This window comes from Sphingomonas sp. BK580, from assembly GCF_014194975.1.
Classification (GTDB): Bacteria; Pseudomonadota; Alphaproteobacteria; order Sphingomonadales; family Sphingomonadaceae; genus Sphingomonas.
In genome coordinates, this window is the sequence record NZ_JACIAY010000006.1 from 165412 (window position 1) to 279204 (window position 113793).

General features: G+C 71.5%; 100 protein-coding genes and 1 riboswitch (1 of these 101 only partly in view). Of the genes, 57 read left to right on the forward strand and 43 right to left on the reverse strand.

Features of this window, described 5'->3' with window-relative positions; all coding sequences use genetic code 11:
* A protein-coding gene (locus FHY05_RS12705) for an NAD(P)H-dependent glycerol-3-phosphate dehydrogenase (RefSeq protein WP_311732472.1) crosses the window boundary here: on the forward strand, positions 1–937 show its 3' portion. The gene continues 41 nt to the left of window position 1, outside the view; only the last 937 of its 978 coding nucleotides appear in the window; the start codon falls outside the window, past its left edge; its stop codon occupies positions 935–937.
* Positions 938–1164: 227 nt separating this feature from the next.
* On the opposite strand, the gene FHY05_RS12710 is transcribed toward FHY05_RS12705, so the two are convergent.
* Positions 1165–1986 carry an inositol monophosphatase family protein gene (locus FHY05_RS12710; protein ID WP_183944771.1) on the reverse strand — a complete coding sequence of 274 codons (822 nt, stop codon included), beginning with the start codon at positions 1984–1986 and terminating at the stop codon, positions 1165–1167.
* A 46-nt stretch (positions 1987–2032) separates the two neighbouring features.
* Between FHY05_RS12710 and FHY05_RS12715 the strand changes: the two genes are divergently transcribed.
* The 3 genes from FHY05_RS12715 (at position 2033) to FHY05_RS12725 (ending at position 4152) form a co-directional block, all read left to right on the forward strand.
* The gene (locus FHY05_RS12715) at positions 2033–2899 is read left to right on the forward strand and encodes a sterol desaturase family protein (RefSeq protein ID WP_183944773.1); all 867 of its coding nucleotides are present in this window, start codon (positions 2033–2035) and stop codon (positions 2897–2899) included.
* Positions 2874–3194, forward strand: a complete 321-nt coding sequence (locus FHY05_RS12720) for a DUF2141 domain-containing protein (protein ID WP_373369035.1) — start codon at positions 2874–2876, stop codon at positions 3192–3194. The genes FHY05_RS12715 and FHY05_RS12720 overlap by 26 nt, the downstream gene beginning before the upstream one ends.
* A gap of 73 nt (positions 3195–3267) precedes the next feature.
* The gene (locus tag FHY05_RS12725) at positions 3268–4152 is read left to right on the forward strand and encodes a MipA/OmpV family protein (RefSeq protein WP_260181531.1); all 885 of its coding nucleotides are present in this window, start codon (positions 3268–3270) and stop codon (positions 4150–4152) included.
* A 107-nt stretch (positions 4153–4259) separates the two neighbouring features.
* Here the strand turns inward: FHY05_RS12725 and FHY05_RS12730 are convergent, their stop codons facing one another.
* From FHY05_RS12730 to FHY05_RS12740, 3 genes are all read right to left on the reverse strand, one after another.
* Positions 4260–5696: an NAD-dependent succinate-semialdehyde dehydrogenase gene (locus FHY05_RS12730; protein WP_183944775.1), complete on the reverse strand. Its 1437-nt coding sequence runs from the start codon at positions 5694–5696 to the stop codon at positions 4260–4262.
* A gap of 100 nt (positions 5697–5796) precedes the next feature.
* On the reverse strand, positions 5797–6501 hold the full coding sequence (locus FHY05_RS12735; RefSeq protein WP_183944776.1) for an anti-sigma factor domain-containing protein: 705 nt from the start codon (positions 6499–6501) through the stop codon (positions 5797–5799).
* A complete protein-coding gene (locus FHY05_RS12740; protein ID WP_409321749.1) occupies positions 6491–7069 on the reverse strand; it encodes a sigma-70 family RNA polymerase sigma factor in 579 nt (192 codons plus the stop codon). Before FHY05_RS12740 ends, FHY05_RS12735 begins: the two co-directional genes overlap by 11 nt.
* Before the next feature lie 132 nt (positions 7070–7201).
* Here FHY05_RS12740 and FHY05_RS12745 point away from each other — a divergent pair, with 132 nt between their 5' ends.
* The 3 genes from FHY05_RS12745 to thiC all read left to right on the forward strand — a co-directional run bounded on the left by FHY05_RS12745 (position 7202) and on the right by thiC (position 11517).
* Positions 7202–8224 (forward strand): ferritin-like domain-containing protein, encoded by a 1023-nt coding sequence (locus tag FHY05_RS12745; RefSeq protein WP_183944778.1) that lies wholly within the window; start codon positions 7202–7204, stop codon positions 8222–8224.
* A 58-nt stretch (positions 8225–8282) separates the two neighbouring features.
* On the forward strand, positions 8283–9356 hold the full coding sequence (locus tag FHY05_RS12750) for a ferritin-like domain-containing protein (protein WP_183944779.1): 1074 nt from the start codon (positions 8283–8285) through the stop codon (positions 9354–9356).
* A gap of 86 nt (positions 9357–9442) precedes the next feature.
* A riboswitch (TPP riboswitch) is annotated at positions 9443–9554 on the forward strand.
* A gap of 37 nt (positions 9555–9591) precedes the next feature.
* The gene (gene thiC / locus FHY05_RS12755; RefSeq protein ID WP_183944781.1) at positions 9592–11517 is read left to right on the forward strand and encodes a phosphomethylpyrimidine synthase ThiC; all 1926 of its coding nucleotides are present in this window, start codon (positions 9592–9594) and stop codon (positions 11515–11517) included.
* Between the two features lie 40 nt (positions 11518–11557).
* Here thiC and FHY05_RS12760 read toward each other — a convergent pair whose 3' ends face one another.
* The 6 genes from FHY05_RS12760 to FHY05_RS12785 form a co-directional block, all read right to left on the reverse strand.
* The gene (locus tag FHY05_RS12760; RefSeq protein ID WP_311732473.1) at positions 11558–11818 is read right to left on the reverse strand and encodes a Txe/YoeB family addiction module toxin; all 261 of its coding nucleotides are present in this window, start codon (positions 11816–11818) and stop codon (positions 11558–11560) included.
* Positions 11819–11823: 5 nt separating this feature from the next.
* Positions 11824–12078, reverse strand: coding sequence for a type II toxin-antitoxin system Phd/YefM family antitoxin (locus FHY05_RS12765; protein WP_183944785.1), 255 nt, complete (start codon positions 12076–12078; stop codon positions 11824–11826).
* 42 nt (positions 12079–12120) lie between these two features.
* Positions 12121–12810, reverse strand: a complete 690-nt coding sequence (gene ung / locus FHY05_RS12770) for a uracil-DNA glycosylase (protein WP_183944787.1) — start codon at positions 12808–12810, stop codon at positions 12121–12123.
* Position 12811: 1 nt separating this feature from the next.
* Positions 12812–13114: an alkylphosphonate utilization protein gene (locus FHY05_RS12775; protein WP_183944789.1), complete on the reverse strand. Its 303-nt coding sequence runs from the start codon at positions 13112–13114 to the stop codon at positions 12812–12814.
* 127 nt (positions 13115–13241) lie between these two features.
* The gene (gene purH / locus FHY05_RS12780) at positions 13242–14813 is read right to left on the reverse strand and encodes a bifunctional phosphoribosylaminoimidazolecarboxamide formyltransferase/IMP cyclohydrolase (RefSeq protein WP_183944790.1); all 1572 of its coding nucleotides are present in this window, start codon (positions 14811–14813) and stop codon (positions 13242–13244) included.
* A 167-nt stretch (positions 14814–14980) separates the two neighbouring features.
* Complete coding sequence (locus tag FHY05_RS12785; RefSeq protein ID WP_183944792.1) at positions 14981–15922, reverse strand: ABC transporter ATP-binding protein; 942 nt, start codon at positions 15920–15922, stop codon at positions 14981–14983.
* 99 nt (positions 15923–16021) lie between these two features.
* Here FHY05_RS12785 and FHY05_RS12790 point away from each other — a divergent pair, with 99 nt between their 5' ends.
* The gene (locus FHY05_RS12790) at positions 16022–16258 is read left to right on the forward strand and encodes a zinc-finger domain-containing protein (protein WP_183944794.1); all 237 of its coding nucleotides are present in this window, start codon (positions 16022–16024) and stop codon (positions 16256–16258) included.
* Positions 16259–16515: 257 nt separating this feature from the next.
* Positions 16516–17931, forward strand: a complete 1416-nt coding sequence (gene tldD / locus FHY05_RS12795; RefSeq protein WP_183944796.1) for a metalloprotease TldD — start codon at positions 16516–16518, stop codon at positions 17929–17931.
* Between the two features lie 4 nt (positions 17932–17935).
* Here tldD and FHY05_RS12800 read toward each other — a convergent pair whose 3' ends face one another.
* A complete protein-coding gene (locus FHY05_RS12800; protein ID WP_183944798.1) occupies positions 17936–18232 on the reverse strand; it encodes a CcdB family protein in 297 nt (98 codons plus the stop codon).
* A complete protein-coding gene (locus tag FHY05_RS12805) occupies positions 18232–18477 on the reverse strand; it encodes a type II toxin-antitoxin system CcdA family antitoxin (RefSeq protein WP_183944799.1) in 246 nt (81 codons plus the stop codon). The genes FHY05_RS12800 and FHY05_RS12805 overlap by 1 nt, the downstream gene beginning before the upstream one ends.
* 52 nt (positions 18478–18529) lie before the next feature.
* Here FHY05_RS12805 and FHY05_RS12810 point away from each other — a divergent pair, with 52 nt between their 5' ends.
* From FHY05_RS12810 to FHY05_RS12850, 10 genes are all read left to right on the forward strand, one after another.
* Positions 18530–19081 (forward strand): pyridoxamine 5'-phosphate oxidase family protein, encoded by a 552-nt coding sequence (locus FHY05_RS12810; RefSeq protein ID WP_183944801.1) that lies wholly within the window; start codon positions 18530–18532, stop codon positions 19079–19081.
* Entirely contained in the window at positions 19081–19281 is a 201-nt protein-coding gene (locus FHY05_RS12815) for a DUF2007 domain-containing protein (protein ID WP_132908564.1), read from the forward strand. Before FHY05_RS12810 ends, FHY05_RS12815 begins: the two co-directional genes overlap by 1 nt.
* Positions 19282–19616: 335 nt before the next feature.
* Positions 19617–19955 (forward strand): P-II family nitrogen regulator, encoded by a 339-nt coding sequence (locus tag FHY05_RS12820; RefSeq protein ID WP_132908565.1) that lies wholly within the window; start codon positions 19617–19619, stop codon positions 19953–19955.
* A gap of 11 nt (positions 19956–19966) precedes the next feature.
* Complete coding sequence (locus FHY05_RS12825) at positions 19967–21388, forward strand: ammonium transporter (RefSeq protein WP_183944803.1); 1422 nt, start codon at positions 19967–19969, stop codon at positions 21386–21388.
* A 320-nt stretch (positions 21389–21708) separates the two neighbouring features.
* Positions 21709–21843 carry a hypothetical protein gene (locus FHY05_RS22550; protein ID WP_258046665.1) on the forward strand — a complete coding sequence of 45 codons (135 nt, stop codon included), beginning with the start codon at positions 21709–21711 and terminating at the stop codon, positions 21841–21843.
* 392 nt (positions 21844–22235) lie between these two features.
* The gene (locus FHY05_RS12830) at positions 22236–23189 is read left to right on the forward strand and encodes a DUF1080 domain-containing protein (protein ID WP_311732474.1); all 954 of its coding nucleotides are present in this window, start codon (positions 22236–22238) and stop codon (positions 23187–23189) included.
* Positions 23190–23604: 415 nt separating this feature from the next.
* Complete coding sequence (gene nadB, locus FHY05_RS12835; RefSeq protein ID WP_183944805.1) at positions 23605–25188, forward strand: L-aspartate oxidase; 1584 nt, start codon at positions 23605–23607, stop codon at positions 25186–25188.
* Positions 25189–25332: 144 nt separating this feature from the next.
* Positions 25333–26460, forward strand: coding sequence for a serine hydrolase (locus FHY05_RS12840; RefSeq protein ID WP_183944806.1), 1128 nt, complete (start codon positions 25333–25335; stop codon positions 26458–26460).
* A gap of 225 nt (positions 26461–26685) precedes the next feature.
* Positions 26686–29451, forward strand: a complete 2766-nt coding sequence (gene polA, locus FHY05_RS12845; protein WP_183944808.1) for a DNA polymerase I — start codon at positions 26686–26688, stop codon at positions 29449–29451.
* A 274-nt stretch (positions 29452–29725) separates the two neighbouring features.
* A complete protein-coding gene (locus FHY05_RS12850; protein ID WP_183944810.1) occupies positions 29726–31249 on the forward strand; it encodes a lipopolysaccharide biosynthesis protein in 1524 nt (507 codons plus the stop codon).
* 18 nt (positions 31250–31267) lie between these two features.
* Here FHY05_RS12850 and FHY05_RS12855 read toward each other — a convergent pair whose 3' ends face one another.
* Positions 31268–31651: a helix-turn-helix domain-containing protein gene (locus FHY05_RS12855; RefSeq protein WP_260181543.1), complete on the reverse strand. Its 384-nt coding sequence runs from the start codon at positions 31649–31651 to the stop codon at positions 31268–31270.
* Between the two features lie 198 nt (positions 31652–31849).
* Here FHY05_RS12855 and FHY05_RS12860 point away from each other — a divergent pair, with 198 nt between their 5' ends.
* The 3 genes from FHY05_RS12860 (at position 31850) to FHY05_RS12870 (ending at position 36461) form a co-directional block, all read left to right on the forward strand.
* Complete coding sequence (locus FHY05_RS12860) at positions 31850–33970, forward strand: bifunctional (p)ppGpp synthetase/guanosine-3',5'-bis(diphosphate) 3'-pyrophosphohydrolase (RefSeq protein WP_183944813.1); 2121 nt, start codon at positions 31850–31852, stop codon at positions 33968–33970.
* A gap of 393 nt (positions 33971–34363) precedes the next feature.
* On the forward strand, positions 34364–35365 hold the full coding sequence (locus tag FHY05_RS12865; RefSeq protein ID WP_183944815.1) for a M48 family metalloprotease: 1002 nt from the start codon (positions 34364–34366) through the stop codon (positions 35363–35365).
* A 49-nt stretch (positions 35366–35414) separates the two neighbouring features.
* Complete coding sequence (locus tag FHY05_RS12870; protein ID WP_311732476.1) at positions 35415–36461, forward strand: glycosyltransferase family 2 protein; 1047 nt, start codon at positions 35415–35417, stop codon at positions 36459–36461.
* Positions 36462–36650: 189 nt separating this feature from the next.
* On the opposite strand, the gene FHY05_RS12875 is transcribed toward FHY05_RS12870, so the two are convergent.
* A complete protein-coding gene (locus FHY05_RS12875) occupies positions 36651–37943 on the reverse strand; it encodes an aspartate kinase (RefSeq protein ID WP_183944819.1) in 1293 nt (430 codons plus the stop codon).
* Between the two features lie 51 nt (positions 37944–37994).
* On the opposite strand from FHY05_RS12875, the gene ubiG reads away from it, so the two are divergent.
* Complete coding sequence (ubiG, locus tag FHY05_RS12880) at positions 37995–38747, forward strand: bifunctional 2-polyprenyl-6-hydroxyphenol methylase/3-demethylubiquinol 3-O-methyltransferase UbiG (protein ID WP_183944821.1); 753 nt, start codon at positions 37995–37997, stop codon at positions 38745–38747.
* Between the two features lie 197 nt (positions 38748–38944).
* Here the strand turns inward: ubiG and FHY05_RS12885 are convergent, their stop codons facing one another.
* Together FHY05_RS12885 and FHY05_RS12890 are read right to left on the reverse strand one after the other, a co-directional pair.
* A complete protein-coding gene (locus tag FHY05_RS12885) occupies positions 38945–39757 on the reverse strand; it encodes a glycosyltransferase (RefSeq protein ID WP_183944822.1) in 813 nt (270 codons plus the stop codon).
* Positions 39757–40815 (reverse strand): glycosyltransferase, encoded by a 1059-nt coding sequence (locus tag FHY05_RS12890; RefSeq protein WP_183944824.1) that lies wholly within the window; start codon positions 40813–40815, stop codon positions 39757–39759. Before FHY05_RS12890 ends, FHY05_RS12885 begins: the two co-directional genes overlap by 1 nt.
* A 56-nt stretch (positions 40816–40871) precedes the next feature.
* On the opposite strand from FHY05_RS12890, the gene FHY05_RS12895 reads away from it, so the two are divergent.
* Both FHY05_RS12895 and FHY05_RS12900 read left to right on the forward strand, forming a co-directional pair.
* A complete protein-coding gene (locus tag FHY05_RS12895) occupies positions 40872–41678 on the forward strand; it encodes a glycosyltransferase family A protein (RefSeq protein ID WP_183944826.1) in 807 nt (268 codons plus the stop codon).
* Between the two features lie 56 nt (positions 41679–41734).
* Positions 41735–42655, forward strand: a complete 921-nt coding sequence (locus FHY05_RS12900; protein WP_183944828.1) for a hypothetical protein — start codon at positions 41735–41737, stop codon at positions 42653–42655.
* A gap of 18 nt (positions 42656–42673) precedes the next feature.
* Here FHY05_RS12900 and FHY05_RS12905 read toward each other — a convergent pair whose 3' ends face one another.
* The 6 genes from FHY05_RS12905 to dnaK form a co-directional block, all read right to left on the reverse strand.
* A complete protein-coding gene (locus tag FHY05_RS12905; RefSeq protein ID WP_409321753.1) occupies positions 42674–44128 on the reverse strand; it encodes an efflux transporter outer membrane subunit in 1455 nt (484 codons plus the stop codon).
* Between the two features lie 296 nt (positions 44129–44424).
* Positions 44425–45582 (reverse strand): HlyD family secretion protein, encoded by a 1158-nt coding sequence (locus FHY05_RS12910; protein ID WP_183944831.1) that lies wholly within the window; start codon positions 45580–45582, stop codon positions 44425–44427.
* Positions 45579–47231, reverse strand: coding sequence for an MFS transporter (locus tag FHY05_RS12915; protein ID WP_183944833.1), 1653 nt, complete (start codon positions 47229–47231; stop codon positions 45579–45581). The genes FHY05_RS12910 and FHY05_RS12915 overlap by 4 nt, the downstream gene beginning before the upstream one ends.
* A gap of 301 nt (positions 47232–47532) precedes the next feature.
* Positions 47533–48450 carry a GTPase Era gene (gene era, locus FHY05_RS12920; protein WP_311732475.1) on the reverse strand — a complete coding sequence of 306 codons (918 nt, stop codon included), beginning with the start codon at positions 48448–48450 and terminating at the stop codon, positions 47533–47535.
* A 23-nt stretch (positions 48451–48473) separates the two neighbouring features.
* Positions 48474–49586 (reverse strand): molecular chaperone DnaJ, encoded by a 1113-nt coding sequence (dnaJ, locus tag FHY05_RS12925; protein ID WP_183944837.1) that lies wholly within the window; start codon positions 49584–49586, stop codon positions 48474–48476.
* Positions 49587–49723: 137 nt separating this feature from the next.
* Positions 49724–51634 carry a molecular chaperone DnaK gene (dnaK, locus tag FHY05_RS12930; protein WP_183944839.1) on the reverse strand — a complete coding sequence of 637 codons (1911 nt, stop codon included), beginning with the start codon at positions 51632–51634 and terminating at the stop codon, positions 49724–49726.
* A 187-nt stretch (positions 51635–51821) separates the two neighbouring features.
* On the opposite strand from dnaK, the gene FHY05_RS12935 reads away from it, so the two are divergent.
* Complete coding sequence (locus FHY05_RS12935; RefSeq protein WP_183944840.1) at positions 51822–52103, forward strand: ETC complex I subunit; 282 nt, start codon at positions 51822–51824, stop codon at positions 52101–52103.
* 409 nt (positions 52104–52512) lie between these two features.
* On the opposite strand, the gene fumC is transcribed toward FHY05_RS12935, so the two are convergent.
* Positions 52513–53937, reverse strand: a complete 1425-nt coding sequence (fumC, locus tag FHY05_RS12940) for a class II fumarate hydratase (RefSeq protein WP_183944841.1) — start codon at positions 53935–53937, stop codon at positions 52513–52515.
* Positions 53938–54199: 262 nt separating this feature from the next.
* On the opposite strand from fumC, the gene FHY05_RS12945 reads away from it, so the two are divergent.
* A complete protein-coding gene (locus tag FHY05_RS12945; RefSeq protein ID WP_183944843.1) occupies positions 54200–55522 on the forward strand; it encodes a dicarboxylate/amino acid:cation symporter in 1323 nt (440 codons plus the stop codon).
* Between the two features lie 402 nt (positions 55523–55924).
* Complete coding sequence (locus tag FHY05_RS12950) at positions 55925–56839, forward strand: hypothetical protein (RefSeq protein ID WP_183944845.1); 915 nt, start codon at positions 55925–55927, stop codon at positions 56837–56839.
* A gap of 9 nt (positions 56840–56848) precedes the next feature.
* On the opposite strand, the gene FHY05_RS12955 is transcribed toward FHY05_RS12950, so the two are convergent.
* The 7 genes from FHY05_RS12955 to FHY05_RS22810 form a co-directional block, all read right to left on the reverse strand.
* A complete protein-coding gene (locus tag FHY05_RS12955; RefSeq protein ID WP_183944847.1) occupies positions 56849–57928 on the reverse strand; it encodes a TrmH family RNA methyltransferase in 1080 nt (359 codons plus the stop codon).
* 147 nt (positions 57929–58075) lie between these two features.
* Positions 58076–58540 (reverse strand): transcriptional regulator NrdR, encoded by a 465-nt coding sequence (gene nrdR / locus FHY05_RS12960; RefSeq protein WP_183944849.1) that lies wholly within the window; start codon positions 58538–58540, stop codon positions 58076–58078.
* Between the two features lie 32 nt (positions 58541–58572).
* The gene (locus FHY05_RS12965; RefSeq protein WP_183944851.1) at positions 58573–58770 is read right to left on the reverse strand and encodes a hypothetical protein; all 198 of its coding nucleotides are present in this window, start codon (positions 58768–58770) and stop codon (positions 58573–58575) included.
* 12 nt (positions 58771–58782) lie between these two features.
* Positions 58783–60090: a serine hydroxymethyltransferase gene (gene glyA / locus FHY05_RS12970; protein ID WP_183944853.1), complete on the reverse strand. Its 1308-nt coding sequence runs from the start codon at positions 60088–60090 to the stop codon at positions 58783–58785.
* The gene (rpiB, locus tag FHY05_RS12975) at positions 60087–60521 is read right to left on the reverse strand and encodes a ribose 5-phosphate isomerase B (protein WP_183944855.1); all 435 of its coding nucleotides are present in this window, start codon (positions 60519–60521) and stop codon (positions 60087–60089) included. Before rpiB ends, glyA begins: the two co-directional genes overlap by 4 nt.
* 99 nt (positions 60522–60620) lie before the next feature.
* Positions 60621–62447 carry a DUF885 family protein gene (locus tag FHY05_RS12980; RefSeq protein WP_183944857.1) on the reverse strand — a complete coding sequence of 609 codons (1827 nt, stop codon included), beginning with the start codon at positions 62445–62447 and terminating at the stop codon, positions 60621–60623.
* 62 nt (positions 62448–62509) lie between these two features.
* Positions 62510–64456, reverse strand: coding sequence for a FecR family protein (locus FHY05_RS22810; protein ID WP_183944858.1), 1947 nt, complete (start codon positions 64454–64456; stop codon positions 62510–62512).
* 157 nt (positions 64457–64613) lie between these two features.
* On the opposite strand from FHY05_RS22810, the gene FHY05_RS12990 reads away from it, so the two are divergent.
* Both FHY05_RS12990 and FHY05_RS12995 read left to right on the forward strand, forming a co-directional pair.
* Positions 64614–66272: a ShlB/FhaC/HecB family hemolysin secretion/activation protein gene (locus FHY05_RS12990; protein ID WP_183944861.1), complete on the forward strand. Its 1659-nt coding sequence runs from the start codon at positions 64614–64616 to the stop codon at positions 66270–66272.
* Positions 66273–66528: 256 nt separating this feature from the next.
* Positions 66529–68823, forward strand: coding sequence for an EAL domain-containing protein (locus FHY05_RS12995; RefSeq protein ID WP_183944863.1), 2295 nt, complete (start codon positions 66529–66531; stop codon positions 68821–68823).
* A 31-nt stretch (positions 68824–68854) separates the two neighbouring features.
* Here the strand turns inward: FHY05_RS12995 and FHY05_RS13000 are convergent, their stop codons facing one another.
* Positions 68855–69598, reverse strand: a complete 744-nt coding sequence (locus tag FHY05_RS13000) for a dienelactone hydrolase family protein (protein WP_183944865.1) — start codon at positions 69596–69598, stop codon at positions 68855–68857.
* A 339-nt stretch (positions 69599–69937) separates the two neighbouring features.
* Between FHY05_RS13000 and FHY05_RS13005 the strand changes: the two genes are divergently transcribed.
* Positions 69938–70135: a ParD-like family protein gene (locus FHY05_RS13005; RefSeq protein ID WP_183944867.1), complete on the forward strand. Its 198-nt coding sequence runs from the start codon at positions 69938–69940 to the stop codon at positions 70133–70135.
* 1 nt (position 70136) lies between these two features.
* Positions 70137–70904 carry a type I methionyl aminopeptidase gene (gene map, locus FHY05_RS13010; protein WP_183944868.1) on the forward strand — a complete coding sequence of 256 codons (768 nt, stop codon included), beginning with the start codon at positions 70137–70139 and terminating at the stop codon, positions 70902–70904.
* A gap of 138 nt (positions 70905–71042) precedes the next feature.
* On the opposite strand, the gene FHY05_RS13015 is transcribed toward map, so the two are convergent.
* Complete coding sequence (locus tag FHY05_RS13015) at positions 71043–72869, reverse strand: ABC transporter ATP-binding protein/permease (protein WP_183944870.1); 1827 nt, start codon at positions 72867–72869, stop codon at positions 71043–71045.
* Between the two features lie 102 nt (positions 72870–72971).
* Between FHY05_RS13015 and FHY05_RS13020 the strand changes: the two genes are divergently transcribed.
* Entirely contained in the window at positions 72972–73205 is a 234-nt protein-coding gene (locus FHY05_RS13020) for a hypothetical protein (RefSeq protein WP_183944872.1), read from the forward strand.
* A 203-nt stretch (positions 73206–73408) separates the two neighbouring features.
* Here FHY05_RS13020 and clpB read toward each other — a convergent pair whose 3' ends face one another.
* A complete protein-coding gene (gene clpB, locus FHY05_RS13025; RefSeq protein WP_183944874.1) occupies positions 73409–75988 on the reverse strand; it encodes an ATP-dependent chaperone ClpB in 2580 nt (859 codons plus the stop codon).
* 171 nt (positions 75989–76159) lie between these two features.
* On the opposite strand from clpB, the gene FHY05_RS13030 reads away from it, so the two are divergent.
* The gene (locus FHY05_RS13030; RefSeq protein ID WP_183944876.1) at positions 76160–77233 is read left to right on the forward strand and encodes an NAD-dependent epimerase/dehydratase family protein; all 1074 of its coding nucleotides are present in this window, start codon (positions 76160–76162) and stop codon (positions 77231–77233) included.
* 258 nt (positions 77234–77491) lie between these two features.
* On the opposite strand, the gene FHY05_RS13035 is transcribed toward FHY05_RS13030, so the two are convergent.
* Positions 77492–79006 (reverse strand): DHA2 family efflux MFS transporter permease subunit, encoded by a 1515-nt coding sequence (locus FHY05_RS13035; protein ID WP_183944878.1) that lies wholly within the window; start codon positions 79004–79006, stop codon positions 77492–77494.
* A gap of 130 nt (positions 79007–79136) precedes the next feature.
* Here FHY05_RS13035 and FHY05_RS13040 point away from each other — a divergent pair, with 130 nt between their 5' ends.
* From FHY05_RS13040 to FHY05_RS13085, 10 genes are all read left to right on the forward strand, one after another.
* Positions 79137–79868, forward strand: coding sequence for a phasin family protein (locus tag FHY05_RS13040; protein ID WP_183944880.1), 732 nt, complete (start codon positions 79137–79139; stop codon positions 79866–79868).
* 170 nt (positions 79869–80038) lie between these two features.
* Positions 80039–80386: an ATP-dependent Clp protease adapter ClpS gene (clpS, locus tag FHY05_RS13045; protein WP_183944934.1), complete on the forward strand. Its 348-nt coding sequence runs from the start codon at positions 80039–80041 to the stop codon at positions 80384–80386.
* Between the two features lie 150 nt (positions 80387–80536).
* Positions 80537–81400, forward strand: coding sequence for a flagellar motor stator protein MotA (motA, locus tag FHY05_RS13050; RefSeq protein WP_183922857.1), 864 nt, complete (start codon positions 80537–80539; stop codon positions 81398–81400).
* 19 nt (positions 81401–81419) lie between these two features.
* The gene (locus FHY05_RS13055; protein WP_183944882.1) at positions 81420–82325 is read left to right on the forward strand and encodes a flagellar motor protein MotB; all 906 of its coding nucleotides are present in this window, start codon (positions 81420–81422) and stop codon (positions 82323–82325) included.
* A 123-nt stretch (positions 82326–82448) separates the two neighbouring features.
* Positions 82449–83459, forward strand: a complete 1011-nt coding sequence (gene dgcN, locus FHY05_RS13060; RefSeq protein WP_183944884.1) for an N-acetyltransferase DgcN — start codon at positions 82449–82451, stop codon at positions 83457–83459.
* Positions 83444–84433, forward strand: coding sequence for an N-acetyl-D-Glu racemase DgcA (gene dgcA / locus FHY05_RS13065; protein ID WP_183944887.1), 990 nt, complete (start codon positions 83444–83446; stop codon positions 84431–84433). The genes dgcN and dgcA overlap by 16 nt, the downstream gene beginning before the upstream one ends.
* A gap of 69 nt (positions 84434–84502) precedes the next feature.
* Complete coding sequence (locus FHY05_RS13070; RefSeq protein ID WP_183944889.1) at positions 84503–85738, forward strand: dicarboxylate/amino acid:cation symporter; 1236 nt, start codon at positions 84503–84505, stop codon at positions 85736–85738.
* An 11-nt stretch (positions 85739–85749) separates the two neighbouring features.
* Positions 85750–86634, forward strand: a complete 885-nt coding sequence (locus FHY05_RS13075; RefSeq protein ID WP_183944935.1) for a LysR family transcriptional regulator — start codon at positions 85750–85752, stop codon at positions 86632–86634.
* Complete coding sequence (gene dacB, locus FHY05_RS13080) at positions 86631–88010, forward strand: D-alanyl-D-alanine carboxypeptidase/D-alanyl-D-alanine-endopeptidase (protein WP_183944890.1); 1380 nt, start codon at positions 86631–86633, stop codon at positions 88008–88010. Before FHY05_RS13075 ends, dacB begins: the two co-directional genes overlap by 4 nt.
* A gap of 129 nt (positions 88011–88139) precedes the next feature.
* On the forward strand, positions 88140–88463 hold the full coding sequence (locus FHY05_RS13085; RefSeq protein WP_183944891.1) for a hypothetical protein: 324 nt from the start codon (positions 88140–88142) through the stop codon (positions 88461–88463).
* Between the two features lie 235 nt (positions 88464–88698).
* On the opposite strand, the gene FHY05_RS13090 is transcribed toward FHY05_RS13085, so the two are convergent.
* From FHY05_RS13090 to FHY05_RS13100, 3 genes are all read right to left on the reverse strand, one after another.
* The gene (locus tag FHY05_RS13090; RefSeq protein ID WP_183944892.1) at positions 88699–89304 is read right to left on the reverse strand and encodes a glutathione S-transferase family protein; all 606 of its coding nucleotides are present in this window, start codon (positions 89302–89304) and stop codon (positions 88699–88701) included.
* Positions 89305–89307: 3 nt separating this feature from the next.
* Complete coding sequence (locus FHY05_RS13095) at positions 89308–90198, reverse strand: dienelactone hydrolase family protein (RefSeq protein WP_183944893.1); 891 nt, start codon at positions 90196–90198, stop codon at positions 89308–89310.
* 87 nt (positions 90199–90285) lie between these two features.
* A complete protein-coding gene (locus FHY05_RS13100) occupies positions 90286–93255 on the reverse strand; it encodes a TonB-dependent siderophore receptor (protein WP_183944894.1) in 2970 nt (989 codons plus the stop codon).
* 490 nt (positions 93256–93745) lie between these two features.
* Between FHY05_RS13100 and FHY05_RS13105 the strand changes: the two genes are divergently transcribed.
* Entirely contained in the window at positions 93746–96100 is a 2355-nt protein-coding gene (locus tag FHY05_RS13105; RefSeq protein WP_183944895.1) for a penicillin acylase family protein, read from the forward strand.
* Positions 96097–97671 carry an amidohydrolase family protein gene (locus FHY05_RS13110; RefSeq protein WP_183944896.1) on the forward strand — a complete coding sequence of 525 codons (1575 nt, stop codon included), beginning with the start codon at positions 96097–96099 and terminating at the stop codon, positions 97669–97671. The genes FHY05_RS13105 and FHY05_RS13110 overlap by 4 nt, the downstream gene beginning before the upstream one ends.
* A gap of 6 nt (positions 97672–97677) precedes the next feature.
* Here FHY05_RS13110 and FHY05_RS13115 read toward each other — a convergent pair whose 3' ends face one another.
* Entirely contained in the window at positions 97678–98844 is a 1167-nt protein-coding gene (locus tag FHY05_RS13115) for an acyltransferase (RefSeq protein WP_183944898.1), read from the reverse strand.
* A 148-nt stretch (positions 98845–98992) separates the two neighbouring features.
* Between FHY05_RS13115 and ispG the strand changes: the two genes are divergently transcribed.
* The 6 genes from ispG to FHY05_RS13145 are packed head-to-tail and all read left to right on the forward strand — an operon-like array spanning position 98993 to position 102374.
* Positions 98993–100117 (forward strand): flavodoxin-dependent (E)-4-hydroxy-3-methylbut-2-enyl-diphosphate synthase, encoded by a 1125-nt coding sequence (ispG, locus tag FHY05_RS13120; RefSeq protein ID WP_183944899.1) that lies wholly within the window; start codon positions 98993–98995, stop codon positions 100115–100117.
* Positions 100118–100153: 36 nt separating this feature from the next.
* On the forward strand, positions 100154–100339 hold the full coding sequence (locus FHY05_RS13125; RefSeq protein WP_183944900.1) for a hypothetical protein: 186 nt from the start codon (positions 100154–100156) through the stop codon (positions 100337–100339).
* On the forward strand, positions 100336–101238 hold the full coding sequence (locus FHY05_RS13130) for a DMT family transporter (protein ID WP_183944901.1): 903 nt from the start codon (positions 100336–100338) through the stop codon (positions 101236–101238). Before FHY05_RS13125 ends, FHY05_RS13130 begins: the two co-directional genes overlap by 4 nt.
* The gene (locus tag FHY05_RS13135; RefSeq protein ID WP_183944902.1) at positions 101235–101717 is read left to right on the forward strand and encodes a GNAT family N-acetyltransferase; all 483 of its coding nucleotides are present in this window, start codon (positions 101235–101237) and stop codon (positions 101715–101717) included. Before FHY05_RS13130 ends, FHY05_RS13135 begins: the two co-directional genes overlap by 4 nt.
* A 1-nt stretch (position 101718) precedes the next feature.
* Positions 101719–102042 carry a multidrug efflux SMR transporter gene (locus FHY05_RS13140; protein ID WP_183944903.1) on the forward strand — a complete coding sequence of 108 codons (324 nt, stop codon included), beginning with the start codon at positions 101719–101721 and terminating at the stop codon, positions 102040–102042.
* The gene (locus FHY05_RS13145; protein ID WP_183944904.1) at positions 102039–102374 is read left to right on the forward strand and encodes a TfoX/Sxy family protein; all 336 of its coding nucleotides are present in this window, start codon (positions 102039–102041) and stop codon (positions 102372–102374) included. Before FHY05_RS13140 ends, FHY05_RS13145 begins: the two co-directional genes overlap by 4 nt.
* Positions 102375–102662: 288 nt before the next feature.
* Here the strand turns inward: FHY05_RS13145 and ppa are convergent, their stop codons facing one another.
* The 5 genes from ppa to FHY05_RS13170 form a co-directional block, all read right to left on the reverse strand.
* Positions 102663–103241, reverse strand: coding sequence for an inorganic diphosphatase (gene ppa / locus FHY05_RS13150; RefSeq protein WP_183944905.1), 579 nt, complete (start codon positions 103239–103241; stop codon positions 102663–102665).
* Between the two features lie 34 nt (positions 103242–103275).
* Positions 103276–105204: a M61 family metallopeptidase gene (locus tag FHY05_RS13155; RefSeq protein ID WP_183944906.1), complete on the reverse strand. Its 1929-nt coding sequence runs from the start codon at positions 105202–105204 to the stop codon at positions 103276–103278.
* Positions 105205–105338: 134 nt separating this feature from the next.
* The gene (locus FHY05_RS13160) at positions 105339–107015 is read right to left on the reverse strand and encodes a GMC oxidoreductase (RefSeq protein WP_183944907.1); all 1677 of its coding nucleotides are present in this window, start codon (positions 107013–107015) and stop codon (positions 105339–105341) included.
* Between the two features lie 62 nt (positions 107016–107077).
* Complete coding sequence (locus FHY05_RS13165) at positions 107078–107635, reverse strand: gluconate 2-dehydrogenase subunit 3 family protein (RefSeq protein WP_183944908.1); 558 nt, start codon at positions 107633–107635, stop codon at positions 107078–107080.
* A 141-nt stretch (positions 107636–107776) separates the two neighbouring features.
* A complete protein-coding gene (locus FHY05_RS13170) occupies positions 107777–108460 on the reverse strand; it encodes a DUF1345 domain-containing protein (protein ID WP_183944909.1) in 684 nt (227 codons plus the stop codon).
* Between the two features lie 53 nt (positions 108461–108513).
* On the opposite strand from FHY05_RS13170, the gene hisS reads away from it, so the two are divergent.
* From hisS to FHY05_RS13195, 5 genes are all read left to right on the forward strand, one after another.
* The gene (gene hisS / locus FHY05_RS13175) at positions 108514–109764 is read left to right on the forward strand and encodes a histidine--tRNA ligase (RefSeq protein ID WP_183944910.1); all 1251 of its coding nucleotides are present in this window, start codon (positions 108514–108516) and stop codon (positions 109762–109764) included.
* A complete protein-coding gene (gene prfA / locus FHY05_RS13180; protein ID WP_183944911.1) occupies positions 109761–110840 on the forward strand; it encodes a peptide chain release factor 1 in 1080 nt (359 codons plus the stop codon). Before hisS ends, prfA begins: the two co-directional genes overlap by 4 nt.
* Positions 110841–110879: 39 nt before the next feature.
* Positions 110880–111698, forward strand: coding sequence for a peptide chain release factor N(5)-glutamine methyltransferase (gene prmC / locus FHY05_RS13185; protein WP_183944912.1), 819 nt, complete (start codon positions 110880–110882; stop codon positions 111696–111698).
* A gap of 249 nt (positions 111699–111947) precedes the next feature.
* Positions 111948–112769 (forward strand): DUF4167 domain-containing protein, encoded by an 822-nt coding sequence (locus FHY05_RS13190; RefSeq protein ID WP_183944913.1) that lies wholly within the window; start codon positions 111948–111950, stop codon positions 112767–112769.
* Positions 112770–112987: 218 nt separating this feature from the next.
* Complete coding sequence (locus FHY05_RS13195; RefSeq protein ID WP_183944914.1) at positions 112988–113416, forward strand: CBS domain-containing protein; 429 nt, start codon at positions 112988–112990, stop codon at positions 113414–113416.
* Positions 113417–113793 lie beyond the last annotated feature (377 nt).

Genomic DNA, 113793 nt, shown 5'->3' on the forward strand with positions numbered 1-113793 from the left:
CGCGCTGGCGCAGGTGGCGGCGAGCAACGGCCATGAGGTGCGGCTGTGGGCGCGCGACGCGGCGCTGGTCGCGGCGCTCAACGCTGACCACGAGAACGCCGCGTATCTGCCCGGTGCCGCACTGTCGCCGCGGATCAGCGCGACGACCGACCTCGCCTGGGTCGCCGAGGCAGAGATCAACCTGATGGTCACGCCGGCGCAGGCGATGCGCGCGGTGCTGGCGGCGCTGCCCGCCAAGGCGCAGCCGCTGGTGGTCTGCTCCAAGGGGATCGAGGCGAGCAGTCACCTGCTGATGAGCGAGGTCGCCGCCGCCGAGCATCCGGACTCGCCGGTGCTGGTGCTGTCGGGTCCGACCTTCGCGCACGAGGTCGCGCGCGGGCTGCCCACCGCGGTGACCTTGGCGAGCGAGGATGCCGCGGCGCGCGCGCGAGTCGCCGACCTCATCGCCGCGCCGCAGTTCCGCCCCTATGCCAGCGCGGACGTGATCGGCGCCGAGATCGGCGGCGCGGTGAAGAACGTGCTCGCGATCGCGTGCGGCGTGGTCGACGGCGCGGGGCTCGGGCAGAACGCGCGCGCCGCGTTGATCGCGCGCGGCTTCGCCGAGATGACCCGCTTCGGCCTCGCCAAGGGCGCACGCGCCGAGACGCTGGCGGGGCTGTCGGGGCTGGGCGACCTGGTCCTGACCTGCTCCTCGACCGCCTCGCGCAACTTCTCGCTCGGCGCGGGGATCGGTCGCGGCGAGCCGGCGCGCGCGCTGCTGGCCGAGCGTCGCACCGTCGCGGAGGGCGCCTATACCGCGCCGGTGCTGCGCGAGGCGGCGGCGGCGGCGGGCGTGGAGATGCCGATCACCGCGGCGGTCTGCGCGCTGCTCGACGGCGCGCCGGTACGCGCGGTGATCGACGCGCTGCTGGCCAGGCCGCTCCGCGACGAGGGGTGAGGAGTCGCTGCATTCGGGACGCGATGGTGCGGCCGTATCGGGGGCACTCATCGACCCTCCCCCGCGAGCGAGGCGGCAGGCCCAAGGTCCGACGAAGCGGGGACGCGAACGATGAGGGTGGGCGGACTCACCCGAGGGCGACACCCCTCCGACGCGCCGCGCGCGCCACCTCCCCTTGTAGGGGAGGTTCGTTCAATCTCGTCCCCTCTCAGATCACAGGGCGAGCTCTAGTGATCGTGCCCATGCTCATGCCCCTGCGCGCCGTGCAGCGCCTCGAGCACGTCGTCGGTGCGCGCCGGATCCCCGATCGCGAGCACATGGCCCGCGCTCGCGCTGGTGAGCGGGTCGCCGTTCCAGTCGCACATCCGCCCGCCCGCGCCCTCCACCACCGGCACCAGCGCGGCGAAATCGTAGAGCTGCAGCCCCGACTCGCACACCACGTCGAGGTGCCCGCTCGCCAGCAGCCCGTAATTGTAGCAGTCGCCGCCGTAGACCGGCCCCTGCCGCGGTGCGCCGCCGCTCGCCGCCGCGACCAGCGCCATGTAAGGCGGGACGTCGCCCTCGGCGAAGAGGTGCGGGCTGGTGGTGGCGACGATCGCACCCTCCAGCGCGGCGCAGGCGCGGGTGCGCGCGGGAGCGCCGTTGAGCAGCGTCGGTCGACCGGTGACGCCGATCCAGCGCTCGCGCTGCACCGGCTGGTCGATGATGCCGAGGACCGGCCAGCCGTCCTCGACCAGCGCGATCAGCGTGCCGAAGATCGCGCGTCCCGCGGTGAAGCTGCGCGTGCCGTCGATCGGGTCGAGCACCCACTGCCGCCCGGTGACGCCCTCCTTGGTGCCGTGCTCCTCGCCGACGATGCCGTCGCCCGAGCGCTCGGCGTCGAGCAGCCGGCGCATCGATTCCTCGGCCTCGCGGTCGGCGCGGGTGACGGGCGAGCGGTCGGCCTTGAGCTCCAGCCCGGCCGGCTGGCGGAAATAGGGCCGGATCACCGCGCCGGCGGCGTCGGCGAGGCGGTGGGCGAGCGCGATGTCATCGGGGCGGACGGGCATGGCCCTGCCTATCGCGCACGGCGGCGCTAGGCTAGAAGCCTCGTCCATGGACGCGATCGTGGCTATCTCGCTGTCGGCGCTGGCGATGACGCTCATCGTCGGGGTGCGCTACCTGCTCGCGAGCGGCGGCTTCGCGCTGGCGACGCGGTGGCGCCACCGCGACCTCTACGCCGGGCTCGACCCGCAGATCCGCCGCGAGATCGGCTGGAGCCTCGCCTCGGCTGCGATCTACGGCGTGCCCGCGGGCGTGCTCGCCTGGGGCTGGCAGGCGCACGGCTGGACGCGGATCTACGAGGACGTCCACGCCTATCCGCTCTGGTACCTGCCCGTCTCGGTGCTGCTGTACCTCGTCGCGCACGACGCCTGGTTCTACTGGACGCACCGCTGGATGCACCGCCCGCGCGTGTTCAGGCTGGCGCACGCGGTCCACCACGCCAGCCGCCCGCCGACCGCCTGGGCGGCGATGGCGTTCCACCCGATCGAGGCGGTGAGCGGGGCTGTTGCCATTCCGCTACTGGTCCTCGTGATTCCGATCCATGTCGCCGCGCTCGGTCTGGTGCTGACGATCATGACGGTTATGGGAGTAACCAACCATATGGGTTGGGAGATCTTCCCGAAGTTCATGTGGGGGGGGCGTGTCGGCGGCTGGCTCATCACGGCCAGCCATCATCAGCGGCATCATGAGCGCTACGGGTGCAATTATGGTCTCTACTTCCGCTTCTGGGACCGTCTCTGCGGGACGGACGACGGGCTCGGTGATTTCGCGCGGGCGCACCAGCAGGCGCGCGCGCGCGCTGCTCGCGGCGCTGGTGGCGGCGCCGCTGGTGAGCGCGGCGCCGGTGGGCTCGCTCGACGTGTCGATCGCGCAGATGCGCTCGGCGAAGGGCATGATCCGCGTGTGCCTCACCGCTGACCCGGCGAACTTCCCGCGCTGCGTCGACGATCGCGACGCCGTGACGCGTTCGATCCCGGCCGGGCAGCACAGCCTGCGCTTCGCGGCGCTGCCGCGCGGCGACTATGCGGTGGCGGTGATCCACGACGAGAACGGCAACGCCAAGCTCGACACCTTCGCCGGCATCCCCAAGGAAGGCTTCGGCTTCTCGAACAATCCCGCGATCCGCTTCGGGCCGCCGCGGTTCAAGGCGGCGCGCTTCACGCTGGCGAGTGATGCCGAAGCGCAACAGGTGAAGATGCACTACATTCTCTGACGTTCCGGTGCGGGAGCTAATCTGATCGCGATCAGTTACGCGCCCGACATCAGAACATCAGGGGTTCCACATCTTGCGCGTCCTCTCTCACGCGATCCTCGCCGCCGTGCTCGCCGGCGGCGGGCTGCTCGCCGCGCCCGCGGCCCTCGCCCAGGCGCAGAGCGTTCCGGCCGAGCCCAACCCGACTCCCGACCCGGGCGTGGTGGGTGACACGATCACGGTGGCGGTCGCGGGCGCCTATCTGCCCGACTACGAGGGGTCGAACGACTATCGCCTCGTCCCCGGACCGGCGGCGATCGGCTCGTTCCACAATTTCTCGTTCACGCTGCTGGGCAACCGCGCCTCGGTCGACCTCATCCCCAACCCGAGCGGACCCAGCTGGGACGTGCAGGCCGGGCCGATCGGCGTGGTCAACTTCAACCGCAGCAACAACAAGTCGATCGACGACGTGCGCGTCCGCGCGCTCGGCGAGCGCGACACCGCGATCGAGCTCGGCGGCTATGTCGGGCTGGGCAAGACGGGCGTGCTCACCAGCCCGTACGACAAGCTCTCGGCCTCGCTGAGCTACCGCCACGACGTCAGCGGGGTGCACGACAGCGGCATCTGGAGCCCGTCGGTCAACTATTTCACGCCGCTCAGCCTCAAGGCGGGCGTGGGCCTGTTCGCCTCGGCCGAGAAGGTCGAGCGCGGATTCGCGCGGACCTATTTCGACGTCGACGCGGCGCAGTCAGTGGCGAGCGGCCTGCCGCAGTACCGCACCCGTGGCGGGTGGAAGCATTACACCGTCGGGGTCGCGGGCACCTACTCGCTCACCGGCAACCTGCTGCGCGGCTGGAAGGCGATCGGCGGCGTGACCTACAAGCGCATGCTCAACGACTTCGGCGACACGCCGGTGGTGTCGGTGGCGGGCTCGCGCAACCAGTGGCTCGCCGCGCTGGGGGTCGGTTACACCTTCTGAGGGCCGCCCGGCTCCTGCGAACGCAGGAGCCCAGAGTCGCCGGCGTCTAGCCTCGCGACCCCGGGCTCCCGCCGTCGCGGGAGCATGCGGACGGCAGCGGCGTCGGCTCAGGCGATATGCACCGCCTTGGTGACGAGGTGCGCCGCGATCCCCTCGGGCCCGTCCTCCGAGCCGAAGCCACTGTCCTTGACGCCGCCGAACGGCGCGTCGCCCCAGCTCAGCCGGACGGTGTTGATCGCCACCATGCCCGCCTCGATCTCGTCGCCGAGCCGGTTCTGCAGGCGGCCGTTCTCGGTGAAGCAGTAGGCGCCGAGCCCGTAGGGCAGGCGGTTGGCCTCGGCGATCGCGTCGTCGGCGCTGCCGAACGAGCCGATCAGCGCGACCGGGCCGAACGGTTCCTCGTTCATCGCGCTGCTCGACAGCGGCACGTCGGCCAGCACCGTCGGCGTGAAGAAGAAGCCCTCGCCCTCGCCGCGCGCGCCGCCGGTGAGCAGCTTGGCGCCGGCGCCGACCGCCTGCTCGACCAGCCCGGCGATCGCCTCGGGGCGGCGCGGGTTGGCCATCGGCCCCATCTGCGTCGCCTTGTCGAGCCCGTTGCCCAGCTTCAGCGCCTTGGTGCGCTCGGCGAACCCCTGCGCGAACCGCTCGTAGATGCCATGCTGGACGTGGAAGCGCGTCGGCGCGACGCAGACCTGGCCGGCGTTGCGGAACTTGTGCTGGACGAGCGTGTCGAGCGTGCGCTCCAAGTCGCAGTCGTCGAACACCAGCACCGGGCCGTGCCCGCCGAGCTCCATCGTGCTCTTCATCACGGTGTCGGCGGCCAGCTTGAGCAGGTGCTTGCCCACCGGTACCGAGCCGGTGAAGCTGAGCTTGCGCGTCACCGGCGAGGCGAGCAGGTGGCGCGACACCGCGTCGGGCACGCCGAAGACGAGCTGGGCGACGTCGCCGGGCAGGCCGGCGTCCTGGAAGCAGCGCAGGATCGCCACCGCCGCGCCGGGGGTCTCCTCGCTCGGCTTGAGGATCACCGAGCAGCCCGCCGCGATCGCGGGCGACAGCTTGCGCACCGGGTTCATCACCGGGAAGTTCCAGGCGCAGAAGGCCGCGACCGGGCCGACCGGCTGGTGCAGCACCAGCGAGCGCGTCCCGGTCGGGCGCGGCAGCACGCGGCCGTAGATCCGCACCGCCTCGCCGGCGTGGAAGTCGAGCAGGGCGGCGGTCGCGAGCACCTCGCCCTTGGCCTCGGCGAAGGGCTTGCCCTCCTCCAGCGTGGCGAGCCGCGCGAGCTGGTCGGCGCGCTCGCGCACCAGCGCGGCGGTGCGCGCCAGCACCGCGGCGCGCTCCTGCGGCGCGGTCGCGCGCCACGCGCGGAAGCCGCGCTCGGCCGCCTCGAGCGCGCGATCGAGATCGGCCGCGGTGGCGAGCGGGACGTGGCCGACCGCCTCGCCGTCGGCGGGATTGAGCACTTCCTGCGTGTCGCGTCCGGCGGTGATCCACTCGCCCGCGATATAGAGGCCGAGCGGGGTATCGTAGGGGGAGTCGGTCATGGTCGCTTCCGTCCGGATGAGAGGATGCGCGTCGTATAGCGCCGCCGCGCGCCCGGGTCAGGTCGCCTCGTCGGGGTGGCGGCTCGGCCTGACCGCCCGCTCAGCCCTCCGCCAGCGCGCCAGCGGCCACCACGGGCCCGGTCGGTGCCGCGCCGGGCGATCCGCCCGGCGGCTCGATCGACACCGCCAGCGTCGTGCCCGCGCGCAGCAGCACGCGGCGCGCTGGCGCGACCACGAGGCGGGTCGGGCGCCCGGCGTCGAGCAGCCCGAGCGCGACCGGCGCGCCGCCCTCGGCGATCGCCCAGAGCTCGGCGCTGCGTCCGCGCGGCACGGTCGCGGCGGCGACCCGCACCTCGCCGCTGGCACGATCGACCGCGGCGGCGAGCGGCGCCCGGCCCGGCGCCTCGGCCCCCGCGGGAACGGTGAGCGCGGCGAGCAGCGGCGCGGGGGCAGGGCGCGCCGGCACCGGGACGGGCGGTGGCGGCGGCGCGCGCAGCGGCCCGACCACCAGCGCGAGCACCGCGGCGGCGAGCCCGGCGAGCGCGACCGCGCCCCAGCGGAGCCAGCCCGCGCGCGGCACCGCGCCGGGCGTGTCGATCGCGGCGAGTACGCGTGCCTCCAGTCCGGCGGGCGGCGTGACTTCCGGGAAGGCCAGCGCGAGCGGCGCGAGCCATTCCTCCCAGCGCGCCACCTCGGCGGCGAAGGCGCGATCGCCCGCTAGCCGCGCCCGCGCCGCCGCCAGCTCGGCGCCGTCGAGCACGCCGAGCGCCAGTTCGGCGGCAAGGGCCTGGTCGTCAGGCGTCATCGGACAGGCACTCGCGGAGCCGCAGCAAGGCCCGGCGGATCAGGCTCTTCATCGTGCCCAGCGGCGTGCCGTCGCGCGCCGCCAGCTCGGCATAGGTGACGCCGTCGTAGAAAGCAGTCCGCACCGCGGCGCGCGGTCGCGGCTCGAGCGCTTCGAGGCAGTCGGCGACGCGCGTGCGCTCCTCCTCGGCCAGCAGCGCGGCGTCGGCGCGCGGCTCGGGGTCGGCCGGCTCGGCCGCGCTGCCCGGCTCAGCCAGCGGCGCGGTCGCGTGCTGGCGGCGGCGCCAGTCGATCGCGCGGTGGCGCGCGATCGTCGCCAGCCAGGTGATCGGGCTCGCCCGTCCCGGTTCATAGCCGCCGGCCCTGCGCCACACCTGCACATAGACGTCCTGCAACACGTCCTCCGCTGCCTGTCGCTCGCCGCAGATACGCAGGCAGATGCCGAACAGCTTCGCCGAGGTGAGTCGGTAGAGCCGCTGGAAGGCGTCGCGATCCTCCATCGCCACGTCCAGCAGCACGCGCACCAGCTCGGCGCGCCGCGCCGCCGCGTCGGACGGTACCGCGGTCACGGCTTGGCAGCGCCCGAATATTCCGCCACTCGCTGCATCCTTCGCGTCGCTCCGTCGTATCTGCCGTAACCTGACGTCGGTTAGGAAGTGTGGCAAGCACGGCGCGTCGGGACAACTAGGAAAGGGCCTGTCATGCCGGATCGCCAGCCGTTGATGGAGACGCTCGAGGCGCGCGCGCGCCGCCGCGAGTCGCGCCGCGACTTCTTCACCCATGTCGCCGGCGCCGCGGCGATCGGCGCCACCGCCTTCGCCGCCTCGGCACAGGCGCAGACCTCGCCGAGCCCGACGCCGACCGCCACCTTCACCGAGGCGGACGTGCTCACCTTCGCGCTCAACCTCGAGTATCTCGAGGCGAACTTCTACTCCTTCGCCGCGACCGGGGCGGCGCTCGCCGCGGCCGACACCAGCGGCGGGGTCGGCACCGCGGGGGCGGCGACCGGCGGTCGCAAGGTGAGCTTCCAGGACCCGCTCGTCGCGCAATATGCGCGTGAGATCGCGGCCGACGAGCTGGCGCATGTGCGCTTCCTGCGCGGCCAGTTCAGCGACACCACCCGGGCCGCGCAGCCCGCGATCGACCTCAGCGTCAGCGCCACCAGCGCGTTCAGCGTCGCCGCCCGTGCGGCAGGGCTGATCCAGGCAGGCCAGAGCTTCGATCCTTACGCCTCCGACGAGAACTTCCTCCTCGGCGCGTTCATCTTCGAGGACGTCGGCGTCACCGCGTACAAGGGGGCAGCGCCGCTGATCAGCAACAAGACCTTCGTCGAGGCGGCCGCCGGCATCCTCGCGGTCGAGGCGTATCACGCCGCGATCATCCGCTCGGTGCTGTACCGCAAGGGGCTGGCGACGCCGTCGCTCCAGCTGATCGAGGCGACCACGGCGATCTCCGACGCCCGCGACACGCTCGACGGGAAGACCGCCACCACCGACGCGGTGCGCGGCATCGCCGCCGAGGACGACCAGGGCATCGCCGCGACCATGACCAGCGACGGCACCGTCTCGAACATCGTGCCGCTGAACGAGAACGGCATCGCCTACAGCCGCTCGGCGGGGCAGACGCTCAACATCGTCTACCTCAACGCCGCGGCGGTGAGCAGCGGCGGCTTCTTCCCCGCCGGCGTCAACGGCAACATCAAGACGAGCGCGGCATCGGCCTGAGGCGCGTGAGCGCCCCCGATCGCCTTCCCCGTATCGCCCTGACAGAGGGACCGTCATCATGATCAAGGATTCCGTCTTCGCCGCGCTCGAGCTCGCCAATGAGCGGCGTGCCGAGCGCCGCCGCTTCCTCAAGCTCGCCGGCGCGGGTGCCGCCGCCGCGGGCGGCCTCGGCCTGCTGTCCGCCTGCGGCAGCGACGATGAGGACTCGCCCACGCCGACGCCATCGCCCACCCCGACGCCGAGCACCAGCGGCGTTGCCACCGACGTCGGCATCCTCCAGCTCGCGCTCAACCTCGAGTATCTCGAGGCGCAATTCTACTCGATCGCGGCGTTCGGCCGGCGGCTGCCCGACGCGAGTTTGACCGGCGCGGTCGGCACGCGGGGCGACGTCACGGGTGGGCGGCAGGTGACCTTCACCGACCCGGTGATCGCGTCCTACGCGCGCGAGATCGCGGGCGACGAGATCGCGCACGTCACGGCGCTGCGCGCGGTGCTGACCGCCGCTGGGTCGACACTGGTGATCGCGCAGCCAGCGATCAACATCGACGGCGGCGCGACGGGGGCCTTCACCGCCGCGGCGCAGGCGGCGGGGATCATCTCCTCGTCTGACACTTTCGACCCCTACGCCAATGACGAAAATTTCCTGCTCGCCGCCTTCCTGTTCGAGGATCTTGGCGTCACCGCATACAAGGGTGCGTCGCCGCTGATCACCAGCGCTACCTATCTCGAGGCGGCCGCTGGCATCCTGGCAGCGGAAGCGTACCATGCCGGCCTGATCCGCACCGAATTGTATCGGCTTGGCTCGATGCAGAGCGGCGCCGTGACCGCCATCACCAAGGCTAACGCGCTGTCCGATGCTCGCGACTCGCTCGATGGTCAGCCAGCTACCAACGCCACGAATCGCCGCGACCTCGACCAGGGCCTCACACGCACCGATAACGGCGTCACGGTGGCAAACCTCGTGCCCGCCGATGACAATGGGATCGCGTTCAGCCGCTCTTCCGAACAAGTCCACAATATCGCCTATCTCAACAAGGCGGCAGTGACGAGCGGCGGCTTCTTCCCGGCCGGTACGAACAACTCGATCGCGGCACTCCGCACCAGCGGCAACTATTCCTCGCCGTTGGCTTAAGTCCCTTCGGAGCGAGGGCGTCGCTCGCGGTTTACCGCGGGCGGCGCCTTTTCCGTTGCGACCTTCCCGTTCCAGCCGCTATGGTGCCGGCTTCCCCGGGGGACCGCCGATGCCGCGGTTGAGAGGAGGGTAGCAGCCCTCGACCCGCCGAACCTGATCCGGTTGACACCGGCGTAGGGAGTGGAGCGGCGTCCCCGGACCACCGTCTTCCCCCGCGAGCACGAGGAGAAGACGCATGGCCGACGTCCCCGCCCGCACCGAGATCGGTGTCACCACCGGCCCGATCCGCGGCTCGCGCAAGATCCATGTCGGCCCGCTCGGCGTGGCGATGCGGCAGATCCAGCTCGAGCCCGGCTGCGGCGAGCCGCCGCTCAACGTCTACGACACCTCCGGTCCCTACACCGATCCGGCCGCGGCGATCGACATCATGGCGGGCCTGCCCGCGCGCCGCACCGCCTGGATCGAGGCGCGCGGCGACGTCGAGCGCTATGACGCGCGCGAGATCCGCCCCGAGGACAATGGCCAGCTCGGTCCGGATCGCTCCGGCGGCGTCCAGCCCTTCCCCAACGTCAACAAGCGCCCGCTGCGCGCCAGGGCCGGCGCCAACGTCAGCCAGATGCACTACGCGCGCCGCGGCATCATCACGCCCGAGATGGAATATGTCGCCACGCGCGAGAATCTCGGGCGCGAGATGCTCGCCGCGTACGTCCGCGACGGCGAGAGCTTCGGCGCCGCCATCCCCGATTACGTCACCCCCGAGTTCGTCCGCGACGAGGTGGCGCGCGGGCGCGCGATCATCCCGTCGAACATCAACCACCCCGAGAGCGAACCGATGGCGATCGGGCGCAATTTCCTGGTCAAGATCAACGCCAACATCGGCAACAGCGCGGTGGCCTCGAACGTCGCGAGCGAGGTCGACAAGCTCGTCTGGTCGATCCGCTGGGGCGCGGACACGGTGATGGACCTCTCCACCGGGCGCAACATCCACGACACGCGCGAGTGGATCATCCGCAACTCGCCGGTGCCGATCGGCACCGTGCCGATCTACCAGGCGCTGGAGAAGGTCGGCGGCATCGCCGAGGAGCTGACCTGGGAGATCTTCCGCGACACGCTGATCGAGCAGGCCGAGCAGGGCGTCGACTATTTCACGATCCACGCCGGGGTGCGGCTACCGTACATCCCGATGACGGCCAAGCGAGTCACCGGGATCGTCTCGCGCGGCGGCTCGATCATGGCGAAATGGTGCCTCGCGCACCACAAGGAGTCGTTCCTGTACGAGCGGTTCGACGAGATCACCGAGATCATGAAGGCCTATGACATCGCCTACTCGCTCGGCGACGGCCTGCGTCCCGGCGCGATCGCCGACGCCAACGACGAGGCGCAGTTCGCCGAACTCTACACTTTGGGCGAGCTGACCAAGCGCGCCTGGGCACAGGACGTGCAGGTGATGATCGAGGGACCCGGCCACGTCCCGATGCACAAGATCAAGCAGAACATGGACAAGCAGCTCGAGGCGTGCGGCGAGGCGCCGTTCTACACGCTCGGGCCGCTCACCACCGACATCGCGCCGGGCTACGACCATATCACCTCGGGCATCGGCGCGGCGATGATCGGCTGGTACGGCACCGCGATGCTCTGCTACGTCACCCCCAAGGAGCATCTGGGACTGCCCGACCGCGACGACGTCAAGGTCGGCGTGGTGACCTACAAGCTGGCGGCGCACGCGGCGGACCTAGCCAAGGGCCACCCGGCGGCCAAGCTGCGCGACGACGCGCTGTCGCGCGCGCGCTTCGAGTTCCGCTGGCGCGACCAGTTCAACCTGTCGCTCGATCCCGACACCGCCGAGTCGTACCACGACCAGACGCTGCCCGCCGAGGGCGCCAAGACCGCGCATTTCTGCTCGATGTGCGGGCCGAAGTTCTGCTCGATGAAGATCACGCAGGAGGTTCGGGATTTCGCCGCGTCCCGCGCGGCGAATAGCGACCTGCTGGGAGCAGGTCGCGATCCCGAACCTCGGGACTTCGCGGCGAAGCAGAACGCGCCGGTGGCGAGCTTCGTCGCGGCAGAGGACGCCGAGGCGGGCATGGCGGCGATGAGCGAGCGGTTCAAGGAGACGGGCGGGGAGGTGTATGTCGGCGCGGGCGGGCGCGAGCACGACTGATGCTATCTACGGCCGGATCTCCTCCGGCCACGGCAAGGTCTCAACGGTAGTGGTAGCGACAGCTCAGAATTTCGAGCGCCTGTGTCGCACCGCTACCGCTCACCCGGTAGACCAGTCGGTGCTCGCCGCTGATCCGTCGTGACCACCAGCCTCTGAGGCTCTGCTTGAGCGGCTCCGGCTTGCCGAGCCCCGTGAAGGGATGGCGCCTCGCATCCTCGACCAGCGCGTTGATCCGCTGTGCCGTCGCGGCGTCCTCGTTCTGCCACGCCACATAGTCGAGCCAGGCGTCGCGATCGAACACGATCCTCAAGGACGGAGCAACTCGTGCTCCTCGCCCTCGCCAGCAGTGAAGCGCCCGATCCCCTCCAGCAGCCGCCTCGCGTTCTCCGGAGAGGAGAGCAGGTGCATGGTCTCCTGCATTCCTTCCCACTCGCTCTGCGCCACCAGCACCACACCCTCGCCGGCTGGCCGAACGATCTGCAGCGGCGCCTTGTCGGCAACGACCCGGTCGAGCACGGCCTTCAGGTTCGCGCGGGTCTCGGACACGGTGAGCGTTTCCATGCCAGCGGCGTACAATATTCTGTACAAAGCTGCAACGCGTGCTCAAGCTGACCAGGCAATGCGCCCCCGCCCCCGCGCCTCAAGGAACGCGTTCGCCTGGCTGAAGGGCCGCGCGCCGAACCAGCCCTTGTACGCCGACAGCGGCGAAGGGTGCGGCGCGCACAGCACCAGATGCCGCCCCGCGGCGTCCACCGCGCGCACCAGCCCGACTTTCGCCTGCGCGTGCGCGCCCCACAGCAGGAACACCACCGGCTCCTCCTTCGCCGCGACCGCGCGGATCACCGCGTCGGTGAACGCCTCCCAGCCGCGCGCGCGGTGCGAGGCGGCGCGGCCGCTCTCCACCGACAGGACCGTGTTGAGCAGCAGCACGCCCTGCCGCGCCCAATGTTCGAGCGAGCCGTCGCGCGGCGGCGCGGCGCCGAGGTCGCTCGCCAGCTCCTTGTAGATGTTGACGAGGCTCGGCGGCGGCCTGACCCCCGGCGGCACCGAGAAGGCGAGGCCGTGCGCCTGGCCCGGCCCGTGATACGGGTCCTGCCCGAGGATGACGACGCGCACCGCCGAGAGAGGCGTCAGTTCCAGCGCCCGGAAGCGCGCCGCCGCGGGCGGGAAGATCGCCTTGCCCGCCGCGGCCTCGTCGCGGAGGAAGGCCTGGAGCGCCGCCATCGTCGGGCAGGCGAGCGCCGCGGCGAGCGGCGCCGCCCAGCTGGGATCGAGACGCGGCGGCCAGCTCATCTCAGCGCTTGCGGACGAATTCGGCGCGCAGCACCAGCCCCCTGATGCCGTCGAACTTGCAGTCGATCTCCTGCGCGTCGCCGGTCAGCTGGATCGACTTGATCAACGTGCCGCGCTTGAGCGTCTGGCCCGCGCCTCTGACGTCGAGGTCCTTGACCAGCGTTACCTGGTCGCCGTCCGCCAGCAGATTACCGACGGAGTCGCGCACCTCCACCGTCGCCGTGGCGGCCTGCTTCTCCGCCAGCGCGGCGGCGCTGACCCACTCGCCGCTCTCCTCGTCGTAGACGTACTCGTCGACGCTCATGCTCGGTCCTTCTACCCTCGGTGCTTCGGTGCAGGCAGGAGCACCGAGCCACGGGCGTCGCGCTCCGCGACACTGGGTTCCTGCGTCCGCAGGAACACGGGCGCGCTAGCACGCGCACCGCGCCGCCTCAGTGGCGGAAGTGGCGCATCCCGGTGAACACCATCGCCAGCCCGGCGGCGTCGGCGGCGGCGATCACCTCCTCGTCGCGGATCGAGCCGCCCGGCTGGATCACCGCGGTCGCGCCCGCCTCGACCGCCGCCATCAGCCCGTCGGCGAAGGGGAAGAAGGCGTCCGACGCGACCGCCGAGCCGATCGTGCGTGGGCTCGCCCAGCCCGCCTTGTCGGCGGCGTCCTTCGCCTTCCACGCCGCGATCCGCGCCGACTCGAGCCGGTTCATCTGCCCCGCGCCGACCCCCGCGGTGGCGCCGTCCTTGGCATAGACGATCGCGTTGGACTTGACGTGCTTGGCCACCGTCCAGGCGAACAGGCAGTCGGCGAGCTCCTGCTCGCTCGGCTGGCGCTCGGTCACCACCTTGAGGTCGGCGCGCGCCACCGCGCCGCCGTCGCGCGACTGGACCAGCCAGCCGCCCGCGATCGACTTGGCGGTCAGCCCGTCGCGGCGCGGGTCGGGCAGCGCGCCGGTGAGCAGCAGCCGCAGGTTCTTCTTGGCGGCGAACAGCGCCAGTGCCTCCGCGTCGGCGTCGGGGGCGACCACCACCTCGGTGAAGATGCCGGTGATCGCCTCGGCGGTGGCGCGGTCGAGCGCGCGGTTGACCGCGATGATGCCCCCGAACGCGCTCACCGTGTCGCACGCGAAGGCGGCCTGATAGGCCTCGGCCAGCGTCGCGGCGGTGGCGACGCCGCACGGGTTGGCGTGCTTGACGATGACGCAGGTCGGCGCCGCCTCGCGGAACTCGGCGACCAGCTCCAGCGCCGCGTCGGCGTCGTTGTAATTGTTGTAGCTCAGCGCCTTGCCCTGGACCTGTCGGGCCTGGCCGATGCCCGCGACGCCGTCGGACGCGGCGTAGAAGGCGGCCTGCTGGTGCGGGTTCTCGCCGTAGCGCAGCGCGTCGCCCGCGCGGCGCAGCGTCAGCGGCAGGGTCGCCGGGAAGGTCTCGCCCTGGTCGGTCCCCGCGAACCAGCGCGCGATCGCCCCGTCATAGCCCGCGGTGAGCGCATAGGCCTTGGCGGCGAGCCTCTTCCGTTCCGCGAGGTCGGTCTCGCCGCGCGCCACCAGCGCGTAGTCGGCGGGATCGGTGACGATCGCGACATAGGCGTGGTTCTTCGCCGCCGAGCGCACCATCGAGGGGCCGCCGATGTCGATATTCTCCACCACCTCGTCGCGCCCCGCGCCCTTGGCGACGGTCTGCTCGAACGGGTAGAGGTTGACGACGACGAGGTCGATCGCGCCGATGTCATGCTCGAGCATCGATTGGGCGTGGGCGGCGTCGTCGCGCACCGCGAGCAGCCCGCCGTGGACCTTGGGGTGGAGCGTCTTGACACGCCCGTCCATCATCTCGGGAAAGCCGGTCAGGTCGCTGATGTCGCGCACGTCGAGCCCGGCGTCCCGGAGCGCCTTGGCGGTGCCCCCGGTCGAGACCAGCTCGACCCCCTTGGCGGCGAGTGCGGTGGCGAGGTCGGCGATGCCGCTCTTGTCGGAGACGGACAGGAGCGCGCGGCGGATCGGGATGATGCTCATGCGCGCGCGCTTACGCGGGCGCGCGCGGTGGCTCAAGCGTCCGTGCGGGGGAGGGTGCTATGTGGTCGCCGGGCGCCTTGCCGTGCTCCCGCGCACGCGGGAGCCCAGAGAAACGAGGCGCGACGCGCGTGGTAGTGGGCTCCTGCTTTCGCAGGAGCACGCCGCGATCAGCGCCCGCTCGCCGCGCGGGTCAGGTTGAGGAACACGTCCTCCAGGTCGGCCTCCTTGGTCGAGACGTCGACGATGCCGTAGCCGTCGGCCTGCACCGCGCCGAGCACCTCGCCCGCGTTGACCCGATCCTTGGCGTAGGTGATCTCCAGCGTGCGCGTGCCCTTCAGCGCGATCTTCCCGAAGCAGGCGTTCTCGGGCACCACCGCGACGTCGCGGTCGACGGTGACCGCGACCACCTTCTCCTGCGCCTTGCCGACCAGCTCGGCGGTCGGCTCGTTGGCGATCACGCGGCCGCCGCTGATGATGGCGATGCGATCGCACAGCTCCTCGGCCTCCTCGAGATAGTGGGTCGTCAGCACCACCGTCACGCCCGCGTCGTTGAGGCTGCGGACATAGGTCCACAGCTGCTGGCGCAGCTCGATGTCGACGCCCGCGGTCGGCTCGTCGAGCACCAGCACCGGCGGCGCGTGGACCATCGCCTTGGCCACCATCAGCCGCCGCTTCATCCCGCCCGACAGCGTGCGGGCGTAAGCGTTGGCCTTGTCCTCGAGGTGGACCGCGCGCAGCAGCTCCATCGAGCGCCGCTCCTTCCTGGGCACGCCGTACAGCCCGGCCTGGATCTCGAGCGTCTCGACGGGGGTGAAGAAGGGGTCGAACAGGATCTCCTGGTTGACGATCCCGATCGAGGCCTTGGCGTTGCGCGGGTGCGCGTCGATGTCGAAGCCCCAGATCTCGGCGCTGCCGCTGGTCTTGTTGACCAGCCCGGCGAGGATGTTGATCAGCGTCGACTTGCCCGCGCCGTTGGGGCCGAGTAGCCCGAAGATCGAGCCGCGCGGCACCTCGAAGCTGACCCCGTCGAGCGCGCGCTTGCCCGGCGCGCCGCCGACCCCGGCGTAGGTCTTGCACAGGTCCCGAATGGCGATGGCGGCGTCGGTCATACGCGCGGAGGTAGGCGCGCGCGCGGGGCTTGCCAATCCTGCATGGGAGGGACGCGGCGGGATTGTCTCGGGCGGCGGTGCTTGCTAATCGCTTCGGCCATGCTGCCGCCGCCCGAACTCGTCCGCGTCTCGCAACCCCGCGTCGCCTGCGACGGCGCGAGCGACATCCCCGGCGGCGCCGCGCTGGGCCACCCGCGCGTGTGGCTCCAGATCGACGAGCACGGCTACGTCGACTGTGGCTATTGCGACCGCCGCTTCGTGCTGATCGGCGGTCCCGCCGACGGTGCCGACCACAGCCAGCTGCCCGACATCCCCGACGGCGCCAGCCCGCAGTAGACGGGGACGTCGCGCCGGCCGTATCTGTCCTTCGATCCTCCCTTGCAAGGGGAGGTGGCACGCCGAAGGCGTGACGGAGGGGTGTCGCGGGCGGCAAGTGCGGAGCAAACCTCGTTGATCGGGGTCACCCCTCCGACGGCCTCGCGCTGCCACCTTCCCTTGCAGGGGAGGATTGATCTAGCCCGAAAGTCGTTATCGAGCAGCTTCCCCGCGCCTGACGAGTGGCGCCCGACCGCGCGGGTCCCTATCTTGGCGCGATGACCGATCCGCGCTCCTTCCTCTACCGCGACTCGCTCGATCCCGACGCGGCGCTGCGGCTCACCGCCGCCGCGCTCGACCGCGCCGACGACGGCGAGCTCTACCTCCAGTATCGCCGCGCCGAGGCGTTCGGCTTCGACGACGGCCGGCTCAAGACCGCGAGCTACGACACCCACGCGGGCTTCGGGCTGCGCGCGGTCTCGGGCGAGATGACCGCCTTCGCGCACGCCAACGAGCTCAGTGCCGCCGCGATCGAGCGCGCCGCCGCGACGATGCGGCTGATCGATCCCTCGGCGCAGCCGCGCGCCGCCGCGCCCTCGCACACCAACCAGCGCCGCTACACCGACGCCGACCCGCTCGATCTCGTCCCCTTCGCCGACAAGGTCGCGCTGTGCCAGGCGATCGACGCCGCCGCGCGCGCGCGCGACCCGCGCGTGGCGCAGGTCTCGGTCGGGTTGTCGGGGACGTGGAGCGTGATCGAGATCGTCCGTCCCGACGGCTTCGTCGCCACCGACGTTCGCCCGCTGGTGCGGCTCAACGTCTCGATCGTCGCCGAGCAGAACGGCCGGCGCGAGACCGGCAGCTTCGGGCTGGGCGGGCGCTATCTCTACGACACGCTGTTCGAACCCGCGACCTGGCACCGCGCGATCGACGAGGCGCTGGCGCAGGCGCTGGTCAACCTCGAGTCGGTCGCCGCGCCCGCGGGCGAGATGACCGTGCTGCTCGGCGCGGGCTGGCCCGGCATCCTGCTCCACGAGGCGATCGGCCACGGGCTGGAGGGCGATTTCAACCGCAAGGGCACCAGCGCCTTCTCGGGACGGATCGGCGAGCGCGTCGCCGCGCCGGGCGTGACGATCGTCGACGACGGCGCGATCCAGGACCGCCGCGGCAGCCTCACCATCGACGACGAGGGTACGCCGACGCGCGAGACGCTGCTGATCGAGGACGGCATCCTGCGCGGCTATATGCAGGACCGGCTCAACGCGCGGCTGATGGGCGTGGCGCCGACCGGCAACGGCCGCCGCGAGAGCTTCGCGCACGCGCCGATGCCGCGCATGACCAATACCTTCATGAAGGCGGGGCAGGACGATCCCGCCGAGCTGCTGTCGCGCGTGAAGCGCGGCATCTTCGCCAAGTCGTTCGGCGGCGGGCAGGTCGACATCGTCTCGGGCAAGTTCGTCTTCTCCTGCACCGAGGCCTATCTGGTCGAGGACGGTCGCATCGGCGCGCCGATCAAGGGCGCGACTCTGATCGGCGACGGGCCGAGCGTGCTGACCAAGGTGCAGGGCGTCGGCACCGACTTCGCGCTCGACGAGGGCGTCGGCATGTGCGGCAAGGGCGGGCAGAGCGTTCCCGCCGGCGTGGGCCAGCCCTCGCTGCTGATCGGCGGGCTGACCGTGGGCGGGACGGCGTGAGCGTTTAGATACCGGTCAGCAGCATGTCGAAGGCGGCAACGATGTCGAGACGGTAGGTGGCAAGCGAGTCGATCGGGGTGCGCAGTTCACTGCGCCGGATCGCCGTGGCGAATTGCGTCACCAGCATATGCTTCTCGCCGAGGACGTCGAAAATCGGGTTGAGCCGAGCGCGAGCTTCCGGCGCCCGGTCGACCGGAAGAAGTGGTGCGACAAAGCGTGTCGCTAAGTTCCCCAGCCCTTCCGCCTGACAATCAACCAGAAGCTCGCCCGAGGCGGTGCGGAACACGTCATATTGAGACATCAGAACAGGCGATACCGCTCCAGCGGAAGCCCGTTCTCCTCCACCCAGCGATTGACCGCCTCGGCCCAGTCCCGATTCTCTTCCTTCCAGCGCCGGTTCAACTCGACGCTGGTCGCCTCGCGGATCGCCGCCTCGGCCACCTGCGATAGGTTGATCCCCGCCTCGCGCGCGGCGGCAACGACGCCGCTGTCGATCGTCATGTTGACCGATCGGCGCTTGCCCGAGGCGATGCGATCATGCTTCATGCGCGTAGATTATGCGCATGCTTTAAGCGCGTCAAACCGGAGCCAGCTCGCCATGGCCGAGTTCTTCCCCGCGCTCACTGCCGAGCATCGCGCCTTCGTCGCGCGCCAGCCGGTGTTCTTCGTCGCCACCGCCGCGGCGGACGCGCGGATCAATCTCAGCCCCAAGGGCATGGACACGTTCCGCGTGCTGAACGACGCGACGGTCGCCTATCTGGACGTCGCCGGGTCAGGGAACGAGACCAACGCGCACCTGCTCGCCGACGGTCGGATCACGATCATGTTCTGCGCCTTCGACAATCCGGCGCTGATCTTCCGCATCTATGGCCGCGGGCGCGCGGTCATGCCGCAGGACGCCGAGTGGGGCGAACTCGCCGCCCACTTCACGCTGCTGCCCGGCACGCGGCAGATCTTCGTCGTGGCGGTGGGGCAGGTGCAGACCTCGTGCGGCTGGGGCGTGCCGCACATGGCGTTCGAGCGGGAGCGCGCGACGCTCAACAAATATCACGCTGCCAACCCCGAGTCGGCGCGCTTCGCCAAATATGCGGTGCGCACCGCGAGCATCGACGGGCTGCCGGTGCGCAACCCGACCGTGGTGCCCGCCTGATGGCGCTGGTGGAGCTCGGCCGCTACGACCGCAACCTTGCCAACATCCTGGTCGGCCGGCTCGAGTCCGAGGGGATCGACGCGCTCGCGTTCGACGGCGGCGCCTCGATCGCCGATGGGAGCTGGCTACTGATCCCGGTGCGCGTGATGGTCGACGAGGACGATCTCGCCGCGGCGCGCCTCGTGGCGGAGGGTGCCTGATTTTCGGGCACGCCTGTGGCGGTGCACAAAAGTTTAACAGTGGTTAACGGGGATCCGAGAGCTCCTCTCTGTGGCCATCCTCACCTCCTGCTCTCCTGACGATCTTCATCGTCATCCCCGCGGAGGCACGGATCCAGACGCGCTGACGCTGGAGAATAGAGCCGCTACGTCAGCGTTTATGGATCCCTGCCTCCGCGGGTACGACGATGGGCGGGAGACGGGCGCGGCAAATCGCCCTGCAGCGGCCGCGACCAGCCCCGCTCCTGAAGCACCCTTGCCGCCAACTGGCACGCGCCTTGCGAAGCGTCTTCCCGGGTAAACGCAAAGGGGGCGCGATGAAGCTGGTCATAGCGATCATCAAGCCGTTCAAGCTCGACGAGGTGAGGGAAGCGCTCACCGGAGTCGGCGTGGCGGGGATGACGGTGTCCGAGGTGAAGGGGTTCGGTCGGCAGAAGGGCCAGACCGAGATCTACCGCGGCGCCGAGTACAGCACCAACATGGTGCCCAAGATCAAGATCGAGATCGTCTGCGGCAGCGACATCGCCGACCGCGTGGTCGAAGCGATCCAGGCCGCGGCCAACACCGGCGCGATCGGCGACGGCAAGATCTTCGTGCTCGACGTCGGCCAGGCGGTGCGCATCCGCACCGGCGAGACCGACGACAGCGCGCTGTGAGGGGGGACGGGATGACACTTTCACGCAAGATCGCCGCCGCGGGGGCGGTGGCGACGATCGCGGCGCTGGCCGCGGCGCCCGCGCTGGCGCAGGCCGCCGGACCGGTGCGCGCGCCCAACGCCGAGCAGATGGCGACGATGGTCAACAAGGGTGACACCACCTGGATGATGATCTCGGCCGTGCTGGTGCTGATGATGTCGGTGCCGGGCCTCGCGCTCTTCTACGGCGGGCTGGTGCGCACCAAGAATATGCTCAGCGTGCTGATGCAGGTGCTGATGATCGTCTGCGTCGCCAGCCTGGTCTGGGTGAGCTGGGGCTACAGCCTCGCCTTCACCAGCGGCAACGCCTTCGTCGGCGGGCTCTCCAAGGCGTTCCTCGCCGGTGTCGGCCCGGCCTCGGCCGCGGCGACCTTCAGCAACAACGTCTACATCCCCGAATATGCCTTCATCTGCTTCCAGATGACCTTCGCCTGCATCACGCCGGCGCTGATCGTCGGCGCCTTCGCCGAGCGGGTGAAGTTCACCCCGCTGCTGATCTTCGTCGTGCTGTGGCTGACGATCGTCTATTTCCCGATGGCGCACATGGTGTGGTACTGGGCCGGCCCGGACTTCCTCGCCGACGCGCCGACCGACGCCGGCCTGCTGTACGGCTGGGGCGCGCTCGACTTCGCGGGCGGCACCGTGGTCCACATTAACGCGGGCATCGCCGGCCTGGTCGGCTGCCTCATCATCGGCAAGCGCCACGGCTACAAGAGCGAGCCGATGCCGCCGCACTCGCTGACGATGACGATGATCGGCGCCTCCTTGCTGTGGGTCGGCTGGTTCGGCTTCAACGCCGGCTCGAACCTCGAGGCCAACGGCGCTGCCGCGCTCGCCTTCATCAATACCTTCGTCGCCACCGCGGGGGCCGCGGTCGCCTGGGCGGTGATCGAGCAGGTGGTGCACAAGAAGCCGTCGCTGCTCGGCGGCGTGTCGGGCGCGGTCGCGGGGCTGGTCGCGATCACCCCGGCGGCGGGCTTCGCCGCGCCGATGACCTCGATCCTCCTCGGCATGGTGGCGAGCGCGGTGTGCTTCTTCTTCGTCACGACGGTGAAGAACAAGCTCGGCTACGACGACACGCTCGACGTGTTCGGCATCCACTGCGTCGGCGGGATCGTCGGCGCGATCGGGACCGGCATCGTCGCGGCGCCGTCGCTCGGCGGGCAGGGCTGGATCGACTACACCCAGTTCCCCTCGGTCGCAGGCAGCTACGACATCGCCGGGCAGGTCTGGACCCAGATCAAGGCGGTGGTGCTGACGCTGGTGCTCTCGGGCGGCGTCTCGGCGGTGCTGTTCCTCGGGCTCAAGGCCACGATGGGGCTGCGTCCCTCGCTCGAGGTCGAGAGCGAGGGCCTCGACATCAACGAGCACGGCGAGCGCGCCTACAATTACTGACGATATCGCGGGCGGCGCCTCACGCCGCCGCCCGCCCACGACGTTCCTCCTGCGGACGCTCCTCGGCCCGGTATGGCGACATACCGGGCCCTTTTTCTCGTTTGGGGCGGTGTTCCCGTGCACGCAGGAACCCGATGCCACGTAGGAGGGCCCTGGTTGCCCACGGCTCGCGCGGGCGGAGGAGCACGACGGCGCCCGCCATGCTGCATCCATGCTGCGCCGCACGATGGTCATGGCCACGGCGAACCGCTATATAAGAAGACGAGAGCCGGGCGACCCCGGGAATCGTGGCCCCGGCTCCGCAGAGGAGAGGATGTGCCATGACGACGATCAAACATGTCGGCGAGCAGGGCGCGGTGGTGGTCGGGGCGGCGGCCGCCTTCACCGCCGCCGTCTATCTCGCGCAGTTCGCCGCCGACGCGGTGGTGTTCCTGGGCGAGTGGGTGTTGCGCTGAAGGTCGAGACGGGGCGGCGATCGCGAGACGTTGAGGCTGCGCTGACGCCGTCGCGGACGCGCGGCGCGCAGCCCCACCTTACCTCTGATCTTCCATCTCTCGCACCCTCGACTTTCGTCATCCCCGCGGGGGCGGGGATCCTGACACGCAGGTTCCGCTGAGAGGCGCGACGTCAGCGTGCACGGATCCCCGCCTTCGCGGGGATGACGGTTGGGAGCAAGATGCAGGATCACGCTCCGGTAGCACGGCCAGCGTAGAGCGGTGCTCCCTCGTAGCAAGGGTCCGGCGCTGAAGCCGAGCACTCGTCGCCGGGAACGTTCCCAATACCCATTGTTCTCGCGACGTGTGCCTGCGATACCTCTCGGCAAACAACGCCACGGGAGGGAAACAGCGTGCGACCGATCTTGATGGGGCTCGCCGTCGCGGCGATGTCCGCTCCCGCCGCCGCGCAGGCGCCCGCCACGCCCGAGCAGCTGGCGCAGGCTCGCATGGCCGTCGGCGACGCCGTCGCCCGCCCGCAGAGCCTCGTCCTCGCCGACGTGCCGCGCCCCACCGGCGAGGCACGCGCGCTGCTGAACGGGCGCGACCTCGCCGGCTGGCACCCTTGGCTGGGCTATCCCGACCCCTCGGTGACCTATCGCGACCAGCCCGGCGCGACGCCGATCGGCACGACGCGCGACACCGCGGGAGACTTCGCGGTCCGACCGATCGACGGCCGCCCCGCGCTGTGGGTCAAGGGCGAGACCTGGGGCGCGCTCGTCCACGACGCAGACCTGCGCGACTACCACCTGCGGCTACAGTATCGCTGGGGCGCCAAGCGCTGGGCGCCGCGGCTCGGCCAGCCGCCCAACAACGGGCTGCTCTATCACACCCATGGCGCGCCGGGCGCGGTGTTCGGCACGTGGCAGCCGTCTGTCGAGTTCGAGATCATGCAGGGCTCGACCGGCATGGCGGTGGCGGTGGGGCGCGACGTGCGCCTGCGCACCACCGCCGCGCTCGACCCGACGCTCGTCTCGCCGCCGGTGCGTTACCGCCAGGGCGGGCGGCCGGTCGAGATCGTCAACGGCACGCTGATCTGGAACGTCGAGAACGCGCGCGACGCGGAGAAGCCGGCGGGGCAGTGGAACACGCTCGACCTCTACGTGCTCGGCGACCGCGCCGTGCACGTCGTCAACGGCGTGCCGGTCATGGTCGTGGAGGGTCTGGCGACGGTCGACGCCGCGGGCAAGCGCACCCCGCTGACGCACGGGAGCGTCCAGCTCCAGTCGGAGGGTGCGGAAACCTGGTTCCGCGACATCACGGTCGAGCCGATCGACCGTTTGCCGCGGGTGGTGGCGAAGGAGTGAGGCCGATCACTCCTCCCCGGCACGGGGAGGGGGACCGCCGCGCGTAGTGCGGCGGTGGAGGGGGCTCTCCGCAGATCGCGGCGTCCGCGGGTTTGCTTAACCAAGTGCAGCGAGTGAGGAAGCCCCCCTCCACCACCGGCCTGAGGCCGGCGTGAGGGCTTTGGCGCGCCCCCGGCACGCCAAGATCGTGTCCGGGGGACACGATCTCGCCCGCACGCCCCCCTCCCCGCGGAGCGGGGAGGATCGTCGCCCGCAAGTCGCGCTGTCCTAACGGCCCGCAGCTGTGCCACATGGGCGTCATGCCCGTCCCCGAGCCCGACCGCCCCGCGCGACCCGCCCGCCGCCGACTCCACGTTCACACCCCGCGCGACACGCGCCAGCGACTCAACATTCGCAACATTCGCGGGCTAAGCGCATGACACAGAGCGACGTCCTGATCGTCGGCTCGGGCGCGGCCGGGCTCACCGCGGCGCTCAACCTGGCCGACCGCTTCGCCGTCACCGTGCTCGCCAAGGGCGCGCTCAACGAGGGCAGCACCGCCTGGGCGCAGGGCGGGATCGCCGCGGTGCTCGAGCCCGGCGACACGTTCGAGCACCACGTCGAGGACACGATGGTCGCGGGCGCGGGGCTCAACGATCGCGCGATCGTCGAGTTCGTGGTCGAGCGCGCGCCTGCCGCGATCGCGCGGTTGCGCGCGCTGGGCGTGCCGTTTGCAGAGGAAGGAGGCGCGCTCCACCTCACGCGCGAGGGCGGCCACTCGCACCGCCGCATCGTCCACGTCGCCGACGCGACCGGTTGGGCGGTGCAGGAGGCACTCCAGCGCGCCGCAGAGGCGCATCCCAACATCACGCTGGTCCCCGACCAGGTCGCGATCGACCTCGCCACCAGCCGCCACGAGGAGCGCTACTCGGGCGCGGGCAACGTCTGGGGCGTCTACGCGATCGACCGGCGCACCGGCGCGGTCGAGGTGCATACCGCGCGCGCGACGATCCTGGCGACTGGCGGGGCGGGGCGGACCTATCTCTTCTCCACCGCGCCGCGCGGTGCCACCGGGGACGGGATCGCGATGGCGTGGCGCGCCGGCGCGCGCGTCGCCAACATGGAATTCATGCAGTTCCACCCGACCTGCCTGTACCATCTCGAGGTCAAGAACTTCCTGATCACCGAGGCGGTGCGCGGCGAGGGCGGGCACCTGATCAACCCCACCACGGGGCGGCGCTTCATGCCGTGGTACGACGACCGGCTCGAGCTCGCCCCGCGCGACGTGGTGGCGCGCGCGATCGACGCCGAGATCAAGCGCTACGGGCTCGACTTCGTCCACCTCGACATCAGCCACATGCCCGCCGAGTTCGTGCGCGCGCATTTCCCCAACATTCACGAGAAGCTCCTCGGGCTCGGCATCGACATGACGGCCCAGCCGATCCCGGTGGTGCCGGCGCAGCATTACACCTGCGGCGGGATCGTGGTGGACCGCGACGGCCGCACCGATCTGCCCGGCCTCTACGCCGCGGGCGAGTGCACCCAGTCGGGGTTGCACGGCGCCAACCGGCTCGCCTCCAACTCGCTGCTCGAATGTTTCGTCTTCGGCGAGGCGGCGGCGCAGCATATCGCGCGGCATTGGGACTCGCTGCCGCCGCCCCCCGCCGTGCGCGCGTGGGACGAGAGCCGCGTCACCGACTCCGACGAGGAGGTGGTGATCAAGCAGAACTGGACCGAGATCCGCCGGTTCATGTGGAACTACGTGGGGATCGTGCGCACCACCAAGCGGCTCGAGCGCGCACAGCACCGGATCGACCTGCTGCGCAGCGAGGTGGAGGACTATTACGGCCACTTCCGCGTCACCCCCGACCTGATCGAGCTGCGCAACCTGCTCCAGGTGGCCGAGCTGATCGTCCGCTCGGCGCTTCACCGGCACGAGAGCCGCGGGCTTCACTATACGCTCGACTGGCCCGAGACACTCGATGCACCCGCCGACACCGTGCTGGTCCCGCGCGCCTGAGCCGTGGAGCCGCTCCGCCGCACCGCCCGCTCCACCGTTCGTCGCGCCGCGGCCAAGGATCGTCGCAGCGGCGAGTCGCAGCACTTTGTGTCCGCGTCATTTTTGTCCACAGACGCGAGTCAAGCGGGGTTGGTGGCGGCGGATATGGGTACTCGGACTTTCGGACGCCGCGCCGCGATCGTCGGCTGGACGCTGCTGATCGCGGGCTGCGGCGCTGGTGCGGGCTCGGCCTTGATCCCCGCGGCACCGCCCAGGCCCTTGGTGTCGATACCGGTGCCGCTCGCCGCGGTGCCGCCGCCCCCGCCGCCGCGCCGTTCGGCCGCGCCGCGCGCGCTCCAGGCCCGCGTCGAGCAGCTCATCCGGAACTTCCCGGGCAAGGCGGGCGCGGCGATCGTCGCGGTGGACGAGGACTGGGTGGTGCAGCAGGGCGGCGATCTCAGCCTGCCGCAGCAGAGCGTCAGCAAGACCTGGGTGGCGATGACGGTGCTGTCGCAGCGCGACGCTGGGAGGCTCACGCTCGACGACCCGGTGCTGGTCACGCGCGACGATCTCACGCTGTTCCACCAGCCGATCGCGGGTCTCGTCGGCGCCAACGGTTATCGCACCACCGTCGGCGGGCTGCTGACGCGTGCGCTGACGCAGAGCGACAACACCGCGAACGACCGGCTGCTGACGGTGGTCGGCGGCCCGGCGGCGGTGCGGCGCTTCATCGCCCAGCACCAGCTCGGCGCGATCAAGTTCGGTCCGGGCGAGCGGCTGCTGCAGAGCGGTACCGCAGGACTGACCTGGAACCAGTCGATGGCGATGGGGCGCGGCTTCGAGGCGGCGCGCGCCCGGCTCGACCCGGCGGCGCGCCGCGCGGCGCTGCAGCGCTACATCGACAACCCGCCCGACGGCGCCGCGCCGGTGGCGATCGCGGGCGCGCTGGCGCGGCTGGCGCGCGGCGAGCTCCTCAGCGAGACGTCGACGCGCATCCTGCTCGACACGATGGCGGCCTCGCGCACCGGCCACGCGCGGCTGCGTGCCGCCACGCCGCCGGGCTGGAAGGTGGCGCACAAGACGGGGACGGGACAGGATTTCGGCGCGCGCAACGCGGGCTTCAACGACGTCGGCCTGCTCACCGCGCCGGACGGGCGACGCTACGCCATCGCGGTGATGATCGGCGACACCACCGCGCCGATGCGGCTGCGCCAGCAGCTGATCCAGAACGTCTGCGCGGCGCTCACCGGCGCGCAGCCGCGCGCGACGGGGGGCGACGAGGACGGGACGTGAGGGGGCTGGTGCAGTGTCTAGCGGGCGATCGATCCTCCCCCGAAGGGGGAGGTGGCAGCGCGCAGCGCTGACGGAGGGGTATCGCCAGAGGTGAGTCCGGCGACACTCACCAGCCGGGTCACTCCTCCGTCAGGCCTGCGGCCTGCCAACTCCCCTCACGGGGGGAGGATCACGCCGACCACAACCCCGGTTTCCCACACGGCCAATCCGGTTTAGGGCAGCGCGATGCCGCACCTCTATCTCGTCGACGGATCGGGCTACATTTTCCGCGCCTATCACCGGCTGCCGCCGCTGACCAACAAGCACGGCGAGCCCGTCGGTGCGGTCTACGGCTACACCACCATGTTGTGGAAGCTCGCCGACGAGCTGCACAAGGCCGACGGGCCGACGCACATGGCGGTGATCCTCGACAAGAGCTCGTCCACCTTCCGCAACGAGCTGTACGACCAGTACAAAGCTCACCGCCCGGCGCCGCCCGAGGACCTCGTCCCGCAGTTCCCGATGATCCGCGACGCCACCCGCGCCTTCTCGCTGCCGTGCATCGAGGAACAGGGCTGGGAGGCGGACGACCTGATCGCCAGCTACACCAAGGCCGCGCTGGCGCAGGGCTGGCAGGTGACCATCGTCAGCTCCGACAAGGACCTCATGCAGCTGATGACCGATCCCTCGGTCGACATGCTCGACACGATGAACAACCGCCGGCTCGGCCCGGAAGCGGTGGTGGAGAAGTTCGGCGTCGGCCCCGACAAGCTCGGCGACGTGCTCGCGCTGATGGGCGACAGCGTCGACAACGTCCCCGGCGTCCCCGGTGTCGGTCCCAAGACCGCGGCCAAGCTGATCGTCGAGCACGGCGACGTCGAGGCGGTGCTCGCCGCCGCGCCCGAGATGAAGAAGGGCAAGCTGCGCGACAATCTGATCGAGCACGCCGAGGCGGCGCGGATGAGCCGCAAGCTGGTCGAGCTCGCCTGCGACGTGCCGCTGCCCGACACACTCGACTCGCTCGCGCTGCCCGCGGAAGGGATACCGCAGGCGCCGCTGCGCGCGTTCCTCGAGCATCACGGGTTCCGCTCGCTGCTCACTCGATTGGGCGAAGTCGCCGAGGCGACCCAGCCGGAGACCGTCGGCGCCCCCGCCGAGGACGACGAACCCGCCTGCGACCACGACGGGTACGAGACCGTCGTCGACGAGGCCGCGCTCGACCGCTGGATCGAGGTCGCGCGCCACCAGGGCTGGGTCGCGATCGACACCGAGACCACCGCCAAGGACCCGATGCTGGCCGAGCTGGTCGGGGTCAGCCTCGCGCTCGCGCCCAACCTCGCCTGCTATGTCCCGCTCGGCCACGGCGGGAGCGACATGTTCGCGGAGAAGCCGACGCAGCTCGACCGCGACCTCGCGCTGGCCAAGCTCAAGCCGCTGCTCGAGGACGAGAGCGTGCTCAAGATCGGGCACAATCTGAAGTATGACCTGATCGTGCTGGGACGGCTCGGTCTCGACGTCGCCCCCTATGACGACACGATCGTGATGAGCTTCGACCTCGACGCCGGGCGCCACGGCCACGGCATGGACGAGCTCGCCGCGACGCACCTCTCGCACAGCTGCATCGCCTACAAGGACGTGGTCGGCACGGGGAAGAAGGCGCTCGGATTCCACGAGGTCGATCTCAAGGCGGCGACGCGCTACGCCGCCGAGGACGCCGACGTCACGCTGCGGCTGTGGCGCCGTTTCAAGCCGCGGCTGCCGGTCGAGGGCTCGACCCGCGTCTACGAGATGGTCGACCGCCCGCTGGTGGCGGTGATCGCGCGGATGGAGCGCCACGGCATCAAGGTCGACCGCGAGCGTCTCGCGCAGCTGTCCGACGAGTTCTCGCAGCAGATCGCCGGTCTGGAGACGCAGGTCCACGCGCTCGCGGGCGGCGCCTTCACGATCGGCAGCCCCAAGCAGCTCGGCGACGTGCTGTTCGAGCGGATGGGGCTGAAGGGCGGGCGCAAGGGCAAGAGCGGCGTCTATTCCACCGACGTCACCGAGCTGGAACGGCTGGCCGCCGACAAGGACTCGCCCGGCGCCGAGATCGCCGCGCGCGTGCTCGACTGGCGCCAGCTCACCAAGCTGAAGAACACCTATACCGACTCGCTGCAGGAGCAGATCCATCCCGCCACCGGCCGCGTCCACACCAGCTACTCGCTGACCGGGGCGCAGACCGGGCGGCTGTCCTCGACCGACCCCAACCTCCAGAACATCCCGATCCGCACCGAGACCGGGCGCCAGATTCGCGACGCCTTCGTCGCCGACGCGGGCAACGTGATCCTCGCCGCCGATTACTCGCAGATCGAGCTGCGCCTCGCCGCGCACATGGCCGACGTGCCGCAGCTCAAGGAAGCGTTCGCGCGCGGCGACGACATCCACAGCCTCACCGCGCAGGAGCTGTTCGGTGAGGTGACGCGCGACACGCGCGCCTCCGCCAAGACGATCAACTTCGCGATCCTCTACGGCATCTCGCGCTGGGGGCTGGCCGGGCGGCTCGACATCTCCGCCGACGAGGCGCAGGCGATGATCGATCGCTATTTCGAGCGCTTCCCCGGCATCAACCGCTACATCGCCGAGACGCTGACGCAGGTGCGCGAGCGCGGTTACACCACGACCCTGTTCGGGCGGAAGACGCACTTCCCGCGCATCCGCAGCAAGGTGCAGCACGAGCGCCAGGGCGCCGAGCGCGCCGCGATCAACGCGCCGATCCAGGGCACCAGCGCCGACATCATCAAGCGCGCGATGGCGCGGATGGAGCCGGCGCTGGCGGAGGCCGGGCTGGGCCATGTCCGCATGCTGCTGCAGGTGCACGACGAGCTGGTGTTCGAGCTGCCCGAGGGTGACGTCGCCGCGGCGCGCCCGGTGATCGAGCGCGTGATGGCCTCCGCGGCCGAGCCGGCGGTGACGCTCGACGTCCCGCTGGGCGTGGAGATCGGGGTCGGCGCGAGCTGGGGGGCGGCGCATTGAGTAGGGACGCGCATTCCTCCCCGGCACGGGGAGGGGCACCAGCCGCAGGCTGGTGGAGGGGGGGCGCCGCGAGCGGGTCGCCTCGCCGGGGGCAAGCCCCCCTCCACCACAAGCTTCGCGAGCGGTCCCCCTCCCCGTGCCCGGGAGGAGTGCAAGGCGTCGTGTTCCCGCGCACGCGGGAGCCCAGGGACGCTACCGCCCGCCGCCGTGGCGCGGGGCTCCTGCCTGCGCAGGAGCACGAGGCGATCAGCGCCCGCAACCGTCCTCGCGCCGCATGACCGCGATCGACCAGCCCGACGACATTGCCGCGCTCGCCAAGGGCGGGCGCACCAACGTCGCGGGATTCATCCTCAAGCTCGGCGCGCGCATCCCCTTCCTGTTCATCGCGGGCCATCTCTACGGCGCGGCGCTGGTGGGGCGGTTCGCGATCGCGGTCGTCGTGGTCGAGCTCGCCGCGCTGGTGGCGACGCTCGGGCTCAAGCGCGGGCTGGCGCAGGCGCTGTCGTCGGCGGAGCGGCCGCACAACCATGTCGTGTTCGACGCGCTCGCGCTCGCGCTGGTCGCCAGCCTGATCGCCAGCGCGGTGCTGTTCGCCTTCCCGCAGGCGATGTACCCCAACTCGGCGATCGGCGGGCTCGACCGCTTCTTCCCGCTGATCATCCTCGCCCCCGCGCTGAGCGACGTCAGCCTCGCCGCGCTGGCCTATCGCCACGACGTCAAGGCCAGCGTCACCGCGCGCGCGATCGTCGAGCCGTGGACGCTGTCGATCTTCGCCTTCCTCTTCTCCTTCTTCACGCTCAAGGACGGGCTGGTACTCGCCTATGTCGCGTCGATGGTGGCGGCGCTGACCGCGAGCATCGTGCCGCTGCTGCGCAGCTACGGCGTGCCGAGCGGCTGGTCGCCGCACCTCAGCGTGCTGTGGCAGATGGCGCGCGCCAACACGCCGCTCGCCGGGGCCGACGCGCTCGAATGGGGCAGCCGCAACGTCGACCGGCTCATCCTGGGGACGCTGTTCGCCCCCAACGTCGTCGGCATCTACTACATGGCGCAGCAGGTCGCCTCGCTGCCGCAGCGGCTCAAGACGAGCTTCGACCCGATCCTCGGCCCGGTGGTGACTCGGAGCATCGCGCGCGGCGACCTCGGCGCGATCGCGCGCCAGGTCCGCCAGGTGGCGTTCTGGATCATCGCCGCGCAGCTCGCGCTGGCGCTCACCGCCTCGATCCCGCGCAAGGCGGTGATGGCGACGATCGGCCCGCAGTTCACCAGCGGCGCCGCCGCGATGGTGTTCCTGCTCTTCGCCGAGGTGGCCGCCTCCACGGGCGCGGTCGCGGAATCGGCGCTCGTGTACCTGGCGCGGCATCGCAACCTGCTGATCTCCGCGACGATGCTGGTGCTCCAGATCGCTTTGTCCTTCGCCTTCATCCTGCTGATCCGCGACGCCGGCTACGGCATCACCGAACAGGCCGCGGGCGCGCCGGTGGCGCTGCTGCTGGTGCTGCTGCTCACCTCCTTCGTGAAGGCGGGCGTGCTCGGTCGACTGCTCGGCGCGCCGGTGTCGCCGATGCGCTGGCCGCTGCTGTGGGCGGCGCTGGCGGGGGGCGCGGTCGGCGGCGCGTTCACGCTGCTGCCGCCGGGGTGGCGTTGGGTGCAGGTGTCGGTCGGCGTGCCGGCGACGATGGCGGCCTATCTCTTCGTGATCTGGCGCTACGCCTTCGGCCCCGAAGACCGGGCGCTGTTCAACAAGATGCCGACCGCCGAGGAGGCGACCCTGCCCAACGAGGGCAGCTTCATCCGCTGACCGGCCACCGTGGCCGGGCTATTCCACGAGCGCCCAGTGGAGCTCGCCCTGGCCGAGCGCGCGCCCGTCGTGGCTCAGCACCGCCACGGGGCGGATCGGGCGACCGTCGCGCACGTCGACCAGCACCGGCGAGGCGGGGCAGCCGGTCTCCCAGCGCTCGCCCCATTGCCGCAGCGCCACCATCGTCGGCAGCAGCGCCCAGCCCTTATCGGTCAGGCGGTAGACCACCTTGCGCCGGTCCTCGGGCACCGCGCCGCGCTCCATGATCCCGTGCGCGACGAAGCGCGCGAGTCGGTTGGCCAGGATGTTGCGCGCGATGCCCAGCTCCTGCTGGAACTCCTCGAAATGCTGCAGCCCGTTGAAGGCGGCGCGCAGGATCAGGAAGGCCCAGCGCTCGCCCATCGCCTCCAGCGCGGCGGGCAGGCTGCATTCGGTCAGGTTCTCGCGCAAACGCCGCTGTTCCACACGCCACTCCGTCGTTCCGACGCTAACCCGGCGGCCGCCCCGGCGATAGCCGCCCCGCTCGCGAAGCAACACGCCGACACGTTTTTTTCGGCATCGTTGTTGCATTGTCACCGTGGATGTAAGCACATTGGATAGGTGCTGAGGCAATATGAACTGATCGATCGCGTGCTCGCCTATGATCCCGAGGCGGACGAGGCGATGTTGAACCGGGCTTATGTCTTCTCGGTCAACGCACATGGCACGCAGAAGCGTGCCAGCGGCGATCCCTATTTCAGCCACCCGATCGAGGTCGCCGGCATCCTCACCGAGCTCAGGCTCGACGACGAGACGATCGCCACCGCGATCCTCCACGACACGGTCGAGGACACGGTCGCCACGCCCGAGGAGATCGAGCGGATCTTCGGCGGCAACGTCGCGCGGCTGGTCGACGGCGTCACCAAGCTGAGCAAGATCGAGGCGCAGACCGAGAACGAGCGCGCCGCCGAGAACCTGCGCAAGTTCCTCCTGGCGATGTCGGGCGACATCCGCGTGCTGCTGGTGAAGCTGGCCGACCGGCTGCACAACATGCGCACGCTTCACTTCATCCCGAAGCCGGAGAAGCGCCGCCGCATCGCCAAGGAGACGATGGACATCTACGCCCCGCTCGCGGAGCGGATCGGCATGTACGAGTTCATGAAGGAGATGCAGACGCTCGCCTTCGAACAGCTCGAGCCCGAGGCGTATCAGTCGATCACCAAGCGGCTCGAGCAGCTCAAGGAGGGCTCGGGCGGCGACCGCATCGCCAAGATCGGCTCGGGGCTGAAGCTGCTGCTCGGCCGTGCCGGGGTCGAGGCGCAGGTCTCGGGGCGCGAGAAGCATCCCTATTCGATCTGGCGCAAGATGCAGGAGCGTCACATCAGCTTCGAGCAGCTCTCCGACATCATGGCGTTCCGCGCGATCGTGCCGACCGAGGAGGATTGTTACCGCGCGCTCGGCATCATCCATCGCCGCTGGCCGATGGTGCCGGGGCGGTTCAAGGACTATATTTCAACCCCGAAGCGCAACGGCTATCGCTCACTCCACACCAGCGTGATCCACGCCGAGAACCGCCGCATCGAGATCCAGCTGCGCACCCCCGCGATGCACGCGGAGGCCGAGTTCGGGCTGGCGGCCCACTGGGCGTACAAACAGTCGGTCGGCGCCGCCGCGGCGCTGCGCCCCGACTCGCAGCAGGACTGGATCAAGGATCTGGTCGAGATCCTCGACACCGCGGCGACGCCCGAGGAGCTGCTCGAGCACACCCGGATCGCGATGTACCAGGATCGCATCTTCGCCTTCACCCCGAAGGGCGAGCTGATCCAGCTGCCCAAGGGCGCGACGCCGATCGACTTCGCCTATGCGGTCCACACCGATCTCGGCGACCAGGCGGTGGGCGCCAAGATCAATGGCCGCGTGGTGCCGCTGTCGACCGTGATCGAGAACGGCGACCAGGTGCAGGTGCTGCGCTCCAAGGCGCAGACGCCGCAGCCCGCCTGGCTCAAGGTGGCGATCACCGCCAAGGCGCTGGCCGCGATCCGCCGCCACCTGCGCAACACCGAGCGCGAGCAGACGATCGCCTTGGGGCGCAAGCTGTACGACGACATCGTCCAGCGTCTCCCCGCTGCGCTCGCCGATAGCGCACGCGACGAGGCGCTCAAGCGGCTCAAGCTGCCCGACGAGGCCGCGCTGCTCCAGGCGATCGCGCGGCGCCACCTGTCGGACGCGCAGGTGATGGAGGCGCTGATGCCCGGCTCGGCCGGGGCCGATGTCGCGCAGGCGCCGCCGCAGTCGAGCGCGATCTCGATCGAGGGACTGGCGCCCGGTGTCGCCTACGAGCTGGCGGAATGCTGCCACCCGGTCCCGGGCGACCGCATCATCGGGCTGCGCCGTCCGGACGCCTCGATCGAGGTGCATGCGATCGACTGCGGCGTGCTCGCCGACCTGGCCGAGCGCTCCGAGGACGAAACCGACTGGATCGACGTGCAATGGGGCGATGCCACGGAGGGAGCGACCGCGCGCATCTCGGTCGAGGTCCGCAACGAACCCGGCGCGCTCGGCATGCTCGCCACGATCATCGGCCAGCACAAGGCCAACATCATCAACCTGCGGCTCGACAACCGCGACACGCGCTTCCACACCAACACGATCGACGTCGAGGTGCATGACGCGCACCAGCTGATGCGACTGCTCGCCGCGCTGCGCGCCGCCGAGGCGGTCAACGCCGCCGAGCGCGTGTGAGGGGACGACGATGATACCGCGCGCGCGCCATTCCCCACTTCCGTCATCCTGGGTCCGTTGACGGATACACCGCGTCGCCGCTCGGAGGGTCGGTGGTTGCCCCCGGCGTAGCCCGCGACCGGGAGAGGCTTTCCGCCGAACACCCGACATCCCGGCGCTGAGCCGGGATCCATGTCTCTCCCGCGCCGCGGCCGACGTGCGCGCGGCACGATGGATCCCGGCTCGCCCGGAACCGGACCGGTCGCGGTGGGAGCTGTGGTGAGCGCCTGACCGACGATCACTCGTTGCGCACGCCAGCGCCGCACCGGCCATCTCCCCAGATCGGTTCAGCACGCCGCGCACACGCTGCAACCGCGCGCCCGCTGTGGCATTGGTGCGACGGGAGGATCAGCCATGTACCGACAGCTCATCGCCGCCGCCGCGTTGACCGCCGCGCTGACCACGGCGCTGCCCGCCGCCGCGCAGTCGATCTCGCCGCAGGACCGCGCCGCTGGCGCGCAGGCCGATCCGCAGCTCGTCAAGGAGTTCGGCGGCCGTTACGGCGGCCCGCAGGTCGCGCTGGTCGAGCGCGTCGGCAAGCGCGTCGCGGTGCAGTCGGGCCTGTCCAACGCGCAGGGCGACTTCACCATCACGCTGCTCGATTCGCCGGTAGAGAACGCTTTCGCGATCCCGGGCGGCTACGTCTACGTGACCCGCCAGCTGCTCGCCTTGATGAACTCGGAGGCCGAGCTCGCCTCGGTGCTGGGGCACGAGGTGGGACACGTCGCGGCGCGGCACAGCGCCTCGCGCAACCGCACCGCCGCGATCGGCAGCGTGCTCGCCGGCGTGGTGGGCGCGGTCGCGGGCAACGGCGCGGCGGGGCAGCTCGCCGGCACCGTCGCGCGGGGCGGCGCGCAGCTCTACACGCTGCGCTACGGCCGCGAGCAGGAATATGCCGCCGACGCGCTGGGCGTACGCTACATCACCGCGGCGGGTTATGACCCCTATGCCGCCGCGGACATGCTCGCCTCGCTCGACGCCGAGACCGGGCTCCAGTCGGCGGTGGCGGGGCGCAGCGGGCAGCAGCTGCCGAGCTGGGCTTCGACCCATCCCAACGGCGCCGACCGCGTGCGCCGCGCCGCGCAGCTGGCGCAGCAGACCGGCAGGCCGATGCTGGACCCGCCGCCGGAAGACACCCGGTTCCTCCGCGCGCTCGACGGGCTGGCCTATGACGCCAAGGGCTCCGGGAAGCGCGTCCGCGTCCGCACCGTCAAGGCCGGGGACACGGTCGACACCTTCGCGCGGCAGATGGCCTATGACACGCTCCAGCGCGAGCGCTTCCTGACGCTCAACGCGCTCGACGACGATGTCCGACTCACGCCGGGGCGCTTGGTAAAGGTCGTGACGAAGGAGTGACGGTAAGCTATGGCGGCGCCCCATGTTCCCGTCCGCGCCTCCGCCCGCGATCACGCCGCCGGCCGCCGCTGCAGTCCCCCCTTTCCCGGCGCGCCCGGCCGCACGCAGGCCCGCGCTCTCCGTCGTGGTGCCCTGCTACAACGAGGAGGCGACGCTGCCGCTCCTGCACGCGCGGGTCAGCGCCGCGGCGCGTGCGGCCGTGGGCGACGATCATGAGATCGTGCTGGTCAACGACGGCTCGCGCGACGCAAGCTGGGCGGCGATGCGGCGGCTCGCCGCGGCCGACCCGCGCGTCGTGGCGATCAACCTGTCGCGCAACCACGGCCACCAGCTCGCACTCACCGCCGGGCTCGACCTGTGCGCGGGTGAGCAGATCCTGATCATCGACGCCGACCTGCAGGACCCGCCCGAGCTGCTCGCTGACATGCGCACCGTGATGGCGCGCGAGGGCGCCGACGTGGTCTACGCGGTGCGGCGCACCCGCGAGGGCGAAACCTTCTTCAAGAGGGCGACCGCGGCCGCCTTCTACCGCGTGCTCGATCGAGTGACGGACACGCCGATCCCGCTCGACACCGGTGACTTCCGGCTGATGTCGCGCCGCGCGCTCGACGCGCTGCTGTCCCTGCCCGAGCAGGCGCGCTTCATCCGGGGCATGGTCGCCTGGGTCGGCTTCCGCCAGGTGCCCTTCGCCTACGACCGCGCCGAGCGTCATGCCGGTGAGACCAACTATCCGCTCGCCAAGATGATGCGGCTGGCGCTGGACGCCGTGACGGGCTTCTCCACCGCGCCGCTGCGCTGGGCGAGCCATCTGTCGGTCATGCTGGCGGGCTGCTCGCTGCTGCTGCTGGTCTATATCGCCTACGGCTATTTCAGCGGGGAGCGCGTGCAGGGCTGGACCTCCACCATGCTGGTGGTGGTGGTGTTGTCGGCGATCCAGATGTTCGTGCTCGGCATGATCGGCGAGTATCTCGGCCGGCTCTACATCGAGGCGAAGCGGCGCCCGCTATATCTCATCGCCGACGTCGCGGGCGCCCCGGGCAGCCACGCGACCCTGGGATTCCAGGCGGCGATGCCGGGGGAGCGGGTGGAGGGATAGACGCAGAGCACCCGGCTCGCGGCAGCCTGCGGAACGATCGCCGGCCGCCAAAGATCGGTCGTCCCGGCCGTGAGCTGGGATTCGTTGTGCCGCGCACGCCTCGCGCGTTGCTCTCGCGAAGGATCGGATTGCGGCCCGAGGACGGCACGACGGCGCTGACCATATAGGCCGCGCGCGATGGCAGGCGTCTTAAGCCGCCTCCGCGTCCAGCCCGTAGGCGGTGTGGAGCACGCGCACCGCGAGCTCGGTCTCGTCCTCGTGGATCAGCACCGATACCTTGATCTCGCTGGTCGAGATCGCCTGGATGTTGATCCCGCGCGCGCCGAGCGTGGTGAACATCGTGCTCGCCACGCCGGCGTGGCTGCGCATGCCCACGCCTACGACGCTGATCTTGGCCACGCGCGTGTCGTGGATCAGCTCGCCGAAGCCGATCGTCTCGCGCGCCTGATTGAGCGCCTCGATCGAGCGCGCCAAGTCGGCGGCGGGGACGGTGAAGGTCACGTCGGTGGCACTGGTGCTGCTCGTGCCGTCGCTCGCGCTCTGGTGCGCGATGTTCTGGATGATCATGTCGACGTTGATGTTCGCCGCCGCCAGCGGCTCGAAGATGCTCGCCACGGTGCCGGGCTGGTCGGGCACGCGCGTCAGCGTGATCTTGGCCTCGTTCTTGTCATGCGCGATGCCCGTGATGAGCTGGCGTTCCACGTCGTCGATCTCCTCTTCGCCCACGATCATCGTGCCGGGCAACGTGTCCGCCATCGGCGCTCCATCCCCGTCAGCGCCGCCGGTGAACGACGACAGTACCTGAACGCGGACCTTCTCCTTCATCGCCAGCCCGACCGAGCGGGTCTGGAGCACCTTCGCGCCGACCGAGGCGAGCTCGAGCATCTCCTCGTAGGTCACCTTGGCGAGCTTGCGCGCGCGCGGCACGATCCGTGGATCGGTGGTGTAGACGCCGTCGACGTCGGTGTAGATGTCGCAGCGGTCGGCGCGGATCGCCGCCGCGACGGCGACCGCCGAGGTGTCGGAGCCGCCGCGCCCCAGCGTGGTGATGCGCGCGTCCGGCGCGACGCCCTGGAAGCCCGGGATCACCGCGACGGCGCCGGCGGCGAAGCTCTCTTCCAGCGCGTCGGTGTCGATCGTGTCGATGCGTGCCTTGGCGAAGGCGGTGTCGGTGCGGATCGGGAGCTGCCAGCCGAGCAGTGAGCGCGCCGGCACGTCGATCGCCTGTAGCGCGATCGCGAGGAGGCCGCTTGTGATCTGCTCGCCCGCGGAGACGACGACGTCATATTCGCGCGGATCGTACAGCGGCGAGGCCTCGCGGCAGAAGCCGACCAGACGATCGGTCTCGCCCGCCATCGCCGAGACGACCACCGCCACCTGGTTGCCGGCCGCCACCTCGCGCTTCACTCGCGCCGCGACCGAGCGGATGCGCTCGATCCCGGCCATCGAGGTGCCGCCGAACTTCATGACGATCCGCGCCAATGCCCGATCCAAACGCTTGGGAGAAGAGGGGCGTCCTGATAGGAAGGGCGCATGACCGACGCAAGCGTAACAACCGCAACCACTTCGCCGCTGCATGCCTCGGTGGTGGCGAAGGAAGCGACCCATTTCGGCCGCCTTGCGCATGACTGGTGGGATCCGGCGGGCACGTCGGCGATGCTCCACCGTCTGAACCCGGTGCGGCTGCGTTACCTGCGCGCCGCGGTGGACCGTCACTGGGACCTCGACGATCGCACCTTCACGCCGCTCGCCGGGAAGCGCGCGCTCGACATGGGCTGCGGCGCCGGGCTGCTCGCCGAGCCGCTGGCGCGACTTGGGGCGGCGGTGACGGGCGTCGACGCCGCCGCGGAGAGCATCGCGGTGGCGCGCGACCATGCCGCCCGGCGCGGGCTCCCGATCGATTATCGTGCCGGCGGGGTGGAAGCAGTGGCGGGCGAGACGTTCGACCTGGTCGCCTCGCTCGAGGTGGTCGAGCATGTCGCGGACGCGCGCGCGTTCGTGGCGGCGCTGGCGGAGGCGGTGGCGCCGGGCGGGCTGCTGGTGATGAGCACGCCCAACCGCACCTGGCTGTCGCGCGCCGCGCTGGTCGAGGCGGCCGAGGTCCTGGGGCAGATCCCGCGCGGTACGCACGATTGGGACAAGTTCCTGACGCCGGATGAACTCGGCGCGATGATCACGGAGGCGGGGCTGAGGGTCACCGATGTCACCGGGCTGACGCTGGGGACGAAGGGCTTCGCGCTCGGGAGCTCGACGGCGCTGGATTATTTCGTGACGGCGGTGCGGTAAGCGGGGCCTCCGATCGTTCGCGATCCGGCCGCAACCTCCGGATCCGTCCTCGGCGCCTCGGCGTCGGCGTGCGCCCGACCCGCAATCCCCCGCGGTGCTGGGGAGCGGAGGCGAGACGCGTACTCTATCGATAGGGCAGCGGAGCGTGGTGGAGCGGCCCCACCCGCCTGTCCGCTCGTGCGCGGCGCGCGCCGGCGTCAGACCGCCGTGCCGCCGCCGCCCCGGCGCGGTGAGGGGCTTATCTCGCCCTCCCACGTCTTCTCACGCAGATTGAGGTGACCGAGCTTGCGCCGCGCCAGCCGCGGCCCGAGGAAACGGTAGAAGTACCAGTCCTTCGCCGCCGCCGGCGTGAAATGGTACAGGAGCCGCTCCGCCAGCGTCCAGCGCACGCGACGGCGGTCGCCGCGACGGTCGGACGGCACGCACCACAGGTCATAAGGGTAGACCACGCGCCCCTGCTGCACCACTCGCTGCATCACTTCATGGTCCATCAGCACGTACGGCCAGTGGCGCTCGGCATAGCCGCCGGCCGTCACCAGCGCGGCGGTGCGGAAAGTCTGGCCGAAGCCGCCGGTGTGGGTCTGCTTCGGCCATAAGCGGCTCACCAGCTGGTTGTGCCGCCGCTTGCGGTGCGCCTTCACCGGGTCGGACGGCACGTCGGTGGCCATCGCGGCGACCACCCGCGGGTCGGCGTCCAGCGCGACCTGAGCCGTCGCGAGATAATGCGGCGGGTAGACGGTGTCCGCATCGCCGAAGGCGACGAACTCGGTCGTGATCGCCGGCATCGCGCGCTCCAGCGCGACGATCTTGCCCGGGCGCGGCTCGCTGAGATGGACGAGCTCGATCCCCTCGCTCGCGAACGCGCGCGCGATCGTCGGCGAGGCGTCGGTCGAGCCGTTGTCGACCAGCACCAGCCGGAACGGTCGCAGTATCTGCGCGGCGAGGCTGGCGAGCGTCGCGGCGAGATACGCTTCCTCATTGTAATAGGCGATGACGAAGGTCCAGCGCATCACCGCGCCTCGGCCAGCCGCAGCAAGGTGCGGCACGCCGGCGCGCTCGAGCGCGGCCCGTGCGTCGCCAGCACATGCGCGCGCGCCGCCGCGCCCATCTCCGCCATCCGCCGCTCGTCGCGCAGCAGCGCCGCCACCAGCGGGCGGTAGTCGCGCTCGGTCACCCGCAGCCCGCACTCGTCGGGCAGCACGTCGGCGCCGATCCGGTCGGCGAAGGCGACCACCGGGCGCGCACACGCCATCGCCTCGGGGATCGCGCGTGGGAAATAGTCGCGTCGCCCGGCGTGGAAGAACAGCCCGGTCTGCGCCAGCAGGTCGGGCACGCGCGCGTGCGGCACGTGGCCGAGCCAGTCGATCGCGGGATAGCGCCGCTTCATCACCACCTCCTGCGGTCCCCCGCCCGCGACCGCGACACGGTGCTGGCGCGACAGCGCCCCCACCTCGGCGAAGCTCTTCCACCGCGTCACCCGGCTGACCGAGAACAGGTCCCAGGCGCGCTCGGCCGCCTGGGGCCGGAACAGCTCGGTGTCGATCGTCTTGGGCAATCGCTCCATCCGCTCGCGCGGAATCGCGCGGCGCAGCCAGCCGCCCGCCGTCAGCGCCTCCTCCTGCACCGCGCTCTCGGTCAGCAGCAGGCTGGCGTGCGGCACCAGCCGGCTCCAATAATCGCCGCCGATGATCAGCGCGAAGCGCCGCCGGTCGGGGCGAAGGCAACGGTCATAGAGGCGATAGCCCGCGCCGCCGTTGGTGCCGATCAGCACGAACAGGTCGGCCGCATCGGCGCGCGCCGCCGCCACCATCGCGTCGCTATAGTGATCGCGCGACTTCGCCCCGCCGCCGCTGCGCGCGAACAGCCGGATCGTGTAGGGCAGCCCGATCGGCGCCGCCGGGCGATGCTCGGCGGCCGCCTCGGCGACGCCCCACAACTCGACATCCACCCCCATCGCGGCTAACAGCGCGGGCATCCGACGGTCGCGATTGTCCCATCGCAGCCACTCCGCCGGATCGGCGACGCCGTGGTAGGTCGGATAGGTGAGGACGAAGATGATGCGTGTCATGGGCCCGGGTCGCATGCCCGTACCAGCGCCGACGCGCGCTGCCTAGGTTGAGGCCCGTGAACGATTTTCCCGCCCCTGCCCGCGCCGACCGGCCGTTCGACGACGCCGGGCCGCGCGTCTCCTGCCTGATGGTCACCGCCGACCGCCGCCGCCTCTCCGAGCGCTCGGTCGACTGCTTCCTGGCGCAGACCTATTCCAACCGCGAGCTCGTGATCGTCGACGACGGCAGCGAGGATTACGCGCCGATCCTCGCGCGCGTGCCGGCCGACCGCCTGATCCACCATCGCCTGCCCAAGAACCCGACGACGACGCTCGGCGAGCTGCGCAACCTCTCGCTCGATCTCGCGCGCGGCGCGCTGATGGCGCATTGGGACGACGACGATTGGTTCGCGCCGCAGCGGCTGGCGCGCTCGGTCGAGACGCTCGGCGACAAGGCCGCGGTCTGGGCCGAGGCGACGCTGATGCACCTCGACGATCCCGCCTGGCTCGATCGGCCCTATCTCAGCTGGTTCAAGGGCGGTGCCCCGAGCACGATCGTCCACCGCCGCCGCGACGACATCCGCTACCCCAAGGAGCGGAAGGGCGAGGACAGCACCTTCCGCGACGCGTGGCTGCGGCTCGGCACCGCGCTGATCCCGCGCGCCGAGGCACATCTGCTGATCCGCTGCTTCCACGGCAGCAACACCTGGGACCGCGGGCATTTCGAGCGCCGACTGGCGCTCCGCCCGGCGCAGATCGTCGAGTGGAAGCTGCGCCAGTGGACCGGCACCACCGCGGGCTATTCCGCCTTCCGGCTGACTCCCGAGCAGCGCGCCGCGTTCGACTCCTATGTCGCGCAGTCGCGCGCGCTGGGGCTGTTTTGAGCGAGGCGGACGCGCCGCCCGCGACCGGGTGGCGAGCGTGGGGCGAGAAACCCTGGGTGCGCCGCCTCGGCTGGGCGGCGCGGATGCTGTTCTTCGCCGGCATGGTCACCTGGATGGTGCTCAAGGTGAACGCGATCGGCTGGAGCCAGGTCGCCCGCTCGCTGCCGACGAACCCGCTCTTCTACCTGCTGTTCGTCGTCACCTTCCTGGTGCTGCCGGCCTCCGAGATCGCGGTGTTCCGCACGATCTTCGCGCGCCCGCTGCCGGGCGCCTTCCCGGTGCTGGTGCGCAAGCGCATCCTCAACAGCGCGCTGGTCGGCTATTCCGGCGAGCTCTACCTCTTCGTCTGGCTGCGGCGCGTCATCGGGCTGCGCAGCAAGACGATCGCGATCGGGCTCAAGGACAACGCGATCCTCTCGGCGGTGTCGTCGGGGCTGGTGACGCTGCTGCTGCTGCTCGGCTTCGCTGCGGCGGGGAACGGGCGGCGAATCGCGGCGTGGCTCGATCCCGGCCCGGCGCTGCTGATCGCCGGCGGCGTCGGCGCGGTGTTCCTGGTGCCGCTGCTGTTCCGGCTGCGGCGCCAGCTGATCGCGATGCCGCTGCCGCTCGCGGCACGCGTGCTCGCCATCCACGTGGCGCGGATCGCGGGCGTGGTGCTGCTCCAGGCGACGCAATGGGCCGTCGTGCTGCCGCAGGAGCCGTGGAGCGTGTGGCTGGTGTTCCTCACCGCGCAGATGGTGATCTCGCGGCTGCCGATCGTGCCCAACCGCGACCTGCTGTTCCTCAGCGCCGCGCTGGAGATGAGCGGCACGATCAACGGACCGCGGGAGGCGATGGCGGGGCTGCTGCTCGCCGGCGGCGCGCTGACGCAGGGGAGCAATCTGGTCTTCTACCTGCTCACCGCGCTGTGGAAGCAGCCCGAGGTGGAGAGCCGCGAGGCGCTGGCGGCGGAGGAAGAGGCGGAGCGTGCGGTCTAACTCGCCGAGCGCGCTGTCTCACCGCACCACCGCCGCCACGTCCGCCGGCGTCCACCCGCCCCCCATCGCCTGATACAGCGCGACATAGCTCGTCAGCCGGTCGGCACGCGCCTGCACCAGCGACAGCTCGGCGGTGAGCAGGGTGCGCTGGGCGTCGAGCTGCTCGAGATACGCCGAGTATCCCGCGCGATAGCGGTTGGTTGCGTTCTCCAGCGCGCCGCGCGACGCCGCCGCCTGCGCCGCCAGCGCGTCGGCCTGCTCTCCCGTGCGGCGTACCCCGACCAGCGCGTCGTCCACCTCGCGGAACGCCACCAAGGCGGCGCGGCGATAGGCATAGGCGGCCTGGTCACGCCGCGCGGTGGCGACTCGCTCCTGCGCGCGCAGCCGCCCGCCGTCGAAGATCGGCCCCAGCACGCTCGCGCCAAGCGAGAAGATCACCTCCGGCTGCGCCAGCGCGGTGGAGAGGACGAGGTTGCCCGCCCCGGTCAGCGACAGGTTGGGCAGCATCGCGGCGCGCTGGCTGTCGAGCGTGCGGTCCGCCGCCACCAGCGTCTGCTCGGCCTGGTAGAGATCGGGACGGCGCCGCAGCAGCTGCGCGGGCAGCCCGCCCGGCAGCGGCGGGGTCGCTAGCCGGTCGAGCGCCAGCCCGCGCGCCACCGCGCGCGGCGAGTCGCCGGTCAGCAGCGCCAGCGCGTTCTCCTGCCGCGCGATCGCCAGCTCGGCGGCGGGGACGAGCTGCTGCGTGGCGGCATATTCCGCCTGCGCCTGGCGGTACTCGAGCCGCGAGGCATAGCCGGTCTCGTAGCGCCGCCGCGCGATCCGCAGCGCCTCGGCGCGGGCCGCCAGCGTGGCGCGCGCGATCGCCAGCCGCTGGTCGAGCGCGCGCAGCGTGACATAGCCCGAGGCGGCGGTGGCGGCGGTGGCGAGCCGCACCGTGTCGCGCGCCGCGGCGGTGGCGAGCAGCTGCGCGCGCGCGGCGCGGCTGGCCTGGCGCAGCCGCCCGAACAGGTCGAGGTCGTAGCTGAGCTGCACGCCGGGCTGCACCGCGGCCGAGCGCGCGGTGGTGCCGAGCGCGCTGATCGACTGCCCCTGCGTCTCGGGCACGGTGCCGCCGAGCTGGGGCAGCAGCTGCGCACGCGCGAGCGCCTCGGCGGCGCGCGCTTCCTCGACGCGCGCGGCGGCGGCGAGCACGTCGAGGTTGTTCGCCAACGCGCGCTCGACCAAAGCGGTGAGCACCGGGTCGCCGAAACCCTGCCACCACAGCGCGTTCACCGGCGACGCGTCGGGCGCGGTGAGCGCGCTGCGCCACGCCGGCGGCGGCGTCACGGTGGCGTCGGGCGGCGCCGCGCGCCGCGGGCCGGGCAGCGCGCAGCCGGCGACGAGGAGCGGGAGCAGGAGCGCGTGGGCGAGGCGACGGGGGGAGCGCCGATCGGCGGCTTGCCCCGCTGCGACCGTCCTCCCGGGCTCGGCCACGGATCCGTCGCCCCGCGTGCAGGACGGCTGTGGTGCCCGCGGCACCATGGCCCCTGCCTCGAGCCAGGGATGACGGGAGGAGAAGAACGGCGACGACGCAGGGCCACGCTCGGCCGAGCCGGCTGAGTCCCGCCCGTCATCGGAGACGTGTGGCGGGGTGCACTCGTCCGCGCACCCGCCGGCCGATGATGGCGCGGCACAGAGGAACCCGGACCGAGTCCGGGATGGCGGCAGCGCGGGCGAGGGTAAGGCCACGCCACACGCGCCATGCCCGCCTCGCTGAGCGCGCCACCGCCTCATCGCGGCGCCGGCGTGCCGGCGGTGTCGACCCGCGCCTGCACCGACATGCCCGGGCGCAGCCGCGCCGCCAGCGCCTGTCCCGGATCGATCCGGATCCGCACCGCAATCCGCTGCGGCACCTTGGTGAAATTGCCGGTGGCATTGTCCGACTTGAGCACCGCGAATTCGCTCCCCGCCGCGGGCGAGATGCGCTCCACCCGGCCCGAGAGCCGCGCGTTGGCGAGCGCGTCGACGGTGAAGCTGGCGCGCTGCCCCACCGCGATCCGCGCGGTCTGCGCCTCCTTGTAGTTCGCGATCACCCAGGTCTCCGCGGGCACGAGGAACATCAGCTGCGAGCCCGCGGTGACATATTGGCCGACGCGCACCCCCACCTCGCTCAGCCGCCCCGCCTCGGGCGCGCGGATCACGGTATTGGCAAGGTCGATCCGTGCCAGCCGCAGCGCCGCCTGCGCCCCCGACACGCCGGCCTCCTGCCCGCCGCGCCCGACCGCGACGGTGCGGATGTCCTGCCGCGCGATCTCGCGCGCGGCCTGCGCCTGCTGGAGCTGCGCCTGCGCCTGCCGCAGCGTGGCGAGCGTCTGGTCGCGCTCGCGCAGGGAGACCGAGCCGTCGGTGACGAGGTCGTTGACCCGGTTCATGTCAGCCTGCGCGCGGAGCAGTTGCGCGCGCGCGTTGGCCAGAGCCGCCTCCTGCCCGCCGAAGCTCGCCTCGCGGCTCGCCGCGGCCTGGACGCTGTTCGCAAGCGTCGCCCGCGCGTTCTCGACCTGCGCCTCGGCCTGCTCGACGCGCTGGCGGTAGATGCGCTGGTCGACCACCACCAGGGGCTGGCCAGCGCGGACATTCTCGAAATCGCGCACCAGCACCTGCGTGACATAGCCCGACACCTGCGGCGCGATCACGGTGGTGCGGCCGCGGACATAGGCGTTGTCGGTCGACTCATAGTCGCTGGTGAACGGCCACATCCGCCACGCCGCGAGCACCGCCAGCACGCCCGCGACCGCGAGCAGGGTGATCAGCAGCGTCGCGGTGCGTGACAGGCGCGGCGGGCGCCAGCCCGAGCCCACCGGTACCGCGGGGCTGGCGGCGGCGCGCTCCTCGGCGGCGCGTTCCTCGGTCACGGGTCCGGCGGCGACGGGCGATCGGGTGTCGGTCATGCGATACTCTGGCGACGCGCGCGCCACTCGCGGCGCAGCAGGAGGAACAACAGGTAGAGGAAGGTGAGCGCGGCGAGCACCGCGATCAGGCGGAACAGGTCGTCATAGGCGAGCACGTTCGCCTCGCGCGTCGCCGCCTGCGCCAGCAGCGCGCCGCCCTCGGCCGAGCGCAGTCCCGTGTCGCCGACCACGCGCGCCACCCCGCTCGCCCCCGCGCTGAGCCGCGCCTGCACCTGCGGGTCGGTCGGGTCGATCGCCTGCACCAGCGCGGCGCTGTTCGCTTTCTCGCGGACGATCTGATAGGTGCCGAGGATCGCCGATCCGGCCAGGCTGCCGATCGAGTTGAGCACGCCGAACAGCGCGATGAAGCTGATCACGTGCCCGGTCCCCTGTTGCAGCGCGCGAGTCATGCCGAACAGCAGCGACGGCCCCAGGAAGAACGCGCCCGCGAAGGCGATGGTCGCCTGGGTGAGATACAGTTGCGGCGCGCGCGTCAGGCTGGTCGCCGACGAATCGACCCAGGCCGCCACCGCCACCAGCCCGATCGCGAGCATCACCGGATGCGCCAGCTTCTCGACGTTCAGCGTCACCGCGCTGACGATGAACCCCGCCAGGGTGGCGAGGAAGATGATCGTGAAGAAGGGCCCTAGCTGGTCGTTGTTCTGCCCCAGCACGGTGAGCAGCCCGACCGCGCCGTACGTCTGCTCGGACAGCACGATCCGCGCCATCAGCGTCACCACCGCGAAGCGCAGGATGTCCGCGCTGCCGAGCCAGCGCGTGTTGATCAGCGGGTTGGCGCGGTGGTGCTCGATCACCAGCGCGGCGGCGAGCATCGGGATGGCGGCGAGCAGCGCCCAGCCGATCCAGCGCGCCTCGGTCCACCACACGTAGCGGCCCAGCCCGAGCACCGCGGCGAACAGCGCCATCGCCCCGGCGTAGAGCGCGAAGGTGACGAAATCGAGCTTCTCGAAGGCGGGCTGGCGCGTCGTCGGCGGCAGGCGGAAGACGGTCACCGCGGCGAGGCTCAGCGCGGCCAGCCCGAGCTCGAACAGGTACAGCGTGCGCCACTGGCTCATCGCCAGCAGCTCGGGCGAGAACAGGCGGGCCAGCGGTGTCGCGCACTGCGGCGCACCGATGCCGAGCACGATCGCGCGCAGCCGCCATTTCGCCGGCACGGCCTGCATGAAATAATAGAGCGCGAAGGTGGAGAGCGGCGCCGCCGCCAGCCCGCTCGCGGCGCGCACCGCGATCGCCGAGGCGAAGCCGTGGACGAACAGGTGCGCGAAGGTCACCGCGACATAGATGCCGATGAATAGCATCGCGAACGGGCGCAGGCCGAACTGCTGGCGGAACTTGATCAGCAGCAGGTTGATGCTGACGTTGGTCATCACATAGACCGTCGGCAGCCAGGCGATCTCGGACGGGTCGAGCCCCAGCGCGCCCGCCAGCGTCGTCGTGTTGGCCGCCACCAGCGCGTTGCCGAACCCGCCGGTGAGCCCCACCAGGGTGCCGACCAGCGCGTAGGTGAGGCGGCGGCGCAGCGGGTGCTCGGGCGAGCCGGGCGAGCCGGGCATCGCCGGGCGCTCGTGCGGGGCGAACTCCCAGCGTTCCTCGCTCACGAAGTCGCGCAGCCGCGTCAGCACCGCCATGGCGTCGTCCCGTGCACCCCCTTCGCGGCCTGTCACCGACCGATGACGGGTAGGACGCACCGGCGGGCGGCAAGTTCATCCGGGCCAGCGACTCCAGCGATCTCTGCCTCACCGGGTCCTAATGGCTCGATGAGCGCCGTCCCGGCCTCGAGCCGCGATCCAGGGTGCCGGTGCGCGACGGCGCGTGCGTGCGCGCTCGCGCGCATCCCGGGTCAGGGCCGGGATGACGCGGGAGCAGAACGGTGCTCACGTCCTCCCGCGGGACGAGCGTAGCCTCGGCTCGTCCCGACCGGCGCTCGCCTCACTCCACCCAGTCGAGCCCGATGTCGCGGTAGACGCCGCGGTCCTCGTCCCAGCCCGGCTTCACCTTGACGTGGAGGTAGAGGTGGACGGGCCGGTCGAGCAGCACCGCCAGCTCGGCCCGGGCGCGCGCGCCGATCTCGCGGATGCGCGTCCCGCCCTTGCCCAGCACGATCGCGCGCTGCGTCACGCGCTCGACCAGGATCTGCTGGTGGATCTCGGCCGAGCCGTCCTCGCGCTCGCTGAACTTCTCGGTCTCGACCACGCTGGCATAGGGCAGCTCGGCGTGGAGCTGGAGATAGAGCTGCTCGCGCGTCACCTCCGCCGCCAGCGCGCGCTCGGACGCGTCGGACACCTGGTCCTCGGGATAATGCCACGGCCCCGCGGGCATCGCCCGCGCCAGCGCGCGCTTGAGCTGGGGCAGGCCGTCGCCCGTCTGCGCCGAGACGAAGAAGGTCTCGGCGAAGGGCAGGAGCGCGTTGAGCTTCTCCGCATGGATCAGCAGCTTGGGCTTGTCGGCGAGGTCCACCTTGTTGAGCACGAGGTAGATCGGCTCGCGCCGCTCCTTCAGTGCGTCGACGATCTCGGTGACCTTGGGACCGAGCCCGCCCTTGCCGTCGACCACCAAGGCGATCACGTCGGCGCCCTCCGCGCCGCCCCAGGCCGCCGCGACCATCGCGCGATCGAGCCGGCGGCGCGGCTCGAAGATGCCCGGCGTGTCGACCAGCAGCAGCTGCGTCTCGCCCTCGAGCGCCACGCCCATCAGCCGCGCGCGCGTGGTCTGCGCCTTGGGGCTGACGATCGCCACCTTCTGCCCGACCAGGGCATTGACCAGCGTCGACTTTCCCGCATTCGGCGCGCCGACCACCGCGACCAGCCCGCAGCGCGTCGCGGGCGAATGTTGCGAATGTTGAGTCACCGGCGCGTTTCCGTCCACGCCGCTCACTCGCCCGCGAACGCGTTCTTGAGCCGCGAGAAGAAGCCCTGGCTCTGCGGGCATTCGTCGCCCGTCTCGGTCTCGCGGAACTCCTCCAGCAGCGCGCGCTGACGCGTGCTGAGCTTGGTCGGCGTCTCCACCTCGACCTGGATCACCAGGTCGCCGGTGCCGCGGCCCTGCAGCACGGGCATGCCCGCGCCGCGTTGGCGCAGCTGCTTGCCCGATTGGATGCCCGCGGGGATCTTGACCTCGTGGCGCTTGCCGTCGAGCCCGGGGATCGACATCGTCCCGCCCAGCGCCGCGGTGGTGAAGCTGATCGGCGCGCGCGCGAACAAGGTGGTGCCCTCGCGCTCGAATATCGCGTGACGCCTCACGTGGAGGAAGATGTAGAGATCACCCGGCGGCGCGCCGCGCGCGCCCGCCTCGCCCTCGCCGGTGAGCCGCACCCGCGTGCCCTCGTCGACGCCCGGCGGCACGTTGACCGCGAGCGTCTTGGTCTTCTCGACGCGGCCCTCGCCGCGGCAGTCGCCGCACGGGTCGGTGATCACCTCGCCCGAGCCGTGGCACAGCGGGCACGCCCGCTCGACCACGAAGAAGCCCTGCTGCGCGCGCACCTTGCCGTGCCCGTGGCAGTGCTGGCAGGTGTGAGCATGGGTGCCCGGCTTGGAGCCGGTGCCGTTGCAGGAGTCGCACGCGGCGGAGATGTCGACGGTGATCTCCGTCTCCTTGCCGTGATACGCCTCCTCCAGCGTGATCTCCATGTCGTAGCGCAGGTCGGCGCCGCGGCGCACCTGCCGCCCGCCGCCGCGCTGGCCGCCCATGAACTCGCCGAACACGCTCTCGAAGATGTCGGAGAAGCCGGAGAAATCCTGCGCGCCGCCGCCGCCGCCGTTCTTGAAGGCGGCGTGGCCGAAGCGATCATAGGCCGCGCGCTTCTGCGGGTCCTTGAGGCAGTCATAGGCCTCGCTGACCGCCTTGAACTTGGCCTCACTGTCCTTGCACCCGGCGTTCTTGTCCGGATGGTATTTCATCGCGAGCTTGCGATAGGACGATTTGATCGTCGCCGCGTCCGCGGTTCGCTCGCACTCGAGCAGCTCGTAATAGTCGATCTCGGTCATGCAACGCCCCCGCGCCCGTCGCCGTCACCCCGGCCCATGCCGGGGTCCAGTGCCGCGCGCGGTCTCGTCTGCGGCGCTGGATACCGGCCTGCGCCGGTATGACGGGAGAGGTTCATGTCAGTTCACTCCGGCGCGGATCACGCCTTGTGGCTGTCGTCGACTTCCGAGAATTCGGCGTCGACCACGTCGTCCTTGGGCGCGTCGGCCTGCGCGGTCTCGCCCTGCGGCGCGGCCTCGCTCTGGGCCTGCTTCTCGTAGATCGCCTGGCCGAGCTTCATCGCGACCTGCGCGAGTGCCTGGCTCTTCTCGTTCATCTGCTCGGGATCGTTCGACTCGACCGCCTTCTTGGCGGCGTCGATCGCGCCCTGGATCTCACCGCGGAGCGACTCGTCGACCTTGTCGCCGTTGTCGGCGAGCTGGCGCTCGGTGGTGTGGATCAGCGACTCGGCGTTGTTCTTCGCCTCGGCCGCGGCACGGCGCTTCTTGTCCTCCTCGGCGAAGGACTCGGCGTCGCGCACCATCTGGTCGATGTCCGCGTCGGAGAGACCGCCCGAGGCCTGGATGCGGATCTGGGTCTCCTTGCCGGTGCCCTTGTCCTTGGCCGAGACGTTGACGATGCCGTTGGCGTCGATGTCGAACGTCACCTCGATCTGCGGCACGCCGCGCGGCGCCGGCGGGATGCCGACCAGGTCGAACTGGCCGAGCAGCTTGTTGTCCGCCGCCATCTCGCGCTCGCCCTGGAACACCCGGATCGTCACCGCCTGCTGATTGTCGTCGGCGGTGGAATAGACCTGGGTCTTCTTGGTCGGGATCGTGGTGTTGCGATCGATCATGCGCGTGAACACGCCGCCCAGCGTCTCGATGCCGAGCGACAACGGGGTGACGTCGAGCAGCAGCACGTCCTTGACGTCGCCCTGGAGCACGCCCGCCTGGATCGCCGCGCCCATCGCGACCACCTCGTCGGGGTTGACGCCGGTGTGCGGGTCCTTGCCGAAGAACTGCTTCACCACCTCGCGCACGCGCGGCATGCGAGTCATGCCGCCGACCAGCACCACCTCGCTGATGTCACTCGCGGAGACGCCCGCGTCGGCCAGCGCCTTCTTGCACGGGTCGAGCGTGCGCTTGATCAGGTCCTCGACCAGCCGCTCCAGGTCGGCGCGAGTGATCGTCTTAACCAGGTGCTTCGGGCCGTTCTGGTCGGCGGTGATGAAGGGCAGGTTGACCTCGGTCGACTGCGCCGACGACAGCTCGATCTTCGCCTTCTCGGCGGCCTCCTTGAGGCGCTGCAGCGCGAGCTTGTCCTTGGTGAGGTCGATGCCCTCGTCCTTCTGGAAGCCCTGCGCGAGATAGTCGACGATCTTGTTGTCGAAATCCTCGCCGCCGAGGAAGGTGTCGCCGTTGGTGGCCTTCACCTCGAACACGCCGTCGCCGATCTCGAGCACCGAGACGTCGAACGTGCCGCCGCCGAGGTCATAGACCGCGATCGTCTTGCCGTCCTGCTTGTCGAGACCGTAGGCCAGCGCCGCCGCGGTCGGCTCGTTGATGATGCGCAGCACCTCGAGGCCCGCGATCTGGCCGGCGTCCTTGGTCGCCTGGCGCTGCGCGTCGTTGAAGTACGCGGGAACGGTGATCACCGCCTGGGTGACAGTCTCGCCGAGGTAGGACTCGGCGGTCTCCTTCATCTTCTGCAGCGTGAAGGCGCTGATCTGCGACGGGCTATACTCCTTGCCGCCGGCGCTGACCCACGCGTCGCCATTCGCGCCGCGCACGATCTTGTACGGGACCAGCTCGGTGTCCTTCTTGGTGACGGGATCGTCGAAGCGGCGGCCGATCAGGCGCTTCACCGCGAAGATCGTGTTGTCGCCGTTGGTGACGGCCTGGCGCTTCGCCGGCTGGCCGATCAGACGCTCGCCGTCCTTGGCGAAGGCGACGATCGACGGCGTGGTGCGCGCGCCCTCCGCATTCTCGATGACCTTGGCCTTGCCGCCTTCCATCACGGCCACGCACGAGTTGGTGGTGCCGAGGTCGATCCCGATAACTTTTGCCATGAGTGCTTTGCCTAGCCCCTGCGTTGACGTGTATTGATGCGGCGGCGCCCCGTTACGGCAGCGCAACCGCGATGACGAAGCCGGATATAGGTGCGCGGTCGCGCCCCGCAAGATTGCGGCGGCGGTGTGGCGCGCGGGGGCGGGAACGATTGCCTGACTCGCGCGTGTCACGTAGGGAGACCCGATCATGCAGACCGCCCGCATCTACCAGCGCCCGAAGAACGCCATGCAGTCGGGCAAGGCCCGCACCGATCACTGGCAGCTCGAGTTCGAGCCCGGCGAACCCAAGAAGGCCGACGCGCTCACCGGCTGGGCGGGGAGCGGCGACACGCGCGACCAGATCAAGCTGGGCTTCCCGACCTGCGAGACAGCGGTGGCCTATGCCGAGCAGCAGGGGCTGCGCTACACCGTGATCCCGACCCCGACCAAGACGCTGAAGCTGCAGAGCTACGCGGATAATTTCCGGTAGGATCCGCGTGAGACTAGATCCCGGCCCGCTGCTCCCTCCTTCCCCCGCGAGCGGGAACTGTCTAGCGCCTGGTCTGACCCGGCCTCCTCGTCGCTGAGAGCAGTGGTCATAACAGCCGGCTTCCTCGCTCCCCGGCGCCATCCCCACCCCGTCTTCGTCATTCCCGCCCCCTCACCGTCATCCCCGCTCCCACTCCGTCATCCCCGCGGAGGCGGGGATCCAGACGCGCGGACTTCCCGATAGAAGCGCGACGTCAGCGTTTATGGATCCCCGCCTTCGCGGGGATGACGGAGAGAAGCTATGTCGCGGCTAGCCCTCGTCGGAGGTCGGAGGTCGGAGGTCGACCCTCGGCGCTGAACCTAGCGCCACCGACATCAGATTACGTGACGCAAACGCGGCCGCGGCCTCCTCACCGCTCGCCCAGCATCGCCTCGGGCCGCACCACCCGGTCGAACGTCGCCTCGCCCACCAGCCCGAGTTCCAGCCCGGCCTCGCGCAGCGTCTGCCCGCGCTCGTGCGCGTGCTTGGCGATCTTGGCGGCGTTGTCGTAGCCGATCTCGGGCGCGAGCGCGGTGACCAGCATCAGCGAGCGCTCGACCAGCTCGCCGATCCGCCCCTCGTTGGCGCGCAGCCCGTCGACGCAGCGCAGCGCGAAGCTCTCGCAGCCGGTCGCGAGCAGATCGATCGAGCGCAGCACCGCGGCGCCCAGCATCGGCTTGAACACGTTGAGCTCCAGGTGCCCCTGCGCGCCGCCGACGGTGACCGCGACGTGGTTGCCCATCACCTGCGCGGCCACCATCGTCAGCATCTCGCACTGGGTCGGGTTGACCTTGCCCGGCATGATCGAGCTGCCCGGCTCGTTGGCGGGGAGGTCGAGCTCGCCCAGCCCACTGCGCGGCCCCGAGCCGAGCAGGCGGATGTCGTTGGCGATCTTGGTGCACGCCACCGCCAGCGTGTTGAGCACGCCGGAGAGGTGGACGAGCGGGTCGTTGCTCGCCAGCGCCTCGAAGAAATTCTCCGCCGGCGCGAACGCCACCCCGGTGATCGCGGCGAGCTCGGCCGCGACGTCGCGCGCGAAGCCCTTGGGCGCGTTGAGCCCGGTGCCCACCGCGGTGCCGCCCTGCGCGAGTCGGTCGGTGCCCTGCTCCACCGCGGGCTCGATCCGCTTGAGACAACGGTATAGCTGGTGCGCGTAGCCGGAGAACTCGTCGCCGAGCGTCAGCGGCGTCGCATCCTGGAGATGCGTGCGGCCGATCTTCACCAGCCCGGCCCACTCGCGCGCGCGCGCGTCGAGCGAGCCGTGCAGTCTCTCGATCGCGGGGATCAGCCGCCGGCGCACCGCGAGCGAGCAGGCGACGTGGAGCGCGGTGGGGAAGCTGTCGTTGGACGACTGCCCGCGGTTGACGTCGTCGTTGGGATGGACCGGCGTCTTGCCGCCGCGACGGCCGGTGAGGATCTCGTTGGCGCGGCCCGCGATCACCTCGTTGACGTTCATGTTGCTCTGCGTGCCGCTGCCGGTCTGCCAGATCACCAGCGGGAACTGGTCGTCGAGCAGCCCCTGCGCGATCTCCTGCGCCGCCGCCTCGATCGCGTCCGCCTTCTCGGCGGCGAGTCCGTGGCGGCGATTCACCCGCGCCGCCGCCTGCTTCACCAGGGCGAGCGCGCGGACGATCTCGATCGGCATCCGCTCGCGCGCGCCGAACGGGAAATTCTCGAGGCTGCGCTCGGTCTGCGCGCCCCAGTAAGCGGTGGCGGGCACCTCGATCGCACCGATCGAGTCGGTCTCGGTGCGGGTGGCGGGGTCGGGCGCGGGGTCGCGGGCAGCGTCGGTCATGCCGGCTCAACTCGCGGGGCGGCCCGGCGTTGCGCGGCGGCGCTGACCCGATCGGCCGCTTCGTCGCGCGAAGTTCGGCACGGCGGCATCGGCGCCGCGGCGGGAACCCGCACGCCGCGCCGCCGCCGCCGCCGGTCGGTTGCCGCGGGAATCCAGCATTCCCGCGGCTTTCGCGGCCTCGGCGGCACCCCGCTGGCGCGCCGGCAGGAGGTGGTTATCCTACGGCCATGAGACGTCCGACCGCCGGACGCAGGAGAGGCCCATGACCGTCACCCCCGCCGCCGCGCCGCCCGTCGCGCCGCACCGCTTCTACCAGCATCTCTACGTCCAGGTGCTGATCGCGATCGTCGCCGGCGCGCTGCTCGGCCATTTCCACCCGACCCTCGGTGCCGCGCTCAAGCCGCTGGGCGACGCCTTCATCAAGCTGGTAAAGATGGTGATCGCGCCGGTGATCTTCCTCACGCTGGTGAGCGGCATCGCGGGGCTGAGCGAGCTTCGCTCGGCCGGGCGGATCGCGCTCAAGGCGTTCGGCTATTTCCTGTTCTTCTCGACGCTCGCGCTGGTGGTGGGGCTGATCGTCGCCAATGTCGTCCAGCCCGGGGCGGGCATGCACGTCGATCCCGCGACGCTCGATACCGGCGCGGTGAAGGACTATGCCGCCAAGGCGCATGAGACCTCGCTGATCGGCTTCCTGCTCTCGATCATCCCCACCACGCTCGTCTCCGCGCTGGCGCAGGACAATATCCTGCAGGTGCTGCTGGTCGCGATCCTGTTCGGCGTCTCGATCAGCCTGGTCGGCGCGCCCGCACGCCCGCTGCTGGACCTGATTGAGCGGCTTAACCTGGTCGTCTTCAAGGTCGTCGCGATCCTGATGCGGGCGGCGCCGATCGGCGCGTTCGGCGCGATCGCCTTCACCGTCGGCAAATATGGCGCGGGCAGCCTGGTCAATCTCGGCGGCCTGGTGCTGACCTTCTACGCCACCTCGCTGATCTTCGTGCTGGGCGTGTTGGGCGTCGTGGCGCGACTGCACGGCTTCTCGATCCTGCGGCTGATCGGCTATCTGAAGGGCGAACTGCTGCTGGTGCTGGGCACCTCCTCGTCCGAGCCGGCGCTGCCCGGGCTGCTCACGAAGCTCGAGGCGGCGGGGTGCGACCGCGGCGTCGTCGGGCTGGTGGTACCGACCGGCTACTCGTTCAACCTGGACGGCACCAACATCTACATGACGCTGGCGGCGCTGTTCATCGCCCAGGCGTGCGACGTCGACCTCACGCTGGGGCAGGAACTGCTGCTGCTCGCGGTGGCGATGCTCTCGTCCAAGGGCGCGGCGGGGGTGACCGGGGCGGGCTTCATCACGCTGGCGGCGACGCTGTCGATCGTGCCGACGGTGCCGGTCGCGGGCATGGCGCTGATCCTCGGCGTCGACCGTTTCATGAGCGAGTGCCGCAGCCTGACCAACTTCGTCGGCAATGCGGTGGCCGCCGTGGTGGTGGCGCGGTGGGAGAACAAGCTCGACCGCGCGCGACTCGACGCCGCGTTGCGCGGCGACGTCGTCGCCTCGATCGCGGCACCGCAGGCCGCCGAGTGATCGCCATCGGCGATGGTTACCAACCAGCTCAGTTGATCTGGGTCATAGCCGGAGCAACATCGTTTCTCGCGGTGAAGCGTAGACGCAATCTGCGAGCGGCTTCTCCCGCTTTCCGATAAGCTGAACGCTATGTGACGGAAAGATCATCTACCAACCATATTGGGTAGAAGGCGTCTGTGCGAAGGTCTGGCCTTACCGTATAATGTACTCATTCCGCTGAAAAAGGGCGTCGCGGGGTCGGCGGGTTGCATGGGCTGGGCAGGGAGTTCGTGCAACCATTGGGAAACGTCGGCACTCGACTGTCCTCGTCCGGGAATGATTGTCTTGACGGCGATGGTTACTGGAAGTGAAAGGACCAGCACGGTGCCGAATTACGCGACGGCCGCGCGACGTCAGACTGACATGCCCCCGGTTCATGCCAGCGTTCGCCTCGCGCTGCCCATCCACCACAAAGTTCGGCTGATCGCCGAGCTGCATACCGGCATCAACGTGGCCATGCTGCGGCCGCTGCGCGGCAACGTCGATCGCCTGCTCGTCCTCGCGCTGCTGATGCGGACCGCGCTGACCAGGCCCGAGCGCGACGGCGCCATCTCGATCCACTCGGCGGCGCTGTCGCTGGGTCGCCCGTTCGAGACCGTCCGCCGCCACATCGCGGCGTTGATCGACTCGGGGCTGTGCCACCGCATCGACGCCGGCGTGACGATGTCGCCGCGCTTCTGGCGCAGCCGCTTCATCAAGGGCAAGCTGCGGTATGCGCACGATTGTTTCGTGCGATTCGTGGCCGATGCGGCGGTCGCGGGAGCGATCGAGCTGCCGACGATGCGCTCGATCGGCCATTTCACCGAGATCGATGGCGTATGTGCGCTGCTCGACCTGGTGCTGGCGCTGGTCGATCAGAACCGCAACCTCTTCCCCGAGGCGGTCGACACCGCGATCTTCTCCGCGATCCTCCACGCCAACACGCAACGCTTCGCCGCCGAGGGCAGCACGCTGGCGGCGCGCGGCGAGAGCGGCGCGACCTTCCGCCAGAGCCATGCCGTTCGCGTCGCCGCCGTGGCGCGCGCCCTGTCACTGCCTGACACCACGGTGCGCCGGCGCATCGCGGCGATGACCGGACCGAGCGGGCCGCTGATGCGCACGCGCTCGGGCACGCTGGTCGATCCGGCCTGGCTCGAGCGAGCGAGCGCGATGGCGTGCGAGGCGCGACACGGATCGATGCAGCTGATCCTCAACCGCGTCGCCGCGGCGGGCTTTCCCTTCCACGCGCCAGCCTCGGCCTATCTGGGAGGGCGGCCGGAGAGCCCGCGGATCGACTGAGCGGAGCGCTCAGCCGCGCGGTGGGCGCGGTGCCAGCGCGGAGAGCACGCCGCGCATCGTGCGGACCTCCTGGCTGTTCCAACCAGGCTTGGTGAGCATCGTCCGCAGCGTGCGCCGCGACGCGGGCGCGCGGTCGGGCGGGAAGAAATAGCCCGCCTCGTCGAGCAGCGCGTCGAGCTGCGCGATCATGCCGTCCAGCTCCTGCTGCGGCGCGGGCGGGGCGAGCGCGGTCTCGGGCGGGCTGGCGAGGGCCTGCCCTTTCGACCACTCGTACGCGACCAGGATCACCGCCTGGGCGAGGTTGAGGCTGCCGAACTCGGGATTGATCGGCACGGTGACGATCGTACGCGCCACCGCGACGTCATCGGTCTCGAGCCCCGATCGTTCGGGGCCGAACAGGATCGCCGACCGGCCCGCATCGGCGTGGATCGCGCGCGCCGCGACCTCGGGAGTGACGACGGGCTTGGTGACACCGCGCTTGCGCACGGTCGTGGCATAGACCTCGGCGCAGTCGGCGACCGCCTCGGCGACGCTGTCATACACCTGCGCGCGCTCGAGCACGACGTCGGCGCCCGAGGCGGCGGGGCCGGCCTGGGGATTGGGCCAGCCGTCGCGCGGCGCGACCAGGCGCAGCTCGGTCAGCCCGAAATTGAGCATCGCGCGCGCGGCCTTGCCGATATTCTCGCCGAGCTGCGGGCGGACGAGGACGATGACGGGGGGCGGGGCGGGCGGGGAGACGCTGTCCTTCTGGTTCACCGCCGCCTCCTCTCCCGTTCGGTTCGAGCCAGCGTCGAGCGCAGCCGAGACGCGTGGTCGAGAACGCGCCGCCTCCGCGATCACCTCCCAGTCGGCGCGGAACAACGCCTCCTTCTTCTTGCGCGACCAGTCCTTTACCTGGAGCTCGCGCTCCAGCGCCTCGGCGCGTGTGGGGAAATCCTGCGACCACATCAGCTCGACCGGCCGGCGGTCGTGCGTGTAGCCGGAAATCGTGCCCGCCTGATGCTCGGCGACGCGGCGCTCCAGATCCTCGGTAAGGCCGGTGTAATAGGTGCCGTCGGCGCAGCGCAGGATGTAGACGTGGAAGCTCATCGCTGGCCTATGTTCTCGACGAACGCATCTCGGCAAGCTCGATGCTGCTCGAGCCGAACGGGAAGGGGGGAAGCGGCAGCCGCGTCGGACAGCGACGGGAGCGGGCCGAACATCGGTCGCTGACCGGCGCGATGGAACGCGCCGCTCTCACCCCTCGCGCCCCACCTCCTCGACGCTGCCGGCGAACTCCTCGAAGTCGCGCGCCTCGCTGAAGTCGCGGTAGACGCTGGCGAAGCGGATATAGGCGACCGAATCGAGCCCCTTGAGCCCATCCATCACCATCTCGCCGATGCGCTTGGCCGAGACCTCGGCCTCGCCGCTGGTCTCGAGCTGGCGCTGGATGCCGCTCACCAGCTTCTCGAGCTGGATCGGCTCGACCGGTCGCTTTCGCGCCGCGATCGCGACCGAGCGGAGCAGCTTCTCGCGATCGAACGGTTCGCGGCGGTGCTCGCTCTTCACCACAGTCAGCTCGCGCAGCTGGATCCGCTCGAAGGTGGTGAAGCGCGCCGCACAGCCCTCGCACTGGCGCCGCCGCCGGATCGCCGCCCCGTCGTCGGTAGGGCGGCTGTCCTTCACCTGGCTCGCGTCATGGCCGCAGAACGGGCAGCGCATCTCAATCCTTCACCCGTCCCGCGGCGTGACCGTCACAGCCCGCTTTTCTTGGTGCCCTTGTGATAGGCGTAGGCCGCGCCCGCGATCGCGCCGAACACCGGGCCGATGAAGGGCACCGGGATGGCGACCACCGCGCCGAGTGCGCCCCATTTGGCCATGCTCTTGCCCAGCCCGGGCGTGCCCTGCACGTTGCCCTGCACCTCGCGGGCCTTCTCGTCGAACGACGCCATCGGCGAACCTCCTTATTGGTAGATCGGGAAGCGCGCGCACAGCGCACGCACGCGGTCCCGAACGCTCGCCTCGACCTGCGGGTCCCCCGCCTCGCCCTTCTGCGCCAGCCCGTCGAGCACGTCGGCCACCATGTTGCCGATCTCGCGGAACTCGCCCGTGCCGAAGCCGCGCGTCGTGCCCGCGGGCGAGCCGACGCGGATACCGCTGGTCTTGACCGGGGGCAGCGGATCGTTGGGGATGCCGTTCTTGTTGCAGGTAATGCCCGCGCGCTCCAGCGCCTCGTCGGCGTCGCGGCCGGTGACGCCCAGCGGCGTGAGGTCGACCAGCGCCAGGTGCGTGTCGGTGCCGCCCGAGACCAGATCGGCGCCGCGCTCCTTGAGCGTCGCTGCCAGCACCTTGGCATTCTCGACCACCGCGGCGGCATAGCCGCGGAACTCGGGGCGCAGCGCCTCGCCGAACGCCACCGCCTTGGCGGCGATGACGTGCATCAGCGGGCCGCCCTGCAGGCCGGGGAACACCGCCGAGTTGATCTTCTTGGCGATCGCCTCGTCGTCGGTCAGGATCATGCCGCCGCGCGGGCCGCGCAGCGTCTTGTGCGTGGTGGTGGTGACGACGTGCGCGTGGCCGAACGGGGTGGGGTGGACGCCGCCCGCGACCAGCCCGGCGAAATGCGCCATGTCGACCATGAAGGTCGCGCCCACCTGGTCGGCGATCGCGCGGAAGCGCGCGAAGTCGATGTGGCGCGGATAGGCCGAGCCGCCCGCGATGATGACGCGGGGCTTGTGCTCGGCGGCGAGCCGCTCGACCATGTCATAGTCGATCAGGTGCGTCTCGGCGTCGACGCCATACTGCACCGCGTTGAACCACTTGCCGCTCAGCGCCGCGCGCGCGCCGTGGGTGAGGTGGCCGCCGGCGTCGAGGCTGAGCCCCAGGATCGTGTCGCCCGGCTTGGCGAGCGCGAGCATGACCGCGCCGTTGGCCTGCGCCCCCGAGTGCGGCTGGACGTTGACGAAACCGCAGCCGAACAGCTGCTTGGCGCGATCGATCGCGAGCTGCTCGACCTCGTCCGACGGGTGGCAGCCCTGGTAATAGCGCTTGCCCGGGTAGCCTTCGGCATATTTGTTGGTGAACACCGAGCCCTGCGCCTCGAGCACCGCGCGGCTGACGATATTCTCGCTCGCGATCAGCTCGATCTGCGTCTGCTCGCGGGTCAGCTCATGCTCCACGCCGGCGAACACCGCGGGATCGGCCTCGGCGAGGCCGCGATCGAAGAAACCGCTCGGCGCCGTGCTGAGCTGGTGGGCGGGGTTGGTGCTCATACGGGCTCCTTGAGCATGTCGACGCGGGCGGCGTGGCGCCCGCCGAGGAAATCGGTGGCGAGGAAGGTGGCGACGCACTGCTTGGCCATGTCGAGGCCGATCAGCCGCGCGCCGAGCGCGATCGCGTTGACGTCGTTGTGGCTGCGCGCGAGCGCGGCGGAATAGGGCTCCGACACCAGGGCGCAGCGCACGGCCGGGTAGCGGTTGGCCGCGATCATGATGCCGATGCCCGAGCCGCACAGCGCGATGCCGCGCTCGACGCGGCCCGAGGCGAGCGCCTCGGCGAGGACGCGCCCATAGTCGGGATAGTCGACGCTGGCGGTGCCGTCGGTGCCGAGGTCGGTGACGGCGTGGCCCTGCTCGTTGAGCCAGGCCTTGAGCTCCTGCTTGAGCGCGAAGCCGGCATGGTCGGTGGCGATGGCGACTCGCACGGGATCACTCCTCCGGGCGCGGGCGGACGATCGCCCGCGATCCCCGCCGGGTGCCCCCCGGGGGCGGCGCAGTCAAGCGCGAATGGGGTGCCGCGCGGCTTACCCCTTCTGCGCCGCGATATAGCGGTCGACCTGCTCCTCCAGCACACCGAGCGGCAGCGCCCCCTGGTTCAGCACCGCCTCGTGGAAGTCCCGGATGTCGAACCTCGGCCCGAGTTCGCGCTCGGCGCGCGCGCGCAGCTCGGCGATCTTGAGCTGGCCGACCATGTAGCTGGTCGCCTGGCCCGGCCAGTTGAAATAGCGGTCGACCTCGCGCGCGATGTCGGTGTCCGACACCGAGCTGTTGGCGCGGAAATAGGCGATCGCCTGGTCGCGCGTCCACCGCTTGGAGTGGATGCCGGTGTCGAGCACCAGCCGGATCGCGCGCCACACCTGCAGCGACAGCATGCCGAAGCGATCGTACGGCGTCTTGTACACGCCCATCTCGTCCGCCAGCCGCTCCGAATAGAGCCCCCATCCCTCCATATAGGCGCCATAGCCGCCGAACTTGCGGAACTTGGGCAGGTCGGCCAGCTCCTGCTGGCGCGCGATCTGGAAGTGGTGCCCCGGCGCGCCCTCGTGCGCGGCGATGCCCGCGACCTGCACCTTCTGCGTCTGGTTCATGTCGACCAGGTTGACGTAGTAGATGCCCGGCCGCGTGCCGTCCGCCGAGGGCGGGTTGTAGAAAGCGGTGGAGGCGGTGCCCTCGCGCCACTTCTCCACCGCGCGCACCTCCAGCGGTGCCTTGGGTAGCACGCGGAAATAGCGCGGCGCCGCCGCCATCACGCCGGCGATCACCGCGCGCGCGTCGCCGAGATACTGTTCGCGGCCCGCGGCGGTGTTGGGATATTTGAGCGACGGGTCGGTGCGGACCTTGTCGAAGAACTGCTCCAGCGTACCGGTGAAGCCGACCTGGCGCTTGACCGCCTCCATCTCGCCGCGGATCGCCGCCACCTGCCGGAGCCCGAGCTGGTGGATCTGCTCGGCGCTGAGATCGGTGGTGGTCGATTCGCGCAGCCGGTCGGCGTAATAGGCCGTGCCGTCGGGCAGGTGCCACGCGCCGTAGTTGCCCGTCGCCTTGGGCGCGATCTCGTCCAGCGCCGCGATCAGCACGGTATAGCCCTGGCGGAACGGCCCCTTGAGCGCGGCGGTGGCGTCGGCGAGCAGCTGCGTCTTGGTCGCGGGCGGAGCGTCGAGCGCGGCGACCTTCTTGCGGAAGTCGGCCAGCAGCGTCGAGTCGGGGCCGGCGTCGAACGGCGCGCCGGTGACCACCTTGAGCGCGTCGGCGCGGGCGGGGGCGAAATTGACCTGGTTGGGGATGATGCCTTTGGCGGCCTGCACGCGCATCGTCGCGGCGACCTCGCGCATCACGCGCTCGGTGTCGCGCAACCGCGCGATGTAGGCGCGCGCGTCGGCGACGGTGTCGACCCGGTGGTTGTTGATCAGCAGCACGGGGATCGCGCCCGCGGGGCTGCCGTTGGTCGAGACCGGGAAGCGCAGCTGGCGGAAGCGGAACGAGGCGCGGTCGCGCGCCACCTGCTCCTCGAACAGCCGGTAGCTGACCCGCGCCGACTCGCCGAGCTGCTCCGGGCGGAAGCGGCGGTGCAGCTCGGCGAGCTGGCGCTCGGCGAGATCGCGCGCGCGCACCTGCGCGGCGTCGGTGTAGTCGTCGAGCCGGTCCTCGTCGGTCTTGAGCCCGAGCTGGGTCTGGCCCTCCGGGCTGAGCGCGAGCTGCTGGTCGAACGCCTGGTCGAGGAAGGCGAGCAGCGCGCGGTCGGCCGCCTGGGTCGCGGCGGTGCGCGCCGCGGGCGCGACCGCCTGCGGCGCGGGCGCGGCGGCGGCCAGCGCGAGGGTCGACGTCAACAACAGCGCATGAACTCGGCGCATCGCATCCTCCGGTGAAGCGCCCCTTTGTGTCGCGCGCTCCCGGCCGGTGCAATGCCCGGGCGTCAGGGCTTCTTGGGAGACAGCGCGTCCACCACCTGCTTGACCGGGTCGAGCGGTCCGGGAAGAGGCTTCTTGGCGGCGTCGTCGGCCGCCTTCTGCGCCGCCTTCGCGGCGTCATCGGCCGCCTTCTGCGCGTCGCGAGCGGCCTTCTCCTGCTCCTTGGCCGCCTCCGCCGCGGCCTTGGCCGCCTGATCGGCCGCCTCCTTGATCGCCTTCTCCTGCTCCTTGGCGGCCTTGTCGGCGTCCCTGGCGGCCTTCTCGGCGTCCTTGGCGGCCTTGTCCGCAGCGGCCTTGGCGGCCTGGTCGGCCGCTTTCTGCGCCTGCTCCGCGGCCTTGGCCGCATCCTGTGCCGCCTTCTGCACGGCCGCGTCGGTCAGCGCCTTCGCGGCGTCGCGCGCCGCCTTGTCACCCGCCGCCCGCGCCGCCGCTGCGGCAGCGCTGCTGGCCCCCTGCGATGCCGCCTGCGCGGCCGCCTGTGCCTGCGCCGCCTGCGCCTGTGCCGCCGCGGCAGCCTGCGCCGCGGCCGCGCGCGCGGCCGGATCAGCGCCCTGCTGCGCCTCGGCCGCTGCCTGCGCCGCCGCGGCCGCCTGCCGTGCCGCTTCCGCTGCCTGCGCCATCGTCGCGGCATCGGCCTCGGCCTGCGCCTGCGCCGCGCTCGTCGCGGCCGCCTCGGCCGCCGCCCGCGCCTGCGCCTCCGCCTCGGCCGCCTGGCTCGCGGCGAGCTGCTGCTGCGCCGCGAGCGCGTCCTGTGCGAACTTGGCGCTCTGCTCCGCCTGCGCCATCGCGGCGGCGCGCGCCGCCGCGGCCTGCTCCTGCTCGGCACCCGCCTGCGCCGCCGCCAGCGACGAGGCTTCCGCCGCCGCCTGGGTCGCCCGTGCCTGCTGCGCGGCGACCAAGGCGGCCTGCTCGGCGGCCGCCTTGGCCGCCGCTGCCGCAGCCGCCTGCGCCGCGCTCTTCTCCGCCGCGGCGCTCGCGACGACCTGTTCGGTGCGCGCCGCCGCGATCTCGGTGGCGACCTCGACCGCCTTGACCGTCGTGGTCGAGGCCTCGGTCGCGGTGCGAGTCGCGCTCGCCACCGCCGCGAGCGCCGCGCTGGCGCCGCCCGCCGCCGCGGTGGTGCCCTGGACGAGCCCGCCGGTGGTGTCCGCCAGGGCGACGGGCGCGGCATAGACCGTCTCGCTCACCGCCACCGCCGCGGGCGCGGCGGCCGCCGGGGCCGCGCCCACCACGGCCGGCGCCGCCTCCGTCGTCGCCGCGGGCACGGCCGCGGCGAGCGACGACGGCGCCGCCTCACCCGCCGGGGTGACAGCCGGCTCGGGGGCCGCGGCGATCGCGACCGGGAGCGCCGGCGCCTCCTTCGGCCGCGCCGGCGACTCGATCACGCGGCGCACGCCGTCGCGCTCGATCGCCATGCGGAAGCGGTCGTCGGCACCGACCTGCGCCACCGCCCCCGGGGTCAGCAGGTCGTGCGCGCCGCCGTCGCTGGTGGCGACCTCGACCGCGCCCTCGATCACCTGCAGCGCACTGCCGGTGCCGCCGACGCTGACGCTGAAGGTCGTCCCCTTCACCACCGCGGCGAGATACGGCGTCTGCACCTCGAAGTGCGGCGTCATCTTCTTCTTGATCATGAAGACGACGTTGCCGAACTCCTCGACGATCCGGGTCATCCCCTTGGTCTCGGTCGCGGCGGGCAGCGTCAGCCGGGAGCCCGGCGCGACCAGCATGAACTCGGTGCCGCGCACCAGCACCGCGCGCGCGCCCTTGGCAGTGGTGACGGTGTCCCCCGCCGCGATCGCGCTGCCGCGCGTGGCGACCTTGGACACGCTCGCGCGCGTCACCTGCACGTCGCCCATCGCCTCGCTGATCCGCCAGCCGGCGGTGCCGGCGCCCGCGGGCGGCGCCAAGGTAGCGGTTGAAGCGGCGAGCAGCGCCACGATCGGCTTACGCATGTTTATCTCCCTCGGCCCGCCAGGCGCGCCGAGTCAGCCGAGTAGAAGGAGAGAATTGCCAACAACTTAGAGCGGCTGGTTAACGAATTGCCGCGGTCGGCGTAACCAAATCGGAACCCGCCCCCGCCTAGGCCCCGTCGCGACAACAGGGGCGCCCATGCGAGCTTTTTCCACGATTCGTCTCACGCTGCTGGGCAGCGCCGCGCTGGCGGCCACGCCCGCCGCGGCGCAGACCGCGCTCGACCGCGCCGACCCGACGATCGCGGCGCGCGCGCTGCCGCGCCCCTCGCTCGAGCAGCCCGAGCGCGCGCGGCCGACCGAGGTCGACGCTGCCAGCCGCGCCGCCGCGGGCGCGACGCTGACCCCACCGGTGCGCGCGGTACATGTGCTCGGCGCGTCGGGCGTGCCCGACTCGGCCTATGCCGCCGCGGTGAGCCCGGTGATCGGACGCGCGCTCGACCGTGCCGCGCTGGCGACGCTCGCGGGCCAGGTGGCGGGCGCGGTGCGCGCGCGCGGCTACCCCTTCGCCACGGCCTCGGTCGCGGCGCAGCCGATGGCGGACGGCGTGCTCGCGGTGGAGGTCGACCTCGGCCGCATCGATGCGGTGCGCGTGATCGGCGCGCGCAGCGCCGCCGCGGACACGCTGCTGGTCCATGCGCTCACCGGGCGCGGCGCGGTGACGCAGACGATGCTGGAGCGCGCGCTGCTGCTCGTCGGCGACGTGCCCGGCGTGCGGGTGACCGACACCCGCTACGTCCGCCAGGACGGCTTCGGCATCCTGCTGGTGACGATCGCGAGCGACCGCGCGAGCGCCTATGCGCAGCTCGACAACCGCGGCAGCGCCGAGGTCGGGCCGGTGCGCTCGACGCTGCTCGCCAGCCTGCGCGGGGTGGCGGGCGACGGCGACGAGCTGGCGCTGATCGTCGCGCAGACGCCGTTCGAGCCGAGCGAGTTCGCCTTCCTGCGCGCGCGCTACGCCGCGCCGGTCGACTCGGCGGGCTCGGTGCTGGCGGTAGCCGGCTCGGTGGCGCGCTCGAACCCGGGCGCGGCGCTGGCGCCGCTCGACGTGGTCGGGCGCAGCGGCGACCTGTCGGTGAGCTACACGCGCGCACTGGTGCGCACCCGCGCGCGCAGCCTGTGGGGCAATGCCGAGCTGCGCGCGGTGACGGTGACCCAGACGCTCCGGGGCGCACGGCTGCGGCGCGACCGGCTCGCCACCGCCACCGCCTCGCTCAACGGCCAGGCGAGCGTCGCGGGCGGCACGCTGCGCGGCGAGCTCGCCGGCGTGGTCGGGCTGCCGCTCGCCGGGGTGAGTCGCGCCGGCGACGCGTTGCTGTCGCGCGCCGACGGCGACGCGCGCTTCGTCCTGGCGACGTGGCAGATGGACTATACGCGTCGGCTCGGCGGGCGGTTCAGCGCGGTGCTGGCGGGCGCGGCGCAGCTCGCCTCGCGCCCTTTGCTCGCCACCGCCGAGATCGGTCTGGGCGGGCCCGGATATGGCCGCGGCTATGACTATGCCGAGCGCACCGGTGACCAAGGCGCGATGGCCTCGGCCGAGCTCCGCGCCGACGCCGGGCGCGTGCTGCCCGGCGTGATCGACCGCGCGCAGGGCTATGCCTTCGTCGACGGCGGCCATGTCAGCAACCTGCGCGACGGGTTCGGCGGCGGCACCCTGGCCTCGACCGGGCTGGGCGTGCGCGCCGGCACGGGGCGGCTCGACGGCATGGTCGAGGTGGCGTTCCCGCTCAACGCCGATCGGTTCGACACCGGCAACCGCCGCCCGCGCCTCTCGCTGCGGCTGTCGCGGGTGTTCTGATGGAGGGTCAGGTCGGACGTGTGAAGCACCCCAAGGCTTGTGAGGCGAAGCACCATCCTCTTTCCTCACCGACCAACCCGGCGGACGCCGCGGTCCACTCGGGTGGCGTCGCTTGCACGTCACGGCGGTTCGCCCAACTGGACCCCGGCGTCCGCCGGAGTGGTGCGGGGCGGGAGGCGGACGGCTTAGATCACGCTGACCTTCTCGCGGGCGGGGCCGTAGCGGCTCTTCCCCTCACCTGCCAAGCCGCCGCCGCGTGCTGAGCCCCCGCCGCCGCGCCCTGCTGCGCCACCGCCGCGCGCTCGCGCTCGCCGCCGCGCTCACGCTCGCGCTGCTCACCGCGCTCAGCGGGCTGGGCGCGCGGGTCGACCGGCTGCTCGACCCGCCGCGCGCCGCCGCCTGGGTGCGCGCGCCGAGCGGGCAGGTCGTCGTCGTCGAGATGGACGCCGCCAGCGTCGCCGCGATCCGCGAGTGGCCGTGGTCGCGCGACCATTATGCGCGCGCGGTCGACCGGCTGCGCGCCGCGGGTGCCGCCTCGATCACCTTCGACGTCGACTTCTCGTCCGCCGGGCCCGGCGCGGGCGACGCCGCGCTGGCGCGGGCCATCGCGCGCGCGCCCGGTCTGGTGGCGCTGCCCACCTTCGCGCAGCGCGCGCGCTCGGATGACCGCCGCACGATCGACTCGCTGCCGCTGCCCGCGCTGCGCGACGGTGCCGCGCTCGCCTCGGTGAGCATGCAGCCCGACGCCGACGGCATCGTCCGCCGCGCGCCGTTCGGCACGGTGACCGCGGGCACGCCGCGGCCGTCGCTCTCCGCGCTGATCGCGCATCGCTCGGGCGCGGCGGACAGCTTCTTCCCGATCGACGGCGGGATCGACCCGGCGCGGCTGCCGCGGCTGAGCTTCGTCGCGGTGCGCGACGGCCGCTTCGACCCGGCCGCGGTGCGCGGGCGCGACGTGCTGATCGGCGCCACCGCGATCGAGATGGGCGACCGCTACGCCACGCCGCACTGGGGCGTGATCCCCGGCGTCGTCGTGCAGGCGCTCGCCGCGGAGACGCTGCTCGCGGGCGTGCCGGGCGAGCGCAGCAGCGCGCTGCCGCTGCTCGTGGCGCTGTTGCTCTCGCTGCCGATGCTGCTGGCGCGGCGCGGTGCGGTCGCCGCGGGGCTCGCGCTGGGCGCACCGGCGGCGCTGTTCGCGCTGGCGGTCTGGGCGCAGGTCGCCCGGCACGCGGTGTTCCCGCTCGCCCCCGCGCTGGTGTTGGTGGTCGCGGCCGGGCTGGCGCGGGTCGCGCTCGACCTCGCGCGCCGCTTCGAGCGCCAGCGCCGCGTGGACGAGGACACCGGCCTGCCCAACCGCCGCGCGCTGCTCCACGACAAGGACGCCGCCGCGCCGACGCCGCTGCTGGTGGCGTCGCTCGGCAACGCCGACGCGCTCGTCACGCTGCTGGGCGAGCGTGCCGGGCACGACCTGCTGCTGCGCGTCGCCGACCGGCTGCGCGCGACGGTGGGCGCCACGGTCTATCGCGTCGGCGAGCGGCTGCTCGCGGTCGACGCGCCGGGCGACGACGTCGAGGCGCTGGTGGCGGCGCTGCGCGCGACTCTGACCGAGCCGGTCGAGATCCTCGGCCGGCGCGCCGACGCGGCGGTCCATCTCGGCGTCTCGGCGGGCGAGGGCACGATCCACGACCGGCTGGTGAGCGCCACGCGCGCCGCCGACGAAGCCGCCGCGGCGGGCGCGTTCTGGCGCCACGCGCACGTCGACGCCGAGGCGCTGGAGCGGCGGCTGGTGCTGATGGGCGAGCTCGACCAGGCGATCGCCGACGGCGAGATCGAGGTCCATTACCAGCCCAAGCTCGCGCTCGCGACCGACCGGGTCGCCAGCGCCGAGGCCTTGGTGCGCTGGCGCCACCCGGTGCGGGGGATGATCCGGCCGGATCTGTTCATCCCGCTCGCCGAGCAGGCCGATCGGATCGGCGCGCTGACGCTGCACGTGCTCGCGCGCGCGGTCGCCGATCTCGCGGCGTGGCGCGCGCGCGGGCACGACGTCTCGGTCGCGATCAACCTCTCCGCCATGCTGATCGCCGAGCCGGCGTTCAGCATGGCGGTGGACGCGCTGCTCGACTCGGGCGCGGTGCCGGCCGACCGGCTGATCTTCGAGGTGACCGAGTCGGCCACGCTGGCCGACCCGGAGCGCGCCGCCGCGCAGCTGCGCCACTTTCGCGCCAAGGGCGTGGCGATCTCGATGGACGATTACGGCACCGGCCAGTCGACGCTGACCTACCTGCGCGAGCTGCCGCTGTCCGAGCTCAAGATCGACCGCAGCTTCGTCCAGCACGCGCACCTCAACCCGGCGGACGCGCTGATGGTGCGCTCGACGATCGACCTCGCGCACGGGCTCGGGCTCAAGGTGGTGGCGGAGGGGATCGAGGAGCCCGGCTGCCTCGCGCTGCTGCGCGACGCCGGCTGCGACCTGGTGCAGGGCTATCTGATCGGGCGGCCGATGGTGGCGGACGCGTTCGTGGCGACGCTGGAGCAGCGCGCGGCGGCGTGAGTCGGTCCTCGCGTCGCGCGCGCGGGTCGACCTACCCGAGGGCGCGGCGGTACAGCGCGAGCGTCCACGCCACGCTCTCGAGGAACAGCGCCGGGTCGTAGCGCGGCCCCTCGTCGCGCAGGAAGGCGTGCGGCGCGTTGACCTCGTGCCACTCGTAGCGCGCGCCCACCTCTTCCAGCCGGGCGCGGATCGTCTCACGCCCGGCGAAGGGCACGTGCGGGTCCTGCCGCCCCCAGACGAACATCGCCTCGGCCTGGAGCGCGTCCATCCGCGCCAGGCTGTCGTCGGTGCGGCCCGCGCCCAGCGTGCCCGAGTGGATGTCGGTGGCGTAGAAACACGCGGCGGCGCCGACGCGCGGGTCGAGCGCGGCGCGATAGGCGAGGTGCCCGCCGAGGCACACGCCGAAGGTGGCGAGCCGCCCGTCGCACGCCGGATGCGCCGCCAGCGCGGTGAGCGCGGCGCGCGAGTCGGCGTCGTACTGCGCCACCGGCTTGGTGAACTTGAGCGCGTTGCCGCGATCGGTGCCGGGCTGGTCGTAGGCCAGCACCGTGCCGGCGGGCTCGTACTCGTGGTAGACCTCGGGCACCGAGACGACATAGCCGTTGCCCGCCAGCAGGGTCGCCAGACGACGGATCGGCGCGGTCACCTGGTAGATCTCGGAGAAGAACAGCACACCGGGGAAGCTGCCTTCGATCGCGGGGCGGAACAGGTGGGTGCGCATCGTGCCCGCGCCGGGCACCGCCACGTCCTCAACTTCGTCGCTGCGCACGATCATGGTCGCTGTCCCCTGGCTGTGGCGCGCCGCTGTGGCAGCGGGGCGCCTGCGGGGCAAGGCGGGGCGGAGGAGAACGGCCGGTTCGTGCAGGTAGCAGAGCGGCACCACGGAGCGCGGCCGAGACCCGCGTTTACCCGCCGCTACACTCCCGTCATCCCCGCGCAGGCGGGGATCCAGACGCGGAGGTCCTCGCGGGAGCCGCGGCGTCAGCTTCTATGGATTGCCCGCCTGCGCGGGGATGACGGAAAAGGGCGGACGAGAGCCTCAAGGCCCTTCTCCTCGTCAGCCGACACTATGCTACATATACGCTCCATACACTAAGCGACCGAGGATCACTCCATGGGTATCGTCAAGATCGGCGACGAGCTGCACGCCGAGGCGCGTCGCGCCAGCGCGGTGATGTGCCGCTCGATCAATGCCCACGCCGAGTTCTGGATGACGATCGGCATGCTCGCCGAGGCCAATCCGACGCTCAGCTTCACCGAGATCGTCCGCCGCCAGTATGAGGCGGCGCAGCTGCGCGCGGTGGCTGCCTGAGATGGTCAAGACGCCCGACGAAGTGGCGCTGATGCGGGTCTCCGGCCGGCTGCTCGCCGCGGTGTTCGAGATGCTCGACCGCCAGCCGCTCGCCGGCCTGTCGACGCTCGCGGTGAACGACCTGGTCGAGCGCTACATCACCGTCGACCTGCAGGCGCGCCCCGCGAGCAAGGGGCAGTACGGCTTCCAGTACGTGCTCAACTCCTCGCGCAACCAGGTGGTGTGCCACGGCGTGCCCGACGCCGCCGAGATCATCCGGGACGGCGACATCGTCAACTTCGACATCACGCTCGAGAAGAACGGCTATATCGCCGACTCGAGCAAGACCTACGCCGTCGGCGCCGTCGCCCCCGCGGCGCGGCGGCTGGTGCAGGTGGCGCAGGCGGCGATGTGGCAGGGGATCGGCGCGGTCCGCCCGGGCGCGCGGCTCGGCGACATCGGCGCCGCGATCGAGCGCCATGCCAAGAAGCACGGCTACGCGGTGGTGCGCGAGTTCTGCGGCCACGGCATTGGGCGCGAGATGCACGAGGAGCCGCAGGTGCTCAACTTCGGCCGCCCCGGCACCGGGCCGGTGCTGCGCGAGGGCATGGTGTTCACGGTCGAGCCGATGCTCAACCAGGGCAGCCGCCGAGTCGACACGCGCGACGACGGCTGGACCGTGGTGACGCAGGACGGCAAGCTCTCGGCGCAGTTCGAGCACACGGTAGCGGTGACCGCCAGCGGCGTCGAGGTGCTGACGCTGCGCGGCGACGAGCGGCGGGCGGCCTAGATCGTCGCTGGCCTACCGTTGCATCGTGCGCCGGCGAGCGCCGGAGTGCAGGGGCGGAGGCGGTTCGCCGGTCGCTCCGGGCTCCTGCTCTCGCAGGAGCACGTCCGATAGCGGTCGGCTAGTCGACGGGCACGGAGCTCACGCCACGGCGACGGGTGCCTCCTCGGCCTCCTCGCTCTCGGCTGCCTGGCGCGCCCACATCGAGGCGTAGAGCCCGTCGCGCGCGAGCAGCTCCGCGTGGCTGCCGCGCTCCACCACGCGCCCCGCCTCCAGCACCACGATCTGGTCGGCGTGGACGATGGTGGAGAGCCGGTGCGCGATCACGATCGTGGTGCGCCCGCGCTCGATCGCCGCGAGCGTCTCCATGATCTCGCTCTCGGTGCGGCTGTCGAGCGCGCTGGTCGCCTCGTCGAGGATCAGCAGCGGCGGGTCCTTGAGCAGGGTGCGCGCGATCGCCACGCGCTGCTTCTCGCCGCCCGACAGCTTGAGCCCGCGCTCGCCGACGCGCGTCTTGTAGCCCTCGGGCTGGCGCTCGATGAAGCCGGCGATCGCCGCGCCGCGGGCGGCCGCGGCGACGTCGGCCTCGCGCGCGCCCTCGCGTCCATAGGCGATGTTGTAGCCGATCGTGTCGTTGAACAGCACCGTGTCCTGCGGGACGATGCCGATCGCGGCCCGAAGCGAGTCCTGTCGCACGCGCGCGATGTCCTGCCCGTCGATCGTGATCCGGCCCTGATCGACGTCGTAGAAACGGTAGAGCAGCCGCGCCAGCGTCGACTTGCCCGCGCCCGAGGGCCCGACCACCGCGCAGGTGGTACCCGCGGGCACGTCGAGGTCGATTCCCTTGAGGATCGGCATGCCCGCGTCATAGCCGAACGCCACGCCCTCGAAGCGGACATGCGCGTCGCGCACGGCCAGGGCGGGGGCGCCGGGTGCGTCGACCACCTCGGGTGCGGTGTCGATCAGGTCGAACATGGCGCCCATGTCGATCACGCCCTGGCGGATCGTGCGATACACCATGCCGAGCAGGTCGAGGGGGCGGAACAGCTGCGACAGCAGCGTCGACACCAGCACCACGTTGCCCGCGGTGAAGCGCCCCTGGCTCCACCCCCAGGCGACCCAGGCCATGCCCGCGGCGAGCATCAGGTTGGTGATCAGCGCCTGGCCGATGTTGAGCCACGCCAGGCTGTTCTCGCTCTTCACCGCGGCCTCGGCGTAGGAGCGCATCGCGCCGTCGTAGCGCCTCGCCTCCCGCTCCTCCGCGCCGAAATATTTGACCGTCTCGAAGTTGAGCAGCGAGTCGACCGCGTGCGCGACCGCGCCGGTGTCGAGATCGTTCATCCGCTCGCGCAGCGACGAGCGCCAGTCGGTGACGACCCGGGTGAACCAGATGTACAGCGCCACCATCGCCAGCGTCGCGACCACCAGCGGCCAGCCGAACTTCACCTGGAAGATGCCCAGCACCAGCGCCAGCTCGAGGATCGTCGGGGCGATGTTGAAGAGCAGGAAATAGAGCATCGTGTCGATGCTCTTGGTGCCGCGCTCGACCACCTTGGTGACCGCGCCGGTGCGCCGCTCCAGATGGAAGCGCAGCGACAGGCGGTGAAGGTGGCGGAACACGCGCGCGGCCAGCCGCCGCGTCGCCTCCTGCCCCACCTTCTCGAAGACGGTATTGCGCAGGTTGTCGAACAGGGTGGTGCCGAACCGTGCCGCGGCATAGCCGACCACCAGCAGCACGATCAGCGACACCGGCGTGGTCGGCACCGCCATGCCGTCCACCGCACCTTGCAGCGCGAACGGCGCGCCATAGACCTGCACCAGCTTGGAGACGACCACCAGCGCCAGCGCGCCGGCGACGCGCAGCTTCATCCCCGGCGAGTCGCTCGGCCAGAGATCGGGGAGGAAGCGGCGGAGCGTCGGCAGCAGCGGGCGCTCGGTGCCGGGGGCGGCGGGGCGGTCGGGAGGCATGTGACTGAGATGTCGTGTGCCATGGCGGGAGCGTCAACCGCGGGGCGAAACCGGAACGGCGCGTCAGCCGGTACGTTTTTCGGGGCATGTTCGGAGGCAGTGATGGACGCGGTGTTCTTCGTCATGGCGATCATGGGTTGCGGCGACGGCGCGAGCGGCTGCGCCGAGGCGCGCGTGATGCCGGCGCATTACGCGACGGTGCAGAAGTGCGAGGCGGCGATGGCGGAGGCGCTCGCGCGCAACACCGACCTCGACTTCCCGGTGGTGAGCGCCGCCTGCCGCCGCGACGGGGCACAATGGGCGGACAGGCCGGCCGACGGTAAGCGGCGCGGCTGAGCGGGGCCGCGCGGTCGCGCGGGACGTGCGGTTCGGGGGCAAGACTTAGGACCCGTAGCGCGGCGGGGGACGCTCGCGCCGCGCACATCGTAGCACGTTGTTCTGCTTAGCTCCGTGTTCCGGCTCTCGCCGGAACACGGTCGACCAACACGTCCCCTGGCCTCGCTCACGGCGAGACCCGCGCGGGAACGGCGCAGGACCGCTCACCGCACCTCCAGCACCAGCCTGCCGTCGCCCTCGTCGACCCGCACCGTGGCGCCGTCCTTGACCTCGCCGCGCAGGATCGCCTCGGCGAGCGGGTCCTGGAGGTAGCGCTGCACCGCGCGCTTGAGCGGGCGCGCGCCGTACACCGGGTCGTAGCCGACCCGCCCGAGCCACGCCCGCGCCGCGTCGGTGAGCTCCAGCGCCACCTTGCGCTCCGCCAGCAGCGTGCCGACGCGCGCCACCTGGATGTCGACGATCGGCCCCATGTGCGCCTGCCCCAGCCGGTGGAACAGGATCACCTCGTCGAGCCGGTTGAGAAACTCGGGCCGGAAGTGCGCGCGCACCACCTCCATCACCTGCGGCTCGACCGCCTCCACCGGCTGCCCCTCGTCGAGGTTCGCCAGATACTGGCTGCCCAGGTTCGAGGTGAGGATGATCAGCGTGTTCGAGAAGTCGACGGTGCGGCCCTGGCCGTCGGTCAGCCGCCCGTCGTCGAGCACCTGGAGCAGCACGTTGAACACGTCGCCGTGCGCCTTCTCCACCTCGTCGAACAGCACCACCTGGTACGGTCGGAGCCGCACCGCCTCGGTGAGCACGCCGCCCTCCTCGTAGCCGACATAGCCCGGCGGCGCCCCGATCAGCCGTGCCACCGCATGCTTCTCCATGAACTCGCTCATGTCGATGCGCACCATCGCGCTAGCGTCGTCAAAGAGAAATTCGGCGAGCGCCTTGGTCAGCTCGGTCTTGCCCACGCCGGTCGGCCCGAGGAACAGGAACGAGCCGAGCGGCCGGTTCGGGTCCTGCAGACCGGCGCGCGCGCGCCGCACCGCGGTGGAGACCGCGCGCACCGCCTCGGCCTGGCCGATCACGCGCTCGCCCAGCACCTCCTCCATGCGGAGCAGCTTCTCGCGCTCGCCCTCGAGCATCCGGTCGACCGGCACGCCGGTCCAGCGGCTGACCACGCCGGCGATGTCGTCGGCGGTGACCTCCTCGCGCAGCATCGCGCCCTGGGTCGCCCCGGCCGCCTCGGCGAGCTGCTTCTCCAGCGCGGGGATGCGCCCGTAGGAGAGCTCGCCCGCCTTGGCGAGATCGCCCTGGCGCTGTGCCTGCTCCAGCTCGAGCCGCGCGGCGTCGAGCTGCTCCTTGAGCTTGGCCTCGCCCGCGATCTTGTCCTTCTCGGCCTGCCAGCGTGCGGTCAGCTCGGCGGACTGCTGCTCGAGGTTGGCGAGCTCGTCCTCCAGCGTCCCGAGCCGGTCGATGCTGGCGGCGTCGGTCTCGCGCTTGAGCCCCTCGCGCTCGATCTTGAGGCGGAGGATGCGGCGGTCGAGCGACTCGATCTCCTCGGGCTTGCTCTCCACCTCCATGCGGATGCGGCTGGCGGCCTCGTCCATCAGGTCGATCGCCTTGTCGGGCAGGAAGCGGTCGGTGATGTAGCGGTTCGACAAGGTCGCCGCCGAGACCAGAGCGCCGTCGGTGATGCGCACGCCGTGGTGCAGCTCGTACTTCTCCTTGAGCCCGCGCAGGATCGAGATCGTGTCCTCGACCGTGGGCTCGCCGACGAAGACGGGCTGGAAGCGCCGCTGCAACGCCGGGTCCTTCTCGACGTGCTTGCGATACTCGTCCAGCGTGGTGGCGCCGACGCAGTGGAGCTCGCCGCGCGCCAGTGCCGGCTTGAGCAGGTTGCCCGCGTCCATCGCGCCCTCGGACTTGCCCGCGCCGATCAGCGTGTGCATCTCGTCGATGAAGAGGATGATCGCGCCCTCGGCGGCCTTCACCTCGTCGATCACGCCCTTGAGCCGCTCCTCGAACTCGCCGCGATATTTCGCGCCCGCGATCAGCGAGCCCATGTCGAGCGCCATCAGCGTCTTGTCCTTGAGCCCGTCGGGCACGTCGCCGTTGGCGATGCGCAGCGCGAGCCCCTCGACGATCGCGGTCTTGCCGACGCCGGGCTCGCCGATCAGGACCGGGTTGTTCTTGGTGCGGCGCGCCAGCACCTGGATCGTGCGGCGAATCTCCTCGTCGCGCCCGATCACGGGATCGAGCTTGCCCGCGCGCGCCGCCTCGGTGAGGTCGCGCGCGAACTTCTTGAGCGCGTCGTAGCGATCCTCGGCACCGGCGGTGTCGGCGGTGCGGCCGCCGCGCAGCTGGTTGATCGCCTGGTTGAGCGCCTCCGGCCTGGCGCCGGCGGCCTGGAGCGCCTTGCCCGCGGCGGTGTTGAGGCTCAGCGCCAGCGCGACGAGCAGCCGCTCGACGGTGACATAGCTGTCGCCCGCCTTCTGCGCGATCTGCTCGGCCTGGTCGAGCACGCGCACCGCGTCGTTGGCGAGGCCGGGCGAGGACTGCGCGCCCGGGCCGGAGACCGACGGCAGCTTGGAGAGCGCGAGATCGGTCTCGGAGACCGCGCGGCGCGCGTCGCCGCCCGCGGCCTTGATCAGGCCGGCGGCCATGCCCTGCTCATCCTCGAGCAGCGCCTTGAGGAGGTGTTCGGGCGCGATCTGCTGGTGGCTCATGCGGATCGCGACGGTCTGCGCCGACTGGAGGAAGCCCTTGGCGCGATCAGTGAATTTCTCGAGGTTCATCGTGACGCCCTGTTGTTCTGTCCCGAGAGATGGTGTGGCTTTCGGGCAACACAAGGGGGATGGTGCGCCGCGGCCGCGCCACTCGCCGCCGCGGCAGAGGGGAAACCGTCGGCTCTTGTATTCGCGCCCTGCCACGGCGAACGAGAGAGATCTGACGTTAGGGAGACCATCGTGGCGCGTATCCTCATCACCGGCGGCTGCGGCTTCGTGGGCCGGCATCTGGTCGCGCGGCTCGCGCGCGAGGGCGGGCACGAGCTGTGGATCATCGACGACCTCTCCACCGGCAAGCCGCCGGCCGAGTGGGAGGTGCCGCGGCTGCGCGCGCTCGGCGAGGAGGGCGGGGTGCAGCGCCACGAGCTGGTCGGGCTCGACCAGCAGGTGCGGCTGATCCGCGCCGACTTCGTCGCGGTGGCGCAGGCCGAGCTGGGGATGACGCCGTCGCTCGGGCTGGCGGCGCTGCCGCGCTTCGACGAGATCTATCACCTCGCCTCAGTGGTGGGCGGTCGCAACGTGATCGACAACGACCCGCTCGCCGTCGGCATCGATCTCGCGGTCGACAGCAGCTTCTTCCTCTGGGCGGCCAAGACAGCGCGCCCCGAGCGCATCCTCTACGCCTCGTCGAGCGCGGCCTATCCGATCGACCTGCAGGAGGCGGGCGAGAGCCGCGCGCTGCGCGAGGACGACATCTCCTTCGACAAGCGCCTCGGCCTGCCCGATTACACCTACGGCTGGAGCAAGCTGACGGGCGAGTATCTCGGCCGCATCGCGCACGAGAAATACGGGCTGAGCGTCGGGGTGGTGCGCCCCTTCTCGGGCTATGGCGAGGACCAGGACGTGGTCTATCCCTTTCCCGCGATCGCGCTGCGCGTGGCGGCGCGACGCGACCCGGTCCGCGTCTGGGGCTCGGGCGAGCAGACGCGCGACTTCGTCCACATCGACGACGCCTGCGACGCCTGCGTGCTGGTGTGCCGCGGGGTGAGCGACGCGCGCGCGTTCAACATCGGCACCGGCACGCCGACGCGCTTCCTCGACCTCGCCGCGCGGATGGTGGCGATCGCGGGCTATGACGCCCCGGTGATCGGCACCGCGGGCAAACCGGTAGGGGTGGCGGAGCGCTACAGCGACTCGTCGCGGATCCGCGACGAGCTCGGCTGGCGCCCGACGATCGCGCTCGACGACGGCATCAGGCGGGCGCTGGACTATGCGCGCGGTCGGCTGGAGCGGGGGATCGAGCCGGAGATGTGAGGGGCGTTCCCTCCTCCGGGTCGGTTCCCCGGCGAAGGCCGGGGTTGAGGTGGGATAAAGGCGGCCGGACTGACAGGCATGCCTTGAGGCTGGCTAGGCCTTCGCCGGGCGCGCGGCGAGTTGCTGATGCTTCCCCAAGCATCACCCCGGCGAACGCCGGGGTCCAGTTGGGGAAGATTGGTGCATCTCACGACCGCTATCCCACCTGGACCCCGGCGTTCGCCGGGGTGGTTCGGGGTGGTCGGCGCACCGCTCCCGTCACCCCCGCCCGCTGATCTCCGCCCCCGCCCTCGGGTCAAAGCGCAGGTTCACGAACAGCGCGCCGAACGAGATCGCGGTCACCGTCCAGAAGGCCGCGGTGAAGTCCGGGTAGTCGGGCCGCGTCCGCCCCGCCGCCGCCATCGAGACGTGCAGCGCGGTCGCCCCCGCGCAGATGCCGAGCGACAGCATCAGCTGCTGGAAGGTCGAGTAGAAGCTGGTCGCCGCGCTCATCCGCTCCTTGGCGATCTCGTCGTAGGCGATCGTGTTGTAGGCGGTGAACTGGAACGACATCAGGAAGCCCGACACCAGCATCACCGCGAAGATCGCGGGCAGCGGCCAGCCCGGGCGGAACAGCCCGCACAGCGCGTAGCTGGCGGTGGCGAGCAGCCCGAGGCAGACCAGGCTGGTGCGGAAGCCGAGGCGGCGCAGCAGCCGCGGCGCCACGCCCTTCATCCCGAACGAGCCGATCGCGGTGGCGAGCGTCATCGACCCGCTCTGCGCCGCGCTCAGCCCGAAGGCGAGCTGCAGCAGCAGCGGCAGCAGGAACGGCTGCGCGCCCTGGGTGATCCGCGTCAGCGAGCCGCCCAGCACCGAGAGGCGGAAGGTCGGCACCCGCATCAGCGAGAGGTCGAGGATCGGGTGGTCCGTCCGCCGCGCATGGCGCCAGTAGAGCCCCGCCGCGCCCGCGCCGACCGCGATCAGCGTCGCGGCGAGCGAGCCCTCGCCCTGGCGGCTCGCCAGCTCGAAGCCGAACAACAGGCAGCCGAGCGCCACCGCCGAGAGCACGAACCCCGGCCAGTCGAAGCGATGCACCGCGGGCTCGCGCACGTCGACGATGAAGCGCCCGACCAGCAGGATACCGATCACGCCGATCGGCAGATTGAGCCAGAAGATCCAGCGCCAGTCGAGATAGTCGACGATGAAGCCGCCCACCGGCGGCCCGATGATCGGACCGATCAGCGCGGGCATGATCAGCCACGACATCGCCGATACCATGTCGCGCTTCGCCACCGAGCGCAGCAGCACCAGCCGCCCGACCGGCATCATCATCGCGCCGCCGATCCCCTGCGCGAAGCGCGCCAGCGCCATGGTCGTGAGCGTCGGCGCGAGCCCGCAGGCGAGCGAGCCGAGCACGAACACGCCGATCGCGGCGCGGAACACGTTCTTGGCGCCGAACCGGTCCGCCACCATGCCCGAGGCGGGGATGAACATCGCCAGCGCGACGAGGTAGGAGGTGAGCGCGACGCTCATCTCGGGCGCGCGCACCGCGAAGTCGCGCGCCATCGTCGGCAAGGCGGTGGCGAGCACCGTGGCGTCGAGATTCTCCATGAACATCGCGCAGGCGATGATCAGCGCCACGGTGCGATAGCGCGGGTTGTGCGGCTCGCCGCCGTCATGGTCGGTCGTGGTCGCCACCGAGTCGCCGGCGGGGACGATGCCGTCGCGCACCTCCGAGTTGACGGAGGCGATACCGCGGCGGCGCGGGCGGAGCAGCGGTGGCAGGAGGTTCATCGCGGACGCTAGTGCGCCTCCCCGCCGCCGCGATCAACCGCACCGACCAGGTCATCGCCGCATCGCACAAAATGCTTGCTTGTCGTGACGATCGTCACTATTGTGCAGTGCAACAAGAGGAGCGATCCTGATGGTGGATGAGACCCCATCCGTCACCCAGACTGCCGCGGCGGAGACATCGTCCGCCCGGCGTGCGCGTGCGCCCAAGCGCTCCCAGCCTGCCGCCGCGGCGGCCTCCTCGACGGCTGCACCGGCGCTCGCCGACGCGGCGTCACCCGCGCCGGCGATCGTCGACGCGGCCACCCTGCCGGCGGACGACACCGCCGGCCAGCCCCAGCCGCCGGTCGAGCAGACCGCCGGCCCGACGCCGCTGGCAGAAGCCGCGGCTCCGATCGCAGCGAAGGAACGCGAGATGACCGACACGATGACGTCGTTCGCCGACAAGGCACAGGAAGAGACCCGCTCGGCGTTCGCCAAGACGGGCGAGCAGGCCCGCTCGACGTTCGAGAAGGGCCGCAAGGTGGCCGAGGACATGGCCGATTTCGGCAAGGGCAACGTCGAGGCGATGCTCGAGTCGGGGCGGATCGCGGCGCAGGGTCTCGAGGCGATGGGCCATGAGGCCGCGGCGTTCGTGCGCGAGCGCTTCGACAGCACCGCCACCACGGTACAGTCCTTCGCGTCGGTCAAGTCGCCGACCGAGCTGATGCAGCTCCAGGCCGATTACTGGCGCGGCGCGTTCGACGCGATGGTCAAGGAAGCGTCGCGCTCGACCGAGGCGACGCTGAAGCTGGCGGGCGACGTCGCCAAGCCGCTGCAGAACCGCTTCGCGCTCGCGGCCGAGAAGATCAAGTCGGTCGCCTGACACGGCGAGACTCCGCGGTGAGCGGCACGGGCGGGCGGTCGCGGCGACGCGGCCGCCCGCTCGCGTTCGGCTCCCAGCGCCGCGTCGGCGATTCCGCGCGCGACGGGCTTGCCCTCGCCCGAGTCGATGCCATATCCCGCCGCGTGGCGATGCAGCAGCACAGCTTCTCGATGACGGTCGACCCCCGCCTGGTGGGTGAGGACAATGACGCGGAGAACGGCGGGACCGGTCTCGGCGTGGCGACTCGCACGCGCGCGCGCACCAAGAAGCCGACGCCCTACCGCGTGCTGATGCTCAACGACGATTACACGCCGATGGAGTTCGTCGTCCTCTGCCTGCAACGTTTCTTCCGGATGTCGACCGAGCAGGCCACGCAGGTCATGCTCCACGTCCACCAGAAGGGGGTCGGTGTCTGCGGCGTGTTCAGCTACGAGGTCGCCGAGACCAAGGTCAGCCAGGTGATCGATTTCGCCCGGCAGAACCAGCATCCGCTGCAATGCACGCTCGAGAAGGCTTGAGCGTCTACTTCTCTTCTCCCCCGCGCCGCGCTGTGTTCCAGCGGCCACGCTGACCCCCGCTCTGCCGCGAAGCGCCGGCATGGTAACCACTTCTCCACCGCTGCACGGTTAACCAGCCGCCTCAGACATTAGCTGTCTTCGGGGAATCGCATGTTCGCGGGTATCGGCCTGGTTATCCTTCTCGGCATGGTGTTCGGCGGCTTCGCCATCACCGGCGGTGCGCTCGGCCCGGTGTTCGAGGCGATCCCGCACGAGATGCTGATCATCGGCGGCGCCGCCGCCGGCGCGCTGATCATCGGCAACTCGGGCAAAGAGCTCAAGGCCATGGGCGGCGGCATCGCCAAGGTCTTCAAGGGCCCGAAGTACAAGAAGCAGGACTATCTCGACGTCATCTTCCTCGTCTCCAAGCTGATGAAGATGCTGCGCATGGAAGGCCCGATCGCGCTCGAGCCGCACGTCGAGGACCCCAAGTCCTCCGCCGTCTTCGCCGAATATCCCAAGCTGCTCAAGGACCATACGCTGGTCAACCTGATCGCCGACACGCTGCGCCTGGTCGTGGTGTCGTCGGGCACGCTCGACGTCCACGCGGTCGAGGACGTGATGGACAACGCCATCAAGACCCATCACCACGAGGTCGAGGGGCCGCACCACACGCTGCAGAGCCTCGCCGACGCGCTGCCGGCGCTGGGCATCGTCGCCGCGGTGCTGGGCATCGTGAAGACGATGGGCTCGATCGACAAGCCGCCGTCGGTGCTCGGCGGGATGATCGGCTCGGCGCTGGTCGGCACCTTCATGGGCGTGCTGCTCGCCTACGGCATCGTCAACCCGCTCGCCAGCCGGCTCCAGCAGGTGATCGCGGCGGACGGCGCGATCTACCATGTCGTCAAGCAGATCATCATCGCCTCGCTGCACGGTCACCCGCAGCCGCTGGTGATCGAGGCGGCGCGCTCGGGGATCGACCACAAGAACCAGCCCGGCTTCGCCGAGGTGTTCGACGGCCTGCGCGGCAAGTAAGGCGGGGAGCGACTGAGCCATGGCCAAGGCCCCGCACGGCGCGAACGTCCCGCCGAAGATCATCTACAAGAAGATCTACATCGAGGGCGGCGGCGGCCACCACGGCGGCGCGTGGAAGGTCGCCTACGCCGATTTCGTCACCGCGATGATGGCCTTCTTCCTGCTGCTGTGGCTGCTCGGCGCCACCACCGAGAAGCAGCGCAAGGGCATCGCCGACTATTTCGCGCCGACGCTGATCGACAAGAAGCGCGTCGGCATCGGCGGCAACGGGCTGTTCGGCGGCGAGTCGCTCACCTCCAAGATGAAGATGGGCCCCAAGGCGGGCATGTCGGACATCCGCGCGGTGGCGATCGTCACCTCGACGCCGCAGAACGCCGAGGTGAAGGGCTTCGGCCCGAAGGGCTCACTGCGCAGCGCCGCGCAGGCGACCAAGGAGGATGCCAAGAACTTCGCCAAGCTGCGCGACGAGGTGATGAAGCGCATCGCCGAGACCAAGGAGCTGGCGCGGCTGGCCAAGCACATCCGCTTCACCATGACCCCGCAGGGGCTGCGCATCGACCTGGTCGACGACGCCGATTACTCGATGTTCGCGCTCGGCACGACCGCGCTCGAGCCCGAGGCGGCCGAGCTGATCGGGCTGGTGGCGCGCGGCATCAAGGACATGCCCAACCCGATCATGATCCGCGGGCATACCGACAGCCTCGCCTGGGGTGACCCGCGCGCGATGAACAACTGGATGCTGTCCTCGGGCCGCGCCGAGGCGACGCGTCGCCGGCTCGCGCTGGCGGGGCTGCCCGAGGCGCGCTTCAACCGGATCGAGGGCGTGGCGGACCGCGAGCCGATGGTGGCGGACAACCCGCAGGATCCGCGCAACCGCCGCGTCGCGATCACCCTGCTGTATCGGGCCGGTACCTTCGGCGACTGAGGCGCGCGGGGGCGTGCCCGCGTCGTCGCATAGCCGCGCGTTATAGGCCGCGCCGCGCACGCCACTGGCGGCGCGGCACGGCGCCGCTAGGCTCGCTGCTCCCTTCCCGCGAGCAGGTGCGCGATGATCCCCGCCCCCTATCTGCTGTACCTCGGCCGTTCCGACGATTTCGTCGGGATCAAGACCTCGCGCGGTCTCGCCACCTTCCGCCGCGCCGATTGCGTCGGCGAGTGGCGCCACGACGACGGCCCGCTGACCCTCGACCTCCCGCGGCTCGACCCGGCGGCCGCCCGCGCGGCGGGCGCGCGCACGCTGGTGCTGGGCATCGCCAACGCCGGCGGCACGCTCGCGCCCGACCTGGTGGAGGACGCATTGGCGGCGATCGCGGCGGGGCTCCACGTCGCCGCCGGGCTCCACCAGCGCCTGCGCGATCACCCCCGGCTGGTCGCGGCGGCGGCGGCGGCCGGGGTCGAACTGCACGACGTGCGCGATCCGTCGCGTGACCTGCGCGTCGGCGATGGCAAGCGCCGCGCCGGCAAGCGGCTGCTCACGATCGGCACCGACTGCTCGGTCGGCAAGATGTACGCCACGCTCTGCCTGCGCGACGAGCTGCGCGCGCGCGGGATCACGGCCGATTTCCGCGCCACCGGCCAGACCGGCATCCTGATCGCGGGTGAGGGCGTGCCGGTCGACGCGGTGGTGGCGGACTTCATCAGCGGCGCGATCGAGGCGCTCGCGCCCGCGCGCGCGGACGACGGCTGGGACCTGATCGAGGGGCAGGGCTCGCTGTTCCACCCCTCGTTCGCCGGCGTATCGACCGGGCTGCTCCACGGCGCGCAGCCGGCCGCGCTGCTGCTGTGCCACGATCCGTCGCGCACGCACATGCGCGGCCTGCCGCACTACCCGCTGCCGACACTCGAGGAGTGTCTCGACGCCAATCTCGCAGTAGCGCGGCTGACCAGCCCCGAGGTGCGCGCGGTCGGGGCTGCACTCAACACCGCGGCGCTCGACGAGCCTGCGGCGCGGCGGCTGTGCGCGGAGACTGCGGCGCGGCTGGCCTTGCCGTGCACCGATCCCTATCGTTTCGGTGCTTCGCCGATCGCCGACGAGATGCTCGCATGTTTCGCACCCTGATCGCCCGCCACGACTCCTACCCGCTGCGCGCGCCCTTCCGCATCGCGCGCGGCAGCAAGACCGCGGCGGACGTCGTGACGGTGACGGTGACGCAGGGCACGCACGTGGGCCGCGGCGAGGGTGTGCCCTACCCACGCTACGGCGGGACGGTCGCGGACTCGCTCGCCGCGCTGGCCCAGGTGGCACCGCTGGTGGAGAGCGGTGCAGGGCGCGACGACCTGACGCGCGCGCTGCCGCCGGGTGCGGCGCGCAACGCGCTCGACGCCGCCCTGTGGGACCTGGAGGCGCGCGTCGCGGGCAGCAGCGTGGCCGCGCTCGCCGGCATCGCCGCGGCATCGCCGGTCGCCTCGGCGATCACCATCGCGATCGACGAACCCGCCGCGATGGCGGCGGCGGCGGCGCGGCACGCGCGCGCGCCGCTGCTCAAGGTGAAGGTCGACCGCGCCGCGCCCGAGGCGCAGATCGCCGCGGTGCGCGCCGCGGCGCCCGAGGCGCGGCTGATCGTCGACCCCAATGAGAGCTGGGGCGCCGCCGACCTCGCCGGGCTCGACGCCTTCCTGGTGGCGCAGCGAGTCGACCTGCTCGAGCAGCCGCTCCCCGCCGACGAGGACGAGGTGCTGGCGGCGCGGCGGCCGAGCGTGCCGGTGTGCGCCGACGAGTCGCTCCACACGATCGACGACCTCGATCGGCTCGCCGGGCGCTACACTCATGTCAACGTCAAGCTCGACAAGGCGGGCGGGCTCACCGCCGCGCTGGCGCTGGCGCGCGCGGCCGAGGCGCGCGGCTTCGGGCTGATGGTGGGCTGTATGGTGTGCTCGTCGCTGGGGATCGCGCCCGCGCTGCTGCTCGCCGGGGGCGCGGCCTTCGTCGACCTCGACGGGCCGCTGTGGCTGGCGGAGGACTATACCGGCGGCGTGAGCGATCGCGACGGCGTGCTGGCGCCGCCCGACGCGGGATTCTGGGGTGGCGCATGAGCGTCAGCAGCCGGCATCGAGAGCGCCTGCGCGGGTGAGCGTCGCACGCGCATCCCGCCGGGCTCGCGCATGACGGCGCGCTGGTTCGCGATCCCGCTGTGGCAACGCGTCCTCGCCGGCCTCGCGCTCGGCGTGCTGCTCGGCGCGCTCTGGCCCGAGGGCGCGGCCGCGGTCCGGCTGGTCGGCGAGCTGTTCGTGCGCCTCATCCGCATGCTCGTCGTGCCCGTGGTGCTCGTCACGATCGCCGCCGGGATCGCCGCGCTCGGCGATCCGCGCCGGCTCGGGCCGATCGGGGGACGCGCGCTCGGCTGGTTCGCCGCGACCACGCTGGTGGCGGTCGCGCTCGGCATGGCGAGCGGGCTGTTACTGCGGCCCGGCGCGGGTGTGCGCTTCGCCGGTGTGGCGCCGCACGCGCTCGGCACACCGCCGACGCCGGCCGAGCAGCTGCTCGCGATCGTGCCGACCAACATCGTCGAGGCGCTGGCGCGCGGCGACATGCTCGCGATCATTCTCGTCGCGGTGCTGCTCGGCACCGGCAGTGTCGTCGCTGGTGAGGCAGGGCGGCCGGTGACCGCGCTGCTCCAGGGGCTCGCCGCGGTGCTGCTCCAGGTCGTGCGCGGGGTGATGGAGCTGACCCCGTTCGGCGTCGCCGCGCTGGTCGCCAACGCGGTGGCGAGCGGCGGCGCCTCGGTGTTCGTCCATGTCGGCTGGCTCGCGCTCGCGGTGGTGCTCGGCTCGCTGGTGCAGATCGCCTTCCACGCCGCGCTGCTCCGTCTCGTCGCACGGCTAGGCGTGGCGCGCTTCTTCCGCGGCAGCGCCGACGCGCTGGTCGTCGCTTTCTCGACCGCCTCCTCCTCCGCCACGCTGCCAGTGGCGCTGCGGGTCGCGACCGATCGGCTCGGGATCGAGCGCGCGATCGCGGGCACGGTGCTGCCGCTCGGCGCGAGCGTCGGCAAGGACGGCACCGCGCTCTACGTCGGGCTGCTCGGCCAGTTCGCGCTCCAGTCGCTCGGCGTCGTGCCCGACGTGACGATGCTGGTCGTGATGTGGCTGACGGGCGCGCTGGCCGCGTTCGGCACCGCGCCGGTGCCGTCGGCGTCGCTGTTCATGCTGGCCGCGATGCTCTCCGCCGTGGGGGTGAGCGCCGAACAGACCGCGCTGGTGGTCGGGCTGGTGCTGCCGTTCGACCGGCTGCTCGACATGACGCGCACCGTGCCCTCGGCCTCGGCCAATCTCACCGTCACCGCCCTGGTCGCGCGCGCCGAGGAACGCGCCGCGCTGGCCGCGCCGCCGCCCGCGGGCTAGTCGCCATGTCGATGAATCTGCGGCATATCGAGATCTTCCACGCGGTCTACGTCAACGGCTCGGTCAGCGCCGCGGCGCGCGCGCTGGCGGTGTCGCAGCCCTCGGTGTCCAAGACGCTGCGCCACGCCGAGTCGCTGCTCGGCTTCGAACTGTTCCAGCGGGTCAGCGGCCGGCTCGTGCCGACCGAGGACGCGCACGCGCTGTTCGGCGACGTGGCGGAGATCCAGGACCGCGTCCGCGCGTTGCGCGAGGCCGGGCGCAACCTGCGCGCAGGCGCGGGGACGACGCTGCGCATCTCGGCGCTGCCGAGCCTCGCGCTTGGCGTACTGCCGATCGCGGTGGCGCGCTTCCTGCGCCGCCACCCGCGCGCGCGCTTCGACCTCCAGACCGTCCATCACGACGACCTGCTGCGCAAGCTCTACGAGCGCGAGTGCGACATCGCGATCGCCAACGAGGTGCCGCGCGGCGCGCCGCTGGGGCAGAGCTGGCTCGGCGAGGGCGAGCTGGTGGTGCTGTACCGCGAGCACGACCTGCCCGCCGCGCCGCCGCGGCTCGAGCTGGCGCGGATCGCGGGGCATCCCTTCATCACGCTGGCGGCGAGCGGGCCGATCGGTCGGCTGTTCACCGACGAGCTCGAGCGGCTCGGGCTCGAGCTCGACGACATCGCCTCGGCGCGCACCTTCTACATCGCCGCGGCACTGGTGCGCGCGGGCGTGGGGCTGACCGTGGTCGACAATTTCACCGCCGACGCGGCGATGCAACCGGGGCTGGCGACGCGCTCGCTCAAGCCGCCGCTGACCTTCGACGTCCACGCCATCCACCTGCTCGACCGCCCCCCGAGCGCCCTCGCGGGCGAGTTCCTCGCGCTGCTCTCCGACGTGATCGAGGGGCGATGAGACGCGCATTGCTCGCGCTGGGGCTGCTCGCCGCGGCGCCCGGCGACCTACCGCCGGGAACCCGGTTGGGGCTGCTGGTGGTCGACGCCGAGGGGCACGAGCTGGTCGCCGAGCGCGCCGACGAGCGCTTCGTCCCCGCCTCCAACGCCAAGCTCTTCACCGCCGCCGCGGCCTTCGCCACGCTCGACACCGCGGCGCCCGACGCGGCCGGCGGCGCCACGGTGCGGCGGGAGGGGCGGGACGTCGTGCTCGCCGGGCACGGCGACGCGCGCCTGTCGAGCGCGCCCGACTGCCGGGTCGACTGCCTCGCCGAGCTGGCGCGCGCGGTCGCGGCGCGGACCCGCGTCGTGCGCGACGTGATCGGCGACGACACCGCCTTCCCCGACGAGCGCTGGCCCGCGGGGATGAGCTGGAACAACATGGCGGGGCGCTACGGCACCGCGATCTCGGCGCTGACGGTGGACGACAATGTCGTCGCGGTGACGGTGAGCCCCGGCGAGCGCGTCGGCGCCGCCGCGACGGTGAGCGGCGACGGTTACTTCCGCGTCGTATCGCGCGCCGTCACCGGCGGCACGCGGGCGTCGCTCGGCGCGACGCGCCTGCCGGGAAGCGACCTGCTACGGGTCGTCGGCACCGTTCCCGCGGGCGCGCCGACGACGTTATCGGTCGCGGTCGACGATCCGGCGCATCGCGCGGCGTGGCGGCTCGCGGCGCTGCTCCGTGCGGCGGGGGTGCGGGTGACCGGCCGGGTGACGATGCGGCATCGGCCCTCCTCCGAGGCCGACGAGCCGGCGCGGCGCGGCGCGGCGCCCGTGTCGCGAGCGCCCGAACCTGCGGTACTCGCACGGCTGACACCGCCGCCGCTCGCCGAGGACCTGCGCGCGACGATGAAGGCGAGCCAGAACCTTCACGCCGAGCTGCTGCTGCGCCGCGTCGGCGCGGTGCGCGGCAGCGGCTCGGTGGCGGACGGCCAGGCCGCGGTGCGGGCCTTGCTCGACCGCGCCGGTGTGGCGGGCGCCGCGACCGAGTTCGCCGACGGGTCGGGCATGTCCAATTACGACCGGATCACCCCGCGCGCGGCGGTGGCGCTGCTGCGCTGGACGCAGGCGCAGCCCTGGGGCGCGGCGTTCCGTGATACACTGCCGGTCGGCGCGGTCGACGGCACGCTGGCGCGGCGCTTCACGGGCACGCCGCTGGCGGGCAAGGTGTTCGCCAAGACGGGCTCGCTCAACGCCGCCAACGCGCTGTCCGGCTTCCTCGTCGCGGCGAGCGGGCGAACGCTGACCTTCTCCGCTATCGCCAACGACATGGCGGACGACGCCTCGGCGACGCGCGCGATCGACCGCGCGCTGGCGGAGATCGCGGCGCGAAACTGAACGGCGCGCGCGGCGGCGCGACAGTCGGTTACACTTTCGCTCGTTCGGTGGGACAGTTTCGCGAAGGATGCCGCCTATCACTCTCATCACCGGGCCGCGACGCCGCGGCCGAGGGAAAAGGAGCGTGACATGAACCGTCTCAAGACCGTGATCGCCGGGCTCGGGCTCGCCGCCGTCGTGGTGCCGGGGATCGCCAGCGCGGCGCCGTGGCAGTCGATCAACCAGCGCCAGGCGCGGCTCGACCAGCGCATCGACCAGGGCATCCGCTCGGGCGCGCTCAACCGCAACGAGGCGCGCCGGCTGCGGCAGGAGTCGCGGCAGCTCGCCGCGCTGGAGGGCCGCTATCGCCGCGACGGCCTGTCAGCGTCGGAGCGCCGCGACCTCGACCGCCGCTTCGATGCGCTGAGCGCGCGGGTGCGCTACGACAAGCACGACCGGCGCCATCATCGCTGAGCATGAGAGGCCCGCTTCCCGATGAGGGGGCGGGCCTCTCACACGCTCTGCTCGCCGTCGTCCCGGCCTTGAGCCGGGATCCATCCCTCCGTGTACGCTCCGGCCGGCGCGTATGGGGAGCCATGGGCCCCGACGCGAGGCCGGGATGACGGGGGGCTGGTGTCGCCCCCTGCCGGCGGCTTCGCACCTGCACCCCGACCTGTGCCGGCAACCGGCGAGGGGATATTCGGCCCCCCTACCTCCCCTTCAGCAGCGCGTCGTCGATGTCGTTGGCGCGCTGCCACGCCGGGCGGGCGCGGACGCGGTCGAGATAGGCCATGAACGTCTCGCGCGGCTCGAGCAGGCCGAAGCCGGTGAAGAACCCAACGGCGCTGCCGACGAACACGTCCGCCGCGGTGAAGCGGTCTCCCGCGACATAGTCGCGTCCCTCCAGCGCGCGCTCGAAGGCGTCGACCGCGCGCGCGAAGCTGGCGTAGCCCACCATCCCCTCGCGATCGGGCGGCACCTGCACGCCCAATGCCTTGTCGACCATCGCCGCCTCGAGCGGCCCCGAGGCGAAGAACAGCCAGCGATAATAGGCCGCGCGCTCGTCGCCGCGCGGAGCCAGTCCCGCCTCGGGGAAGGCCTCCGCCAAATAGGCGCAGATCGCCGCCGCCTCGCTCACCACCTGCCCGTCGTGGACGATCACCGGCACCTTGCCGAGCGGGTTGGCCTCGAGCAGCGCGGCGGGCTTCTTGTCGAAATCGATCACCACCGACTGGTAGGGCGCGCCGATCTCCTCGAGCATCCAGCGCGCGCTGCGGCTGCGCGACCGCGGGTGAGTGAAGAAGGTGAGCGTCATCGATCAGGCGTCCAGATGCTGGTGGAGGAAGGCGGTGGTGCGCTGCCAGGCGAGGTCGGCTGCGGCCTTGTTGTAGCGCTCCGCCGACGTGTCGTTGTTGAAGGCGTGGTCGACCCCCGGATAGGTGAAGGCCTCGAACGGCTTGCCGGCGGCGCGCAGCGCGGCGACCCAGGGCTCGGCGGTCTGCGCCACGCGCGTGTCCTTCCCGGCGTAATGGAGCAGCAGCGGCACCTGGAGCTTGGCCGCCTCGGCCGGATCCGGGGCGGGACCGTAGTAGCTCACGCCCGCGGCCAGCGCCGGCCCGGCGGCCAGCGCGACCCGATCGACCAGCGCGCCGCCCCAGCAGAATCCCACCGTGCCGACCTTGCCGTTGCCATTGGCGCGCCGGCCGAGCCGCGTCACCACCGCCACCGCGGTGGCGATCGTCGCGTCATAGTCGAGCCGGCCGATCAGCTCGCGCGCCTTGTCCTCGTCCGCCGGCGTGCCGCCCGCGCTGGACAGGAAGTCGGGCGCGAACGCGAAGAAGCCGGCGAGCGCGACGCGGCGCGCGACGTCCTCGATATGCGGCTGGAGCCCGCGGTTCTCGTGGATCACCATCACCGCGCCGAGCTTGCCCGCGACTTTCCGCGGCGCCGCGAAATAGCCGGTGATGCTGCTGCCGCCAGCGAGCGTGAAGCCGCCCTTGCGCGTGATCAGCCGCTTGTCCGCGGGGTCGATCTGCGCGGCGGCGGCGGGGCTCGCGGCGATGCCGAGGATCAGCGCCTCCGCCGCCGCGGCCGAGCCCGCCAGCGCGGTCATCTGGCGCAGCAAGGCGCGGCGGTCGCGATGCTCGTGGGTGAAGTCGTCGTACAGCCGCACCGCGGCGTCGCGCAGCCCAGGGTCGTTCCGGTCCATCGCCCGCTCCCGTGATTCGTCGCTTCTCGGGCGCGAGCCTAGCGGGGCGGGGGCGGCGGGGCCATGCGCGAGTGGCCCCGCCTCATCTCAGCGGGTCTGCATCCGGATGCCGAGCCGGAAGGCGCGGCCGAGCAGGTCGCTGTAGGTGCTGTTCGCTGCCAGGCCCGTCTCGGGCAGCAGCAGCGGCCAGCGATCGAACACGTTGGTCACGTTGACGAACAGCTGTGCCTCCGCGCCCGCCATCGGTACCTTCGCGGCGAGGTTGAGGTCGGCGTAGAACAGCCCGGAGACGTGGTTGTCTTCATAGGTCGGGAACTGCGTCGTCGAGAGCGGACAGTTGGTCTGGCACTCGACTCCGTTGGCGGCGTAGCGACCGGCGCTCACCCCGCGGCCGATCCCGGTGATCGAGAAGCCCGGCCCGTCATAGCCGGCGCTGACGCGGTACAGCCAGGTCGGCGTGCTCGCCTGACCGCCGTTCACCCCGACCGAGTCGAGCACCACCTGTCCCGGCACGCCGGTGTCGAGCAGATTGTCGATGTAGCGCGTCGCCACGCCGCGCAGCGTCAGCGCGCCCGGTGCGGAGACGCCGAGCGAGTCGAGCGCGACGCGGTAGGAGGCGTCGATGTCGACTCCGCGGACCAGCTGCCGGGCGGCGTTGAACGGCTGGGTGCGGAACAGCAGGTACGGCTGCGTCGGCGTCGAGCGCACCGGGTCCTGCGCGAAGGCACCGCAGAACTGCTGCTGGCCCTGCTGGCACAGGTCGATGATGTTCTGCGCGCTGAAGCTGCTGATCGCGTCGTCGACGTCGATGCGGAAATAGTCGACCGACAGGTTGAGGCCGGGCACCCAGCGCGGCGTCAGCACCACCCCGGCGTTCCACGAATCGGCCTTCTCCGGGCGCAGCTCGAGGTTGCCGGTGGCGGTGGCGGAATAGCCGAAGCTGGCCGGGCCGTTGGCACCGTCGCTGGTATAGGCCGGGTTGCGCACCGAGTCGCTGTTGGCCGCGCCGGCCTGGAACAGCTCGTTGAGGTTGGGCGCGCGGATGTCGCGCGAGCGCGTGACGCGGAAGCGGATGTCCTCGACCGGTCGCCACGTCGCGCCCGCCTTCCAGGTCGTGACGTACCCGGCGGTGGAGTAGCGCGTCGCGCGCGCGGCGCCGTTGAGCTCCAGCCCGAGCCCGAGCGGCACCACCGTCTCGAGATACGCCTCCTTCACGTCATAGCTGCCGTTGGTGGGGAGGTAGTTGCCGACCGACCAGGCGTTGGCGGTGCTGGTCTGGGTGACGACCGGCTGGAACTCGGCGGGGACGAAGCCGGTGATCTTCTCGCGGCGATATTCCGCGCCGAGCGCGAGGCTGACGTCGCCCGCCCAGGTGGCGAAGGGGTTGAACGCGACGTTGGCGCCGGTAACCCATTGCTCCACCGTCTCGTCGCGATAGGGATCGCCGAGGACATAGCGCACCGCGGCGGGATCGGCGACGCCGACGCCGAGCCGGTTGAGCGGCACGCAGCCGGGCGCGTCATTGGCGGGGTTGGTGTCGGTGTTGACGCGGCAGGCGATCGTGCCGCCGGCGAAGACCGCGTCCGTCGCCGCGTTCATGCGCGCCAGGTTCATGACGTTGCGGAGCTGCTCGCGCAGGTCGGCGCGGCCGTACTGGCCGTAGACGTTCCAGGTCGCGGGACGGCCGAATGCCTGAGTCCTGCCCTCCGCCCCGATGACGTAGCGCTGCACCTCGCGGCGGTTGTCGACCGCGCGGAACGGCAGGTCGGCCGAGGAGGTCGCGACCGTGACGGTGTTGATCCCGCTCAGCAGCGCTGGGCCGAGCGTGTTCTGGAGGAAGGCGTTGTCGCGCTGGTAGGTGATGCCGGTCGAGAGATTCGGGCCGGCGTTGAAGAACACGCGCTGGCGGTTGTACGAGCCCTCGGCGAACAGCTCCACGCCGTCCGCCACCTCGAAGCCGGCGCGCGCGAACACGCCGTGGCGGTCGTCCTCCGGGTCGAGCCCGATGCGGCGCCCGGTGTCGTTGACCTGCCAGTCGCCACCCTGAGTCAGCGTCGGCGCGGCGCTGCCGCCGGGCGCAGGGAAGGTCAGCGCGCCGTAATTGTACCGCTGCACCGCGCCGCCGGCGCCGAAATAGTAGCCGCGCAATCGGTTCGCGGTGCCCCCCGTCGAGGCGGTGACGATCCCGCCCGGGGTCGAGTTGACCGCGCCGACCTGGCGGCGGATCAGGAACTGCGGGGTGGTGCTGGTCGCGGTCCAGTTCGGGTCCTGGATGCGGACATAGCCGGTCGCGTTCCAGTCGCGATCGACCTGGAAGATGCCGTCGCGGTGCGCCAGCTCGGCGTTGACGACGAGGTGCCCGCGCCCGCCCGCGAAGCTGAGCCCGCCGGTGACCGCGAGCGAGTAATTGTAGCCGTCGCCCTTGTCGGTCACGCCGCTGTCGGCGCTGACCTTGATGCCCTCGAAGCCCTTGTCGAGCACGAAGTTGACGACGCCCGCCACCGCGTCCGAGCCGTAGGCGGCGGAGGCGCCGCCGGTGACGACCTCGACGCTCTTCACCAGCGCCTGCGGGATGGTGTTGACGTCGACCAGCCCGGTGATGGTCGAGGCGACCGAGCGGCGACCGTCGAGCAGCACCAGGGTGCGCGTCTCGCCAAGGTTGCGCAGGTTGAGCGCGTTGATCCCGGCCTGGCCGCTGCTCAGGTTGAGCCGCGAGTTGGCCGGGCGGGTCGAGCCGGCGAGCGCGGGCAGCTGGTTGACGAAATCGGCGATGTTGTTGCTCGGCGAGCCGTTCTGGATCTCCTCCTGGCTCAGCACGGTGAGCGGGGTGGGCGCCTCGAAGCCGCTGCGCAGCACGCGCGAGCCGGTGACGACCACGTCGGCGCCGCCCTCCGGCGCTGCCGCCTCGGTCTGCGCCGTGGCCAGCTCGCCCGCGGGCGGTCCCTGCTCCGTCGACGCGATCTGCCCGACGGCGGGGAGCGCGAGCGCCGCCAGCAGCGCGCCGCCGCCCCATCCCGCCAGGAGCCTGCCGCGCCCGATGTGCCGCTGTTCTGTCATCTCTGCCCCCTATGACCCGTGAGGGCCGCTGCGTTCGGCCGGGCCGCGCGGCCCGCCGTCGCCTCCTGCGACCCCCGCGGCCGCGGTCGTTCGAGCGCCGGGCGTGTCGGGTATCGGCGCCGAAGGTGAAGCGGCACGGCGGGGAGCGTCAAGCGCCTCGTCCTTTCGCAACGTTGTGAGCGGCATAGACGCGGGGCATGGCTTCGGCCGGATGCTCGGTCGGGCGCGACGTCGCCAGCGTTCCGCGCGTATTGTGTTCCTGCGAAAGCGGGAACCCAGGGCCAGAGCAGACAGACCGCGCGTGGTGCGCGATACCCCTGGGCTCCCGCCCGCGGGTAGCACGGACAGCTCCTCGCGCTTGTCAGACGCGCGAGCACGCCGCGCAACACCATAGCCGTGACCTATGCCCCCGCCGCCGATCGCGGCTCGCGCGCCCCATGCTGCGCGTGTAGCGTCATCCCGCCCGCCGCCGGTACGACAGGGAGACCCAATGCTCGACCGTCGCTCCTTCCTGCTCGGCAGCGCCGCGACGCTGGCGCTCGCCCCGGCGTGGCGCACACGCGCGCAGACGGCGCCCGCCTCGAACCACACCCTCGCCGCTGGTCTCACCGCACCGGTCGAGATCGTCGACGACGTCTACGGCGTGCCGCATATCCGCGCGTCGTCGATCCCGGATGCGTTCTTCGGCCAGGGCTATGTCGTCGCGCGCGACCGTCTCTTCCAGATCGACCTCGCGCACCGCCGCGAGCTCGGCCGACTCGCCGAGGCGTTCGGCGCCGACTTCGCGCCGCACGACGCCACCGCACGGCTGTTCCACTATCGCGGCGACCTCGACGCCGAGCTGGCGCGGATCCCTGCCGACATACTCGCCAGCGCGCGCGGCTATGTCGCCGGGATCAACGCGCGGATCGCGGAGGTCACCGCCGACCCCGCGCTGTTGCCGCCCGAATATGGCATCCTCGGCGTCACGCCCCTGCGCTGGGACGTGCGCGACTTCGTGCTCGCGCGCGGCGCGTCGGCGGGCAACACCGACGACGAGCTGCGCCGGGCGCAGCTCGCCGCGCTCGGGCTGCTCGACCTCGACGCGATCATGGCGCCGCTCCGCCCCGCGGGCGTGCTGCGCGTGCCCGAGGGGCTCGACGTCGCCGCGGTGAGCGACCACGATCTCGCCGCGCTCAACCTCGGCGGTCTACCCTTCGGCCCCGACACGCCGACGCGCGGCGAACGTGTCGACGCCGCTAACGCGGGCAGCAATGCGTGGACGATCGCGCCCTCGCGCAGCGCCACCGGGCGCGCGATCCTCGCCAACGACCCGCACCTCGGGCTCGGCGGCTTCGGCCCCCGCCACGTCGCGCATCTCAGCGCGCCCGGGCTCGACGTGATCGGCGGCGGTGCGCCGGGCCTGCCCGGGATCATGCAGGGGCATACCGACCAGTTCGCCTTCGGCCGCACCAACTTCCACATCGACCAGGAGGATCTGTTCGTCCTCGAGCTCCACCCGAGCGACCCCGAGCGCTACCGCCACGCCGGCGGGTGGAAGGCGTTCGACACGCGCGCGGTGACGATCCCGGTCAAGGGCGCCGCGCCGCACCGCGCGACGCTGCGCCACTCGGTCCACGGCCCGGTGGTGAGCCACGATCCCACGAGGCGCCGCGCCACCGCGCTCGGCTCGATCGCGATGCAGCCGGGCGCGAGCGGCGCCTTCGCGATGATCGCGATCAATCTCGCGCGCGACTGGCAGGGCCTCAAGGAGGCGTTCAAACTCCATCCCTCGCCGACCAATTTCCACTACGCGGACATCGCCGGCAACCACGGCTGGCAGGTGATCGGCTTCGTGCCGCAGCGCCGGCGCGGCGACGGGCTGCTGCCGGTGCCGGGCGACGGGCGCTACGACTGGACCGGCTACCGCGACTATCGCGCGCTGCCGAGCGTCTACAACCCGCCCGCGGGCTGGTTCGCCTCCGCCAACCAGGACAATCTGCCCGCCGGCTGGCCACGCGACCGCATCCCGGCGCGCTCCTTCCGCGACCCCTATCGCTACGAGCGGATCGCGGCGGTGCTCGCCGCACAGCCGCGCCACACGCTCGCCGACAGCGTGGCGCTGCAGCACGACACGCTCTCCGCACCGGCGCGGCAGCTGCTCGCGCTGCTGCCCGCGGGCGGGGCGCCCGCCGTGACGCTGCTGCGCGGCTGGGACGCGCGGGTCGACGCCGACAGTGCCGCCGCGGCGCTGTTCGAGATCCTGTGGCGCGAGCTCGGCCAGCGCGTGCTCGCCGCGATCGTGCCCGCGCGCGCGCGCCACCTCGTCACCGAGATCGCACCCTCGGTGCTGCTCGACCTGCTCGCGCACCCCGACCGGCGGCTCGGCGCAAATCCGGCGGCCGCGCGCGACGCGCTGCTCGCCGCCGCGCTGGCGAGCGCGTGGGATCGTGCCGTCGTGCTGATGGGGCCGGACGCGCGGACGTGGCGCTGGTACCGGCTCCACCGGGTGACGATCCGCCACCCGCTGTCGCGCATCCCCGCGATCGCCGCCGCCTTCCCGGTGATCGAGGGCGGCGGCTCGGGCGGTGACGGCTATACGGTGATGGCGCGCTGGCTCGGCGACGGGCCGGACTGGCGCACGCGCGGCGGGGCGAGCTATCTCCAGGTGATCGACGTCGGGGCATGGGACCGCTCGCTGATGCTCAACCTGCCCGGCCAGTCGAACGCGCCGACCTCGCCGCATCATCGCGACCAGTACGCGTCCTGGATCGCCGGACGGATGCTGCCGATGCTGTTCGGGCGCGCCGCGGTCGACGCGCGGGTCGCGACGCGGCGGACGCTGCTGCCCGCGGGGGCGCGGTGAGGCGCGCGCTGCTCGCGCTGCTGCTGGTCGGGGCGGCGCCCGCACCGGCGCGGCCCGACGTCGCGATCCGCGGCGGCACGGTCTACACCGGCGCCGACGCGCCGCCCTTCCGCGGCGACGTCGAGGTGACCGGCGATCGGATCAGCTACGTCGGGGTCTCGCGTCGCGGCGCGGCGAAGCGCGTGATCGACGCACGTGGCAAGCTGGTCACCCCGGGGTTGATCGACGCGCACACGCATCCGGACACCTATCTGCGCTCGCCAGACGCCGCAGTCCGCGCCAATATCGCCTGGCTCGCGCAGGGCGTGACGACGATCGTCACCGGGGTGGACGGCTATGGCACCCCGGACATCGCCGCCGACGCGCGCGCACTGGCCGGCAAGGGCATCGGCACCAACACCGTGCCCCTCGTCGGCTTCGGCGCGGTGCGGCGCCGCGTGCTGGGTGCGTCCGCGCGTGCGCCCGGGGCCGACGAACTGGCCGAGATGCGCGCGCTGGTGGCGAGGGCGATGTGCCAGGGCGCGACGGGCTTCTCGACCGGGCTGTTCTACGCGCCGCAGCGCTATGCCAGTACCGACGAGGTGATCGCGGTGGCGCGCGAGGCGGGGTCGCGCGGCGGCCTCTACGACACGCATCAGCGCGACGAATCGGACTATTCGATCGGACTGATGGCTTCGACCCGCGAGGCGCTGCGGATCGGGCGCGAGGCGGCGATGCCGGTGCATATCGCGCACCTGAAGGCGCTCGGCGTCGCGGTCCACGGTCAGGCGCCCGCGCTGGTCGCGCTGATCGAGGCGGCGCGGCGCGCGGGGCAGGAGGTCACCGCGGACCAATATCCGTGGCTCGCCTCGGGCTCGGCGGTGGACGCCGCGCTGGTGCCGGGCTGGGCGCTCGATGGCGGCTACCGCGCCATGATCGCGCGCTTCGACGATCCCGCCGCGATGGTGCGGATCCGGCCCGAGATGCAGGCCAACCTGCGCCGTCGCGGCGGGGCGGCCTCGCTGCTGCTGACCAGCGCGGGCCAGCCCTGGACCGGGCGGACGCTGGCGCAGGTGGCGGCGGCGTGGCGGGTCGACCCGATCGACGCCGCGCTCCGCCTCCTGCGCGCGCCCAATGCCGCGCGCACCGACCCCGCGGGGGCGGCGGTGGCGAGCTTCAACATGGTCGACCGCGACGTCGACCTGATCATGCGCCAGCCGTGGGTGGTGACCAGCTCGGACGGGTCGGACGGCCACCCGCGCCAGTTCGCCACCTTCCCGCGCAAGTACCAGGTCTACGTCCGCCAGCGCCGCGTGATCAGCCTGGCCGACTTCGTGCGGCGCTCGAGCGGGGCGACCGCCGACATTTACCGGCTCGCGGGACGCGGCTACCTACGCGCCGGTTATGTCGCGGACATCGCGGTGATCGACCCGACCCGCTACGCACCGCGCGCGGATTACCTCCACCCGCGTGTGCCGGGCGCGGGCGTCGCCGCGGTGCTGGTCAACGGGCGTGTCGCGCTGGTGAACGGCAGGCCGACCGGCGCGCTCGCCGGGCGCGTGCTGCTGCGCGAACCGCCGCGCGGCTGCTGAGCGGGTTCACACCAGCGCGGGGCGCGGGTCGACATGGGTGCGGCGCGAGGCATGGCGGCGCAGCCCGATCAGCGGGCGCAGCGGCCCGATCGCGCGACCGATCAGGTAGAAGGCCCAGCATCCCGCCACAGTGGCCGCCACCAGCACCGCGAAGGCGGCCCAGCCCGGCAGCGCCAGCGCGCGCAAGGAGTCGGCGGCGAGCACGATGATCGACTGGTGAACGATGTAGAAGGGGAAGACCGCCTCGGTCAGCATCGGGCGCCAGCGCTGGTCGCGGTTCCAGTGCGAGTCGGCATAGCCGATCAGCGCCGTCACCGCGCTCCACCCCTCGACCGCGCGCGCGATCGAGAAGATCGTGCCCCAGGGCGCGGGCATGGTGTTGCCCGGCCAACGTATCTCGATCCCAGCGACGAGCGCGTAGGCGCCCACCGCGAGCGCGGCCGCCGGCTTCCACTGGCGTACGAAGGCGGCGAGCGTGGCCGGCGCACAGGCGAGCGCGTAGCCGAACAGGAAGGGCGGGAAGTAGCTGGCGTGCGCGACCCAGTCGTCGACCAGCGCGTGAGTCTCACGCGCGCCGGGAAAGAGGACGAAGTTGACCAGCACCATGTAAGTGATCGGCAACACCAGCAGCGCCGGCCCGCGCATCACCCAGGCGAAGCCGCGCTGCGTTGCATCGGTGACGGCGGCGGGCAACAGCCCGGCGGCGAGTGCCAGCACGAGCGTGTAGACCCAGAGGTAGCCGATGAACCACAGGTGGTTCCACGTCGGCAGCGCGATCGGCCCGAGCGTCGCGAAGCGCCAGTAGTCGTGCCAGTAAAAGTACAGGAAGCCGTGCGGGTAGCCGAACTTCTCGCCGAGCTCGACCCAGGGCTGTACCGGCACGATCACGGCCACGCCGAAGGCGAGCGGCACCAGCAGCCGCAGCGAGCGCTGCCGCGCGAACCGCCACGGTTTCCTGTTGCGGATCATCAGTGCGCGGCTGGCATAGCCGGAGACGAGGAACAGCAGCGCGAGCCGCCAGGGGTTGGACGCCATCATCGGCACCGCCACCCACCAGGCGCCCGGCAGCTTGGCGTGGAAGTCCCACGGCACGAACACCATCCCGACATGGTAGAGGATGAGGATCGCGAACGCCCCGATGCGGAGCCAGTCGAGGCCGTAATGCCGCTGCATCGCGGCGCGCCTAGCATCAACGTGGCAGTTACGCGAGGCGGCGCTGGTTGAGCCGGGTCGCGGCGCCGCGCGAGCGGCCGGTCCGCGAACACCGCGCCTGAGCGCCCCCGCCTTCCAACCGTCACGTCGCGCATGTATATGGTGCGCCATGTCCATTCGTCCGTGGCGCGACATCACGCGCCGAGAGAGCCGCCAGATCATGGTCGGCAACGTTCCCGTCGGCGGCGGCGCGCCCGTCACCGTGCAGACGATGACCAACACGCCGACCGAGGACGTGCGCGCCACGGTCGACCAGATCCGCCGCTGCGAGGACGCCGGCGCCGACATCGTCCGCGTCAGCTGCCCCGACGTCGCCTCGACCAATGCGCTGCGCCAGATCGTGCGCGCCGCCAAGGTGCCGATCGTCGCGGACATCCACTTCCACTACAAGCGCGCGCTCGAGGCGGCCGACGCGGGCGCGGCCTGCTTACGGATCAACCCGGGCAATATCGGCTCGTCCGAGCGCGTCGCCGAGGTGGTGCGCGCCGCCAAGGCCAACGGCTGCGCGATCCGCATCGGCGTCAACGCGGGCAGCCTCGAGAAGGACCTGCTCGAGAAATACGGCGAGCCCTGCCCGGAGGCGCTGGTCGAGAGCGCGCTCGACCATATCAAGCTGCTCCAGGACCATGACTTCCACGAGTATAAGGTGGCGGTGAAGGCGTCCGACGTGTTCCTCGCGGTGGCGGCCTATCAGCAGCTGGCGGACGCGGTCGACTGCCCGCTCCATCTCGGCATCACCGAGGCGGGCGGGCTGATCGGCGGCACGGTGAAGTCGTCGATCGGCATGGGCTCGCTGCTGTGGTTCGGCATCGGCGACACGATCCGCGTCTCGCTCTCGGCCGAGCCCGAGGAGGAGGTGCGCGTCGGCTTCGAGATCCTCAAGGCGCTCGGCATCCGCAACCGCGGCGTGCGCGTGGTCAGCTGCCCGAGCTGCGCGCGCCAGGGCTTCGACGTGATCCGCACGGTGCAGACGCTGGAGGAGCGGCTCCAGCATATCCGCACGCCGATGTCGCTCAGCGTGCTGGGCTGCGTCGTCAACGGCCCGGGCGAGGCACGCGAGACCGATATCGGTATCACCGGCGGCGGCAACGGGCGCCACATGGTGTATCTCTCCGGCGTGACCGATCATCACGTCCAGGACGACGACATGGTCGAGCATATCGTCCGGCTGGTCGAGGCCAAGGCGGCCGAGATCGAGGCGCGCGACGCGGCGGCGGCGCTCGCGGCGGAATAGGGCCGGTGCTATGGGTCAGGTCCTGGAGGGCCTGACATGACCTACCACGCCAAGGTGATCGCGGAAGGCAAGATCGTCATCCCGGCGGATCTGGGTCGAGACTTCGACATCAGGGGCGGCCTCGCGCTCGGGCAGCGTCACCATCCTCCCGTGCTCACCGGCGGTCGGCACCTGGCCGCGATCGATCCCGCGCTCGGCACCGACGAGCGCCTGAGCCGTTGACCGCCGCGCGCGCGCTCTCGCCCGCGCTGGCCTTCGCGGTGGCGGCGGCGGGCATCGGGCTGTTCTCGATCATGGACGCCTTCATGAAGGCGCTGACGCTCGCGCTCGGTGTCTACAACGCGCTGCTGTGGCGCGCGCTGCTCGCCGCGCTGATCGGCGGAGCGGTGTGGCGGCTCGGCGGCGGACCGCGCCCGTCCGCGCGCGCGCTGCGGCTGCACGTCCTGCGCGGCGCGATCACCACCGCGATGGCGCTGCTGTTCTTCTGGGGACTGGCGCGGGTGCCGATGGCGCAGGCGATCGCGCTCACCTACGTTGCCCCCTTGCTCGCACTGCTGCTCGGTGCACTGTTCCTGCACGAGCGCGTCGGCACGCGCGTGGTCGTGGCCTCGCTGGTCGCGCTCGTCGGCGTGGGCGTGATCCTCGCGGGGCACGCGCGGCAGGCGCTCGGACCCGGCGGGCTGCATGGCGCGGGCGCGATCCTGGCGTCGGCCGTCCTCTACGCCTGCAACCTCGTCGTGGCGCGGCTGCAGAGCCAGGTCGCGGACGCGCGCGAGATCGCCTTCGTCCAGTCCGCGGTGCTCGCGGCGCTGCTCGGGCTCGCCGCGCCCTGGCTGGCGACGCTGCCGCCGGTGGCGCATTGGTGGCAGATCGCGATCGCGGCGGCGCTGGCGACGGGCTCGCTCTTCCTGCTCGGCTGGGCCTATGCGCACGGCGAGACGGGCTTCCTCGCGACGACCGAGTATACGTCCTTCGTCTATGCCGCGCTGCTCGGCTGGGCGGTGTTCGGCGAGCGCGTCGCCACCACCACGCTGGCGGGCGCGGCCGTCATCGTCTCGGCGTGTCTCTACGCCGCGAGGCGTCGCGCCGTGCCGCGCGGCGCGCTAGAGGGGGCGGCATGACGCTCTCGATCCGCCCTGCCGCCGCCGCCGACGTGCCGACCATGCTGCGCTTCGTACGCGAGCTCGCCGCCTATGAGCGCGAGCCCGACGCCGTCGCGGCGACCGAGCCGATGATGGCGGAGGCGCTGTTCGGCAGCGATCCGGCGGCCGCGGCGCTGATCGCCGAGCGGGACGGCGAGGCCGTCGGCTTCGCTCTGTACTTCTTCACCTACTCGACCTGGACCGGGCGGCGCGGGCTGTGGCTCGAGGATCTCTACGTCACGCCTGAGGCGCGCGGCAGCGGGGCGGGCGCGGCGTTGCTGCGCGCGCTCGCGGGCGTGGCGCTCGACCGCGGCTGCGCGCGGTTCGAGTGGACCGTGCTCGACTGGAACACGCCCGCGATCGACTTCTACCGCGCCAAGGGTGCGGTCCCGCTCGACCAGTGGACGACCCAGCGCGTCGAGGGCGAGGCGCTGGTGAGGCTCGCGGGGCGCGGCTGAGATGGCGTGGGTGTGGTTGATCGGTGGTGGGCTCTTCGAGGTGGCCTTCACCACTTGCCTGCGCGAGGCCGACGGCTTCCGCCATCCCGGCTGGACCGTCGGCTTCCTGGTGTCGGTGTCGCTGTCGATGCTGCTGCTCGAGTGGGCGGTGCGGACGATCCCGATGGGAACGGCTTATGCGGTGTGGACCGGGATCGGCGCGCTCGGCACCGTGCTGATCGGCATTCTCTGGTACGGCGAGCCCGCGACCCCGCTGCGGCTGCTGCTGATCCTCGGCGCGGTGTCGTGCATCGCCGGGCTCAAGCTGCTGGGTTCGGGGGCGTGACGCTCGATCGCGGCCTGGTCGACTGGGTCGCGGAGGCGCTGGCGCCGCTCGGCGCCGTGACGCACCGGCGGATGATGGGTGGGGCGGCGCTCTACCTCGACGGCGTGATCTTCGCGCTGGTCACGGGCGAGGGCGCGCTGTGGTTCAAGGCGGATGCCGGCAGCGACGCCGCGTGGGACGCGGCCGGATGCGAGCGCTTCCGCTACGCGCGCGCCGGGAAGAGCGCGTCGATCAACTATCGTCGCGCGCCCGAGGACGTCCATGACGACGCGGACGCGATGCGGCGGTGGGCCGTGCTGGGGGTAGCGGCGGGGCGGCGCGCCGCGGGGTAGCCCGGTAAGACGCGGCCCAGCGACCTGGTCGCTCGCCTGAGGCGGTCGTTATACTGGCATACTCTCAACGGCTTCCTGCCGGTCTCCCGGCGCCCTCGCCGTCATCCCCGCGGAGGCGGGGGGCCAGACGCGCGAGTCCTCGATGGAGCCGCGGCGTCCGCGTCCGTGGCTCCCCCGACTGCGCGGGGGTGACGGAAGGAGGAGCGAGTGGAGAGAAGAGAACCGACGAGAGCGGCGCGGCACCGAGCGGCCGTTCAGCCGCCGCCCCCATCCAGGCCTCGCGTCCGCTCAGTCGCGCCCGGGCACGTCGTGGTCGTGCGGCTCCTCGCCCTCGGCCTTCGCCTCGTCGTAGCGCGCGATCGCCTCGAGCGTGATGCGACGCGCTTCCTCGCGGCCGCCCCAGGTGCCGATGCGCACCCACTTCTTCTTCTCCAGGTCCTTGTAGTGGGTGAAGAAGTGCTCGATCTGCTGGAAGACGATCTCGGGCAGATCGTCCTTCTCGCCGACGTTGGCGTAATAAGGGAAGGTCGAGTCGACCGGCACGCAGACCAGTTTCTCGTCGCCGCCGGCCTCGTCCTCGAGGTTGAGCACCGCGATCGGGCGGGCGCGCACGACGCAGCCCGGGATGAACGGCGAGCGCGCCACGACCAGCGCGTCGAGCGGGTCGCCGTCGGGCGAGAGCGTGTGCGGCACGAAGCCGTAATTGGCGGGGTAGCGCATCGGCGTGTGCAGGATGCGGTCGACGAACAGCGCGCCCGACGCCTTATCGAACTCGTACTTCACCGGCTCGCCGCCGGTGGGCACCTCGATCACGACGTTGAGATCGTCGGGCGGATCCTTGCCGACGGGAATGAGATCGATACGCATGCGCTTCCCCTTACTTGCGGCAACGCCCCGCGGGTCAGCGGGGCGTCAGGAGACGATCGAGGCCACCGTCACCGGTGCCGATCTTCTGCAACCGCGGGTAGCGCAGCCCGCCGTGATAGTCGAGCGCTGCACTGCGGAATCTGTCCGAGGCCTTAACCATCAGCTGGACCGGCGCCTTGCTGGTCTTGGCGGCGGTGATCGCGGCCTTGAGCCTGTCGGCCGAGTAAGCGTCGCCGTTCACCGCCACGACCTGATCGCCCACGGTGAGCCCCGCGTCGAAGGCGGCGCTGCCCCAGGTGATGCCGGTGAGATTGCCCGCGGCGTCGAGCGCCAGCCCGCCCGAGTAGGTGAGGTTGGTGCTGTGCGCGCTCGCCTCGGCGGCCTTGAACGAGGGCGTCGGTGTCTCGCTATAGGTCAGTTGATAGCCGTTGCGCGCGAATCCCTCGATCGGCGCGCCCTTGGCGTGCTCGGTGAGGCGGCGCTGGAGATAGCCCGCCCAGTCCCACGGCACGAGGCCGTTGAGCGTCTTGGCGACGTCGTCGAACGTGTAGGTCAACTCGCCCCAGTCGCCGTCGCGCACGCCGAAGAAAGCGCGCGCGAAGTCGTCGATCGACTTGGCGCCGCCCGACTTCTCGCGCAGCAGCGAGTCGACGTCCATCCAGACGAGCAGCCCCTCGTTGTAATAGTCCTCGCTGCGCTGCCAGCTGGTCCAGCCCTTTGGCCGGCGCGACGAGATGATCGGATCGTTGGTGGTGTCGAGCAGGTCGCGCCACTGCCGCGCCGGCTGGCTGTCGTAGAGCGCCATGATCGCGGCGTACTGGTCGAGCGTGTCCTGCTTGCTCACCAGCCCCGAGCGCGCCTGGAGGACATAACCCCAGAATTGCGTCTGACCCTCGTACACCCACAGCAGCGAGTCGCGCATCGGGGTGCGGAAGTCGGGGGTCCACAGGTCCGCGCCGCGGCGGAACTTGCCGTCCCAGCTGTGGGTGAACTCGTGCGGCAGCAGGTTGCGGCGGCCGGGGCCCTCGTCCCACTTGGTGAAATAGCCCGGCGTCACCCCGTTCTCGCTCGAGCGATGGTGCTCCAGCCCGATGCCGCCGAGCTGGTCGGTGATCGAGAGCAGGAACTCGTAATGGTCGTAATGCTGCGCGCCGAAGGTCTTCACCGCCTGGTCGACGAGCCGCTGGTGCCCCGCGATCTGCTCGGGCGTGGCGGCGAGCTCGGCGGGATCGTCGGCGAAGACGTTCAGGTTGACGCGCGGGCTGAGCGGCCAGGTCCTGCCGTAGCGCCCGGCGAGGATCGGGCTGTCGACCAGCACCTCGTAGTTGGTCGTCTCATAGGCATAGGTCGAGCCGGTCACCTTGGCCTTGAGCGCCCCCGCGGCGGTCCAGCCGTCCGGGTATTTGACGGTCATCTGGATCGGGATCTGTCGCGTGAACCAGCCGGCGGGATAGAGGCTCACCGAATTGGGCTGGAGCGAGATCATCGTCGGCGTCACCGCGATGCGGCCCTGATTGGCGGCGGTGGCGGAGATGAACTGGAACTTGGCCTCGACGCTGCGCGCGCCCGCGGGGACGTCGAGGTGGAAGGCGAAGACGTCGACCGGATCGCGCGTCCACTCGATCCGCTTGCCGCCCGCGGTGACGATCAGGCCGGCGAGCTTCTCGATCTCGCCGCGCGGGCTGTGCGCGCCGGGCAGCCACTTGGGGAAGAGCAGGACGAGGTGGCCCGGCTGCGCCACCGGGATCGACTCGGTGACGCTGAGGATGCCACGGGTGGTATCGGTGGCGTCGACGGCGAGGCGGATCGTGCCGGGGTAGGGCGTGTCGCGCGGTGCGGGGATCGTGTCCTCGAACGGCACCGGCTGCGGCGCGCTGTTGCCCGCGGGCACCTGCGCGAAGGCGCCGAGCGGGGCGAGGACGGTGGAGGCCAGCAGCGCGGCTGCGGCGAAGCGACGGATCATGGCGGCGTCCCGATGTGCTGTTGTCACATCGGGCGTAGCCAGCGCGCGCGGCGGTCGTCCAGCCCCGGAGCGGAAAAAAGGTCAGCGAGGGTGACGGTTCGGGGCGTCGGAGCGGCGCGCGGCCGCCCCGCCGATCAGATCATCCCGGCCTTCATCTGCTTGACCGCGTGGTCGGCGGCGCGCGCGGTCATCGCCATGAAGGTCAGCGACGGGTTGACGCACGACACCGACGCCATCTGCGCGCCGTCGGTGACGAACAGGTTGGGCGCGTCATGCGCCTGGTTGAAGCCGTTGAGCACGGACGTGCCGGGATCGCGCCCCATGCGCGCGCCGCCCATCTCGTGGATCGCCTCGCCGGGGACGTGCTTGCCGCGCCCGCCGGTGACGTTGGTCAGCCCGGCCTTGCGCAGCATCAGCTGGCCCTGCTCGAGCGCGTCGTCCATCATCTTGATCTCATTGTCGCGGAACGTCACGTCGAAGCGCAGCAGCGGGGTGCCGAAGCGGTCGGTCTTGCTGAAGTTGAGCATCACGCGATTGTCGTCGTACGGCAGGCACTCGCCGAACGCGCCCATCGAGAAGCGCCACGGGCCGTACTCGCGCATGCCGTGCTTCATCCCAGCGCCGAAGCCCTCGGGCGCGGCGGCCTGGCGGAACGCCTGGCCCTGATAGCCGTAGCCGCGCTTGAACGGCAGCTCCTCGGCGACCAGGTTGCGGAAGCGCGGGACATAGACGCCGCCGGGGCGACGGCCGTACTCGATCAGGTCGGTCATGCCCGGGATCTCGCCCGAGACGCCGACCCGGAAGATATGGTCCATCACGCCGCTGCCGAGCGCGCCGTTGGAGTGGAACCAGCTGCGCTCGCTGTCCGCGGGACGCGAGTTGAGCAGCACGTGCATCGAGCTCATCGCCGAGGCGCAGAGGAAAACCATTCGCGCGTTGACCACCTCGGCGCGTCCGGTGTTCGCGTCGACCAGCCGCACCCCCGTCACGCGCTTGCGTTGCGGGTCATATTCGAGGTTGGTCGCCCAGGTGTCCGAGCGCAGCGTCAGCCGCCCGGTCGCGCGCGCCGCGGGCAGCGTCACCGCCTGGGTCGAGAAATAGGCGCCGAAGCTGCAGCCGTGGCTGCACTGCGCGCGCTTCTGACAGCGCGAGCGGTTCTGCTCGGGCTTGTCCTGGGTGATGTTGCTGAGCCGGGCGTTGATCAGCTTGCGGCCGGGGAACTCGCGCTCGAGCCGCTCCTTGAGCCACACTTCCGCGACGTTCATCGGGAAGGGCGGCATGAACTCGCTGTCGGGGAGATAGGGCAGATTCTCCTTGCCGCCCGACACGCCGATATACTTCTCGACATATTCGTACCACGGCGCGACGTCGTCGTAGCGGATCGGCCAGTCGGTGCCGACGCCCTCGCGCTTGTTGGCGGTGAAGTCGGCGTCGCTCCAGCGGAAGCTCCACCGCCCCCAGGTCAGCGACTTGCCACCCACCACCGACGGGCGCACCCAGTTGAACTTGTTGGGCGCGTCATAGTCGTAGGGGTTCAGGCGATCGTTGATGAAGAAGGGCTGGGTAGCGGGCGAGACCCAGCCGTTGAGCGCGAAATAGTCGCGCTTGGCGAGTGCCGCGGGCATCTTGTCGCGCGCCGGCACCTCATAGGCGGGCTTGCCGTCGAAGGGGTAATCCTCGCCATGCTCGACCATGCGGCCGCGATCGACCATCAGGACGCGCAGTCCCTTCTCGGTGAGCTCCTTGGCGGCCCAGCCGCCGCTCACGCCGGAGCCGATGACGATGGCGTCGAAGCGATCAGTTGCTGCCATGATGTTCAAGTCCGCGGTATCGAGGGTCGGGTAGGCCGGGGCGGCGCTGGCCGCCGCGCGGCTCAGGACGAGAAGATGCGCTTGACCTTGGCGTACGGGTACGCGCCGTCATAGTCGCCGGGGACCGGCAGATAGTGCCGCTCCTGCGTGATCCCGACCTCGGAGGTGTAATAGCCCGAGATCACGAGCTGGCGGAACGCGGTGAAGAAGGGCAGCCCGCCGGTCAGCTGGTCGTTCATCGCCAGCGTCAGCAGAGCGTCCTGCTGCGCCGCGGTCGCCTTGGCGGCGGGCACCTTGTAGTCGGCCATGCTGCGCGCGTCGATCGCGGCGAGACCGCCGAGGATCGTGGCGCGGTCGTCGTCGACCGCCCAGTCGCCCATCATATGCTCGATATACTCCGGCACGCCCGCGGCGATCGCGCCCGGCGTGTCGGTGGTGGGCAGCACGCGCTCGCTGAGCGCCGCGACGGTGGCGCGCTGCGCGGCGGTGAAGACCGGCGCGGGCGGGCCGGTGTTGATCACCGGGTTGGGCTGGTAGGCGGCGGCGCGGGCGAGCGGGACGAACAGGTTCGCGCCGAAGACCGCGACCACGCCGGCGAGTGCCTGGCGACGATCGATCATGCGTGCGCTCCGCGCGCGCGGCGTCCGTGAGTGACGCGCATATCCTCTCCCACCCCATCAGGTTGTTGAGGCGGATGTTTCCACGTCAGGGCGGCGGCGTCAATGCGCTAACGGTAGCGGTACCACAAAGCGTTGGGTGACTCAGCTCGAGCCCAGGACGTTGATGCTGAAGGCGATCACCCCGAGGTTGAAGACGAAGCCGGCGAGGCACTGCCCCAGCACCACGCGGCGAACCTTGGCCGAGGCGACCGTCACGTCCGAGGTCTGGAAGGTCATCCCCAGCGTGTAGCTGAAGTAGAGAAAGTCCCAGTAATCGGGCGCGCTCGTCCCGGGGAAGTCGATCCCCTTCGAGTCGCCGCCGGCCTTCGCCGGCATGTAGAACAGGTGCGCATAGTGCAGCGCGTAGACCATGTTCGAGAACAGCCACGCGAGCACGAGCGTGCCGATCACCAGCAGCTTGCCCGCGCCGCTCTCGTTGCCCCTCAGCTCGGACTCGACCGCGACGAGGATCGCCAGCGTCACCGCGCCGGTCACCGCGAGCAGCAGCGCGCGGTTGGCGTCGTTGGCGCGCGAGGCGCGGCGCATCTGCGCGGGGGTGTCGTGGCGGAACAGCGGCACCAGCGAGACCAGGAAGGTGAAGGCGGCAATGTCGAACGCCGCCATCACCCCGCGGCCCTTGCCCAGGTGCGGGATCGCCGCGGCGAGCGCGCCCGCGAACACCAGCACGAACAGCACGAAGCGCGGCGGCGCCAGCTTGCGGCCGATCCCCCACCAGCGCGGCGGGAGCGGGTGGGCGGCGGAGTCGCGCGACGGGTCGGTGCTCATGCGACGATTGGCTAGCGCTCGCGCGACCGCTCGCCTAGATACGCCGACCCATCATGAGCCGTATCCAGCCACCCGCCCGTGTCCGCGGCACCCAGGACATCTTCCGCGGCGAGCAGCGCCGCTTCGCGCGCGTGCTCGACGCCTTCGACCGCGTCCGCCGCCTCTACTGCTTCGAGCGAGTCGAGGTGCCCGTGTTCGAGGACACGCAGGTGTTCGCGCGCTCGATCGGCGAGACCACCGACGTGGTGTCGAAGGAGATGTATTCCTTCCCCGACAAGGGCGGCGACATGCTGACGCTGCGCCCCGAGTTCACCGCCGGGATCGCGCGCGCCTATATCAGCAACGGCTGGCAGCAATATGCACCGCTCAAGCTGGTCACCTCGGGCGCGGTGTTCCGCTACGAGCGGCCGCAGAAGGGGCGCTACCGCCAGTTCCACCAGATCGACGCCGAGCTCCTCGGCGCGCCCGAGCCCGCCGCCGACGTCGAGCTGCTGACGCTGGCGGACCAGCTGCTCCACGAGCTCGGCATCGCCGAGGGGGTGACGCTCAAGCTCAACACGCTCGGCGACGCCGAGACGCGCGAGGCGTGGCGCGCCGCGCTGGTGGCGCATTTCACGGCGCACCGCGGCGAGCTGAGCGAGGACAGCCTGACCCGGCTGGAGAAGAACCCGCTACGCATCCTCGACTCGAAGGACCCGCGCGACCGCCCGATCGCTGACAGCGCGCCGGACATCGACGCCTATCTCACGGCGGGGGCGCGCGCCTTTTTCGACGCGGTGACAGCGGGGCTCGACGCCGCCGGGGTGAGGTGGGAGCGCGACGCGCGGCTGGTGCGCGGCCTCGATTATTATCGCCACACCGCGTTCGAGTTCGTCACCGACCGGCTCGGCGCGCAGGGCACGGTGCTCGCGGGCGGGCGCTACGACGGGCTGGTGGAGAGCCTCGGCGGTCCGGCGACCGCGGGCGTGGGCTGGGCCGCGGGGGTGGAGCGGCTGGCGATGCTGCTGGACGAACCCGCGGCAGAACCGTTGGCCGTCGTCGTGGTCGCGGAGGAGGCCGGGCTGGAGCCGCTCGCGTCGAGCGCGACGGCGGCGCTCCGCAAATCCGGCATCCGTGCGGAGGCGGTGGTGACCGGAAGCTTGAAGAAACGGTTCGATCGCGCCGTGAAGATGGCCCCCCGCCAGGTCGTCACGCTGAAGCGGAGCGGCGATACCCTGGGCTTCCAGCAGCGCGGTTCCGGTGCTGAACACGACGAGATGGCCGCGGTGGCGGCGGTGTTGAACGCCGCCATAGACCCTGCATGACCGCGATCTCGCTCGACCGCATCCGGCAGATCGAGGCGCGGCGCGACGAGCTCGCCGCGATGATGGCGAGCGGCGCGCTGGACGGCGACCGCTTCGTCCAGGTCTCGAAGGAATATGCCGAGCTCGAACCGGTCGCGCTCGCCGCCGGTGAAGTGCGCCGCCTGCGGCAGGAGGCCGAGAGCCTGTCCTACATGACCGAGGACGCCGACGCCGAGCTCCGCGCGATGGCGGAGGAGGAGTTGCGAGAGAATCGCGCCGCGCTGGCGGACGCCGACCGCCGGCTCGCGCTGGCGCTGCTGCCGCGCGACGCCGCCGACCAGCGCTCGGCGATGCTCGAGGTGCGCGCCGGGACCGGGGGCGACGAGGCGGCGCTGTTCGCGGGCGACCTGTTCCGCATGTACCAGCGCTACGCCGAGCGGCAGGGCTGGCGCGTCGAGCTGATCTCCGCCTCGGACAGCGACGCGGGCGGCTACAAGGAGGTGGTCGCCAGCGTGACCGGCGCGGGCGTGTTCGCGCGGCTCAAGTTCGAGAGCGGGGTGCACCGCGTCCAGCGCGTGCCGGTCACCGAGAGCGGAGGGCGGATCCACACCTCGGCGGCCACCGTGGCGGTGCTGCCCGAGGCGGAGGAGGTCGACGTCCAGATCGACGAGGCCAAGGACCTGCGCATCGACGTCTATCGCTCGTCGGGCCCGGGCGGCCAGTCGGTCAACACCACCGACAGCGCGGTGCGGATCACTCACTTGCCGACCGGGCTGGTGGTGATCCAGCAGGACGAGAAGTCGCAGCACAAGAACAAGGCGAAGGCGCTCAAGGTGCTGCGCACCCGGCTGTACGAGGCGGAGCGCGAGCGGCTGGCGAGCGAGCGCTCGGGCACGCGCAAGGCGATGGTCGGTTCGGGCGATCGCTCCGAGCGGATCCGGACCTACAATTTCCCGCAGGGGCGCGTGACCGACCACCGCATCAACCTGACGCTCCACCGCCTGCCCGAGATCCTGCAGGGCGACATGGACGAGCTGATCGGTGCGCTGGTGGCGGAGGACGAGGCCGAGCGGCTGGCGACCCTCGATGCCGCGTAGCAGGCGGGGGCGCGGCGGGGCGACGCCACGGCGCGGCGGATGACCGCCGCGCGTCAGGCGCTCCGCGACGCCGCCGCCCGCTTCGCCTTCTCGGACACGGCCCGGCTCGACGCGGAACTGCTGCTCGCGCACGCGCTCGGGATCACGCGCGAGCGGCTGCTGCTCACGCTCGACGACTGGACCGCCCCGCCGGGCTTCGCCGCGCTGGTCGAGCGCCGCGCGCGGCACGAGCCGGTCGCCTACATCACCGGCACGCGCGCCTTCTGGACGATCGAGCTGGCGGTCGGCCCGGGCGCGCTGATCCCGCGCCCGGACAGCGAGACGCTGCTCGAGGCCGCGCTGGCACACTTCGCGGATCGGCCCCCGGCCCGCGTGCTCGACCTCGGCACCGGCCCCGGCACGCTGCTGCTCGCCGCGCTGGCCGAGTGGCCGGGCGCGAGCGGGCTCGGCGTCGACCGCTCCGATGCCGCGCTCGAGCAGGCGCGCGCCAACGCGGCCGCGCTCGGGTTCGCGGACCGCGTCGCGTTCCGGCGCGGCGACTGGGCGGCCGGGACCGCCGAGCGCTTCGACCTCGTGCTCGCCAATCCGCCCTATGTCGCTACCGGCGCGGATCTCCCCGACGAGGTGCGCGACTATGAGCCGGCGGGCGCGCTCTTCGCGGGCGACGACGGGCTCGACGACTATCGCGTGATCGCGCCGCAGCTGCCGGGGCTGCTCGCGCCCGGCGGCGTCGGCTGCGTCGAGATCGGCGCCGAACAGGGTGAGCGCGCCGCCGCGCTGTTTCGCGCCGCGGGGCTGAGCGTCGCGCTGCGGCACGACCTCGCCGGGCGTGACCGCTGCCTCGTCGTGACGGCTTGATTCGGGGCGTGGCGCCCCCACATTTCGCTTTGAGAACGCATCCTGAGCCGTTACAGACTGCGTCGGGGCACGCGAACTCAACGACATTTGTTGTGTTGGATGGGCGCACGGCCCTCCCTTCGTCATCAGCCGCTGCAGTCCGGCGGCATGGCAGGCCTGCGGTGCCCGGCACGCGCGGCGCCGGGGAACGACTGCAACCCGTGTATCGGGAGCAAGTGCCGGTTTTGGTTCCAGGACGAGGACAGTGATTTGATCAACAACCGTCAGAACGGTCGCCGTCGCGGCCGTGGTGGTGGCCAGCAGCGTCAGGGTGGCGGCGGCCAGGGGCAGCGTGACAGCGGTAACCGGATCGACAGCCGCGCGCGCGGCAACGCGGCCCAGCTGCTCGAGAAGTACCGCAACATGGCGCGCGACGCGCAGATGGCGGGCGACCGCGTCAACACTGAATACTACCTCCAGTTCGCGGACCATTATTTCCGGGTGCTCGCCGACCAGCGCGGCCGCTCCGACGACCAGCCGTACCAGCGGCGCCAGCGCGACGATTTCGACAGCTTCGACGACGGCGACGATTTCGGTGACGAGGGCGAGCCGATCCGCGCCGACGAGCAGCAGCGCGTCAGCGAGAGCGAGCCCCGCCGCGAGCGCGACGGCAACCGCCGTGACGAGGGGCGCCGTGACGAGGGGCGCCGCGAGGCGCGCGACCAGGGCGAGCCGCGCCGCGAGGGCCGACGCGACGAGCGCCGCCCGCAGCGCGAGGCCGATGAGATCGCCGACGGCTCGCCGCGGGACACCGCGACGCCAGCGAACGATCCCGCGGTGAGCGAGAGTGATGAGGGCGCGCCCCGCCGTCGCCGCGGCCGTAAGCCGCGGGAGGAGGTGGCGGTCGACGCCGCCGCTGTGAACGGTGCTGCGGACGAACGCACGCTGGAGCTCGGCCTCGACCGGCTGCCGCCGGCGCTCGGTACCCCAGCCGAGCCGGTCGCAGCCGAGACGGCCGAAGGTGGCGAGCCCGTCGTCAAGCCGCGCCGTCGCCGCGTCCGTGCCGCGGCGGAGGCGTCCCCTGCCGAGTGAGCGCCGCGTGACATGAAGAGCCGTGGTGGGGCCGGCGTCCGGGCGGACGCCGGCCCCTCGTCGTTTGTGGGTGGCCGCGAACGCGATATCGTCGTCGCGCTCTTCGCCCGACCCCGACCGCGTCGCCTGACCCAACCGCTTGCATTGCCTACGGAAGAGAGGATGATGCGCCGAGGAGCGGTCACCCGCGTCGGGGCCGCCCGACGGAGGAGAGGGTCATGACCATCGCAGCCATCCTGCGCGAGAAAGGCGCCGCGCTCGTCGCGGTCGGGCCGGAGACGACAGTCGCAGGCGCGATCGCGCTCCTCGCCGAGCACCGTATCGGCGCGCTGCCGGTGGTCGCCGGCGGGGCGGTGCGCGGCATGTTCTCCGAGCGCGACGTGGTGCGGCTGCTCGCGGGTGGCGACAGCGGCGTGCTGCAGGCGCGCGTCGGCGAGGTGATGACCGCGCCAGCGGTGACCGCGGCGCCGGCGGACCCGGTGCTCGCCGCCTTGTCGCTCATGACGCAGCGGCGCATCCGACACCTGCCCGTCGTCGAGGCGGGGGAGGTGCGCGGGATCGTCTCCATCGGCGATCTCGTCAAATATCGCATCGAACGGATCGAGGCGGAAGCAGCCGCGATGCGCGACTATATCCAGCAGGCGTGACCCGGGTGGCGGTGGCGCCCAGTCGCCGCGTCGTGACCGGTGATTCGCCGCGGCATCCGCTCGGTGTCTGGCGTGAGCGCCGCGGTTTTCCGCCATTTCCGCGGGCCCCCGACATAAAATTGCAAAAAGTGTTTGACCGGTGGGAACGCCCTCCATATATGCCGCTTCACCGGACGGGGGGCGCTGCTGAGGCGGTGCTTCTGGGCCGGTCGCCAGATAGGATGGACATCGTTCTCCCCGATCGAAGGGTGGGGGAGGGTTGGATGTCCGGTTTCTTCGTCGGCGGTTCTTTGACATTGTAGGTTTAGATGAAGGGACATGTGGACGGTGGTCTGCGGGGTCTGCGCATGCAAGGTGCGTGGGCGTCGTTAGAGACT

Bases quoted from the DNA above. Each gene is read 5' to 3' on its own strand.
- FHY05_RS12710 (WP_183944771.1), bottom strand. From the start codon at position 1,986: ATGCCCGTCCGCCCCGATGACATCGCGCTCGCCCACCGCCTCGCCGAC.
- FHY05_RS12715 (WP_183944773.1), top strand. From the start codon at position 2,033: ATGGACGCGATCGTGGCTATCTCGCTGTCGGCGCTGGCGATGACGCTC.
- FHY05_RS12720 (WP_373369035.1), top strand. From the start codon at position 2,874: ATGATCCGCGTGTGCCTCACCGCTGACCCGGCGAACTTCCCGCGCTGC.
- FHY05_RS12730 (WP_183944775.1), bottom strand. From the start codon at position 5,696: ATGACCGACTCCCCCTACGATACCCCGCTCGGCCTCTATATCGCGGGC.
- FHY05_RS12735 (WP_183944776.1), bottom strand. From the start codon at position 6,501: ATGACGCCTGACGACCAGGCCCTTGCCGCCGAACTGGCGCTCGGCGTG.
- FHY05_RS12745 (WP_183944778.1), top strand. From the start codon at position 7,202: ATGCCGGATCGCCAGCCGTTGATGGAGACGCTCGAGGCGCGCGCGCGC.
- FHY05_RS12750 (WP_183944779.1), top strand. From the start codon at position 8,283: ATGATCAAGGATTCCGTCTTCGCCGCGCTCGAGCTCGCCAATGAGCGG.
- thiC (WP_183944781.1), top strand. From the start codon at position 9,592: ATGGCCGACGTCCCCGCCCGCACCGAGATCGGTGTCACCACCGGCCCG.
- FHY05_RS12765 (WP_183944785.1), bottom strand. From the start codon at position 12,078: ATGGAAACGCTCACCGTGTCCGAGACCCGCGCGAACCTGAAGGCCGTG.
- ung (WP_183944787.1), bottom strand. From the start codon at position 12,810: ATGAGCTGGCCGCCGCGTCTCGATCCCAGCTGGGCGGCGCCGCTCGCC.
- FHY05_RS12775 (WP_183944789.1), bottom strand. From the start codon at position 13,114: ATGAGCGTCGACGAGTACGTCTACGACGAGGAGAGCGGCGAGTGGGTC.
- purH (WP_183944790.1), bottom strand. From the start codon at position 14,813: ATGAGCATCATCCCGATCCGCCGCGCGCTCCTGTCCGTCTCCGACAAG.
- FHY05_RS12785 (WP_183944792.1), bottom strand. From the start codon at position 15,922: ATGACCGACGCCGCCATCGCCATTCGGGACCTGTGCAAGACCTACGCC.
- FHY05_RS12790 (WP_183944794.1), top strand. From the start codon at position 16,022: ATGCTGCCGCCGCCCGAACTCGTCCGCGTCTCGCAACCCCGCGTCGCC.
- tldD (WP_183944796.1), top strand. From the start codon at position 16,516: ATGACCGATCCGCGCTCCTTCCTCTACCGCGACTCGCTCGATCCCGAC.
- FHY05_RS12800 (WP_183944798.1), bottom strand. From the start codon at position 18,232: ATGTCTCAATATGACGTGTTCCGCACCGCCTCGGGCGAGCTTCTGGTT.
- FHY05_RS12805 (WP_183944799.1), bottom strand. From the start codon at position 18,477: ATGAAGCATGATCGCATCGCCTCGGGCAAGCGCCGATCGGTCAACATG.
- FHY05_RS12810 (WP_183944801.1), top strand. From the start codon at position 18,530: ATGGCCGAGTTCTTCCCCGCGCTCACTGCCGAGCATCGCGCCTTCGTC.
- FHY05_RS12815 (WP_132908564.1), top strand. From the start codon at position 19,081: ATGGCGCTGGTGGAGCTCGGCCGCTACGACCGCAACCTTGCCAACATC.
- FHY05_RS12820 (WP_132908565.1), top strand. From the start codon at position 19,617: ATGAAGCTGGTCATAGCGATCATCAAGCCGTTCAAGCTCGACGAGGTG.
- FHY05_RS12825 (WP_183944803.1), top strand. From the start codon at position 19,967: ATGACACTTTCACGCAAGATCGCCGCCGCGGGGGCGGTGGCGACGATC.
- FHY05_RS22550 (WP_258046665.1), top strand. From the start codon at position 21,709: ATGACGACGATCAAACATGTCGGCGAGCAGGGCGCGGTGGTGGTCGGG.
- nadB (WP_183944805.1), top strand. From the start codon at position 23,605: ATGACACAGAGCGACGTCCTGATCGTCGGCTCGGGCGCGGCCGGGCTC.
- FHY05_RS12840 (WP_183944806.1), top strand. From the start codon at position 25,333: ATGGGTACTCGGACTTTCGGACGCCGCGCCGCGATCGTCGGCTGGACG.
- polA (WP_183944808.1), top strand. From the start codon at position 26,686: ATGCCGCACCTCTATCTCGTCGACGGATCGGGCTACATTTTCCGCGCC.
- FHY05_RS12850 (WP_183944810.1), top strand. From the start codon at position 29,726: ATGACCGCGATCGACCAGCCCGACGACATTGCCGCGCTCGCCAAGGGC.
- FHY05_RS12855 (WP_260181543.1), bottom strand. From the start codon at position 31,651: ATGGGCGAGCGCTGGGCCTTCCTGATCCTGCGCGCCGCCTTCAACGGG.
- FHY05_RS12865 (WP_183944815.1), top strand. From the start codon at position 34,364: ATGTACCGACAGCTCATCGCCGCCGCCGCGTTGACCGCCGCGCTGACC.
- ubiG (WP_183944821.1), top strand. From the start codon at position 37,995: ATGACCGACGCAAGCGTAACAACCGCAACCACTTCGCCGCTGCATGCC.
- FHY05_RS12885 (WP_183944822.1), bottom strand. From the start codon at position 39,757: ATGCGCTGGACCTTCGTCATCGCCTATTACAATGAGGAAGCGTATCTC.
- FHY05_RS12890 (WP_183944824.1), bottom strand. From the start codon at position 40,815: ATGACACGCATCATCTTCGTCCTCACCTATCCGACCTACCACGGCGTC.
- FHY05_RS12910 (WP_183944831.1), bottom strand. From the start codon at position 45,582: ATGACCGACACCCGATCGCCCGTCGCCGCCGGACCCGTGACCGAGGAA.
- FHY05_RS12915 (WP_183944833.1), bottom strand. From the start codon at position 47,231: ATGGCGGTGCTGACGCGGCTGCGCGACTTCGTGAGCGAGGAACGCTGG.
- dnaJ (WP_183944837.1), bottom strand. From the start codon at position 49,586: ATGACCGAGATCGACTATTACGAGCTGCTCGAGTGCGAGCGAACCGCG.
- dnaK (WP_183944839.1), bottom strand. From the start codon at position 51,634: ATGGCAAAAGTTATCGGGATCGACCTCGGCACCACCAACTCGTGCGTG.
- FHY05_RS12935 (WP_183944840.1), top strand. From the start codon at position 51,822: ATGCAGACCGCCCGCATCTACCAGCGCCCGAAGAACGCCATGCAGTCG.
- fumC (WP_183944841.1), bottom strand. From the start codon at position 53,937: ATGACCGACGCTGCCCGCGACCCCGCGCCCGACCCCGCCACCCGCACC.
- FHY05_RS12945 (WP_183944843.1), top strand. From the start codon at position 54,200: ATGACCGTCACCCCCGCCGCCGCGCCGCCCGTCGCGCCGCACCGCTTC.
- FHY05_RS12950 (WP_183944845.1), top strand. From the start codon at position 55,925: ATGCCCCCGGTTCATGCCAGCGTTCGCCTCGCGCTGCCCATCCACCAC.
- FHY05_RS12955 (WP_183944847.1), bottom strand. From the start codon at position 57,928: ATGAGCTTCCACGTCTACATCCTGCGCTGCGCCGACGGCACCTATTAC.
- nrdR (WP_183944849.1), bottom strand. From the start codon at position 58,540: ATGCGCTGCCCGTTCTGCGGCCATGACGCGAGCCAGGTGAAGGACAGC.
- FHY05_RS12965 (WP_183944851.1), bottom strand. From the start codon at position 58,770: ATGGCGTCGTTCGACGAGAAGGCCCGCGAGGTGCAGGGCAACGTGCAG.
- glyA (WP_183944853.1), bottom strand. From the start codon at position 60,090: ATGAGCACCAACCCCGCCCACCAGCTCAGCACGGCGCCGAGCGGTTTC.
- FHY05_RS12980 (WP_183944857.1), bottom strand. From the start codon at position 62,447: ATGCGCCGAGTTCATGCGCTGTTGTTGACGTCGACCCTCGCGCTGGCC.
- FHY05_RS22810 (WP_183944858.1), bottom strand. From the start codon at position 64,456: ATGCGTAAGCCGATCGTGGCGCTGCTCGCCGCTTCAACCGCTACCTTG.
- FHY05_RS12990 (WP_183944861.1), top strand. From the start codon at position 64,614: ATGCGAGCTTTTTCCACGATTCGTCTCACGCTGCTGGGCAGCGCCGCG.
- FHY05_RS13000 (WP_183944865.1), bottom strand. From the start codon at position 69,598: ATGATCGTGCGCAGCGACGAAGTTGAGGACGTGGCGGTGCCCGGCGCG.
- FHY05_RS13005 (WP_183944867.1), top strand. From the start codon at position 69,938: ATGGGTATCGTCAAGATCGGCGACGAGCTGCACGCCGAGGCGCGTCGC.
- map (WP_183944868.1), top strand. From the start codon at position 70,137: ATGGTCAAGACGCCCGACGAAGTGGCGCTGATGCGGGTCTCCGGCCGG.
- FHY05_RS13015 (WP_183944870.1), bottom strand. From the start codon at position 72,869: ATGCCTCCCGACCGCCCCGCCGCCCCCGGCACCGAGCGCCCGCTGCTG.
- FHY05_RS13020 (WP_183944872.1), top strand. From the start codon at position 72,972: ATGGACGCGGTGTTCTTCGTCATGGCGATCATGGGTTGCGGCGACGGC.
- clpB (WP_183944874.1), bottom strand. From the start codon at position 75,988: ATGAACCTCGAGAAATTCACTGATCGCGCCAAGGGCTTCCTCCAGTCG.
- FHY05_RS13035 (WP_183944878.1), bottom strand. From the start codon at position 79,006: ATGAACCTCCTGCCACCGCTGCTCCGCCCGCGCCGCCGCGGTATCGCC.
- FHY05_RS13040 (WP_183944880.1), top strand. From the start codon at position 79,137: ATGGTGGATGAGACCCCATCCGTCACCCAGACTGCCGCGGCGGAGACA.
- clpS (WP_183944934.1), top strand. From the start codon at position 80,039: ATGACGGTCGACCCCCGCCTGGTGGGTGAGGACAATGACGCGGAGAAC.
- motA (WP_183922857.1), top strand. From the start codon at position 80,537: ATGTTCGCGGGTATCGGCCTGGTTATCCTTCTCGGCATGGTGTTCGGC.
- FHY05_RS13055 (WP_183944882.1), top strand. From the start codon at position 81,420: ATGGCCAAGGCCCCGCACGGCGCGAACGTCCCGCCGAAGATCATCTAC.
- dgcN (WP_183944884.1), top strand. From the start codon at position 82,449: ATGATCCCCGCCCCCTATCTGCTGTACCTCGGCCGTTCCGACGATTTC.
- dgcA (WP_183944887.1), top strand. From the start codon at position 83,444: ATGTTTCGCACCCTGATCGCCCGCCACGACTCCTACCCGCTGCGCGCG.
- FHY05_RS13070 (WP_183944889.1), top strand. From the start codon at position 84,503: ATGACGGCGCGCTGGTTCGCGATCCCGCTGTGGCAACGCGTCCTCGCC.
- FHY05_RS13075 (WP_183944935.1), top strand. From the start codon at position 85,750: ATGAATCTGCGGCATATCGAGATCTTCCACGCGGTCTACGTCAACGGC.
- dacB (WP_183944890.1), top strand. From the start codon at position 86,631: ATGAGACGCGCATTGCTCGCGCTGGGGCTGCTCGCCGCGGCGCCCGGC.
- FHY05_RS13085 (WP_183944891.1), top strand. From the start codon at position 88,140: ATGAACCGTCTCAAGACCGTGATCGCCGGGCTCGGGCTCGCCGCCGTC.
- FHY05_RS13090 (WP_183944892.1), bottom strand. From the start codon at position 89,304: ATGACGCTCACCTTCTTCACTCACCCGCGGTCGCGCAGCCGCAGCGCG.
- FHY05_RS13095 (WP_183944893.1), bottom strand. From the start codon at position 90,198: ATGGACCGGAACGACCCTGGGCTGCGCGACGCCGCGGTGCGGCTGTAC.
- FHY05_RS13100 (WP_183944894.1), bottom strand. From the start codon at position 93,255: ATGACAGAACAGCGGCACATCGGGCGCGGCAGGCTCCTGGCGGGATGG.
- FHY05_RS13105 (WP_183944895.1), top strand. From the start codon at position 93,746: ATGCTCGACCGTCGCTCCTTCCTGCTCGGCAGCGCCGCGACGCTGGCG.
- FHY05_RS13115 (WP_183944898.1), bottom strand. From the start codon at position 98,844: ATGCAGCGGCATTACGGCCTCGACTGGCTCCGCATCGGGGCGTTCGCG.
- ispG (WP_183944899.1), top strand. From the start codon at position 98,993: ATGTCCATTCGTCCGTGGCGCGACATCACGCGCCGAGAGAGCCGCCAG.
- FHY05_RS13125 (WP_183944900.1), top strand. From the start codon at position 100,154: ATGACCTACCACGCCAAGGTGATCGCGGAAGGCAAGATCGTCATCCCG.
- FHY05_RS13135 (WP_183944902.1), top strand. From the start codon at position 101,235: ATGACGCTCTCGATCCGCCCTGCCGCCGCCGCCGACGTGCCGACCATG.
- FHY05_RS13140 (WP_183944903.1), top strand. From the start codon at position 101,719: ATGGCGTGGGTGTGGTTGATCGGTGGTGGGCTCTTCGAGGTGGCCTTC.
- ppa (WP_183944905.1), bottom strand. From the start codon at position 103,241: ATGCGTATCGATCTCATTCCCGTCGGCAAGGATCCGCCCGACGATCTC.
- FHY05_RS13155 (WP_183944906.1), bottom strand. From the start codon at position 105,204: ATGATCCGTCGCTTCGCCGCAGCCGCGCTGCTGGCCTCCACCGTCCTC.
- FHY05_RS13160 (WP_183944907.1), bottom strand. From the start codon at position 107,015: ATGGCAGCAACTGATCGCTTCGACGCCATCGTCATCGGCTCCGGCGTG.
- FHY05_RS13165 (WP_183944908.1), bottom strand. From the start codon at position 107,635: ATGATCGATCGTCGCCAGGCACTCGCCGGCGTGGTCGCGGTCTTCGGC.
- FHY05_RS13170 (WP_183944909.1), bottom strand. From the start codon at position 108,460: ATGAGCACCGACCCGTCGCGCGACTCCGCCGCCCACCCGCTCCCGCCG.
- hisS (WP_183944910.1), top strand. From the start codon at position 108,514: ATGAGCCGTATCCAGCCACCCGCCCGTGTCCGCGGCACCCAGGACATC.
- prfA (WP_183944911.1), top strand. From the start codon at position 109,761: ATGACCGCGATCTCGCTCGACCGCATCCGGCAGATCGAGGCGCGGCGC.
- prmC (WP_183944912.1), top strand. From the start codon at position 110,880: ATGACCGCCGCGCGTCAGGCGCTCCGCGACGCCGCCGCCCGCTTCGCC.
- FHY05_RS13195 (WP_183944914.1), top strand. From the start codon at position 112,988: ATGACCATCGCAGCCATCCTGCGCGAGAAAGGCGCCGCGCTCGTCGCG.